We start from the raw sequence: 104,908 nt of genomic DNA, 5'->3' as shown, positions 1-104,908 counted from the left end.
GTGTTTGCTCACTATTAAAAACGTTGGCGCTTTGTTTTGTTCAGTTTTCAAAGAGCGATTTTGCTTCCCTCAGAAGCGACTTCGTTATCATAACACCACTTATTCACTATGTCAACATCTTGTTGTGAATATTTTTATCATCTTGCCAAGCAAGAAGGTATTTACCTTAACGACAAAACATAATATATCATGCAAAAAATCCTTTTGCAATATATTTTTGTTATTTTGTAACCCTTACGTTTTTGCTGAGTTTTCTTCTCATTTTTTCAATTAATTAAATGGGCGGGAGCTTTTTCTCTGTTATTCAGCTCATAATCTAGAAGGAATGTGAATATGATCTTTTATACATTCAATTACCCGAGGTGAAGCAATGGACTTAGCTGTAATCGGCCTACTCATTTCGTTTACTATGTGTTTGTATTTGTTTAGCGTTGCATATTTGGAAGCACTAAGAATTAGCAACCAAGAAGGAAAAGTTAGAGGAGCAACTTTCATAATGTGTGCATCAATGGCCTTCGTCTTTACCCGCTTTATATATATCTTTTACCAATAAAAGCAGTAAGCTGAACTCAGGCTTACTGCTTTTCACATCTTATCAATAGTGTTTCAGGTTTCCTTTACGCCTATCTCTGCAAGCGGATCGCTCGCTTCTGTCGTTTTCTTTTTAGACTTCAAATATAGAACAAGTCCGGTGATAATTATAAAACCGCCCAGCCCTTGAGTCCATGTGATCTTCTCTCCCAATAGAAGGTATGCCAGGATTGAAGCCCCGATCGGCTCCATTAAAATTGCCATAGAAATAGTTGTCGTGCTCAGCCATTTCAATGACCAATTAAAAAGGGAATGTCCCAATAAATTCGGAAATATAGCAAGCATGATAAAATAGATCCAATCAGCAGCTGGGTATGGAGCAAGCGATTCTCCAGTGAAAATGACGTACAAAAGTAAAGTTAACGTACTTGCGGCGTACACTACAAATGTATATGTAACAGACGAAATTCTTTTTCTCACCGACTGCCCAATTAATAAGTATCCAGTTATTAACGCACAAGCAAGTAGAGCAAGAATATCGCCCCAAAGAGCAAGGCCGCTTATTTGTAAGTCACCCCAGCTTATGACGACACTTCCAGCAATGGCAACCACCCCGCTTAGAACGGCCGGAATTGTAACCCTGTCTTTAAAAAACAAAAACGCTCCGACAAAGGCAAACAACGGCTGGAGGGTTACCAACACTGTCGAACTCGCAACAGATGTGTAATCCAATGACTCAAACCACAGAATAAAATGAAAAGCTAAAAAAACGCCAGCGAAAATAGAAAAAACTAAATCCTTTTTACCCAGCTTTAATAATTCCGATATGTGTCTTTTTGATAGAAAAGGCAGCATCAAGAATACAGAGAATAGCAGGCGATAAAAAGCAATAACCCCCGAAGGAGCAGATGAAACTTTCACTAATATGGCGGAAGCTGAAACGGATGCCACTCCGATGGCGAGCGCCAAGTATGGATTGAATTTGGGTTCTTGCATTTATTTCCCCTTCTTTTTCACTAAATCTGATATTTATTGTAATGTCTAAAATGCAAGACAACAATTATAATAAATTAATAGATTTAACATCATTAGCTTTGGGTATAAGGAAAAAATTAATCAACATGAATTTTCATTATTGAAAGATGGTAGGTGTTTCATATGGCAATGGAATGGATTTTTGACCCTGAATTAGAAATTCAAATATTGATAAAGCTCGGAATTTCGGCCGTTTTGGGTTTAATTATCGGACTTGAACGGGAGATAAAACGAAAACCTGTTGGTTTGAAAACCACCTTGGTGATTTCCATCGTGAGTTGTTTGCTTACAGTTGTTTCGATTGAATCTGCGTATATGTTTCCCGGCAGTGATGATGTAAATGTGACGATGGATCCACTACGTCTTGCTGCGCAAATTGTTTCCGGCATCGGATTTTTGGGAGCTGGCGTAATCCTCCGGCGTGACAATAACAGTATTTCCGGGTTAACGACAGCTGCTATCATCTGGGGAGCAGCAGGCATCGGAATTGGAGTAGGCGCCGGGTTTTATATTGAAGCCATTGCCGGGGTAATTTTATTAATTATCAGTGTAGAAATCATTCCTGCTACGCTTAAGGTAATCGGCCCGAAACAGCTTCGGGAAAAAGAAATCATGCTAAAACTGATTATTCATAAAAAAGAAGATATCGCGAAGGTAATGGAAAACATTCGCGAGAATAAGATTTCTGTTAAAAATATCCGCATTAAAGATCTTGAAGAGAACCTGCATTCTCTTCACTTAAGAATAACAGTCGACCAAAAAAGAAAAACGACGGATGTTTATTATACGGTCTCCAATATCCAGGAGATAGCAAAAGTAGAAATCGAAAATCTGTAATGCTATTGGAGCATTTGTAGTGGCTTTATATTTTTTCAAAAAACTTATTGACTTTTTCTCAGAATGGAGCTAGAATAATTCTTGTGACTTACACGGGGCATTAGCTCAGCTGGGAGAGCGCTACGCTGGCAGCGTAGAGGTCAGCGGTTCGAGCCCGCTATGCTCCATACCTTTACAACCATTGAATTAGAGCCATTTCTGAGATAATCGGGGATGGCTCTTTTTCTTTTGTCCCAAAGATAAAGTAACTTGAGTCTTGCAAAAAAATTGTCGTAAAGATTGTTTAGACGTTTCACTATCAAATGCCTTCATATTGTAGTATTTATTCATTTGCCGTTAAATGTGAGCAATCATAAGGTAATGGTTTATTTTTTGGCTATTCTTCTTTATTGTTAAGGCTTAGGGAAAATAAATATTCTAATCAACTAACCTTACCCTAGTGCTATAAATAAAACAGGCTGCCGTAATAGCAGCACTGATCTTAAGTAAGCCCCGTTGAGTTCACGAAGATATGTATATTTCTTGAGTATTTCACTCCAATACAGGCCACATAAAGCTTTTGTATTTTATTTTACGTGCCGCTTTTCAGTATTCTTAGTAGATGATATTTCTAAAAAATAAGCAATCATTAAGACTAATATCACAAGAGATAAAATAAAGTTATCCATGGGATCATCCCGGTTTACTATAATAAAACGTAATGTCGCTGTTATACCTATATATAAGAGGTATCTTATTGGAAAATGATACCCTTCTCTAAAATACTTAACGATTGTGGATAGAAACGCAAAATAAAGAAAAAACACAAGAATTTCCTGTAACAAATTATGAACTTCTAAACTTGTCCCAGTTACCTCTAATACAATCATCCATAATTCACGTATCATTGCTAAGGTTAACATGAGTCCTAGTATTATTAATGAACCGTTAAGGATATACTGAAAACCATTAATAATCCTGTTATGCATTTTAAAGCCCCCTAAGAATTATCCCAAAATAGTTATATCTTACTTAATCATTATATATATCAATCTAGATAAAATGTTCGAACATATATTGACTATTTTTCGAATTATACGAGAGGGTACAATATTTGTGTAATTGGGATTCAACAGTCTTTTCATTTTCATCTGTATAGTTTACTTCCTAAAGGTCATTATAAGGGAGCAAGTTAGTCCAACCTGCCAAACTAGATACATACTTGTTTAAAAAGCGATTCACCGGGGTCCTCCATAATGTTCATCTCTCGGTAATCGTTTTTCTGTTTAATAAAGATTAATTCAAATATATGAAAAAGCCAGCATTCGCTGACTTTCAGTAATGTTAATATTAGAGATCAATGTCAACATTCTGATTTTGATCTGATTCTTGATCTTGTTCTGAATCTTGATCTTGGTCTGCATCCGCATCAGCATCTGAACTTGAACGTGAACGTACCCGGGCATTAGAATCAGAATCTACTTCGATGTCGAGATCGATTCTGGAGTTGCCTGAATTACTGATTTTAGCAATGTTTGTATTTTTGTCCTCATTTCTCACTCTGTTTTCGGAATCAACATCATTTTGATTATTAATATCTATTTCGTTGTCAAAATCATTGTCCAGGTCTACATCAAACCGCACATCCGCTTCAGAATCCGAACGTCCGTTACCTCGATGATGACTTCGTTGATGACTATGATTTCGCTTTCTTCTAGCCATGAATATTCCTCCTTAATCTTTATGGAACTAATATATTCCATTCCTACCATTACGGATGGACTAACATCATTTGGCAGAATGTACAATTTTACTTTTTTATATGTTTGTCTATGTATTAAGGTCGACTTATCATATTTAAACAAACTGTTCTTATTGATGTGTTTCTTTTTTTTAGAATATTTGTAACCTTTACCTCGTAATTTATATTGTCGGAGGGCAACGACATAAAAGCATCGCAGGCAAGCGGGAATAAGCCGGACTCCCTTGTTCTGTTTAGATTTGGTATACACCTTTTTTCTATTACCATGCTGTCTTAGAAAATCATGTGACACTCAGGAGTTCAAGATTGACTGTTTAATTGTTGGTGCCCTACAGCAATTTCTACAGTCTTTTTCTCATTGTTAAACACTTCGAGCTTGAATCATACCGTTATTAACCAATGCCAGAATTACTCATTCAATTGGAGTTGATCTTCATGGCAAAATGGATTGACGTATCAACATCACAACATCAATTAAAACTTTTTGACGGCAACAGACTTATAAAGACTTACCCAATTGCAGTTGGAAAAATATTATCACCAACCCCTACCGGGACATACACGATTATTAATAAACAACGTAATCCCAGTGGACCATATGGAGTGCTTTGGATGGGATTGTCAAAACCTCATTACGGTATACATGGAACAAATAACCCGTCTTCAATCGGTAAGAATGTCTCACATGGGTGTATTAGAATGTTAAATCGTGATGTTCTAGACTTATCATCTAAAGTTCCAATTGGTACTACAGTTGTTATCCATAAGTAACTCTGTTATTTATATCCCTTACATCCAGGCTCTTACCCAGTCAAATAATTAAATAAGAACCGGCGTCCTAGCCCCTCCTTCTTAAGCATTTTGGTAATCATAGTTGGTAGAGAAGGAGATATTGTGAGTGGCCGTAATCTAGCTAACTTAATTGCCCGAATTCTCTAGAAATCACAACAAACTAATATAGCTTATTACTCATATTGTACCAAGTTAGTCCCCCATGCTCTGAGTTGGAAACACCTTCGTTCAGAAATCCATAGTTTTCATAAAAAGGAATTAAGTTCTCTTTGCAAGTAAGTGTCATCGTTTCACGTTTTTTCATTTTTGCTTCCCTTTCTAAATGTGCGAGTAACGCTGATGCGACTCCACGTTTTTGAAAATTCGGCGAAACCGCTAATCCTAAAATACTTTGATGACCGCCAGCAGTTGGATTTGCCTTTATATCACTAAATAGGTCATCGGTAATGTATGATGTTTTAATGACGGGTCCATTTATCAAACCCACAATCTTACTGTCTAGTTCTGCTACAAAAAAGCTATCCGCTATGTATTTAATCCTTCTTTCAAATGCTTCTTTCGTTGCAGCCTCTTCTTTTGAAAAACACACATGTTCAATATGTATAAGTTGGGGTAAGTCTTCCATTTTTACATTTCGTATGTTCAACAAACCTTCATTCCTCCTTCTTTTTACATTTTAAATAATTGAATGTCATATCGCCTTTTTTTGATTGTAAAAAATTTTCCATTTAAACCATTGGTGGATAAACACGATAGGAAAAATAAAAAGTGTGGTCCCGATTTTTTATTTCACATCGTCGTTAAAATGTTTTAGAGCGCGATATCGATATCGCACTCTAAAATCTGCTCTTTTTTATTGTAACTCTCTAGGTTCATAAGAGACATTTTTATTAAAACCTTTAGTCAACCGCATTGCTTTTTCAACTGAGGACGAAAGATAAAGCACTTCATTCATTACAGGTAATGTGGCGTGGTTGATCTCAACATAAAATAGCTTAACTAAAATCCTTGGAAACACTGCTTAATAAATTTTGTATTTCTTTGATATTTAAGCAGTTTCTGTTTCGGATTAGATTCGTTCTGAAGCACTGCCCTTCCATTGTTCGTTGGAACGGTTACTTTCTGATGCAGGTTGCTTATCTATTCCAGGTACTGCTGATTTCATTTCTTTTTCTCCACCATGGCTGTCAGTTGAGACATTTTTATTCTGCTTCATATATACCTCCTTAGTTATTCGTTTTTTTTATTATCAACAAGGAAAGGTAATCTTACGCAGTTAAAGCTGATATAATTCTTGTTCACTTGCTTTACAATTTACATTTTGTCAAATAAATAAGCATTACGGTATAGATTATGGGAAAGTACCAATCTCCTCCATCGACAACAGAAAATACATTGCATAAATTATAATTCAATTCCAAATTATAATCAGGACTCATCTTTTTATGACGTAAGGAGGCAATGAGACGGATGAAAAAAGACAATCAAAGTCACAATATACATTCTCAATTTGTTGATAACCGGCTTGATCATCTGGAGGCACAAAATAAAGATGAAAAAAATGAAAAGGGTACTACAAATGAGATTCAGCCCATGGCAACTGAGGATGGGCTGACACAATAATCGGTTACAAAAGTTTGGTTACCGACTGGGAATAAAAAAATGCACCCTAATTGTTAGGATTAGCTAAACAATTGGGGTGCATTTTATTTTCTATAAACTGTGGTTATTACGCTAGTTCCACATTGTGGTACACTTGCCGTACATCTTCTAGATCTTCCAATGCATCAATCATTTTTTCAAATTGTGCCTGGGCGTCTTCAGGAAGAGTTACCTCACTTTGAGCTAGCATTGTTAGTTCTGCTACTGAAAAATTTGTGATTCCGGCATTCTTGAACGATTCTTGCACGGCATGGAACTGGTCCGGTTCAGCGTAAACGATGACTGAATCGTCTTCTTCCAAAATATCACGTACATCTACATCTGCTTCCATTAAGATTTCAAGTGCTTCATCTGCAGTTTTGCCTTCAATGCCTATGACAGCCGTGGCGTCGAACATATAGGCGACAGATCCACTCACACCCATGTTCCCGCCGTTCTTGCCGAATGCAGCGCGCACCTCTGACGCAGTACGGTTTACGTTGTTGGTCAATGCATCTACAATAACCATGGAACCATTTGGCCCGAAGCCTTCATAGCGAAGTTCATCATAATTTTCATCCGATCCGCCTTTGGCTTTTTCAATCGCACGGTCAATAATATTTTTCGGTACATTGTATGTTTTTGCACGTTCAAGTACAACTCTTAAAGCCTGGTTGGATTCCGGATCTGGTTCTCCCTGCCTCGCTGCTACATAAATTTCACGTCCAAATTTTGCATAGATACGGCTTGTGTTTGCGTCTTTTGACGCTTTCTTTTCTTTAATATTGTTCCACTTGCGGCCCATTATGTTCACTCTCTTTCAACTTTGAATCTATTTTAAGTACAGTTATTATGAATAAAGCGGCTGCTTCAACAGATTATATTATACATCATTTGTTAAACCATTTACATTACAACCTTCCGTATATGACATTTATCATGTATGCTACATGACGCATGCTACTTCAAATGGCATTTTACTGCATTTATAATGAAAAATAAGAATAAAAATGAAGAAGGGAAATTGATACAATGACCCAGCAAAATACAAAGACATTAAGGAAGCAAGTCGCCCCTTATGAAAAATCTGAAACCAATAAAAGCATCAGGCAGATTATCAACACTTTCATACCATTCTTCTTGTTATGGTTTTTAGCTTATCAAAGCCTGTCCATATCGTATCTCCTTACACTTTCATTCTCAGTGGTTGCAGCTGGATTTCTAGTTCGGATTTTCATCATTTTTCACGATTGCTGCCATCACTCGTTCTTTAAAAACCGTACGGCCAACAAAGTCCTAGGAACGATAACGGGCATGATGACACTATTCCCATATACTCAATGGCAGCACGACCATTCCGTTCATCACGCTACAAGCAGCAATCTGGATAAACGTGGAACAGGAGATATGTGGATGCTGACAGTGGAAGAGTACACAGCAGCGCCATTTTGGACTCGTGTAGGCTATCGGCTGTACCGAAATCCGCTCATCATGTTTGGGTTAGGTCCGATTTATGTATTCCTGATCACCAACAGGTTTAATAGAAAAGGAGCAAGAAAAAAGGAACGGCTAAACACCTACCTAACGAACATTGGAATCGCTATTTGGGTTACGGCATTAGGATTGACCCTTGGTTGGGAGTCCTTCCTTCTGGTACAGGTACCGATTTTCTGGATTTCAGGTGCTGCCGGTGTCTGGCTATTTTATGTGCAGCATACGTTCGAGGATTCTTACTTTGAAGAAGATGAAAACTGGGAGTATGTAAAAGCAGCCGTCGAAGGAAGTTCCTTTTACAAGCTTCCTAAGTTGCTGCAATGGCTGACAGGAAATATCGGCTACCACCATGTTCATCACTTAAGTCCTAGAGTCCCTAACTACAAGCTTGAAGTGGTACATGACAATACTTTCCCCTTACAGAATGTACCGACGATCTCTCTGGCCACCAGTTTAACCTCCCTAAAATTCCGCTTATGGGATGAGGAAGGAAAAAGATTTGTTGGATTTAAAGATGTGAAGTCTACTTCCAAATTAAAAAATGTCATGACGCAGACAAAAAACGGTTTATAAAGGGCAAACACCTTCCTCCCCATATATGCAAGGGTCAGCATTGTTCCTGCATACATGGGGAGTTTTACTATCCATCCAGAAATGGAACTTTATCGTGCATTCAAAAGACTTTGCACGTCACTGTGTGATATGATAACAGCGTAATTATCTGTGAAGCTGTCCCCTAATATTGCAAAGTTTTAGGTCATCTTTCATAAATGCCAAAAAAAGAGGTTACCAAAATGTTGAAAAGGTATATGCTATCCCTAAAAAGCACTGGGATTTCCCCTTATATTTGGACTATTCTATGCATCCTTCCCTTTTACTTTATCTTCCAATCTCCGTCCACTCTCAAAATAGTCATTGGAATATTTCTAACGATCTTATTCTTTATCTTCTATCGTACCGCATATATTTCAAGAGGTTGGACTGTTTATCTTTGGACTTGCATTCTCATAGGCTTTTCCATTACGACAACCTTCCTTTACAGCTACGTTTATTTCGCATTTTTTATCGCTTATTTAATTGGGAATATTAGAGATCGCATTGCTTTTCTCACCTTATACGTAGTTCATTTAGTTGGAACGACTGTGTCCATCAATCTTACCTTCTTTCTGCAAGAACAACTATTTTTAAAGCAATTGCCATTTGTTATTATCATTTGGATTAGTGTCATTCTTCTTCCTTTTAGCATCCGTAATAAAAAAGAGCTGGGCCAGCTGGAGGAAAAGCTGGAGGACGCCAACAAACGTATTTCTGAGCTTGTCAAGCTAGAGGAGAGACAGCGTATCGCCCGGGACCTTCATGATACACTCGGCCAGAAGCTCTCGCTTATGGGGTTGAAGAGTGATTTAGCTCGGAAATTGATCTACAAGGACCCTGAACAGGCAAGAATTGAGTTAAGAGACGTGCAACAGACTGCCCGAACCGCCTTGAATGAAGTCAGGAAAATGGTATCGCAAATGCGCGGCATCAGGCTAAAAGAGGAAATCATTCACGTTAAACAACTACTAAAAGCAGCAGAAATGGAATTGGCGAATGAACCAGATGTATCCCTAACAAATGTATCTTTGTTCACAGAAAATATATTAAGCATGTGTCTTAAAGAGGCTGTAACCAACGTTGTAAAACATAGTGGTGCCACTCGCTGCGAAATATTGATCGAACAAACTTGGGATAAAACTGCCATTACTGTCCGTGACAACGGAAATGGTTACTTGTCCCAAGATGATTTTGTGAAAGGTAACGGACTGATAGGAATGAAGGAACGCCTGGAGTTTGTAAATGGAAGCCTGGAGATTAAGTGTGAAGAAGGAACGTCGCTGATCATAAGGGTGCCAAACGACGTAAAGAAGTCCGAAAGGGAGGAATTGAGATGATCCGAATTGTTATTGCTGAAGACCAGCGGATGCTACTGGGAGCCTTAGGTTCCCTACTCAACCTTGAAGAAGATATGGAAGTGGTTGGGCAGGCAGGCAACGGAGAAGAAGCGATTAATCTTGTACAGCGATATCAGCCGGATGTCTGCATTATGGATATTGAAATGCCCGGAAAAACCGGGCTTGAAGCAGCTGAAGAAATAAAAGGCCTTGGTTGTAAAGTCATTATATTGACGACATTTGCCCGATCAGGTTATTTTCAACGTGCACTAAAAGCAGGTGTAAGCGGATATTTATTGAAGGATGGGCCAAGTGATGAGCTGGCAAACTCAATCCGCAGCGTCATGGCAGGCCGGCGGATTTATGCACCGGAGCTTATGGATGATGTATACAGTGAAGAAAACCCGCTTACTGAACGGGAAAAAGAAGTGCTGGAACTGGTTGCCGACGGAAAAAACACAAAAGAAATCGCCGAAGAGCTAAGCATCAAAGCCGGAACGGTCCGAAACTATATTTCAATGATCCTGGATAAGCTGGAAGTCAAGAACCGAATTGAAGCAATCAAACAATCCAAAGAAAAAGGCTGGTTTAAATAGGCATGTACCGGACTAATTAAAAATCTTTTTGCATCAAGTGAGCTCATGGCAAGTGAATAGGGTTCTTCCCCGGATGAACAAGCCGCACTCCAAACTTTAATCTGCTTATCCTGGTTTTCTTTTAGGAATTCAGGGAGAACATAGTCCCGAAAAACGTTTTCTGAACATTTATTAATTAAGGCTATTTCTATATTTTTTTACCAATTGAGTGTATTTACAGAAATATAACAGAAAAAAAGTACTGGTTTTGTCCAATTGGCTTCAAACACTCTCATTTCCAACCCTTTCAAACAGTAAACTCATTCGTATGAACAAAAATTCAATAAAATTGTGACAAAATAAAAAACCTAGCAAAAATCTACTAGGCAAGCACATTGACTGCTACAAACGAACTGATCTTATGAGTCTACAACTTTATAATTTTTTCATCCGCTATGTTTACAAAATCAATGCGCTGACAATCAGCCGCACAAAAGGAAAATCACGACCAATTAGATTGAATCTGTCCGCAACTAACCATTGTAATTCAATTATATGGAACAATGGACGTGCGTTCCTAACTTTTAACCTTCAAGTTAAAAATTGAACCTGGTTTCTTCCGTTTTCTTTTGATTTATAAAGGGCAGCATCAGCACGGCTTAGCAAAGAGTATTTGTCATCACCCTGCCTGTAGGTAGCCACTCCAAAACTTGCCGTAACCGCGTAAACCTCGATAAATTGATGAGAGTTAATCATCGACCTAATTCGTTCGGCCTCGATTTCCGGTGAGGAGTCCCCTGTTTGGATTAGGATAAATTCCTCTCCACCCCATCTGCCAAAGAACTGGTTTTCTTGCCGATTTATTTTCAGTAATGAAGACATTTCTTTTAATACCTGGTCTCCGACATCATGGCCATACGTATCATTTATTGATTTAAAGTGGTCAATATCAAACAATATAATGGAAAAAACGGCAGGATTCAGCCCTTCGAACTGTTTCGTCAATATTTCATCTATTTTTCTTCTATTCGGAAGGCCCGTTAAATGATCTGTATGAGCAATATCCCTGAGCTGCTGGTTAACCAGATAGACCTTAAACAACTCCTGAAGATAAAACAATGAAAGAATAAAAACGTATTGCGAGATAAAGAAATTCAGAAGAATCCTTGAGGTATCTTCCGAATATTCATATTGACTAAATGCAAGTGCTGCCATCGCCGCATTGACCGTGTGAATGGTAATAGTAAGAAATAAAGCCTTTTTCTTATGCAGTGTAAAGAAAATTGAAATATATAGCAACGGTACCCAGAACAGGAATCCTCCTGAATCATGCATGTATCCCCGTGGAATTTCCATAAATATAATATGTTGAAAGTATAGCAGCAGGACACTTGTTACAACAATCAAAGTAATAACTTCAACGGCTCTAAACCAATTTCTCTTAAGGATTAATAAAACAAAACCAGTTAAAAACCAGGCCAAAAGCAGGTAGTCCTTGAGAAAATCTTCGAAATGCAAGGTTGTACTAGTAATCTTATAAAAATATTGATTAATTAAAAGCGAGAAGCCAAAAAAAGGGAACGCGACTAAAAATATCTTCCTTTTTAACTCTTCAAACTGTTGTAACAAAAAAAGCCTCTCCTTCCCCCGAGCGATACACTAATATAAAGCGGTTAAAACACCAGGACTTTATTACCATTCTAGTTTTCTTTTAAGAAATCCTTTACATTATATCATTTTCTTTTTTTCTTAACAGTTTCAGTTTTTATCTCCTTATTTATAATACGAACACCTGATGTGACATCATCATACGTTATTGTAGGTAAAAAAGGAGGCGGAAGTGGGTGGGGGACGTTAAAGCGAGCACACCATGGTTTAATAAAGATCCCATCAGAATCGGACCTGATGAAGTCCGGACAAAGGGAATTGGCATCGAAAAATCTTTTCCCGTTGAAATAAATGGAGTGATATGCCATGCCGGAATCGGATTTGTTAATATACTGAAAGATGATCAAACTGTTGTGACCATTATGACAGAGCGGATAAATAGCATCACGTGGGAAGATCCTGGTTGCCAGCCTGGGGGTGATTGTCACAAAATGGATTCAAGACATATAAATCATTTCCAGAACATTGATGGCCAGAAATTCTCACACGCACATGCCTGCCATGATCTCTGCCCATGTTGCGGACGTCAACATAATGACTGCCGCCACCCAGATTTTATTTATATCCGGGACCAAGTAATCCCATTCTGCGATGACCGTATTCAGCTACGGCTCGCGGGGCTGACCGATAGCGTAAATTTTGAACTGCTGAGCCATAAAGGATGCAGGGTTTTCCTTGACGTTTCTTGAACAGCATGTATCAAAATAACATTAAGAACCGGCTTTTCCAGGAGTACAACATTTGGGCGGCACCCTAAGCCATCCCCTATCTTTCATGAGAGTTTTTAAGGGGGCAGCAAATTTCATTAATTGAATTTGGATTCCCAGAAACATCATTCAAACATCAGTCCTAATCGACTTTGTCATTGCTTGTACAAAGTAATTGTAGTTGCCACCTTCACTGAAATTAGGTTTGCCTTTTCATCTTCGGTTAATTTAACACCTTCAGGGACACCCGCAGGTACAAAAACCGCTTTTTGGGAACTAATCTGAGGTAGTGGAACGCCTTCTTTAACCAGGAAGTTTTTAATCATTTCCGTACAATTCCGACTACTCTGGAGGGCATTTTCTAACATATGTCGCAAATCGTGTCTTCAGTAGTATTTAAGGCTACTTGGTACATTTTTGAGCTTCACCGAAAGCAGTATATGCAGTCCACAAGTGCATGACCTCATTCACATGTCACGCCGGTTTTGGCTGTTCATCGGTAAAATTTTTGATTATGGCCGACATTGATCCAAAGTTATTTGTCATAAACTCACCTCAATATTGACATGGTTATTTTTTTAGAAATAAAATTTACATTCTGGTTTCTTGTAATGCAATAAGTTTGAGAAGGATAAACCTTGTCCCCACGCCTACAAGTATGTAATAGAAGAAAGAAAAAATATAATTCCATCGAATATAAGAAACAACCTGTACCCACTCACTAAAGGTTTCACCTATAAAAGCATATAGTACTGCCATAAGTATCTGAGCAATCAAATAGGTTTTCCATGTATTGAAATACTGATACAACAGCATAAAAGCTACAGGAACCATGGACATGTCGAATGGCAATCCACGTGGAATGATCGGTAGCAGCTGAATAGGATATTCCCATAGGCCATATTGTAATCCAATGACATCGAATAATTTCGTGATAATTAAAATGAACATTCCAAATAAAAAAGTTTGAATAATATGATCCCTTTTAACAAGAAAAAACCAAATAATCCAAGGCATGATCAAAAAAACAACGAGCATCCACCACTGCCATGTAAAAACTTCATATTCCAGCCAATGGTTTATGTCGATGTGTAATAACTTATCCTCAATTTTTCTCATTTCCACCATATGATTTTCGTTTATAGTATTCATTTCTTAAACTCATCCTTTGTAGAGAGGTAAAATTGTATAACTGTTACTCCCATCAGTAATCAAAAGCTGAATCATTCCTCTTTCATGCAAGCTTTCTTTCCAGCATACAAATCCACATATAATAAATTAGGCAATTTAATCCCAACATACTTTTTTCCTTTTTATTTAATATGCCCGGGTATAAGAATCGGGATTCAACTGAACCATTCCTTAACCAAGGATGAGGAGAAAGATAAATTATTCGAAAGAAGATATGCTATCCCATTAGATAACTTTTTATCTAAACACCATAATATTAATTGATGGAATTGACGCCGGCTTACATATCGGTACCCGTAAAATGAAAGAAAGAAGTGTTGACGAACCGCGTACTGAGCTGGTTGTTCCCAGGGAAGGTTTCATTGAACAACTAGGTACCAACATAGGTCTTTTGCGATACCGGCTTCCTACTTCCGATTTTGTGATAAAAACAATGAAGATAGGGAAATTTACAAAAACGAAAGTAGCAGTATGTTACATAAAGAGTGTAGCCGAGCCTGAACTTGTCAAGGAAGTCGAGAATCGGCTTTCCAAGATAGAATTTGATTCTGTTTTAGATTCAGGCATTATAGAACAATTTATCGAGGACAATCCTTATTCACCTTTTCCGCAAATTCAACCGACAGAGAGACCTGACAGAGTTGTAGGGAATTTAATTGAAGGAAGGGTCGCTATATTAACCCAAGGTTCTCCATTTGCTCTGTTAGTACCCGTGGCGTTTAATCAGTTTTATCATACAACTGAAGATTATACCAATCGATTTTTGATGGGCAATTTTATCAGAATCATTCGCATCATAGCCCTTGTATTTTCTTTAATTTTTCCTTCTTTGTACGTTTCTTTTATTGCCTGCAACCCTGAACTTTTGCCGACAGAATTTGCTGTAGCTGTTTCAGGCGGCCGGGCTGGGGTGCCTTTTCCGGCTGTAATAGAAGACTTGGTAATAGAAGTGGCTATGGTGATATTGCGGGAAGCAACTGTTCGTTTGCCTCAGCAAGTGGGTGGGGCATTATCGATAGTCGGTGTTCTCATTATTGGACAGGCTACAGTTCAGGCAGGGTTTGCAAGCCCGGTTACAGTGGTCGTCATCGCTATTGCTACAATCGGTTCGTTTGCCACTCCCGTTTATACAGCTGCATTTGCACTAAGAATGCTGAGATTTCCAATCCTAATATTGTCGGATATTTATGGTTTATATGGTGTGGTTATCGGTTCCATTATCATATTTAACCATATGTTTTATGAAAACTTTTTTTGGTGATAAGTTTACGTCATTAATACAGGTTATCGATAAATATGTCAGATAAGATACCTTTGAATTTTTGGGCTAATGTTCGAACGTGTACTTTCAAAAGACATGGTATATTTTTCTACAGCAAAGAACCGGATAAATTAATTTTCCGGTGCACCAGGTGCATAGTAGTATGGAGGGACTCTTAGCCATTCTCTTTTCTTCATTAACGGTTTTAAAGTGGCTCCAAAGGTTAACAGCTCAGCCTGGAATTCCAAGAACATGAACCCGACATCAGTTCTGACAGATTGTGATTGCGCATTGGCACATTGTACATTCATATACGCTATCTTGGCTGAAACGCCATTTGCTATTTCATTATTGGTTAGCTTTACACCCAAAGGCACCTCTTCTGGATCACTTTTCGGCTTGCTGGCTGGCATTGTTGGGAGGGGGACTCCTTCAGCCGTTAAAAATTGTTCAAGTCTTTTGACTTGAGAACCACAAGTTTTGATTGCATCTCTTAACATTTCAATGACTTCATCATCTGTCGTCATGTTTAGTGCATCTTGTTCATACTGAAGGGCCTCGCACATACTAGTGTAGTATAGCCAGCAAATTGTCACCTCACCTGTGTGCAGTCTTGATTGGGGTTCTTCGTCCATAACCGATCTGATGGTATGGAAAAGGGCTTCAAAAATATTTGACAAGGTGTCCATCTCCTATTTTTTTATAGATGAAGTTTTGCCATCAGAATATTTTTTTATTCCATTTCTCTCAACGATTTGTGAACAATTTTATGTTATCAAAAATATAATGCTTCCATTATGGTTAAACTATATTACCTCGGGTAACTAACTTAATTTTGGAGGTATTTTATGCAATCTTACATAGAGAATGTTCGGTGGAATTGTTATATGCCATATACCTTAACAATTAATTACTTAGCCGCAGTTGTGAGTTAGGGAATAGAGCAGTAGCATGAAACATTCAAATCGTGAGCAGGCCGCGGAAAAAGTTTTTTGGAGTGTGGCATTACCTGGCTTTGGCCAGCTGTTAAATGGAAAACTTATCAAAGGAATCCTTTTTATTACCTTAGAGATTATCATCAATCTTCAATCCAATTTTAATGAAGTCATTATTTTAAGCTTTAACAAAAAAATACGTGAGTCGATTGAACAAACCAATTACCAGTGGCTTATGTTTTACCCATGCCTGTATATGTTTGCGATATGGGATGCCTATAAAGATGCGGGCGGCGGCAAAGGCAGATATTCATTCCTGCCCTTTGTTTTTGCAGCATATTTTGTCACCCTAGGCCTGGTCTTTTCTCCATCATTTAAAATGTTTGGTGTGTTATTAGGCCCGATATGGCTACCTATTTTATCATTACCAATAGGATTAGCAATGGGGCTCATAATCAAAAAATTAATCGAGGGTCTAAAATAAAGCCCTATTAAAAACTCGTTTTCTTGTTTTAATGTTTTCAGTTTAGGGGGGATCCTGATGGAGCATGATGTATCATGGTATATCATTAACTTTTTAATTGGGATGAGTGTTGGAATATTTATCTGTTTTGGAGGCGTTTTTTTCTTTTCATTGGTAAGGAAGCTAATAGATAAACTGATTTAAAGCCATAACTTCTTTAGAGGTGTGGCTTTATAAATTGTAAATGATGGTTCATTGTGCGTTTTACTGAACTTTTGGGACAAAACTATCCCCATTCAAAAGGTTGAATAGGGAAATGTTTTCCATATTGTATACATAATATTCGCTAATACATCGTGCCCGTACCTTTAATATCAAGGTTAGTATGGACCCGGATATCCATATTTGGATAGAGGCTCCTCCACTCCTCCCTCTCTTTTTGTCTTGGTCCCACCTTAGCTTGATATCTTAATTCAAGGCCAAGTGGATCAGACCCCATACTTTGAATTTTTTTCATGGCGCGTTTAACCCGCTTACTTATCGTTTTACTGGCAATTTTTTCATAGTGCTTTATTTCTTGGTTAGTAGCTAATTTCTCTCCTGATCCTTCAATAAAACCCATTATGTCTAAATGCATATCGACATAGGGTCTTTTTCCATTCGGAAGCATTACCTGTATCACGGCTTTGAGCTGATCAACATTTACAAATAAATGATTCTTTCCGGAGGCTACATTGATTTGGCCCCGTCTCTGTGTATTCATCAACTCATTCAACATCCTTGTTTCATCCCTGTTCAGGCTACCTGCAAGTTTATCCCCTGCAAATAAAGCAACCGTATTGATGGCGTAAGTATCTTTTTGAGGTTCGATAATCGGAAGATACGGATCTATTCCATCTTCCCGTACCCTCATAAAAAAATCGTTAACCATCGAAGTGCTAACATATGTAGACGTATTAGTGGATGGATCAAAAGTAAGAATCAGGGCATTGGCAGGCAATCTTTCCGACTTGGCTCGAATTTTCAATACCTCTTTTGAGGATGGTTTCCCGATTCCTAAATAAGTGATCCCTTGTATGTCCCTTCTTCTTAAAAACCAGTTTATTGTAGAGAGCGGATTTTCACTAATCATTTTTTCATCAAACAGTACCATTCTGCAGTGTCCAAAATCGAATTCTTTATCTACCCTTGATTTCATCACCCTTACTGCCTCCGGAATGGAATCCGCTTTTTCCGAAATAAGCTGGAAATCTGCTTGGCCGGGTTTTACCTCCGGGGACGGAATCGCTAATTTTAACGTAACATCATAAGGTTTGTCTTTATCGTCTGAACTATCCACCCCCATCGCAACGACAAAAAAGCGTTTATCAATATCCCTGAACTGGCACCCTGAAAGTATGGCACCCAATAGAATTAGTTCACATAAAAGGAAAGCAAGGCACGGCTTTTTCATGCACTCTTCCTCCTTAAGGATAATAAGTAGACCATGACAACCAAAATCACTTCGACAACAAACCGGAAATTAAACCAATATTTTACGATGCCAAAAAACTCCCGGTGATTGAGTTGCGCCTGCAATAAGATCGTTAATCCCCCTGCTATAAGTAAAAATAAAAGCCCCCATGGTTTTTTCTGAAGTTTTTGTACAGCACCTTTTAGAAGCTCCATTCCAATATGCCAGGTAACCATCCCAAATAGAAAAGTCATTAATAAGTAGAAAAACAATAATAAAAAGACTGTTCGTTCTATAAAGCCCAGTTCCATTCTTAACGAATCGGCAGCCATGATCCACGGCAAAACAATGTCACTTACCGCATTAATTCCAAAGAAACCAATAGGGATAAAAAAACTGCTGAATAGTATTCCTGTTCCAATAACAGGGATAATCCAAAAATAGTTAAGCACTTTTTTAGAATCGATATATTTATTAAAAATAGCCAAGTTGATATACCCGATAAATAAGTATGTAGCTGAAGCTAGTGAACTATAAGTTGGCATTTCCCACGTATAATGAAGCATTCTGGCAATATGGACAGGATTGAATAAATCACTTCTCATCGCTTTAAAAATTATGAATAAAACGACAGGGAAAGCAAATAGCATTGTTATTTCAGTTTTATATAACAGAGATGTTGTTTGCCGGACTGCCCCATAGATGAACACGGCTACAAAAAGTCCGGAAATCAATGGCAGACTCATTTCAGGCATGAGATATAGCTTTATCAAATAGCTGAAAGAAATTAATGCAAAGCTGCCGCTGGCTATCCACATCAATGCGAGAAAAACCAAAAAGGGCTTGCATACCCAACCCGGCAAATGTTTATTTAAAATAGCCGGAAGATCTTTATTCGGGAATCTGCTCATTCCCTTTGTGAATAAGTAGGCCAGAAGGCTGCCAATGGGGATGCTTAGCAAAATGGACATAAGGGAGCCGTTAAAACGGTGTTCAACCAACACCATTGGAACATTAAGTATAATATTTAAAGTCATGTTCATAAGAACGATATAAAAATAGTAACGCACCAATTACGATTGTCCCTCCTTCCTGCTCTCCCTTACCTTTTTAAATTTTTCTGTGTTCCCCCAATAAACTTTTAAATAAGGCTTTCCGAAGCTTCTTAAATCACTCAGGTAACAAAGCAAGAGTATGAGGCCTGCCACCACTCCGACGATGCCATAAAAACTCGCAAATATAATTAATGGATACCTGGTACATCGAACAGCAAAACTCATGGCATTAATCGGAATAGTAAAATTTGATATTGCCACAAAGGCCGTGATGATGATCATCATCGAGCTGACGAGCTGGGCCTGCTGGGCAGCTTGGCCAAGTATTAAACCGCCAACTGTGGTAGCTGTCGGACCTATGGTCTTTGGCAGCCTGAGGCTGGATTCCACCAGCATCTCAACAGCCAGCATCATAAAAAACACTTCAAAAAAAGAAGGGTAAGGGACCCCCGCCCGGCTTCCGGCAATGGTTAAAGCCAGCTGGGACCTCACTATTTCAGGATTGTATGAAGTAATGGCGATATATAGTGCCGGCAAAGTAGTCGTAATGAATAATCCCATATACCGCAATATCATCATTAATCTGGCAACCCAATAGGTATGGTATTTGTCGTCCATTGCGGAAATAAAATCGTAAAAAACGGAAGGGGCTACCAGCCCAAAAGGTGTGCCGTTCATTAAAATGATGACTTTTCCCTCTGAAAGGTTTAAGGCCAGCCGATCCGGCCGTTCTGTGATCATCATGGTTGGAAAAACCCTAAACTTTTCTTTAGTCATATAATTATGCAGTTGACCGGCAGCCTGAATGATATCCGTTTTTATACCAGATAATTTGTTCTTTATTTCATCTAACACGTCCTCCTGGACATAATCCACATCATACAGGATGGCGATTCGGGTCTTAGAAAGAGTGCCTACCGTTTGCTGTTCAATTTTAAGCTGCTTGGATGGGTATCGGTTTCTTATTAAAGTCATATTCATGGTTAAATCTTCACTTAAACCCTTTTGCGGGCCTTGGACCGATTGTTCAACACTAGAATCTAGCGGTTCATCGTTGGCCGGCTTCCTGACATCGACCGAGTAGATATTTCCGGAAAGGCAGACAAGAGCATTTCCTTCGAGAAGCAATTTTTCCACATCTTTTGGAGCGTTTAATTGTTCACATGAAGGAAGAGATAATAAATGTAATATATATTTACTCTCCCTCTCACAAAGTAATAGAGGCTCTATGACACCTTTTTTTATTAGCGCCTCGTCGCAAAGACTTTTCATAAAAACGACGGCTATTTTCTGGTTAAAATATTCAAAGCGGTGAATCATGAAGTCGGGATTGTTATCGTATTTGTTTTTTATGCAGTTAATTTCCTGTTTTAGGTCTTTCAAGAAGCCTCCACACCCTCTATTAACTCGTTTTCTTTTGCAAAGTATTATGTTGATTCGTATTTCTAAGCAGCTATAAGCTAAGCGTTCAACCACCTACAAAATAAGTACACGGAAAAGAAGAGCTTACAAATTCAGTTTTGAGAGTCATTAAAGCTTCTAATACCAAAGATAATCCATGTTAGAAACGGAACCCCTACAAACACTAACAATTCATTTGTTACACCACTGAAAATGTCATATGTAAAAAGTTTATACAGGGCCCATCCTAAACAAAGAACTGCAATGACTAATAGTATCACTATTATTTTCATGGGAAATCGATATACCTTTCTATGGGAGCAATGATTTAATACTATAATGTGGATTTTAATGGACTTTATGTATGTGTGGGAGATTTAGAATGAAACAAAAGATAAAGGCTACCGATAATGTATCAATAGCCCTGGATTTATCTATTTTCTTCTCTGGGAAAAAAACAGAAGTTAAATAATGTTCCTCAAATCAGACTTCTTCAATAAAACAAAATAAATTAGATCATAAAACGCCCCTTTCTTTTCATTTCCAACCTGTACTTCAAGCGATCTTTCTCCTGCCTTAGTAAGAATACCCTTAATCCCCTCTTCATCTCCTTCAGACTTTATGAAAATATGGCTTCCTACAAAGCTTTCTAAAAAAAGACGCAAGCTGATGCCATAGAAAACATTCAAAAGATAAGGGCTTTGTGTTACATTTTTCCCGAAATCAAGTACAAGTTTCTGCCTTAAGCAGTGATCAATCTGAATTAAATCCTGTTCTGATTCAAGACCTTCTGTATCATAGACATGTTTTAAAAAAATAATTCTGTTAAAAGGGATGAGTAGAATGGAATCTTTCACCTGCATGATTATAAAGTCATCGCCTGCATCCAATAGGCGTCCAAAAAACTTCTCATCTTGTTCATTGCTATCTATTTTTACGCTTACCCGTTGCTTTCTTAATCTGCGTAAGCTCAGCTGGAGTGCCCTCTGGTTATTTTGATCCCTCTCAGCTCCTAAAGCGAGCAGCAATTCATTAGCTTCATCTATACATTCCCTTATTCTTGCAAACCTTTCTGGGGGTAGACTGCTTGTCGGGGACGAGAACCTTGGCTGTGGGAGTTGTTCAGGGCAATTGCAGCCGCAACCAAACCGTTCCTCTGCCTCAACTGCTGAAACACATTCCGGGCGACGAAAATGAAACTTCGAAAACCCAATATTGCCTTTCGCTTCACATATACAAGCTTGGAAAGAACGACTTAAGTGATCTAGATTTCGCATACACCATCCCCCCTCCTTGTTATGACATATACCTACTGTATGGGTGCAGTCAGTTTTTTGGCTGGGTGTATATAACGCTTGGTAGGAATTTTCTTTTCCTATGTGGGCGTGAAACACTTTTTTGATGAATAGAACAGGCCTCCTTGAACATAAGTGTTTAAAAAGAAGACATGGAAGGACACTCGGCTGGTGATTCACTTGAAAAGGGGAGATGACATGGATCGCCTGAATAAAAACAATGACAGAAGACACACATATGATCAATTGGCAGAAATTGAAGATGATTTGTTCAGGGAGTTGCAAGAAATGAGAGGCGAAAGCATTTTGCTTGTAACAGAATCTGACCAGTTAAACATATTCGGCCAAACGTTCCGGCCAGTTTTTTGCGGTACTATTTTCGAAGTAAAGCATGGACATCTCACCTTATTTCCTATAAATATAAAACTTGTAAACGCCCCATTTTTTCAATTTCCAACGCCGTTAAGCATCCCTTTGGAGAAAATCGCTCATTTCACGGCAGGATTTGATTGCAACGAACGGATCCCGATTACATAAGGAAAGATAATGAAAGGGGATTGCCATGAAGCTAAAGAGAGAAAACTTTGATTTTAGCGAGCCTTCCTCCAATGATATTCATGACGAAGCACTCATTCATGAATTCATGGAGAATATTGGAGAAAATGTTCTGATTTTAACTCCTTCCTATCCTTTTGTGTTTATTGGAAAAATTGTCGAGATTGTTGATGACCATGCTGTTGTGGATGTGGAGACCACAACAATAGTGGAGTTGGAAAAACGGAAGTGGCACATCCATATTCACCAAATCGAAGCTTTTTATATTGAGCGCAAGGGCCTTCCCGCGATTCCAAATTTAAAGGATAATTTCTGATCGAAGGAGGGAGGAATGAATGAAACGATATTTTCATGTAGTGGCCATCCCGATACGAATTGTTTTGAACAACTTCGGGGACCATGACCCTCACGGAGCAATGTACGTCCTTAAGGAAAATGAGGAACAAGTGAAAGAACAAGTACGCAAGAAGCCTTTCACGCCGGTTGATTTGGTTAAGCCCCTATGTATTCGGGGAAATGTAGGAGATGTTATTGAAGTTTTGTTTGAAAATAAACTTGCCTGTGCCGCAGGTATGCATTTTCAAGAAGCTGATTATAACGTTTTAGATTCAGATGGAGCCAATGTCGGCTTCAACACAAACACGCTTGCCGATCCAGGCGGCGAGCTCCTCTACCGGTTCCAAGTAAATCATGAAGGAGTTTATATATTTTCGGACTTGGGCAATCCCGATAGCAGCGATGATGGGACAAATATTAACGGATTATTCGGCTGTCTGTTCGTCCAAAGACGGGGTTCCTGGTGGACGGATCCAGTTACAGGCGGTCCCATTAATAGCGGTGAGTTCGCAGATATCCACCATCCTTTCTTGCCGTCATTTCGAGAATATGCGTGGATTTTCCACGACGAAATGCCAACCTTGGATGTAACAGGGAACCGGCCACTGGACCCTATGACTAATAAGGAACGATTAAGTACCCACGCCATTAATTATCGAAATGAACCGATGGAAAACCGGGTAAAGCTGATTCGGGAAGGCGTCGTCGCCCCTGATTGTGAAGGAGAAGAAATACATCATGATTCTTGGGTATTTGGAGATCCAGCCACTCCAATATTACGTGGTTATCGCGGAGATCCAGCAAAAATCAGGCTTGTACATGCCGGTGTGAAGGAAACACACGTATTCCATTATCATGTCCATCAATGGCCAAGGGATCCTACGAATACAGAATCGGATATTTTTGATTCCCAGGCGGTAAGCCCGCAGACCTGGTATACGATTGAACCGCTTTATGGCCTGGGATCCTTGCAAGGAGCCATTGGAGATGCCATTATCCACTGCCACTTATACCCTCATTTTGGCGTAGGAATGTGGGGGTTAAACCGTATTTTTGATACATTGCAGGATGGCAGCCAGTGTTACCCGAATGGAATTCCAATTGCACCTTTACAGCCCTTGCCCGACCGTCCTTGCCCACCAAAGCCTACTAAAGAGCAGCCTGGTTTTCCGAACTTCATTCCCGGTATTGTAGGCTGCAAAGCGCCCAGACCGCCCCTTGGTATCGTGGGGGGACGGGAACTGACGGATCTCGAAAGAAACGCAGCTGTTCCAAATCCACGTCCTGGTGCTGTTTTTACTGATCCCTGTGCCGTTGCTGACAATCCAGTGGTTAAGGAATTCAATGTGTCGCATATCCAGCTCCCGATCGTTTACAACCGGCAAGGATGGAACGATCCTGAGGGAAGGATTTTTATCCTGGATGAAGACATCGAGGATGTCCTGTCAGGTAGAAAAGAGCCTGAGCCGTTGGTCATCCATGTCGAGGCCGGCACTTGTATCAGAATCAATTTCACAAACAGGCTGCCGGAAGTAGCCGGGGGAAATGCCTTCCAGCTTGTGACCAGGTCATATGAAAGCGGCATGCATATCCACTATGTTAAATTTGATGTTTTGGTTTGCGATGGTGCCAATGTTGGATGGAACTATGACTCAAGCGTTTTGCCCGGTGAAACGATACGTTACGAATATTTTGCTGATGTTGAATTGAAGGCATGGTACTTCCATGACCATCTTTTTGCAAACTTCCATCAGCAGCATGGGGTCTTTGGAACAGGAGTGATACACCCAAGGTTCAGTCAATTCTTCGACTCCAAAACCGGAATCCCCGTAGATCATGGTACACAGATTACAGCGGTGCACCCATTAATTCCCGACTATCGGGATTTTGTTTTAATGGTTCAGGATTTTTCCTTGCTATTCGACAAAGACGGCTGTCCCCTGAACCCGCCTCCATTCCCTGGTTCCCAGGATGATCCTGGACTATATGGCGTGAATTATAAAAATGAACCCCTTCAATTCAGATTGGGAAAGGATAGTGATCCGGCGTATTCTTTTAGCTCATTTGTAAATGGCGATCCATTTACCCCTATCTTACTATGCTATGAGGGCGATCCGATACGAATCCGGCTGTTGCAAGGTGCTCATGAAGAATCCCATAGCTTTAACATCCATGGACTGCGATGGAGATCAGAGCGATCTGACATGGATTCAAAGTTCAAATCTCAACAGCATATTGGCATATCAGAATCCTTTACTTTTGAAATGGAGGTTCCAAGATCCGGTGATTATTTATGGACCTTTGAAACGGAGGAAGACCTCTGGAACGGACTATGGGGACTGATCCGCGCATTTGATGAGAAAGTTGATTTTCTTATGCCGCTTCCGGACCGAAAAGCACCTCCGGACCGGACAAAAGCATTGCCAAAATGCACCGGAAAACCGCCTAAACGGGTCAAAGCTGTCAAGGTACCTGCACCAGCTTATGCACCCGTAAAACATTTTCATGTCGTCGCTTTCCATACACCCATCAACTACAGTAAATGGGATGAACAGGACCCTTTTGGCATTATTTTCGCTCTTAAAAAAGATGTAGATGATATCCTGCGCGGCAGGAAAAATCCGGATCCGTTGATCATTCGTGCCAATCAGGGTGATATTGTTAAGGTAAGCTTGACCAGCCGTTTGGAACCTAACAGATTTCCTTTTCCTGACGGAATTTGGCCTTATCCTCCTGTTAAAGAACAGGCCTTTTACCCTCCTTCTTTAAGAATCTCCTTGCATCCACAGCTGATCCAATATGATGTAAAATCCTCTTCCGGTGAAACGGTTGGCTTTAATTCGGATCAGACAGTAGGACCCGGTGAAACAATCACGTACCGCTGGTATGTTGACTTGCAGGTAGGGGCATGCGGAATGTGGGATATGGCCGACATCAGGAATCATAGATCATTAGGAACGTTTGGGGCCTTTATCGCTGAAGCAAGAGGAACGGAATATCTGGATCCCAAGAGCAGAAAACCAGTTGAAACCGGTTCAAATGTCATTTTGCGCAGCCCGTTTACTCCGGAAACAAGAGAATTTGTTTTAGTAATGTACGACGGAGCGCGATTAACAGACAGGGAGGGTCGTGTAATCATTGATCCGGTGGAAGGAATTTTGGGAAGTGTTGACCTTGATGAGTTGAATGATCTTGTGGATACGTACGATAATGGCTCACGGGGCTTCAACTATCGGACAGAACGGTTAATTAATAGGTTAAGAGTAACCCCTGTTTTAGCAGATTTATTTAATTCAAGAGTTTTTGGAGACCCATCAACCCCGGTCTTTGAAGCATATCCTGGAGACCCGATTATAATCAGGCTTGTTAACCCATCCGAACGGCGCCGTGCACACACCTTCCATTTACACGGCCACTATTGGAACATTGATGATCGGGACATTATTTCCGAGATTAAGTCTGTTGAGGGGAAAATCGTGGCCGGGCATACTTCCGATCATACGATTCACTATGGAGCAGGCAGTCTTAATAACTTGCCGGGTGACTATATGTACCGCTCTGGAAATATACGCTGGGATATTGAACAAGGGATGTGGGGGATCATCCGTGTGCATAAAAAACGGAAAAATCATCTCCTTCCCCTAAAAAATGGCCGAATCAAACATCGACCGAAAAAATAGTAAAATATTTAAACAAGCGGCGGACAGCGTTAGCTGCCGCGCTTGTTACAAATTTTCCCTAGAAACTCTTTTATATTTATAGGTTTTGTCAAGTAGTCGTCGAAGCCTTTATCCAAAGCGAACTTAATATCTTTTTCCATCGCATTTGCACTTAAGGCAATGATGGGTACTTCCTTAGTCAAATCGTTCTCTTTTAATCTATCGAAAACCTGGTAGCCATCGATATCAGGAAGGTTAATATCGAGCAGGATTAAATCGGCTCTTTGGCTCGTTGCTAATCTTATTCCTTCTTCACCTGTGTTGGCAGCCAACAGTTTAACATCTATAGAGGACAATACCTTGTTTACCAGGTGAAGGTTCGACTGATTGTCTTCTATATAGATTACCGTAAAGTTCAAAAAATTTGTTCTCTCCACACTAGTCTTCAGATCTTCTGTAGGTGAGCCCTCGTTTCCGTGATCATAAACAGGAAAGGTAATGGAGAAAACACTTCCTATTCCAACCGTGCTCTTCACCTGGATTATTCCTCCTAAAAGATTCACAAGTTGCTTGACTAAAGCCAGTCCGATTCCTGCACCTTGTTCTTTCGTATGATGAATCCTGTAAAAGGGGTCGAATATTTTTTCATATTCGTCTTTCGAAAATCCTACACCTGTATCAATAATATCAATTACCAAATTTTTCCCTTTCAAAGAGGATGAGATGGTGACCTCGCCATTTTTCCTATTATATTTTATCGCATTATCTAGAAGGTTAAGCAAGATTTGCTTCAGTCTGAGCGGATCAACAAAAAGATTGATGTTCTTACAATTCTTTATTTGTTTATGCATGGTAATGTTCTTGCTGATCGACATTGGCTGCAGAATGTTAATGCATTCATTAGCGATTTCCAGGAAATTGGTTTTACCTAAAGAAACCTTCAATTTCCCCGTTTCAATCCTGGAAAGATCAAGCAGTTCGTTAATCAGGTTAAGCAGATGGCGGCCGCTGTTTAATATTTCTTGGACAAAATCAATATGTTTTTCCTCTAAAGTGTGATCCATTTCAAGCAATTGGGCAAATCCAAGTATTCCATTCAGCGGTGTCCTCAATTCGTGGCTCATTTTAGAAAGAAAATCCGATTTGGCATAATTCGCTTTTTCCGCCTCTTCTTTTGAGGAAATAATGGATCTCTCCATCACTTTTCTTTCTGTAATATCCTGAAACTCCCACAAGTTTGCGATGGCATTACTTTTTGTCCGGAAAGGAAAATAATTGCATTGAATAATCCGGCGTTCAAATGTTTCTATTTGGATCGAAGTCTTATTCCGTTTCCTAACCACTTTTACAGTAGATTCCTCAGAAAAGAAAGGATGTAGACAGCTAATATGCCTTCCGATATAGGCATCTATGTTTTCCTTCAGTCCGAACATCTCATGGGCCCTTTTATTGAGCAAGGTTATATTTCTGTCCCTGTCTGATGCAATGATCCCATTGTCCAAAATATCTAATAAGGTTTTTTGAAAAGAATGGGATTCCAACAAACGTGTTTCCTGTTCCTTCTGCAAGGTAATGTCTTTAATGGAAACAAGTGCGGCGATTTCACTATATACGTTCATCGGCAGGGGCTTTGCATTTACAGATAGCCACTTGATGATTCGCTCCGTTTCTTTTACCCCAATCACAATATCATTAAAGGAAAGACCTTTTTCATAGGCCACCGATCCGGGTAATTGTTCATAGTGAAGAACTGTGCCTTCCTCTGTTACAAACTCTACACCATATTGCCCCTTAAGGGTGGAATGGTCATACACACCGGATAAACTTACTCCCAGAATCCTTCCTACATTGTCATTTAATGTCTCAATCCTTTTGTCCTTTCCCATGATGAAGATGCCTTCTGACATGGTATTTAAAACGGCTGCATACAAGTTTTCCCTCTGGCGGTTTTCTGCGAGCAGGTTTTTTCGCTCCGATACATCAATACAGGATGCCATTACTTCTATGACTCTGTCATTTTGTACAACGGGCATTAAAGAGGCCACATAATTTACCTCATTAATGGTACTCTCATATTGAACATTCCTACCGGACCATGCTTTTTCATAGAACTGCAGCTGGTTTTCGGCTACGTGCTTTTCCTGGAAGTCATATAATGAATGTCCAAGAATCTCACTAGGGGTAAGCCCCATTTTATGAAGGAGCCCCCCTTCACAAAAGGTATGGATGAAATTGTTACCATCCTTAATAAATTTGAAAATTAAGCCGTTTTCCAAAGGATCAAGCTGCATAACTTCTCCATATTGTCTCATCTTCTTCTCCTAACATTGGGTATAGCAAACGTTATATTGCAATTAGTTAGTACCATTATCCAAACGTTTCCCGATTTTTCCATTGATATTCCATATTTTATAGTAATTTTTTTCACTTTTACAGAGTTTTTCCCATAAAAAAGAGGCCGCGTTTTTGCACGGTCTCTTTCTGCGCTTCACTTTTTTCCCATTTTCTCAAAACTATAATGCATTATAAACATTTTCGCATTCTTCGCCTGTAGGCTCGTAGAAGCAATGAAGCTTATAGCGGCCTACATGCGGCTGGTTATACCAGGTTGCCGGACAATTTCCCGGCGGCCTGAAATACCATAAAGAATATCTGGCTGGCCAAAGCCTTTCTCCATTCACAACCCGTCGCGCCAATCTCCGTTCAGTTTGTCTTGGCTTTTGGTAAAAGTATCCCTTTTGGACGGCTTCAAAAGCGTGTGCCTGGTAAACCATTTGGGGGATGGTCCGTAGACCCCTAAAATCAGAACAATTCGCCCTGATTCGGTTAATCCCTACGTTTCCGACCATCAGCATTCCTTGTTTGCCCTCGCCTTCAGCTTCCGCCCTAAGGAGTCTTGCTAATAAATCAATATCTTGCTGTCTGGCTCTTACAACTGCCATTCCTACACCACCTAAGGAAATATTCCCTTTATCATATTCCCGCCCATCAGAATGATGACAGTCTCAATTTTTAAATTCATCCGTAAATTAAGGACCTGAAGCCTGTTTTTTGTCCTAATTCTTTACAATCATTTAGTTAACCATAAGATTTCATAGGATGCTTGCCAATGCATTTTATTTTATTGGTATAATAATTGAGTAGAATGTTTTTTTGACTAGCATCGACTATTTTTCATCAAGTAAAGGAGAAAAACATGCAAAACAAGGGAGAAGAATCACAATTACATAGGGGATTGGAACAAAGGCATATCACGTTAATGTCACTTGGTGCAGCCATTGGTGTTGGCTTATTTCTTGGGTCGGCAAATGCAATCAAGCTCGCAGGTCCCGGAATCTTATTAGCCTATGCCCTCGGTGGCCTTGTTATCTTCTTTATTATGAGGGCCCTTGGTGAAATGGCAATCAAAAACCCAGTTGCAGGATCGTTCAGCCGCTATGCCCGGGATTATATTGGACCGCTTGCCGGTTTCATTACTGGGTGGAATTATTGGTTTTTATGGATTGTTACTTGTATGGCGGAAATCACCGCCGTCGGGATTTATATGCAGTATTGGTTCCCGGGAACACCCCAATGGGCTTGGGGCCTGGGCGCCCTGATCATCATGGTATGTGTTAATTTCCTGGCTGTTAAAGCATATGGCGAGTTGGAGTTTTGGTTTGCCCTGATAAAAATTGTAACGATTGTATTAATGATCATCTTTGGGTTAGGAACAATTCTTTTGGGTGTTGGGAACGGTGGAGTTGCTACCGGGTTTGGCAATCTTTATTCACACGGAGGATTCTTCCCTAACGGACTAACCGGGGTACTTCTATCTTTGCAGATGGTTATGTTCGCATATCTTGGAGTGGAAATGCTCGGAGTTACGGCTGGTGAAGTCAAAAACCCAAAAAAAGCATTAGCCCGAGCCATTGATTCAGTCTTCTGGCGCATTCTGGTGTTCTACGTGCTTTCTTTGACTGTTATTATGTCCATATATCCATGGAATGAAATTAGCCCGGAGAACAGCCCATTCGTTATGACCTTTGAACAAATTGGGGTCAGGGGAGCTGCAGGAATCATAAACTTTGTGGTGCTTACCGCTGCACTTTCATCTTGTAACAGCGGCATTTTCAGCACAGCAAGAATGCTGTTCAATCTCGCACAACAAAACGAAGCACCAATAAGTTTCAAGGGCACAACCAAAAGCGGGGTGCCGGGAATTGCAATCATTGCTTCAGCAATCGTTCTGTTAATTGGAGTCTACTTGAACTATATCGTATCCGAAAAGGTTTTTAGCTGGGTAACGAGTATCGCGACATTCGGCGCCATCTGGACATGGGCAACTATTTTGATTTCACAGCTTCGTTTTAGAAAAAGGATGAACGTGAAGGAAAAAGACAAGCTAGAATACAAGATGCCATGGTACCCATTCAGTTCCTATTTCTCACTTGCCTTTTTATTCTTGGTCATCGTGCTGATGGGCTTTTCTGAAAATACTGCGGTTGCACTGATTGTCGGTCCAATCTGGATTTTGCTGCTCACTGCATGCTATTACGGATTTGGGTTGAATAGGAAAAAATAATGGAACTCGAACCTCTTGCGCATAAACCCGCGAGAGGTTTATTTACTTTGGTTCTCTATTATTGCCTCTTTTCTTTATTACCTGATAAATGACGAAAAATGTTCCCAATATAATAACCGAGCGTTCCATCACTTTTGCAGCAGCACCTTCTGCTTCATCCAAGAACTTCTGGAAGTTCTTTTTGGGAATTCTGGCAACGTTACAGTTTTTAACAGAATTCAAAAAAATCCCTGCAGCTTGTTGCTGTAAGGATTCCTGTATAACGGATTACTTGATATTGGTGATACGCCCTTCTACTGAAGCAGTAATTTCGCCGCCGTTGAATGTCTTCTTCACATAATTCACGAACGCATCAAGATCAACTGAGCCGTACGTTCTTTCTTTTCCTTTCAGGACAAGGTAGTTGTCTCCACCGTTGGCCATAAAGTCATTTACCACAGCCGTATACTGCTGGTCATCCATGATTGGCGTGCCATCGGTTTTTATTAACTCAACCACACGTTCTGCTACCGGCTTGCTAAAGTTGGCTGTATATTTCAAGCCTGATATTTGCAGCGTTTTTGGAGATCCTTCAATGGCCCATTGCTGCTGCAGCAATGTTTTTATTTCTGCGCCTGTTAGGGTGAGCTTGACTAGCACATTCCCAAACGGCTGGATTTTTGCGAGATCTGCATATGTCACCGTGCCTTGAGGAATATCTGCACGGATTCCTCCGGGATTCATGAATGCAAAATCAGAATTGAGGTCAGCTTTCATGGAGTCGGCAATTAAGTTTCCTAGCGCAGACTCTGCATTATAAGCATTTGTTCTTGTAATTGGAGCAACCGTTGTACCAAGCGGCTGTGTTAACTCCGGGAACATTTCCAGGTACTTGTTAATGAGTTCAGTTGTTTGTGTATCCGGTGTGATTCCATTTTGAGCCACCGTGACGATTTCAGCCGACTTCTTTACGATATCCTTTGTTGCCGGATCGATTTCAAGGTCGACATCTGCAATAGCGGTGCCGTAAGAATATGCCTGGACAACTAACTTTCCATCAACAAGGTTATTCAGCTTCGCATGGTTGTCGCCAGCAAAGATGACATCAACTTCATCATCAAGCGCATTCGCAAGATCCGCCACTTCCCCAGAAACAACCCCGTTTCTGTCGCTGCCCGGATCATGGGATACTACAACAATCGACTCCACACCTTTTTGTTTTAATTCTTCCACTGCTTTGTTAACAGCTGTAGCTTGGTCAATGAACTCTACTCTTTCAATTCCTGCTGGACTTACTTTTGAAGGTGTTGCATTTGTTACAACGCCGATAAACCCTATATCAACCCCGCCTGCTTTCTTGATTACATAAGGATCCAAGATTGGTTGTTTCGTATCTTTATAGACGACATTGGCTACTACATAAGGGAATTTTAGTTTATCAAACACTACATCCGAAGTTGGAGATTTCCCGCCATTGATTTGGGCCATTAATGTATCAAGACCTTTATCAAATTCATGGTTCCCAACTGTACCAACATCAAAGCCCATATTGTTCAAAAATTCCAATGTCGGTTTGTCCTGCAGCTTGGATGAGACCGGCGCACTTGCTCCGACAGCATCTCCGGCAGATATCAATAATGTATTTTCAGGATTCTGTGATTCTCTTTGCTTCAGGTAGGCAGCAAGGTAATCCGCTCGCCCTTGTTTTATCCCGCCAAACTCTGAAGTTGTATCCAATTGGCCGTGCAGGTCGTTGATTCCTAAAAGTTGAATGTTTACGTTTTCAGGCTTCTTGCCGTTAAGGTCAAATTGATAGATTCCAAATCCTTTTTCGTCTATTTTTCCAGTGTAAGAGATTTTACTGCCGGCCGGTACATATTCATTACCTTTTGGCGATGAAGTGAACGTAACGTTTACATCCCCATCAATAGGCGCGATTGACCAGTTGTTATCTGCAGTTGGATTAATTTCTTTTTTCTCCGTAATGTAATCCATTAATATCTGGCGGTTTTCATCTGCAGAATCGACTACATATTCGCTGCCTTTCACGCCAGGGAAGTTCCCGCCCCCGCCTGCGCGGTAGTTATTTGTAACGACAATAAATTCCTGATCAGGGTCAACTGGCTGTCCATTGTATGTCAGGTTTTTAATACGGCTTGAATCTGAAATCTTATTGCCTTTCATATCATAGCGGACAGGCTTTGTAACATCGATTTGGTACTGTACCCCATCAATGATATCAAAGTTATAAACCGGGAATTGATCGTTTAATAGCTTCTGTTCTTCTGTTTTACCAGGGTCGATTGTATTGAATTTACCCGCTGACATTTCAAGCCATTCTTTTACGACAGAGCCCTTTGCTTTAATCGCTTTAAGCGTATTGTCATAAAGGTAAAGGTCTCCGGCGCTTCTGATTGTCAAATCTCCGGTGTGGATTTCTGTGAATTCTTCAGGACCATTGCGGCCCGCTTTGAAAGGAGCCCCAACTGAAAGAATAGGCAAGTCCTTGTATTCCGGCTTGTTAGCCGCAAGATACTTTTCTACATACCACTTTTGCGCATTTGTCACTACCTGCACAGAAGGATCGTCCTGCACAAGGGCAAAGAAGCTGTGGATCGGTGCGGTTGTTTTACCGATTGGCGTGTTGACATATTTAACTGTTGCATCGTGGTCTGCTTTTACAGCCGTCACTACACCACTGTCTTCCTCTGTCTTTTGATTTGTTGTTTTTCCATAGACAGTCCTGTTGGAAGACTGGGAACCTACTACTTCCCATTTTCCTCTCACACGCTGTAGCTTGAGGTCGATTATTCCTAAATTGCCGCCGCCGTATCCAGCCTGTACTGCAGGTACGCCATTAATTGTTCCTTTTGCATTGTCAACTCCAGGGAGTACTTTTCCCGTGCTGTCTTTAAAAAGGGCATCCAGCGCCTGCTCATTGGCAGCAGGGAAAACTTTATGGGTATGCGAGAATGTAATGGCATCGATGTCCGGAACCTTGGTTAATGAATAAACGACATCTTCCGTATTTCCTGTATCCCCGCTAAAACCAGAATGGGTAAGGCCAATGATGATATCAGCACCTTTTTTCTTCATTTCCGGAATGTATTTCTTTGCTGTTTCTACAATACCTTTTGTAATGACCTTTCCTTCAAGATTGGCTTTATCCCAATCCATAATTTGCGGTGGTACGAAACCGATATAGCCAATGTCGACTTTTATCTTTTTTCCGTTATTTGCCCGTACTTCTTTTTCAACTATTTTATAGGGTTGGAACTTATTTTTATCGTTATTAGGATTCTTATCATGATCATCGATATAAATATTTGCGTTTACATATGGGAATCTAGCATCATTTGTCGCTTCCTCTAAATAGTTTAACCCATAATTAAATTCATGGTTCCCGTATGTCGCCATATCATAGCCCAATTGATTCATAGCCTTATAGGCTGGATGGACTTCACCCTTTTCAAGCGGATCCACTTTTGCTTTATAAGTTCCCAACGGGGTCCCCTGAATTAAATCCCCGTTATCAACCAGGACGCTGTTTTTCACTTCATTCCTTGCCTGTTTAATCAGGGTGGCTGTGCGTGAAAGCCCGATAGAATCAGAAGGTACGTCTTTGAAATAATCGTAGCCTACAAGATTTGTGTGCACATCGGTAGTTTCCATAATCCGAAGGGAAAACTCGGAGCTATGGAAGTGCTTATGCTTATCATTTCCACGGGGCTTATCGGCAAAGGACGGAATAGCAAATTGAGTTGCGGCCAATCCAATGACAACTGACGAGGCAATCCACTTTTTCAATCGATGCTTCATTGACATCATCCTCACATTCCTTCCAGAATAGTATAAAATTCTAGACCAATATATCACGGTAATGTGTCAATCAGATTAAAATTTTGTGAATTTTAAAAATTCAGTTACATAGCACTACTTCTATAAATTTTTTCAATTACAGCTGTTCATTCGCTGGTTCTTAATCCCTACTCAAATTTCACCGAAATACGGGCAAAAAAAAGAGACAGGAACTATAACTCATTCCTGTCTCTTTTAGAAATTAATTAATCATGAAAATTGGTGCCGTCTGTCGTTGCTTTAACAATTCCGGCGCGGATCACAAAGTCACCGAAGTGCTCGCCTTCCTCCCGTTCTTTTGCGTAACGAGGAAGAAGCATACGCAGTTCGCTGAGAATTTCCTCTTCACCGATGTTTTCACGATACAATTTGCTTAGACGGCTGCCGTCAAAAGCTGCACCAAGATACATATTATATTTGCCGACTGATTTTCCAATAAAGCCAATTTCACCGAGGGCATGACGTGCACAGCCATTAGGGCAGCCGGTCATGCGGATGGTGATTTCTTCATTGCGCAGTCCATTTTCATCAACAATTGCATCAATCCTATCAATCAGCTTAGGCAGATAGCGTTCTGCTTCAGCCATTGCCAATCCACACGTCGGTAGAGAAACACAAGCCATCGAGCTGCGGCGGAGTGCAGAATGATGCGCGCCATCCGTCAAACCGTATTGTTCCATCAAATCGCTGATCTTTTTCTTTTTCTGGCTTGAAACATTGGCAATGATCAGGTTTTGGTTAGACGTTAAACGGAAATCACCGGTGTGGATCTTCGCGATTTCACGGAGGCCCGTCTTCAGCTTATAGCCATCATAATCTGCGATACGGCCACCTTCCACAAACAATGTAAAATGCCATTTACCTTGAACGCCCTTCACCCATCCATAGCGGTCGCCGTTATGGTCAAAATGATACGGCTTCGCTGCATCCAGGCTCCAGCCAAGGCGGTTTTCCAGCTCAGCCTTTACTATTTCCAGACCAAGACGGTCAACAGTATACTTAAAGCGGGCATTTTTTCGGACGGAACGGTTCCCGTAATCTCGCTGAATCGTAATAACCTTTTCTGCTACATCATAAACTTGGTCAGGAGTACAGAATCCGATCACTTTCGCCAGCTGCGGGTATGTTGCTTTATCTCCATGGGACATACCCATGCCGCCGCCAATAGCCACGTTAAAACCGACAAGCCTGTCATTTTCCACTACTGCGATAAAACCGAGGTCCTGTGAAAAGACGTCAACATCATTTGATGGAGGAACAGCAATCCCGATTTTAAATTTCCGCGGCAAATAAAGCGGACCATACATCGGTTCGATTTCTTCCACTTCCGGAGTCCCCGCTACCATTTCTTCATCGAGCCAAATTTCATGGTACGCTCTAGTACGCGGCAATAAATCATCACTTAATTTTTTCGCCCACTCATACACTTCTGCATGGATTTCAGATTGATAAGGATTCGAAGAACACATTACGTTCCGGTTCACATCACCGCATGCCGCAATCGTATCCAACAGGGCCCCATGGATTTCCTGAATGGTTTTTTTCATATTCCATTTCAAAATTCCATGCATTTGAAATGTTTCTCGTGTTGTTAATTTCAAGGTGCCGTTACCATATTTTTCAGCTAGGTCATCCATGACAAGCCATTGGGATGATGATGCCACTCCCCCCGGAAGACGGACGCGAAGCATAAATTGGTAAGCCGGTTCCAGTTTTTGCTTTTGGCGCTCATTGCGCAGATCCCGGTCGTCCTGCAAATAGCTGCCGTGGTGCTTCATCAAGCGATTGTCATCATCAGGAATCCCGGCGCTGATCCGGTCGAGCATTACTTCCTTGAGAGTACCGCGCAAATAATTGCTTCTTTCTTTTATCTCCTCAACATCACTTGGCGGTCCTTCGGGCGCTTTTAAAATTGGGTTCACCATGTTGAAAACTCCTTTCAGGTCAAATCAGTATACATCACGCTGATAACGTTTTTGCTTTTGCATATCAGCAAGATAAGCTTCCGCTTGTTCGCGGGCCATGCCGCCTTCTTTTTCAATAATATCAATGAGTGTGTTATGGACATCATGCGCCATATTCTTCTCGTCACCACAAATATATAGGACTGCGCCTTCTTGAAGCCACTGGAACAACTCTTGGCTATGCTCAAGCATTCGGTGCTGCACATATACTTTTTCCTGCGTATCACGTGAAAATGCGACATCCATTTTCGTCAACACACCGTCTTTTAACCACTTTTGCCATTCGGTCTGGTAAAGGAAATCTGTAACGAAATGCTGGTCTCCAAAGAACATCCAAGATTTCCCCTCCGCCCCGATTTCTTCCCGTTCTTGCATAAAGGAACGGAACGGTGCTACACCTGTTCCCGGTCCGACCATGATGATCGGTGTATCTGGATTCTCCGGGAGCTTAAAGTTTTGGTTATGCTGAATATAAACAGGCAGCACATCGCCAGGATTCAAACGTTCCGCACAAAGGATCGAGCAAACGCCACTTCGTTCACGTCCGTGTGTTTCATAGCGAACAGCACCGATGGTCAAATGCACTTCATCCGGATTTGCGGATAAACTGCTCGCAATCGAATAAAGACGGGCTGGCATTTTCCTTAGTATAGAAATGAAATCCTGCACTGATCCGCTCCATGGAGCAAAATCACGCACCAAATCAAGCAAATCGCGCCCTTCAAGATAAGCCTTTAGTTTTTCTTCATTGCCCGGGGACACAAGCGCCCGTAAATCATCATGCGTTGAAAGCTCAGCTGCTTTCTGTAAAAGGGGCTTTGTCAAAACAGTAATTTCCAAATGGGATGTAAGCGCTTCTTTAAGCGGGATATTTTCCTGTTTCCCTACCGTCACCAATTCTTCCGGATTCCATTCCATTTGCTCAACAAGCATGCTTACAAGAGCAGGATCGTTTTCCGGGTAAATACCTAGGCTGTCACCTGGTTCAAAAGTAAGGCCGGAACCTTCAAGAGATAACTCCAGATGGCGTGTTTCTTTATTAGAGCCCCGGCCATTTAAATTGATAGTTTCCAGCACTTCTGCTTTAAAAGGATTAGTTCTGGAATAGGCCGATTCAACAGCTTGAGGTGCGCCCGCTATAGCGGAGGCCGTACTTCCTCCCTGTATCTCACTTAAGCTGGCAGCAACACCCTCCAGCCACTCGGCAGCTGGCTCATCATAGTCAAGGTCGCAATCCACACGCGGATAAACCCTTGTACCGCCTAACTCTTCCAGTCGTGAATCAAATTCTTTACCCGTCTGGCAGAAAAACTCGTACGAGCTGTCTCCAAGCGACAATACAGAGAAACGAAGATCTTCAAGCTTAGGCGCACGCCGTCCATGGATAAACTCATGGAAAGAAAGTGCATTATCCGGCGGGTCTCCTTCTCCATGTGTACTTACAACAATAAGCAGATTTTGGACTTTCTTCAAGTTGTTCGGTTTAAAATCGCTCATGGACGAAACGTTCACTTGAAAGCCGCGGCCCTCAAGCGTCTTTCTTGCCTTCTCGGCAAGTCCCTGTGCGTTGCCCGTTTGTGATCCATAAAGAATGGTCACTTCTTTCGAGATAGCCTGGGTGTTTTCGGCCGGAAGCTGTACCGCCTGCGGTTCGGATGTTATAACGGCTGAAGCAGACTGGGACGCAGCCAAATATCCACTAAGCCAGACTTTTTGAGACTCTGTCAAAGTCGGCAGAAGCCGGTTAAGGAGCTCTGCCTGCTCCTGATTAAAAGGACTGTTCATTACCTGAAGTTGCAACGATTTCCACCTCACAAAGGAATATAAACTCTATCATAATAAATAATGACCCTTTTCGACAATTCTTGCAATTCACTTTTTAGCAAAACAAGAATAGCTATATCTTTATTATCCCTATCAATTAAGTTGGTTTTAGTTATATAAATACCAACCTGTTTCCAGAATCAACAGATTCCCTTCCCTCAAAATCCTACATTAACTTTACCGCAAGATTGAAAATTAGTAAAATACATATAAATTATTATTGCTATTAGGATTACTAATAATAAGGCGGGATTCTATTGTATTATGATGAGCTAAAGACATTCGTAACCCTGGCCGAAGTAAAAAATTTTACAAAAACGGCCGAAATGCTTCGTATGTCCCAACCCAGTGTAAGTCTCCACATTAAAAACCTGGAAAAAGAATTCCAAACCAAATTGTTTCAGCGATCCCCAAAATATTTAAAGATCACTCCAACCGGCGAGATATTATATGATCGTGCGAAGCAAATGATCACCATATATGAACAGACGAGGCAAGATATTCTGGAGCACCATAATTCCATAAAAGGCGAATTGAAGATTGGTGCAAGTTTTACAATTGGGGAGTATATATTGCCATCTTTGCTTTTTGACCTCCAACAGGATTATCCTGAACTTGAGCTTCAAGTCATTATAGGGAATACAGAAGAGATTGTTGAATTTGTCCGTCTGTATCAGGTCGATATCGGCTTGATTGAAGGCCAAACCAATGAAAAAGAGGTTTCGGTTCACCCTTTTATGGAGGATGAGTTATACGTCGTTTCTGCAACCAATCATGAGCTCGCTTGTAAAGATGAAGTAACGATCCCTGATCTCCAAAATCAGGCATGGGTTACCAGAGAAGTTGGATCAGGTACACGCGAATATTTAAACCATGTCATCCGTTCCAATGGATTAAAAGTCAAATCAATTCTTACCATTAGCAGCAATCAAGGCATTAAAGAAACGATTATAAATGGTATGGGGCTGTCACTTCTATCCGGCAGTGTTATTGAAAGAGACGTGCAGCATAACAATCTGTCTATTATTAAGTTGAAAAATCAGTCCTTTATCAGAACGCTTTCCTATGTTTACTCACCTATCATGCAAGATAAAAAGAATGTAAAAACGTTTATAGGCGCATTAAAGAAGAAATGGCCAAATAGCCAGGATAAAGTAAAATAATTGACATAAAATAAACCTGTAACTACAATTGTTACATATGGTGGTGTTAAAGATTGATTAATAGCCGGCTTTCTGTTGCCATTCATACTTTGTCTTTGATCGCTTCTTTTCCGCGTGGACAAATCACCTCCGAGGCAATTGCAAGCAGTGTGAATACCAATCCTGTCGTGATTCGCCGATTGATTAGCCAGTTAAAAAAAGCAGGGATTTTGACCACTCAGGCCGGAGTACCGGGAGCTTCCCTGACAAAAGAAACATCGGAGATTTCCCTGTTGGATATTTATAAGGCCATTCACGGAAAGGATGAGTTGTTTGCAGTCCATGAAAATCCTAATCTAAACTGTCCAGTCGGAAAGAAAATCCAGTCTACACTGGGTGACACGTTTTATTCTGTGCAAAAAGCGATGGAGAATGAATTGGCCAAGAAATCACTCAAAGACGTAATAGAACATCTCTTATGAAAAGTTTAAGAGATGTGTTTTTACCGCCATCATGTAACTTTTTTTGTTACAACTACTATTTAGGAGGAGTATGTTTATGAAAATTGGCATTATAGGTGCTGCCGGAAAAGCTGGCCGCCTTATTATGAAAGAGGCGCTTGACCGAGGGCATGAAGTCACAGCCATCGTGAGAGATGCTTCAAAGATCACCGATACAAATGTTGCCGTACTAGAAAAAGACTTATTCAACCTTAACACGGCTGACCTGAAATCCTTTGATGTCGTAGTAAATGCATTTAGTGCACCAATGGGAGAGGAACATCTATATGTAGACGCCGGGAGATCTCTTACTTCCGCCCTGAAAGATGTCCCTGATACAAAGTTGATTGTCGTAGGCGGTGCCGGAAGCCTCTTCGTTGATGAGGCAAAAACAACCCGTCTGATGGATACACCAGATTTTCCTGACTTTGTATATCCAACGGCGTCAAACGCAGGAAAAAATTTAGAGGACTTACAAAATTCAAATTCTATTACATGGACCTATATCAGCCCTGCCGGCTTCTTTGACCCAGAAGGCAAAAGAACTGGTTCGTACCAAATAGGAAAAGATCATGTGATCCTAAATAGTAAAGGACAAAGTTATGTAAGCTACGCGGACTATGCTATTGCTGTTTTGGATGAGATTGAAAACCCAAAACATGTGAATGAGAGGTTCACTGTTATTTCTGAGAACTAATGTATGTGGGGCTGCCCCGTTCCATCGGGTCAGCCCCTTTATGATTATTTTTGGATCACCAATTCAGGAAAATGAAACGCATATAAACAGTGCAAAAAGTCATCAAAAAGCAAAGAACTTTCCCCTTCTAATTCCCCTCTACCTGCGACGCTGGTTTTAATGGTTTTGCCCCATGTCTGGCTGCTATCATTATTAGGGTTATAGAAATAAACACGGACTTTACCTTCCGGGTCCTTCTCGATCCTTTGAATTAAGATAGCATGCGCGCCGAGGGCTGTATTATCATGGCTATAAATAATGATGCCCGCCGGCTGGGGTAGGTGTTCACTAATCCTGTTATTTGAAAAATCCGGATGATAGTACCGGTAAAATAGAGATGAAAAATCCGCATTTTGATATTTATCAGCAAAACCTGATAATACTCCTTGGCGATGGAATTCAGGATTGATCACTTTGTGGACATCTTCTCCTCGAAATGCGGCCCGTTTAATCATGTTTCCGTAAATCGCATCCAACAAAGGCACTAACACGATCGAAACTGGATCCATCGGGATTGTGTAGTCTAGAGCTTTCACAGGGAGGCTGGAAGAATAGATCGCGTTCCCTTCAAAAGAAAGTGTTATATTTCCCCTTTTTGCCGCTTCCGAAAGCAGTTCCAGTAAAAAAGTCGGATTTTTCTGCGACCAATAACTTAATGCCCTTGTGGATTGGCAGCATGGATTGAACCCCTGTCCGATGCCCAGCGGCTGCCCTAGAATACTAATCGTGCCAGCAAGAAGATAAGCCTCAGCTGATACTCCGCTGTTGCCATAGACAGCTTTGAGTTTAGCCATCACTGACTGGCAAAGATTTGTATCCAACAATTCGTGCAATGATTGGACGAAACGTTTCGTAAAAATGTCCCGTTCAAGGAAGTGGGACAATCCATAGATAGATTGTTTCGTTTCCGGAATGACCACTGCTTCTATGATTTTTTGTATTAAATCTATATTTTCATGAAGCCTTTTTAATCCTTCTTCACTTAATCCCAACAACTTACATACTAAATCCGGTTTGTGTTTTGCTGCAAATCCAATAAAAGATACATGAAAACCGGAAACTAGCCCTGTATCTTTCATGGAACGGCACAATTGTTCTGCTTCAATATACAGTTCTAGTTCAGCGCTGTCTTTAAGTGCTTCCAAATAGTTTTGTGGGTATTGCTCAGATAACCATGATGGAGCAACCAATGCCTTTTCGAAGCGGTAGAACGTCGTGTTTTCCCTTTTATCAATTGGTACGGAGGCGATACCTGAGGAGATGAGCCTTTCAATTTTATCGGTAATAATCGGCCTCTGCACAGAAAGTTTCTCAATCTCTTCTGTCAAAAAGGCGAGAATTTCTGGGGAGGAATACCGCTCAGCGATAAATTCAATAAGAAGCTTTATCTCCATGGGCACTTGATCCGCATTTATCCTAACTTCTTCCGCTTCAGGTGCGTATAACACATCAAGGTTCCCTGCAATCACTTCATCCAGATAGCTGCATGCTAAATCCTTTGAAATGGATGGCAGTTTATAATGGCCGGTCGCAACAGCCAGCATTCTTAAATTGCTTAGTGCTTCGACCACAGCCATATCGCCTCCTGCCATAAGTGTACCGCGGACCAGGCTGGGTTGAAGTTTTTCTGCTTGTTCCCATGGACCGCCAACAAAAAACCCATTTTGATCAAGAATCGACGAATAATACAACAAGCACTCTAATCCAGTTTTATCCTCTAATAACACTTGAGCTTCACCTATAAGGCTTTTTTTAATGATTCCCTTGTTTTCGCTTCCATCCTGTATATATAATCCGACTAGGTTTGCAAAACGGTTAACATCTGACTGCCACAAAAGGCCCATTTCACCCTTCCCCTTCGTTCAAAAGGTTTACTATATTATAGACAATGATTGGTATATGTCTACATGTTTTCTGCCGCATGGCATCTAAAAAAGCAGCATGGCACCCTTTTTTTTAGTAATTTAAATCATTTAGATTCTGATCGTGGTAAATGTATCCCGCTCTCTATCCCACAAACGAAGGATTTAGAACATATGTATATTTTACTTATTTTATCAACCAGTTTCGATGTTCCTGTTAGAATAGTTAACACGAGTTTTATAAAGACTGTCTGGTCAATTACTTCAAAGAAACCCCCGGTTTTTCAGCGAAAACCTCATATATCAGTGAAATTCCAGATATGGCGCCAAATTCTAAATGTCAGCCAAATTTCCCCTTTAACAAGTCAAGCCCTCCAAGCTTTGTAAAATACCCAAGTATTCAACCCATAGCTGGTTTAAAACAAAAAGATCTCCTAATGATGAAGTATAGGAGAATAAGGTGGTTACCCTACCCTTATAGCACTTCAACTTTAGGAGATGGTAAAATCAACTGTTTTTAGCCAATTCTGTTTCAGGTGAAAATGTCCTAGATCGTTAAGCAAGTTATTTATCCACATTAGATCATCTATCCCTGATCCGTACTGTATATATCCTTTTTTTGTTTTTATTCAGCAATTGCTCAGTCAGAGTGATATCATTTCATTTACTGTCCGTTAGCATGATGAATGGAATCCTCCAAGCATTTCAATCAAGCCAGGCATTTGCCTGCCAATCGGACAACCTATCAGCCAAATTCAAGATATATCAGCCAAGTCCACGATTTATCAGCGAATCTCACAATATTTCAGCGAATTACCCCTGTGACTTATTCCGCCCACGTATATGCTTCTCCCCAGCTCTCTCGGGCGATTTTTTCTACCTTGTCCACATATTCATCATCCACCATATACGTATCACCCTGTTCGTACGGATTATAGTGGAATGCGTACATGCGGGACACAAATTCGTGGAAAGGAAGGGAAGACTCTCCTACGAGTTCGCTATTTCCGGCAACAGTTGGCTCGATGCCCTGGCCCCAATTTTGCCCGCTGTCATTGTTCGGGTTATAAAAATATACACGGTATTCGCCAGTTTGGTCCTCAGCGATCCGTTGAATTGAAACCGCATGAAGCCCGAGAAGCTTCCCATGGACATTCGTAATGAAAATGCCAACCGGATTTGGATATATCAGTTCATAGCCTTCGTTATACTCCGGGTGATGGGTGGCATAGAAAAGGCGGACAAAGGCTGGATAATCTGTAACATAACCCGTCAACTGGTCAATAACGTTAATAAAGCCGCGCTGAATCCATTCGCCGTAGAACTCAGGATTTACCCATTTATGGCCGTCTTCGCCCCTTAACAGTGTTCTTTTCATCATTTCATTATAAATTTTGTCCAAATGTGGCACTAAGACGATAGAAACCGGATCAAGCTCCTGATGGATTTCGCCGCCTGCAACCCCGCCTTCCAGTTCGCTTGAATGGATGAGCTCCCCTTCAAAGGTCATATCAATATCATGATCACGTGCTGCGCGGGCAATGTATTCCAATAGCTGTCCGATCCCGTGCTGGGCCCAAAGGCTGATGGCCCTTGCCGATTGGCAGGTCGGGTTCAGCCCCTGGCCGACTCCGAGAGGCTGGCCTAATACACTGATGGTTCCTGCAAGCAGGACACCGTTAGCAGTAATACCGCTTCTTTTATATTCAGGCTTTAGCAAGATCCTCTTCACACTTGGATGAATATCCAGCTCGAACAAACGCCTGATTGCAGGCAGGATTGGCTCCTGCGTCAATACTCCTCTGTCGAGCATTCTTCCCAGGCCGTAAATGGCTTGGCATGTCTGCGGATGAATCGCCAGCTGAATCATATCATGTATGAGCTCTTTGTTCGCATTAAAGCTTGCTGTCCCTGTTTCAGATAAATCAAGGGCGACTGGAAGAATGTCTTGGTTTGCCCTGTTCAAATATCGGATGAAGGTAGCGTGATGTGGCGACACCAGCCCTGTAGCTTGGACAGATTCGACAAAAGCGGATGCTTCCTCCAATAGCTCTGTATCGTCCAGCTCTTTTAAATGGCTTTGGTACTGGCGTAAGTCACTGTATCGTTCACTTACCGGTGTTGGTGTCTCAATCGCTTTTTCAAAGCTGATTAATGATTCTTTTGCCTTTTCATCAATATCTGCATGTACCATTTGCTTCGCCATTTGGATCATTTTAGTGATCCGTTCCACCTTGATCGGCCTTTGAACAGTCAGCCGCTCGATTTCATTGACAATTTTTCCGGCAATTGCGTTAAAGGATAGCTCATCGCCCAAGAATCGAAATAACCTTTCTGCCCGTTCGATGTGTTCTCCAGATTCAACTCTTGCAGCCTCTGTTTCAGGCGGGAACAAAAGATCCAGGTTTAAAGCAAGCACTTCATTCAAAAATGATTTTGCTTCCTCCTTACTAACCTTATCGTGCTCATAGTCTCCTTTTGCGATCGCAAGCATCCTCATTTCGCTAAAAAGCTCAATGATTGAGTTCACACCTTTTAGTCTTAGCGAACCGCCCACTAAAGGCGGCTGTAGCTTGGAGGCATCTTCCCATGGGCCTCCCAGAAAAACTCCAGCCTTATCAAACTCAGACGCATTTTCATATATAGCCTGCATTCCTTCATTGCTATTCGCCAATTCTATCCCAAGCTGAAAGACATCCGTCTGGTACATGCTTTTTGCGAAGGGCTTAGCCTCACTCAAAATATTTAGTGCGTTCTCGAACTTATCTCTTACTGTCCCTGTTTCAGTGCCCATCTTTTCACCGCCTGCTATAAATAAAAATCAAATTTTTCATACTGGTTCATAAGACTTCTCATCCGCTCGCTGTCTTCACCGAAAAAGAAAATGGTCCCGTAGTGATTCCCGAATCCAACCCTTTCGGCAACCTTGGAAGTGGACGGTATGAACATATCATGCTTTTCAAAATACTCATTATTTTTCAATTCTTCAGGCATGTCCAATTTTTCAATTAATTTTACTCGCGGATAGACCATCAGGCTTCCTGCAAATCCTTTTGCCGATACTACTTCTTTTGGGAAAAAGGCTTCCAGCTCCTCCTCAGTTGTATCCGGGTCACTGCAAATAATCTGTGCCTGAAAAGCACTAAACCCATAAGCCCTTTCAATTAGCTCAAAAATGTGTCCGCCGGGCACTCGGGCTGCCACTTCGCCGAAATTAAGGGTGCCGTCAGGTGAAATGAAGAATTCCGGATGGATTACACCGTATTTTACTTCAAATGCATCCACTAGCTTTTTAATTTCTTGTTTAATCTGCGGCCTCCATTCCTCAAGAGATGGCGAAGCTGGAACAAAATTGGAGTGGCCAAGCTTCACATACTCTGTAATATTCAGAAAACGAACCTGGCCGTTATGGATAAATGCCTCACAAGAAAATTCCTGTCCGTCAAGATGGCTTTCCATTAGACACGGAAATTCCTGTTCACTCATAAGATCAATATCCTGTGGATCTTTGATCAAGCGGTGGCCTACCGTACCTGCTTTATTTAAAGGTTTCACATGAATCGGATCATTTGGGTCGCCATCGATCTTTATAAGAGCCTCGTTCACCCTTTTCAGGAAGCGGTAAACATCTTCCTTTGAGTATGCCTCTTCAAACACACCGACCTTCATTCCCGCCATTTGGGCTTTCCTCTTCATCAATCCTTTATCACGCAGAAGCAAGGAACGGTTAAAAATGCGCGGATCATTGTTGATTTTCGCATTAATGGCCCCGGCCCACTCTACTGTTTCCTCATAAATTGGAACCGCGAGCTTCACATGTAAATCCGCCAGTTTTTCATATAGCTCATCAGATCGTTCATTTAGCCGTTCAAATTGCCAGGCCACAAATTGTATGCCATTCTTGTCCGCAAAATCTTTAAACTCAGGAGGTCCCACGACCACATAGGGTCTGTCCAGTTTATCAATTGCCTCAATGGCCTGTAAGCTCCATCCAAGCAATGCGGTTACTTTTTGTTGCATGGCTTCATTGTTCTCCATACCATTTCCCTGCCTTCTGATATATTAAAAGACTATTAACGAAATATTTATTTCCAAATCTAGCATTTTTCAAACATTTTCTTCAAAAAAGTTGGTTTATTTTATCTTTTACGTTGGTATGTAAGATAACGGAATGTTAAATCCCACTAAGGAGAGGGCGTTTCGATGACGGAATGGTATAACAAACTTACAGCATATTTTCCTGCAAGAGAAATGAAATCAAAACACCATATGCAAGCATTATTTATGGAAAAGGCCGAACTATACAAAAGGGAGGAAGGACCTGAGTATATTCTTGTGTATTTAGAAAAAGAAGATTACATCTTTATAGATTACGTTCTTGTAAGCGGTAAACACCGCGGCAACGGAATGGGCAGCATGCTGATCAACCGTCTGAAGAAAAAGGGCAAACCGATCATTCTTGAGGTGGAACCCATTACTCCGAATGATCCGGATACAAAGAAAAGGGTTATATTTTACGAAAAAAATAGTTTTAAGAAAGCATCATCCATCGTTTATCAGAGACTGCATGCGGTGACAAACGAGCTTAATGAAATGGACATCTTTTATTGGGCACCCAACAGAAAAAATGAAGCGTGGGTGTTTGAAAAAATGAAGGAAATTTATGAGCAGGTCCATACTTACCGTGCTGCCGATTTCTATGGAAAACCGGTTCAAGAGGTCTCAGAAGTCTTGTGCTATGAAAATGGCAGTTATCGTGCAGCCAAATGAATTTCCATATAACAGTCTCGGGCGATTAGTTTAGGTTGCAGATAAAAAAGGAATACCATAGTTACCGACTCTAAAAAACTAGTATAGGAGCAGATACTATGGCGGACATATCAAAAGGAATCATCGACCGTTTTGAAGGGGAATATGGATTGGTAACTATAGGAGGCGAGACTGAGGGCTTTCCTATTAATCTATTTCCTTCAGAGGCAAAGCCAGGGGATGTTGTTGAAATTGAGGGGACAATGATTACCGTGGTAGAAGATGAAACAGAAAAACTCAAGATCGAAATGGAAGAGATTATGGATGACGTCCTTTAAAGTGTTAAATTCTACTGCAAAGGAGGATTAGCATGGATAAAGATAAGAAAGATTATGAGGCTGAAAATATGACAGATTTAGTGCAAATTATTAACTCACATAATAACAGCCAAAAGATCAACAAGATCCTAGGAGAAAATGAAACACTCACTGAAGAGAAATGATAATATAAAAAGATGCGGTGCCAGACCGCATCTTTTTTCTGCAGAAGTGTAAATCTACCTTTCTATCTTAAATTTTAAAAGTATGGACTAATGATTCCATTTCTCGTGCAAGCTTCGTTAGTGAGCTAGAAAATGCGTTAAACTCCTGCATGGAAGCGACCTGTTGTTCGGTGGCCGCCAACACACTTTGTGTCGCGGCCGCAGATTCAGCTGCCACATTCGATATATGTTCCATCGTACTTACAGCCAGTGTTGTTCCGGAATTCACTTCCCTAATGGCTGCAGTTACTTGATCAATCTGATTTGATACCGAATTGACGGAAAGCTGAATTTGTGTGAATGAATCGCCTGCGGTACCCATTACTCCAATCCCTTCCGTTACCTCATGGTTTACTGCTTCCATGGTTTCAACAACCTGCTTCGTTTCTTGCTGTATTTGAGTAATGATTTCACTGATTTGCTGGGTAGCATTCCCTGATTGCTCCGCAAGCTTTCGTACTTCATTGGCCACCACCGCGAAGCCTTTTCCCTGCTCACCCGCGCGCGCTGCTTCAATTGCGGCATTTAATGCCAATAAATTCGTCTGTGCGGCAATTCCTGTAATCACATCAACAATGTTGCCAATCTCGTTCGAGCGTTCTCCCAGGCCTTTTACAACCCTTGAGAGCTGATTCACATTGGAATGGATGGACTGCATTTGTTCACCGGCCATCCGGATGGAGTCCGTACCTGAGTTAGCCTTTGAGAGAGTTTCGTTTACACCCTCGGTGACAGCCACAGCGCTGGAGGCCACTTGTGAAAGGCTTGCTGACATCTGGTAAATCACCTCGGAAGTCTGGCTGACACCCTGTACCTGGCTCTCAGCTCCCTCTGCCACTTCTTCGATTGTATTAGAAATATGTTCAGTAGCCTTTGTCGTTTGGTCCGCCCCCTGAGTAAGCTGGGCTGAATAATGAGTGATTTCGTTGGATGCCTTTTGGACATTTGCAAGTACATGTCCCCATGAATCAATAGTATGATTTATACTTCCCGCAATAGATTTTAACTCTCCTAGGTGGCCTTCATCCAACCTGGCCTTCATATCCCCTTCTGCTACTTTTTCTAAAAATTCATTGATTTTCCCGATAGGTTTTATGAACCGTTTATGATTTAAAAAGGAAGAAAGCACCCCCACAAGAAAGCCAAAAAAAACAGTGAAGGCTATGTTGATCCAAAACTGTATCCCATGTAAATCATTCATAAGGTTAACAAACAAGCCAATTAGTGCAGTAAAAGGTATGACTACAATACTGGTTCTAATAATATACTGTCCCAGACTCACTCCACATTCTCCTTTTCCCTACAGCATCTAATAAGATTTCTATAATTATCACATTCTAAATGAAAAAAATACCTTTATATAAAACATCGGCATAACCATGGTAATATTTATACTTTTTTGTAAATTTAGTAAAAAATCACTCCTGATACAGCCGCTTTATGGGTGTTAACAACCAATAATTTTTCATTGAGTATATTCACCTTTGCATTCCTGGCCACATGCCAGTAAACAAGAAATCCTAGGATGCTGACTGCGATTAAAATAAATGGAATTACACTGGTGGCGTTTCGCGGCTCTAAATATTCAAGGTTGTCTTAATGTCGGAATGTGATAAGACAAGTCAGTATTACGGTGTTGTCTTAAAAGGCACAAAAAGGGAGGCTCTAAGGACATACATCCCTAAGAGCCTCCCTTTCCATAAATAATTAATTTAGATTACTGTGTTTCCGTGAATAGACCATGTAAACGATGAAGCCAATCGACAGCCAGATGATGAACGAAATCCAAGTGATTCCTGGAAGGCTTAACGTTAAGTAGATGCACAGGAGTGCTGAAATAATTGGCAGGACCGGTACAAAGGGAACCCGGAATGCTGCTTTTAATTCTGGGTGTTTCTTACGCAGCACAATAATGGCAAGTGATATTAATGTAAAGGCAGCCAGCGTTCCCATATTCACCAGATGGGCCAAGGTCGTTAAGTCCACGAAGCCTGCGATTGCAGCTGCCACGAACCCTGTTAGCCATGTATTGAAAAACGGCGTTTTGTACTTCTTGTGTACATTTGCCATTTTCTTAGGCAAAAGACCGTCACGGCTCATAGAGTAAGTCAAACGAACCTGCGCATAAATCAAGGCCAGAAGGACCGTTGTAATTCCGGCTACCGCTCCAACAGAAATAATCCCCGCAATTGAGTCTTGTCCGACTAACCTTAGCGCAAACGCCACCGGATCTCCGACATTTAATTGCTGATAAGGAACCATGCCAGTCAGTACAAGAGCAACCAGGATGTATAATCCGGTACAAAGGGCAAGTGAAGTAATAATCCCTATCGGCATATTCCGTTTTGGGTTTTTCACTTCTTCTGAGGCAGTGGCAATAACATCAAAACCAATGTAAGCAAAAAACACTGTAGCAGCAGCAGTGACAATACCGCTGAAGCCAAATGGAGCAAACGGTGTCCAGTTTTCAGGTTTTACATAACCCATTCCAGCCACGATGAAAAGGATAATAATACCAAGTTTCAGAAACACCATTACGTTATTAAAGCGTGTGCTTTCCTTAACCCCACGGCTTACTAGTGCGGTTATTAGAAGGATAATAACCATCGCAGGAAGGTCTACCATTCCACCTTTGCCGGTACCCGGTGCAGATGAAATAATATTTGGCACATGAAAGCCGAAACCGGAAATCAATGATCTAAAGTAAGAAGACCACCCCGTAGCAACGGCCGATATGGCCAACACATACTCAAGCATTAAATCCCAGCCTATCAAAAACGCAAAAATTTCTCCGAGCGTAGCATATGAGTACGTATATACACTTCCTGCTACAGGTACTGCCGACGAGAACTCAGCATAACAAAATGCTGCCAGCGCACAAGCAATTCCGGCAATTATAAAAGAAATCGTTAGGGCTGGACCGGCGCTTTCTGCGGCTACTACACCAGTAATCACGAAGATTCCTGTACCGATGACACAGCCGACTCCAAGAAAAATGAGATCGAGCAGGTTTAGCGATCGGCTAAGTTCTTTTCCCTGGCTGTTCGCCACTAGCGCCTCAACGGATTTTTTACGAAATATATCCATTATGTTAAAACCTCCAAGTTGTCTAATCAGTGAAGCGAGTTTTCGAAAAAATCATAATTTGTAGTATATTGTCGAATTTTATTTTAGTCAAGTCTTTTTTCCTATCCATATATTTTTCTGAACGTTTTATTATATTGGCTAAATAGATAATATCCCTCGTAAACACTAGCATTCCCCTATAAAGTATAAATTTTGTATAATGCTTCCGAAATAATTTGCAAATAAAAAGACTCCCTACTCTTTCTTCAAGATTCGGGAGTCATCTGTTCATTTCACTTTACCATGCGAGCAAAATCAAAATCAATGCAAGCCCGATTCGGTAATAAGCGAATGGTTTTAATTTGATTTTATTGATTAGCTTTAAGAAAAAACGAACGAAGATTAGTGCAAATATGAAGGCACTGATAAATCCGGCAATAAAGAATGGAAGAACGTCAAGGGAGAAATAGTCCCAATATTTCACTACTTTAATTAAGCTGGCCCCTGCCATGATAGGGACCGCCATAATGAATGTAAAATCGGAAGCCGCACGATGGCTCATCCCAAGCAAAACGCCTCCGGAGATCGTCGAACCTGATCGGGAGAAGCCCGGCCAGAGCGCCAGACACTGAATCAAGCCTACTCCTAAAGCCTGTTTATAAGTAATCTGATCTACTGTTTCCGCTTTGAGCACTTTCGGCTGGAACTTATCAGCTGCTAGCATTAAAAAAGCGCCAAGCAATAAGCCTACCGCAACTGTTCGTGTCGAGAACAGGTACTCATCGATATAATCCTCGAATAAAACACCCAGTACTCCTGCCGGCAACAGGCCTATGAGGATTTGCAAAAGATTTAATTTCTGTCCGGTTTCACCTGATTCAGTCCGGATTTTCCTTATGCCAAGCAAATCCATGAAACGGCCCCAGAAAACAATCACAACAGCTAATATTGATCCAAGCTGGATTACAACCTTAAAGGCGTTAGCCACTTCATCACCAAATATTTGATTTGATTTAAATAATAAATCATCGACAATAATCATGTGTCCAGTCGATGATACGGGGGCAAATTCCGTGAGCCCTTCTACTAGTCCAAGAACAATTGCAACAAAGATTTCCCAGATATTAATAATGCCACCTCATTTAATCCTTTATTCACAGATTCGATTGTAACCTCCATAACGGCAATTGTCTAATAAATGTTATACTTGGCTTTTATTTCGCAATATCACTCTTCAGAAAGTTTGCTTGAAGGAAAGGGAATATTTTTCAAAATATGCACCATCATACTTCTATATCTATAATAATAAAAATCCCTGTGCTAAGGAGAAGGAATGATGTCAGGCACTACTGAAATTATCATCAGAACAATTACAGCTTTCCTATCGCTATGGATATTCGTACAGATTCTCGGGAAACAAACTATTGCCCATCGAAGTTACCACTTATACATCGCCTCCATTACAGTCGGCACAATTGCCGGAAACCTAGCTTTTAACATTAGGATCAAATTTCATTATTTTATTGTGTCTTTACTAATAATTAGCTTGACGGTTTTCTTTCTAAATGCAATTCTGATGAAACATCGGCTATACAGGAAATGGATTGCAGGCGAGCCTGAAGTATTAATTGAAAATGGTGCGATACAGGAAGAAAAAATGAGAAAAATTGGGTATACCTTGGACATGTTAAATCAGGCTCTAAGGGAAAAAGATATGTTTGACATTCATGAAGTGGATTATGCCATCCTTGAGACTAATGGGGTTTTATCCGTATTGAAGAAACCTAAATTTCGCAATGTAACAAAGAGCGATTTACAAATTGACACGTCCTCGGAAAAAATGTTCCCAGTAGAACTCGTTATTGAGAGAGAAATACTTGAGGAAAATACCCGCCATAAAGAATATAACAAACAATGGTTAATGGCAGAGTTAAATAAACGGAGTTTGGAGCTATCTGACGTTTGCTATGCGGTTGTCGGAACTAATGGCCAGTTATATCTTGACCTTTACAACGATTCCCAAGCTGGATTGCATGATGCTTAATTCAAAGTTCCTCTGCATCCCGAACTCGTCTCCTGATTTCTGCGGCAGTTGAAACAGGCTGGTCAATATCAAAAATGACATACCGGAATTTATGGGATTCCAGTTCCACTATAACAAGCGGACCCCTCCTCACCCTCCTTTTTTATCATGTATCTCCTTTCTTAAACATAAAATTGTTGTAGCGTTTATCTTTATCCGTTATGCATGCAATACCCGTTAAGGAGGGAAAGCTTTTGCAAATTCATGTCGTTAGGCAAAACGAGACACTAGCAAGCATCGCACAGTTATATGATGTGAACGCTGAGGAGATCACAAGGGTCAATGAGCTGCCTAATCCAAACGATCTTGTTGTTGGCCAGGCGATGGTGATCCCGATAACAGGACGCTATTATTTTGTGCAGCCCGGTGACACGCTTTTTTCAATCTCACAACGGGTGGGTGTCTCCTACCAGGAGCTTGCACGGATCAACAGTATTTCACCAGAACAACCCTTGTCAGTTGGCTTCCGGCTTTATATTCCACCGCGTCCAAAAACCGATGCTGAGGTCAATGCATACGTGGAACCAAGGGGAACAACAGTAAGTCCCAATCTTGTCAGAAGCGCAAGACAGGCTGCACCATACCTTACGTACCTTGCTCCATTCAGTTTTCAGGCACGCCGGGACGGATCATTAAGGGAGCCTCTACTTAACGATTTCCCTGCAATCGCGAGGCAAAATAATGTGGTTCTCATGATGGTGATTACCAACCAGGAAGAGGACCAGTTCAGCGATGAGTTGGGAAGGATCATCCTCACGAATGAGGATATACAGAGCAGATTCCTTGATAACATTGTTAGAACTGCCCGCAGATACGGATTTAGGGATATCCATTTTGATTTTGAATATTTACGCCCGGAGGACAGGGAGGCTTATAATCAATTTTTACGCCGAGCAAGGGCAAGATTCAGGGAGCAAGGCTGGCTTTTGTCTACGGCTCTAGCCCCAAAAACAAGGGCCGACCAGCCGGGGCGATGGTATGAAGCCCACGATTACAGGGCACATGGAGAAATAGCTGATTTTGTCGTCATCATGACCTATGAGTGGGGTTACAGCGGCGGGCCGGCCCAGGCAGTATCGCCTATAGGGCCTGTTCGAAGGGTATTGGAGTATGCCATAACAGAGATGCCTTCTTCAAAAATCATGATGGGGCAAAATCTGTACGGGTATGATTGGACATTGCCTTTCGTCCAAGGATCCGTGGCCAGGGCTGTCAGTCCTCAGCAGGCAATACAAATTGCCGCCCGTTATAATGTACCCATTCGCTACGACGCTAACGCTCAGGCACCTCATTTTAACTATACAGACGGGCAGGGCAGAAGGCATGAGGTTTGGTTTGAAGATGCGCGTTCGATACAGGCGAAATTTGATTTAATTAAGGAGCTGCGACTGCGTGGAATCAGCTATTGGAAGCTTGGCCTGTCCTTCCCGCAAAACTGGCTTCTCATTAGGGAAAATTTCAATGTAAGAAAAAGGGGATAGTGTCTGGCAGGCTCCCAAAGCGGCGCCTGCTTTTCTTTTACCTATAAACGGAATTAACCCTTCATCCTACGGCTATGTTTTTTCTTCCTTGTCCATAATGATATGGATAGGAGAGATTAAGATGCTTAGGATAAAAAATATCAGCCGCGGTTTTCCAAACTTTCCAAGGATCACGAGATTGCTAGTAATCATATTTTTCTTTTTGTTTTCATTTGGGATGGTTATACATTTAGCCGAACCCGATACGTTCCATAACTTGTTCGATGGAATTTGGTGGGCGGTGGTCACGATATCGACTGTAGGGTATGGGGACCTTGCTCCTACCACTGTAGCTGGAAAGGTCATTGCCATTATTTTAATTCTAACTGGGGCGGGACTGCTCACTTCATATTTTGCTGCTTTGGCAGCAGTATCTGTGTCGTCAGAACAAAGCTACATGGAAGGTAAAATGGATTACAACAGAACTGGGCAGATCATCATCGTCGGCTGGAATGAGCGTTCAAAAGAAATCATAAGGGAGCTCGGCATCCTCCAGCCGTATACTGCCATTGTATTAATTGATGATTCTCTAGAAACACATCCGATCCCGAAAGAAAATGTACATTTTATTAGAGGGAAGGCCATTACCGACCTTGTTCTGCAAAGGGCAAACATAAAAAGTGCTGACAAGGTACTGATAACCGCTGACTTAAGGCAGGATGAGGCGGAAGCTGATATGTTTTCAATTATCACCCTGCTTGCAGTAAAAGGCTGTAGGCCGGATATATTTTCCCTTGTAGAAATCCTCACAAAAGAACAAATAGAAAATGCATTCCGGGCTGGGGCTGACGGGATTATTGAAACGAACAGGTTCGCAAGCGAGCTAATGGTACAAAGTCTGCTGCATAGATTTGTGCCAGAATTTCAAATGGACGGGCAGCTCCGGAAAAATATTGGAACAGTCACACTGAAATCTATACAACTAAGACAGGAATGGCAGGGTCTAACCTTTTCCGAACTTCACGGCATTATGCTGGAAGCTGACATGATTGCCGTTGGGATTGAAAGAGAAGGCAAAAGAATCATAAAACCTTCCTGGAAAATGGCACTACAAATGGGTGATAGGGTATTCATCGTCAATCAAGATTGATTAAGTAGTTTTTTCTCCAACTCATGGATGAGGGCTTTTCCAAGACCGATATAGTTTTCAGGGAACTCTGCATCTCGATTCTTCGGTTCCTGAAACTGATTGAATGATGCCGAAAGATTGTCAATGTTCCCCTCATCATCCGTTCCATCCTGGTATTGGTGTGAAAGCAAGAACGGCCTCTGTAATTGCACAGCAGCCCCGTGGGAATCCAATTGACCCCGTACAGCGCGGAAAGGGATCCGGAGGAATTGATATCCATCATAGTCATCTATTTTATAATCAAAATAGCCATGGTCGTAGTCCCAATTCCCAGCAATGGCATATCCCAATGGTTTCATATTTTCTTCAAGTTCAAACAGCATGAAGGTTTTTCCTTCGAGCCGGGAAGTGAGCTCGATCATTATAATTACCCCCTTTTTCTATTTGTTAGCTTTTCCGTTTAAGGACTATATCATTCTGACGTGCAGGCAGTGTGGATGAATTACCATTACAAATTAACGCGTTACTGCGACGGGGGTCTGACCCCGAAATAGAAAAAGCCTTGCTGAAAAAATTATTCAGCAAGGCTTACATGTTGTTTTATACTTTCTATTTATCGAGACGTTTTTCAAGTTCAGCTTTCTTTTCTTCAAATCCAGGCTTGCCTAGAAGCGCAAACATATTTACCTTATACGCTTCTACACCTGGCTGATCAAATGGATTCACTCCGAGCAGGTAGCCGCTCATTGCGCATGCTTTTTCAAAGAAGTACACTAGATAACCAAACGTGTAGGCATCCATGGCAGGAATGCTCACAATAAGGTTAGGTACCTCGCCATCGGTGTGGGCAAGCAACGTTCCTTCAAAGGCTTTATTATTGACAAAGTCAACAGTTTGTCCAGCAAGGTAATTCAATCCGTCCAAATCATTGTTTTCTTCTTCAATGGTCAATTCGTGGCGGGCATTTTCAACTTTAATGACCGTTTCAAAAAGAAAACGGCGTCCTTCCTGTACATACTGGCCCAGTGAATGCAGGTCGGTTGAAAAGTTTGCGGAAGAAGGATAAATACCTTTTTGGTCTTTACCTTCACTTTCGCCGAAAAGCTGCTTCCACCATTCGGCAAAATATTGGAGACCTGGCTCATAATTGATAAGCATTTCTACTGTTTTTCCTTTATTGTAGAGTACATTCCTTACAGCGGCATATTGATAAGCTTGGTTTTCGGATAACTCGGATTTGCTGAAGTCCTCCCTAGCCGCTGCTGCACCTTCCATCATTTTATCAATATCAGCGCCGCTTACAGCGATCGGTAACAAACCTACAGCTGTCAATACAGAGTAGCGTCCTCCGACATCATCAGGAATCACGAAGGTTTCATAGCCTTCTTCAGTGGCAAGTGTCTTAAGTGCTCCCCTTGCCTTATCAGTTGTTGCATAAATTCGTTTTCGTGCTTCTTCCACTCCATATTTTTCTTCTAGAAGCTTACGGAAGACACGGAAAGCAAGAGCAGGCTCTGTCGTAGTTCCCGACTTGGATATCACGTTGATGGAAAAGTCCTTTCCCTCCAATAAATCCATTAAGTCCCTCATATAGGTAGAACTGATATTATTCCCTGCAAAAAGTACTTGCGGCGAGTTTCTTTTTTCTTTTGGCAACACGTTATAAAAACTGTGTTGCAGCATTTCGATCGCAGCCCGTGCGCCTAAATACGACCCACCAATGCCAATCACTAGCAAGATATCAGAATCGCTCTGGATTTTTGCTGTGGCTTTCTTAATCCGCGAAAATTCTTCTTTATCATAATCAACAGGCAGGTCAATCCACCCTAAGTAGTCGTTGCCTGCACCTGTCTTTTCATGTAAGGAATGATGTGCTGCTTTGACAGCATCCTGCAAATATGTAATTTCATGTTCACCGAAAAAAGACAATGCTTTTGAATAATCGAAACGTACATGTGTCATGTAAGTTCCTCCTTCTTCTAAAGAATACCCTTTCACTTTAACGAAAGGCAGACAGATAATCAAGGATTCCCTCTGATGTAAGCGTAACCAAGTGATAGAGCAAGAAAAATACCATTTTTTTTATAAAAAATCTATTTTTGCCCCATTTCTCGCTCTGTCCAATTTAATCTTTAATTTGTCCAAAAAGGGTTCAGCCAAACAAATTATTTCTTAACAAAACAGACTCGCCGATTCCAGCAAGTCTGTTTCCATTTCTATTATAGTGATGCACGCAATATTGCCAGTACATCTTCGCGATTTAGCTTTTTAAAGTTTCCGAATTCACCGTTCACCATTGCCTTATCGGCGATTGTTTCAATTTGGGAATCGTCGATTTCATAATCAGCAAGAGTTGCAGGAGCACCTAGACTGCTCCAGAATTTGCGGAGCTTTTCAGCTCCTTCCAGTGCAGTTTCCTCATCCGTTTTCCCTTCCGGATCAACATTGAAAACACGCACCGCCAATTGCTTAAATCGTGCCGTATCTTCTTTTAACACATGCTTCATCCAGTTCGGGAATAAGATGGCAAGCCCGCCGGCATGTGGAATGTCATAAACGGCGGAAACAGCATGTTCAATATTATGCGTAGCCCAATCGCCGCGATAACCCATTTGCAAGTATCCGTTTAAAGCGATTGTTCCTGAATAAAGAATCGTTTCTCGAAGATCGTAATTCTCTAGGTCTTCGAGAAGCTTCGGCGCCTCCTCCATAACGGTAACCAACAAAGATTCGCAGAAACGATCCTGCAATGGTGCATGTGTCCGTGGATGGAAGTATTGCTCAAAAACGTGTGTCATCATATCCACGATACCATATATGGTCTGGTTTCTTGGAACAGTAAAGGTGTTCACAGGATCCAGAATAGAGAATTGCGGGAATACCAATGGACTTCCCCACCCATATTTTTCCTTCGTTTCCCAGTTGGTGATAACAGAACCGGAGTTCATTTCGGAACCTGTGGCTGCAAGCGTAAGAACAGTCCCAAACGGTAGCGCTGCCTGAACAGCAGCTTTTTTGATAACAATATCCCATGGGTCTCCATCATATTTAGCTCCTGCTGCAATTGCCTTTGTACAATCGATGACGCTACCTCCGCCTACAGCCAAGATAAACTCAATATTTTCTGTTTTACAAATTCCTACTCCCTTTCGAACGGTTGAAATCCTTGGGTTCGGTTCAACGCCAGGCAGTTCATGGATCTCTGCATCGATTTCCTTAAGCTGTGCAATGACTTGATCATAAAGTCCGCTCTTTTTTATGCTGCCCCCTCCATATACGAGAAGCACCTTTTTTCCGAAGTGCGGGATTTCCGATTTCAATTGTTCGACTTGCCCTTTGCCAAAAATTAATTTGGTTGGATTTTTATATGTAAAATTTTGCATCTTAAATACCTCCTTTTTTTACATTATGACCTAACATGGTGAAACTTTTCAAAAAATGTGATTGCGTAATTTAAGGTTCTTGTTCTGTATATTAATTGTGCCTCAAATGCAACCTAATATATGTACCATTTATAAAGGAGGTAATGAACGTGAGTGGCATTCAAAGAACAGCGCTAGTACTTACTATTATCGGAGCCATAAACTGGGGTCTTGTCGGTTTTTTCCAATTCGATTTAGTCGCTGCCATCTTTGGCGGGCAGGATTCCGCGCTTTCCCGCATCATTTACGGCCTTGTGGGGATCGCAGGCTTAATAAACCTGGCCCTGTTGTTCGTACCGAACGAAGAAAAAGCAAATCAGCCTCAGGCAAAGCCAACCCGTTAATAAAAAACCAGCCGGAAAAACGTAACCCGGCTGGTTTTTTGGACTTTCACTTTACGCTAACACTTTTTGAATCCTGTCCAAGGCCCAATCGATTTCCTCTTTTGTAATAACTAACGGTGGGGCAAAGCGGATCACTGTATCATGGGTTTCTTTGCACAATAACCCTTCTGCCTTTAGTGCCTCACAATATTTGCGTGCAGGTTCCGTTAATTCAATCCCGATAAATAGACCGCGGCCACGTACTTCTTTGATAGCTGGATTTTGGATTTCCTTCAGTTTACCAATAAAATATTCTCCAAGTTCGCGGGAACGGTCTGCCAGCTTTTCCTCTACAAGCACATCAAGGGAAGCAATTGATACCGCGCAGGCCATAGGATTTCCGCCAAACGTGGAACCATGCGAGCCAGGGTTAAAGATACCAAGAATCGCTTTATCAGCCACTACACAAGAAATTGGAAACACTCCCCCGCCAAGCGCTTTTCCAAGGATGTACATATCAGGTTTTACGCCTTCCCAGTCACAGGCAAACATTTTTCCAGAACGGCCAAGCCCTGCCTGAATCTCATCAGCAATAAATAGTACATTGTTTTCCTTACAATGCTGGTAGGCCGCTTTTAAAAAACCTTCCTCCGGTATTAGGATACCCGCTTCTCCCTGAATTGGCTCAATCAAGAAAGCGGCGGTGTTTGGAGATACAGCTGCTTTTAGGGCTTCCAAGTCGCCATATGGAATGAGTTTAACCCCCGGAAGCATCGGACCGAAGCCACGCTTGTATTCCTCGTCAGAAGAAAGCGAAACGGCCGCCATTGTCCTCCCATGGAAATTACCAGTACAGGCGATAATTTCAGCTTGATTATCTGGAACTCCCTTTACATCATATGCCCAGCGGCGTGCTGTTTTAATTGCTGTTTCTACAGCCTCTGCACCAGTATTCATAGGCAAGGCCATTTCTTTGCCTGCTAATTTGCAGATTATTTCATACCATGGACCAAGCTGATCGTTATGAAAGGCCCTGGATGTCAGGGTAACCCGGTCCGCCTGGTCCTTTAAAGCCTGGATAATCTTCGGGTGCCTGTGCCCTTGATTCACGGCAGAATATGCACTTAACATGTCCATATATTTATTGCCTTCTGGATCTTTTACCCAAACTCCCTCAGCCTCGGATATCACAATCGGCAAGGGATGATAATTATTAGCTCCATAGCGTTGAGACTGCTCAATTAGTTGTTCGGATTTGGAGTTGGCTGTCATAGAATTTCCTCCTGCTACGTTCTACCCTTCACCATCTATTTTACAGGGTAAAACGGGAATTTAATATACTCTTATCGAATGTCCTGCCCGTTATAATAATGAGTATTTAATGTAATATATGTATAGTTGAATTTGGTGAATTTGCTTTTTTTGTGGATTTGTTGATATGGGTCTATCATTTTGTGGATACTGTGTTAAAGTTAAACGATTTTAAGTAGAGCACTTCTAAATTGCGGGAGGGGTTCAGAGAACGAGTCAATAAAAAAACCGGCTGATACGGTCAGGGGCGAAAAACAAAAGTCGAGTTTCGCGGCAAAACCATTTTAGCCGGCTTTCTACTTATTATTTTTTAATTAAGTCTTCTCGCTGGGATTGGTCAATCCACTCTTGTAGCTTGTCTTTCAGTGTGTTAAACCCTTCATTACTATCGTTCATTGTCGCTTTTACAGCGGCTTGGCGCTTTTTAGGAGCCTTTTTAGCAGGTGCTTCCGTACGCTCAGGAGCGTCTTGTGTAGCACGAATGGACAAACCGATTTTCCCTGCTGCTTCATCTACAGAAAGAACTTTTACGTTTACTTCGTCCCCAACCTTTAAATGTTCATTGACATCTTTAACATATCCGTGGGTAATTTCAGAAATATGCACCAAACCTTGTGTGGATTCATCCAGGGCAACGAACGCGCCGTACGGCTGGATGCCTGTCACTTTACCAGTAACGACACTGCCGACTTCAAATTTTTCAGACATTGTAACACTCCTAATTAAATATTATTTTTCCTCTTTTTCACGCAATAAATAATTATATCATAGTTCAGCCCAATTATCAAAAATCATTTTCCTTTACTGCTTCCGTAGTCTGCACTTTTCTATCATACCACTTCCGTTTGTGTTACATCCACAAAAGAAAAAGAGGAATCAAGCCTTGTAGGTTTTGTTTCCTCTTTTCCAATCTTTCAAACATATCTAGACCTTTTATTCGATATAGGATGGATAGGTTAAGTTGTCATTTTATATGCGAAATAAAAATCATTGTGGATTGTTTCAACTAAACATAAACCCCCTCCTAATTAACCTTCTCTAAACTGGGATTCAACCTGCTAATGATAGGAATTTACGTTTATATTTTTGCGCATGGATCTTACTTCAGCATTCGTTTCTGTAAGATGCCGTACTCAAGTATATTTTTATTTCGTCCTTATGTATAAGAAGATGATTAGATGGCTATAACAGGAATAAGACTTTCCGGGTAACCAGGATTCTGGTGCCTGAAAAACAATCGTAATCCATCTTTGATTGTTTTTTTCGAGTATTCCCCCTTTTTTGGACAGGATTCCTTTAAGGCAGCTAGCGAAGCAAATGCACTGCCTTAAAAGATCCTGTTTTTTTATTGTTTAAGGAACTACTAAGAGGAACGAATCTCTTCAAGAAACCTGCCAATCCTTGTAATAGCTTCCTGGAGCTGCTCCATAGATGAAGCGTACGAACAGCGAATATGGCCTTCTCCGCTTTCTCCGAATACATCTCCTGGGACAACGGCAACCCGTTCACTAAGCAGTAATTTCTCAGCAAATTCCTGAGAACTCAATCCAGTATTCGCTATAGAAGGAAAAGCATAAAAAGCACCACCAGGATTATGGCATTCCAATCCTATTTCATTGAATGACTTTACAATGAAATTCCTTCTGCGCCTATAGCTTCTTCTCATTTCCTCTACATCTTCCATGCCGTTTGTCAATGCTTCCAATGCAGCGTATTGCGCCATGGTTGAAGCGCACATCATCGCGTATTGATGTATTTTCAGCATCGCCTCCGAGATTTCCCGCGGTGCACAAACAAAACCTAGCCGCCAACCGGTCATCGCAAAGCCTTTTGAAAAACCGTTGATCAAGATGGTTCTTTCCATCATTCCGCTAATCGTGGCTATGGAAGTAAATGCCTCATCATAAGCTAGCTCGGCATATATTTCATCGGCAATCACGAGCAGGTCGTGCTTTTTGATAATTTCTGAAAGCTTCATTAAATCTTCCCTGCCAAGCTGTGTCCCGGTCGGATTGTTTGGTGAGCAAATCATGATTGCCTTCGTTTTCGGGGTGATTGCTGCTTCAAGCTCCTCAGGCCTTAACTTGAAATCATGATTTTTATCGGTCTGGACCGTTACCGGCACCCCGCCAGCCATTGTGACGAGAGGAGCATAGGACACAAAGCATGGCTCTACGACCAAAACCTCTTCGCCGGGATTAAGGATCGCCCTTAGTGCAATATCGATTGCCTGGCTCGCGCCAACCGTCACAATTATTTGATTGTCAGGGTTATAGGAAACCTGGAACTCCTTCTCCATATAACGGGATATTTCTCTTCTTAGCTCGATAATGCCTGCGTTTGCTGTATAAGAAGTTCGGCCTTCCTCCAAAGATGCAATGGCAGCTTCCCTTACGGACCACGATGTCACAAAATCCGGTTCTCCAACTCCGAGAGAAACGACTCCTTCCATATTGGCCGCAAGATCGAAAAAACGGCGAATCCCAGAAGGTTTAAGGCTAGCTACCGTTTTTGAAATATAACTGGTTTTGATCATGGTGACACCACTATCCGCTTATCTTCTTCAACTTGCTCAAAAATGGTTCTATCATGCTTGTATTTTTTCAAAATAAAGTGGGTAGTGGTTGAAATGACTGAGTCCAATGTAGACAGCTTTTCGGAGACAAACCTGGCTATATCGTTCATCGAGCGTCCTCTGACTACAACGGATAAATCGTATACTCCGGACATCAGATAAACCGATTCCACCTCTTGGAACCTGTAAATTCTTCGTGCGACTTCATCAAAGCCTACTCCCCGTTTCGGTGTCACCTTTACGTCGATCATGGCTGTGACCCCTTCATAGTTGTCCACCTTTGCCCAGTTAATGATCGTAGCATAACGGACAATCACTCTCATATCTTCCAGCTTCTTCAATCCTGTTTCGATATCTTCAGTAGTCTGATCGGTCATTTTCGCCAGATCGTCTAGCTCAATCCGGCTGTTCGTTTCTATAATTCTAAGAATTTCCAATTCTTGTTCAGTTAACTGCATATGTAAACCCTCCTAGTTTCCCCGCGCAAATTATTGCCATTAAAAAATCTTACGTGCGTTTAAAACCTTCAATAATAAACATATGTAATTATAACAAATTTTCAGTAAACTCCTACTAAAAATTAAGAATTTATTTAAAAGATAATAGCATTAGACCAGATTGAGAAAGGGTAAAATAGGAAAAAACCTTCCCGAGGAGCAAAGACTGATGAAAAAAGCTTTAGGTTCAAAAGTTCTACATATTAGGGGAAATGATATTTATTATGAACAGCATCTTCATTCACGTACTGCCGCCACAATTGTCCTGATTCATGGCTTTTTATCATCGTCATTCAGCTATCGGACTTTAATTCCACTACTATGCAAAGATTTTAATGTCATATCGATTGATTTTCCGCCTTTTGGCCAGAGCGGTAAATCAAGACGGTTCCACTATTCTTACCAAAATATTTCTCTAACCCTCTTAGCTTTTCTGGATGCCATTGATATAAAGAAGTGCATCCTTGTCGGCCACTCGATGGGAGGGCAAATTTGCCTGTATATGCTGAAAAACCGACCGGAGCTTTCGGATAAAGCCATTTTGCTTTGCAGCTCGGGTTACCTGCCAAAGTCGGGTCGCCTGCTAAGATTCGCCAGCTTTATCCCTTACTTTCCACGGGTTGTCAAACGATGGCTGGAGAAGTCAGGTGTGGAGGCGAATCTGCAAAATGTTGTGTACAACAGGCAGCTAATCGATGATGAAATGAGGCAGGGCTATCTCCGCCCTTTTTTGAATGATGATATCTTTAAAGCGTTAGCAAGGATGGTACGAGACCGTGAAGGTGATTTATCTGAAAAAGATTTACATTCGCTAGAAACCAAATTTCTGTTACTGTGGGGCAAACACGACCGAGTCGTGCCCTTATCTGTGGGACGACGGCTGCATGCAGACCTAAAAAACTCAGAATTAATCGTTTTGGACGAAGCAGGCCACCTTCTTCCTGAAGAAAAACCGGAACTGGTGTATAGCTATGTGAAAGAATTTATCGAAAGTAACGATCCTCTCGTGCAAAAATTGATTCCCGTGAAATCGGCGGGAAAAACTACCTTTCAACTGCAGAATTGAACCAAAGAATACAGGTTAATTTCGAATATCCTAATCCTTTACGCGACGTTCATGGAATTTGGGGCAACGATTTTCCACTTTGTTGCGCAAAATATTGTCATATTGCCAAATTCCTTTTGTCCGGAGATATCAAATTTGAGAAGTGTGAGATATAAAAAAAGATATTATGCCAGAAGGGTTTCCTTCCGGTACAATATCTTTTTTCAGAACGAACAGCTTGCATTGTTTTTAATTGACAGCAATTTTTGGGATACGGCCAGGCATTCTTTCATGCTGATTTCTTGCTCAAAGGAGAATTCATAAATATCTTGAACCTTTTTTGCAAGCAGTTGTACGTCATCGATATCACTAACCGCCATTATACAATCAGCAATTTCGGTTTCATACGCTTCTTTTCCCCAACCAAAAGGATCCCATTCCTGCAATACTTGCACAAGCTCTAAATTCATCTGTTGTCTATCCATGTCGTATATCACCTGTATTAGTTAATTCCATTAATCATGTTATCATTATTATAGTATCATTATCTAAAAAAATAAAATGGCGGTGATCATGTGGACAGCAATTTTTTTGAAACACTGATCGAAAGAAGAAACACCGGGGCGGTCAAATGGGATTACACCGGGGAGGTTTTTGGCGAGAAAGAACTATTGCCAATGTGGGTGGCAGATATGGACTTCCCATCCCCTGAACCGGTCCAGAAAGCATTGACCGAAAGGATCCAGCATCCAGTTTTCGGGTATACAGGACCGCCCTCGGGCATTTACGATTCCATTAAAGGCTGGATGAAAAAAAGGCAGGATTGGGATGTAAAAAAGCAATGGATCATGTTTAGCCCGGGAGTGGTTTCGTCGCTGGCAACAGCAATACAGGCACTTACCAATCCCGGCGATAAAGTGATGCTACAATCTCCGGTCTATACTCCGTTTTTCGATATGATCAGAAAAAATGACCGGGAAGTAGTTAACAGCCAATTATCGCTTACTGAAAATCGATTCACCATTGACTTTTCTGATTTCGAAGACAAGTTAAAAAATGGAGTTAAACTATTTTTATTGTGCAATCCGCATAATCCAGGTGGGCGGATCTGGACCAAGGAAGAGCTGACGCATTTAGGGGAGCTTTGCCACAAATATGGGGTAACCATTATTTCTGATGAAATTCATGCCGACCTGTATTTGCCTCCATTTAATCACGTCCCGATTGCATCGCTTGACGAACGGTTCGCAAAACAGACGGTGACACTTATAGCACCAAGCAAAACGTTTAATATTGCCGGTTTGCAATCTTCGGTTATCATTACTGAGAATCCGGAATACCGTGCAAAATTAAAAGCTGTCCAGGAGCGCAACGCATTCCATGGATTAAACCTTTTTGCCATGACAGCGATGGATGCAGCTTATCGCGAAGGCGGAGAGTGGCTCACCCAGTTGTTATCGTACATAAAACAAAATGTTGAAATCACGATTGAATTTATCGGCCGGGAATTACCCGACATATCCTGTATGTACCCAGAGGCTTCTTATTTGATTTGGTTGGATTGTCGAAAGCTGGGAATGTCAGATGAAGAGTTGAGGAAGTCGCTGATTCAAAAAGGAAAGCTCGCTCTTGAACCGGGTCCTAAATACGGGCCAGGCGGCGAGGGATTTGTGAGGATGAATATTGGCTGCCCGCGTTCTGTTCTAATGGATGGCTTACAAAGGCTGAAGAAATCATTCCAATGACAAGCATGCGGAGAAACCAGAGTCAGGGTTTCTCCGCGTTTTTCATTCGTCATCTTCTACATAAGGATCATGTTCGTAAGCGGGCAAATCCCCAAATACCGTCATGATGCCTTCTTCATCAAGCATTTTCTCGTATTTTTTATGAGTTGGATAAATGGTGATGTTCTTACCTTCAATATCGACTCCCACAAAGTTTTCATAATCCTCAACATAGCCGATTCCTTCTTCAGATTCTTCATACCAATCATTACGATGGTCTTTCGGAACAATGAAGTCAGAAGGCGAACTGGATGTTCCGTAGCTGGCTACATCCTGCCAGATATCTTCGGCGTCCGTTACAACATTTTCGTCTTGATGGTCCAATTCAAATTTTCCAAACGGCGGCATAAGAACCCCTTCTTCAACTGGCCGGTCATGAGATGTTTCCTGCGCCTCTGAATGTTTAATACAATAGAGGGTGGTGGGAAGCACTTCTAGACGCTCAAAAGGGATATCTTGCCCGCATATTTTACATTTTCCATATTCCCCTAGCTGTATGGCTGCAAGTGCTTTATCGATTTCCCTTATCTCATTTCGGTAATGCTCTAGAAGCGCAAGGTCCTTTTCCCTTTCAAATAATTCCGTTCCCTCATCGCCAGGATGGTTGTCATAAGCCGATAATTCAAATGATGAGTCTCGCAGAAGGCTTTGTTTTAAATTTAAATCACTGGACTCATGCAATCGACATTTTAGGTCATCACTGGATTGTTGCAATTGTTGTTTAAATGTTTGTATCTGTTGTTCTGAAAGCATATGCTACAATCCCTTCGCATGTATTGCCTATAGTATTTTCCATCTTGTACTCGGGTATTGTAGGTATTTTCTTCCCTGTCGAATGCCCGTGGTTGGTGTAATGAATACCAAAGCAATGCCAGGAACAACATAATGATATCGTCAGGTAAAAAGGTCGTTTTAATTATTAATATATTTCTCAAATACAAATCCAAAGTCTTTTATATGATACTTCTCCCGGCTTTCCATCAGCCACTTGAAGGCAGCTTCATTAATTTGTTTAAAAGTATCCACAAGGTGTGTTTCAGGGGAAGTCACCCGGCTTAAAGTAAGGGAAGATAGATCCAGGCTCCTTTGAGCAAATTGAAGCGAATATTCATTTTCATGACAAATTTCCGCTATTTTTATTAACGCCTTATAAAGATCCTTTAGCTCCTCAATAAATTTTTTATGTACATCTATGGAAAACGGTACAGATCCTATAACATATTTTATTTCCACGTCCAAATCCACTGTACCTGCCGTTTCCAGGGACACCTCCGAAATGTTGTGCTCGCTGTAGCTGTATCGACGTAACGTTCGTTTTTTGCTTACTGCACTGGTCCCATCTAAATGAATCAATGCCTTGTTGGTGAAGCAGTACTCATCCGTTTTGGACTTAATCAAAAAGAAAATTTTTTCTCCATCCTCGTGCATCACATAGTCATCTGCATCGACCTTATCATAATCGGCAGGCTTGATAACGCTTCCTACATCGCTTAAACCAAGCATGTCAGCAGCTACTTTTTTAAACATCTAACCACCCTCTCCTTCATACTCCAATAAACATTTTCCATTAGATGGAATTTTACCGATAGAAATTTGGTAGCATTTTATGCGATCTTTTCTAGCCTTTCCATTTTATTATAGATGGTATAGTGTAAAGGAAACTTACCAAAGTCTCATTCACGATCCAAAAAAAAATTTACAAAATGCCTCTCTCTCTTTCGTTTGTCCTGATCGGTTTTTTTATATGGTTACGGAAAATATCACAACACTTTTAGGGGCCTGGCAATACCCGAACCAGCAGAATGGTTGGCAGCTGGTACACATCAGCAGGATCAGCTCATGGTTGCTTCTGGTGATTGTTAGTTTTCTGGTGGTAGCAATACTAAAGCATGTGAAAAAGCAGGAATCAAGAAAAGATATTGATCCCGGCCACACGTTATAATCAGAAAAAAGGGCAAAAAAGGCCTAAGAAAATTCACAGCCTCTTCATTTCTTTATCATGGTGAGCCCGGTTTCTCCTTGTGACTTCCTCTTCTAGTTCCTTCGTTTTTAGGGCTTCTTTTCGGGAGTATCTTATGATGAATCTCATCGTAAATATTGCAGCAATTAAAAAGATAACGGAGGTAATCGCAGCGGGGATATATTCACTTTTATCTTCCGGAAAATAGAGAAAAAGCCCAAGTATACCATTGTAAAGAAAGTCCATCTCTTACATCCTTTCTACTGTACGCTGTCCTTATATGTAATTATATCAGACAATGAACTCCTTCCTCTAGCACACTCTCAATTTTCCTGCGGTTCGTTCTCCTTGCTCTCGAAAAATAAATGAAGAAACAGGCTGTCCTTATCTTCAAAAAATTGTTCCATGAGCCTATGATGATTTGTTCCCTCTAAAGCTGATTCGCCTACCAGAGTCTTTGTCAGTTCAAATATTCTTGGTCCCGGATAAACCATTAAGAACGGGAATTGTTCTTAGCCAGTTCATTGATTCTCGAAACCACGGCCAGTTGGCACAGCGGGGAGACTTAAAACATAAAAGAAACGGAAGCCTAAAGCTTCCGTCCCTCATTAAAGTACCTTTATTGAATTTATCACAATATCTTCCACCGGTTTATCTCCGTAGCTGGTTTCTGATTCAGCAATTTTATCCACGACATCCATTCCTTCAATGACCTGGCCAAACACGGTGTGCTTATGGTCAAGCCAAGGTGTGCCACCCTTCTCGATATAAGCTGTTATGATTTCGTCCGGGTATCCGGCTTGCTTCATTTGGTCTCCCAGTCTGTTGTCCACATGCTTAGACTGCACAATAAAGAATTGGCTTCCATTTGTGCCCGGACCCGCGTTCGCCATGGATAATGCTCCGCGAAGGTTGAACGCATGCATTGAAAATTCATCTTCGAACGGTGCTCCCCATATGCTTTCTCCGCCCATTCCTGTTCCCTGCGGATCTCCACCCTGAATCATGAAATCCTTAATGACTCGATGAAAAATAACTCCCTCATAATAGCCGTTTTTAGCATGTGTTACAAAATTCTCAACTGTTTTAGGGGCAATCTCAGGGAATAATTTTATTTTGATATCTCCCTGGTTCGTTTCCATTACTACTGCCTGTTCATTTTCAGAGACATCAGCCGTTAATTGGGGATAATTCGACATGTTGATAACCTTCTTTCTTGTCCTGTTATAATTCAATTTCCTTCCTTTAGGACAGGTGTTTTCGTTCTATCTGTCTTCATCTGTCCACTTTACACGATTATTTCCAAAAAATCATCTTTTTAGAAATGTAAGCATATGCGCCAGGATAATCCTTTACATTGTAAAAAAATCAGGCAATTATGTATCATATAAACAGGAAGATTATTTGAAAGGCTGGTGATAGTATGGCAGAAGACAATTTTCAAGTAGGGGATAAAGTAACGGCCATTTATAAGACGGGAAAATATATCGGAGAGTTGACGGATATTCGCCCGAATGCATATCTGGTCAGGGTCCTCGCTGTAGCCAAGCATCCGATGCAGGGCGATCTGCATAATCCTAAACAGACGGATGTAACCATGTTCCATCAACGCCGCGCTCTAGCTTTCAGGGAACAGGCAAACGTGCCGAAGAATATGGTCAAGCATTATGAGGATGAAATCCCTGAATACCAAGCTTCTCTACAGGAAGCAGTGAACACAATGAAACGTAAGCTTGCTGAAGAGGATAAGGAATGGAACAAGATGAGCCTGGAGATGCTGGAGGCACTAGAAGCTGATTATTTCAAATAAAAACTCACACAAAAAGCCAAATCAATTTTCAATGATTTGGCTTTTATAATGCGAGGTTATCAAAAACTTTCGACAAATCGATTCGGTCTCCAATCGTAGTAGGTTCATGGCTTTTCATATAGCTTTTGTCTTTTTCCACCAATTTGAAGATATTAAAGGTGGTAAGTGCATCATCGAGTGCCCGGTGATGCTTTCCGGTTCCTTCCTTGCCATATGCCTGGACTGCTTTCCATAGTCCAGTTTGGTTCTGATCGCCAAAAAAGCGCTTATATTCCATGGATAAATCGACCTGGCTTCCCCTGAATGGAAACGCAATCCCTGCCTTTTGGCAATTTTGGCGGAGCACCTTCATATCCATATTTCCCCAAGTTACTGTAGTGGTAGGATACTGTTGGTCGTATTTCTTCAATAAAGCGACAAGGTCTTCAAATGACATTCCGTTATCGACCTGTTCCTGTGAAATAGATAAGAAATTCTTACAGCGTTCGGAAAGCTTCTTAAACTTAACGGGAGCGACAAACGATGAATACTGATCAATGATTTGATCGCCCATTACCGCCGCAAATCCCACTTCAATGATTTCCGGATAAAATCCCTCAGGCTTTAATTTTCCTTCCGGCATGGTAAATTCAAAATCAATAAACAAATATTGCTTTCCAGCCTCCATTTTGTTACCCTCCTTTTCATGTTATTTATTTTACAGGCATACCCCATTAAATTTTTCCAAACGGTTCGGAACCAAGCTTTATTCAAACATTATAGCAGAAACTGTCAAACTATTTTTACCTTTTTTACATTTTTCCGTCAATTTCCTATCAGTCTGTGTCAGTAGTTTTTTCCAAAAACTCTTTCTTCCTGAAAACCTTTGGATTATCATGGTGAGGGAAATGGATAACATCGACCTCGGGCAATCTGCCCACTATAAGAATATATATTAGATAGGAAGTTGGCCTATGCGCACGATTCTTGGTTTTCTTTTTACCATCATGCTGGTCCCTGTGCTAATGGTCTTATTCCTTTTTTGTTATCAAGAATGGAACAATGTCCACGCTTTTCATAAGGTGCTTGACGAGAAATTACCTTCCAACAAGATAGAACTGCCTCAAACAAGTTTTATTAAAGCAGCGGATGGCACGGTCGTTTCTGAAATTTCCGGCCCTGAAAAAAGGATCTATCTTCCCGACAAAGAAATCCCCCCATTCTTAAAAGATCTCTTTGTGGCCATTGAAGACAAGCAGTTCTACCGGCATTCAGGGGTTGATGCAGCAGCCATAAGCAGGGCAATGATTGCAAACTCCCGAAGCGGTTCCATTGAACAGGGCGGCAGTACGATCACTCAGCAGCTGGCGCGTAATGTATTTCTAACCCATGAAAAAAGCTATAATAGAAAACTAACGGAGCTTTTGTATTCCTTTCAGCTAGAAAGGACCCTGTCGAAACAACAAATATTAGAGCTTTATATAAATGCAATCTATTATCACAATAGAAACTACGGTATTGAAGCAGCTTCGCGTTTCTATTTTAATAAGCGGACTCAGGAACTTTCAAAAGCACAGCTTGCCTATCTTGCGGCAATCCCGAATAATCCGGAGCTGTATAACCCGTTGAAGCACTTCCATTCTGCCAAGAAACGGCAGGAACGGATCCTGTTGCAAATGGTCCAGGCAAACAAGTTAAGTGCCAAAGAATACGAAAAAATGATCCGGGAACCGATTACATTACATGAAAGCAGACAGGCTGACCTATTTCCCGATTATACCGATTATGTGCAAAGTGAATTGAAAGATCTTATTGCAAATGCTGAAGGATTAACAAAAAAGTTGCAAGACCCTGCTACACGGAGCCAAGCTGCAAAAGAACTTGATAAAAAGGTAGCAAAGGTGCTGGAATCAGGGGTTACGATACATACCGCCCTTGATACACAGATACAGCAACAAGCTAAACGGGCTGTCAAAACAACCCTTTCCGGCACCCAGGTAGAGGGTTCAGCAGTGGTTATACAGCATAATACGCACGAGCTTGTCTCGTTGATTGGGGGAACGAATTATAAAAAAAATTCTTTCAACCGGGCCTATCAAGCATACCGGCAGCCTGGGTCGGCTATTAAGCCGCTTTTGGTCTATGCTCCTTATATCCAGGAAAAAAATGCCAGCATCCTTGAAAGGGTAAGCGGTCAAAGCTACTGCCGGAATGGCTACTGCCCGAAAAATTATGGCGGGGGCATTTATGGTATGGTTACAATCAAGAAGGCCTTTGCCAATTCATATAATACCCCGGCCATTCGCCTTCTAGAAAAGACTGGCATTAAAAAGAGCTTCGGTTATTTGGATTCTTTCAATTTTGTTAAGGTAACTGAAGAAGACCACCGACTTCCATCCGCTGTTGGAGGATTTCAAGTAGGAGTCAGCCCCCTTGAATTAACAGATGCATTTACCAGCTTTCATGAAGGGACGTACCTCCCTGCCCATGCTATTCAAAAGGTAACCAGCAGAGAAGGGAAATTACTATATAAATGGAATGACAAACCAAAAAAGGTATGGAGGCCCGATACCGTGGCTAAAATGCGCCAGCTCCTCCATGAGGTAACCGTGAATGGAACGGCTAAGCGAGCATATTTTCCTGCTGGCTATATCGGCGGCAAGACAGGGACAACCAATGATGTAAAGGATATGTGGTTTGTCGGGTTGACTGATCAATATACAACAGGAGTTTGGGTTGGCAAGGATCATCCTTCAAGCCTTGAATCTATTCAACATGCATATCCCAACCAGGTGATCTGGAAAGAAATAAATCAAAATATAAAATAAAAAATCAGGAGTTTGATTTCATGCAAACTCCCGATTTCTATCACAGCCCTCCATCATTGAACAGAGGCATATGGCTTTGTTTCTTCTTGTCCCTTGACCTTATCGATTTTATCAACAAACATCTGAAATACCTTTTTCTTTTCTTCCAGATCCCTGATCTCTTCCTTCAGCTGATTAAATTTTTGTTCAAAAGGTTTATGGTACAGCTCCCGGATGCTGCGGATAATTTCATCATTCACCGTTGACTGCACCACTTGTTTCGTAATCGAAAATTTATAGGAATACACCTGAAGCTCGCGTTTGACTGATTCGTATTCTTTATCGATTTCCGTTAATAAATCACAAATTTCTTCTCTCCATTCGCCTAGCGACTTCCTGACGTGTTCCTCCATATTTCATTTCTCCTTTTCCATCTTCATCATCCATGCAAGAAAGGCTTTTCTTACCATTCTATCGGAAAAACGTTTCATTTCCTTTTCCATAGAGTTACATATCGACGAAAATAGATTAAAAAGAGATAACAGCAGAAATCTACAAAAGATTTCCGCCTACAAGTCATAGGCAATGATCGTAAGTTTTTATATAAAAGCCCTTCGGTTCTGAATACTCGGCATAATAAATATCCTTAAGCTTAATACCGTCCTTGTTAATGGCTTGCATCAGCCAATCTTTATCCTTGCCAACTTCTTGCAGATTATTTTCGTGCACTCTGCCTTCATTGACTAGCAAAATAGAGGGCTCCTCCACTATATCCTCATCTTGGTATCTAAGCACACTGATTTCCCCGCTGGTTTCCAAAAATACATAATTTACTTCCTTTAATGAAAAAATCCCTTTCTGACGGAGCATTCCACTTAACTGTTCCAGCTCCAGATTTGCTCTTTCCAGTTCCTTGATATTCACCTTTCCCCCTTTTATAAGTACCTGGCTGCTTCCTTTTAACGGGGCTCTTAATTTATCATATTTCATCGTGATTCTTTCAACCGAATAGATCAAGATGCCCCACACTGAAATGGAAAATAGCATTTGGGGAATCGTGTGGTCCTGATGATAGATTGTTTCTTCCACGGTCCCACCCAAAATCAGAGCATAAACAAAATCAAAAGGGGTTACTTGAGACATATGCTTTTTTCCTAGCAGCCGGGTAACAAAAACTAGGGCTGCCAGCCCGATCACAAGCTTTAAAACCATAGATAAATAAATCACGGCCCACTTCCTCCTGCGTTTTTATTCTTAGATGCTTTTCTTTTCCCGATTTTAAGCGGATAGAACCTCATGGAGAAAATTACCCTACTAGCAAAAAAAGAACCCACGGGTGGGTTGTTTTCCATATTACAAGGGCAAGCTTGCAATGATGCTGTTATAAAGCTTAATGGAACAATAGGCTATCACTAAAATCCAGGTAGACCAAACAAAGGTATGAAAGAAGATGAATCCAATAAGCCCTGCTGTTGTCAGGCTAGGGCTGATTTTATACACAAGATAAACAAAGGAAATGACCGTTGTGCCTAAGAAAATGGCACCTATGCCAATCAGCGAGTTTACACTGAGCAATGAGACAGCCCCGCCGACAAAATATATACTCGCCCCCAAGCGGATGTTTTTTAAATCGTTCCCTTCAGAATCCTTTGAGAAAAATAATAGGGCCAGTTCGATAACCGTATCAGAAATTAATTTCAGGGCAGCAAACACCATAAAGCAAACCAAAAACAACACAATCAATAACGAAAGCTTAATACCCGTTTCTGAAAAGAACTCCAGCATTCCATCGAGTAGTCCCATATTCGTAAGCAGTGTCAAGGCTTGCATTTCCCCATACATGGCAAAGGAAAGACTAAAAAGAATGATTGAAATTAGCGGAAAATAGCCAAGAAGGTAAGTGTTTTTCATATAAAATCCCCATCTATGTTGAAGTTCTCTTCCATTATGCAGAATGATGAGTTGTTCGACAATGGGGTTTTGCAGGTATTCTCACAGGAGAAAATAAAACAGGACTGAATTTCTTCAGTCCAAGTTTAGAGAAGGTGTATATACTTTGATATATTCCCTTGCCCCGAACCTCCATTCCTTTGGCAGAGTCTCAGCTTGGACCTCATAAAGAAATGGATCGTCATTTAGTGAATTAGGGAAAGGTTCGTAGATGCTAAATTTTATGTGATCTCGTTTCATCTGTTGCTGGAGAAACCAGGCTCCCAGAAATAAAGTCAAAAATATTGAGAACGAAATGATCGCTTTACGGTATAACATGTTTTCACCCTCCAAAATTTATTATTGGGGAAAAAGTGAAAACACATTCAAAAAAAATTTTTTCTCTTATTTTCTCTAGGTTTCTACCTATTTAATAGCAGGGCCCGATTGTTCTTGTAACGGCATGCCCATATAATGCACGGTCATTATAATTAGTCTATAATCGATTACAAGCTGATTTCTTCCCTAGCAAGAGTTGGGTTAAAACTTTAACCAGATAAATAGTAAGCATTATATTTACATAACATAAGGGATATTTTAAAGTTTATCTCCTGTATCCAGTTTAGAGAGGATGATCGTATGTCTTTACTCCATTGGGCCATTCTGTCGCCCTTTATAATGGCAATTTTTATACCGCCATTGTACAAGCAACTGCCCAGAATTCACACAGGCTGGTTTGTTTTTGTCTTGCCAGTGGTTCTGTTTATTTATTTCCTTGGATATTTGCCTTTGGTCAGGGGCGGAGTGTATGTATCCGAAAGCCTTGCTTGGATTCCTTCTTTAGGCATTAATTTCGATGTGTATCTGGATGGACTCAGCCTCTTGTTTGCTCTTCTGATTACAGGAATCGGGGCACTGGTAATGCTGTATTCAGTGTATTATTTGAATAAGGGTAAAGAAAAACTACATACCTTCTATGTATATCTGCTCTTGTTCATGGGATCCATGCTAGGTTTAGTATTGTCGGATAACTTGATCTTGCTATATATGTTTTGGGAGTTTACAAGCTTATCTTCTTTCCTCCTCATTGGGTACTGGTACCATCGGGAAAGGTCCCGGTATGGTGCTCAAAAGTCACTGCTAATCACCGTTCTTGGCGGTCTTAGTATGCTTGGCGGTTTTGTTCTTTTATCCTTTATAGGAGACACATACAGTATCCGGGAACTAATCGGACAAAACTTGGTTGAAGATCCGTTGTTTATTGCGTCTTTATTACTTGTCTTGCTTGGCGCCTTTTCGAAATCAGCCCAATTCCCTTTTCACATATGGCTGCCGGACGCAATGGAAGCACCCACTCCGGTCAGCGCATATCTTCATTCAGCCACAATGGTTAAAGCCGGTATTTATCTTGTCGCGAGATTAAGCCCCGTTTTCGCTGAATCATCATTATGGTTTTGGCTCACTGCCAGTACCGGGATCGTGACCTTAATTTGGGGTTCTTACTCAGCAGTAAAACAAACAGACTTAAAGGCCATACTTGCCTATTCCACGATAAGCCAGCTGGGGATGATCATGGCAATGCTAGGGGCGGGAGCTGCCGCACTCCATTACAACACCCTGGGGGAAAACATTTATTTAGCGGCAACGGTTGCAGCCGTATTCCATCTTATTAATCACGCTACTTTTAAGGGAAGTCTCTTTATGGCTGCAGGGATCATCGATCATGAAACGGGGACACGGGATATCCGCAGGCTCGGCGGTTTGATGAACTTTATGCCTATCACATTTACCATCACGACGATTGGCGCTTTCTCAATGGCTGGACTGCCTCCTTTTAACGGTTTCCTAAGCAAGGAAATGTTTTTTACAAGCATGGTCCGTATTTCCAAAATGGATTTTTTCAGTTTAGAAACATGGGGCGTTGTATTTCCTGTAGTAGCCTGGTTGGGAAGTATCTTTACATTTGTTTATAGCATGATTATCGCCTTTAAACCATTTAGGGGAAAATATAAGCCTGAACAACTAGAGAAAAAACCGCACGAAGCACCGCTAGGCATGCTTATTCCCCCCATTATCCTTGCTTCGCTGGTCATTATTTTGGGTATCTTCCCGAACATTTTGGCTCCTGCGATAATCGAACCTGCCGTAGCTGCTATCCAGACAGGATTATCACAGACGGAATTCCAGGTCCATATCGCCCACTGGCATGGCCTTACAATCGAGCTTTTTATGACGATAGGTGTAATCCTCCTGGGTTGCCTTTTGTATCTTACATGGGATAGATGGAAACATGTATATCATGTCGTTCCTGGAAAACTGTCCTTAAACAGGATGTATGATGCCCTTCTTTTTGGTTTGGAAAGAGGCTCGATTGGTCTTGTGAAGTTGTTTATGACCGGTTATATCCGGACATATCTTGTTTATATTTTTCTATTTTTCATCGTTTCTTTGGGATTCACACTATGGTGGAAGGATGCATTTGCGCTGGATTTGTCGAATACGGCTCCGGTGAGGCTTTATGAAGTTATTATTGCCGTGATCATTTCCATTGGCGCTATCGTCATCCTGTTTGCAAAATCCAGACTGACCTCGATCATTATCCTTGGTGCTGTCGGTTATATGGTATCACTCTTCTTTGTTTTGTTCCGGGCCCCTGATCTTGCACTTACACAGCTCGTGATCGAAACAATTTCCGTTGCCCTGTTTTTACTATGCTTTTACCATCTACCAAAGCTTTCAAGCAGAAAAGAGGAACGGTTAGTATTCAGGCTTAATAACGCATTAATCTCAATTGGTGTTGGCGTAATTGTTACATTGATCGCACTTTCCGCACACAGCAACAAGTTTTTTGAAACGATTTCATCCTATTATGTTGAAAACGCCTATAAGGAAGCGGGAGGAAAGAATATAGTAAATGTAATTCTTGTGGACTTCCGGGGCCTTGATACGATGTTTGAAATCACCGTTTTAGGAATTGCAGCTTTGGGCATCTTTGCATTGATTAAGTTACGACTGGCAAAGGGGGCCTTAAAGGATGAAAACAAATGATATTATACTTCAAACGGTCGCTAAAGTGGCCTCACTGGTCATTATCCTCTTTTCCATTTATATCTTTTTCGGCGGGCATTATTCCCCTGGCGGTGGATTTGTTGGCGGCCTTCTAGCAGCGGGGGCGATTGTATTGCTGCTTTTGGCATACGATTTAAAAACAGTGTCGAATATCCTTCCTGTTGATTATAAGCTGGTTACTGCCGCCGGCCTGCTGATTTCTTCAGTAACCGTGTCCGGTGCTTTGTTTTTTGGTGCCCCGCTGATGACTCATGCTTATAAATACTTTGATCTGCCGCTATTAGGGCATACCGCCTTACATACCGCCGTTCTTTTTGATTTAGGGGTATACCTTGTGGTTGTTGGCATTACGATGACCATTATTCAAACGATAGGAGAGAGTGAATAATGGAAATATTAATGGCTGTTGTCATAGGAATTTTATTTATGAGTGCAACGTATTTAATGCTCTCGAAAAGCATTTTACGAATCATTATTGGTACCGGACTTTTAAGCCATGGTGCGCATTTGCTAATTCTTACAATGGGCGGTTTAAAAAGGGGGGCTGTTCCGCTATTGGGCGAAAACGCACAGTCCTATGTTGATCCCTTGCCACAAGCGCTTATCTTAACAGCGATCGTAATCAGTTTTGGGGTCACATCTCTGTTTCTTGTTGTAGCCTACAGGACATACCAAGAACTCGGGACGGACAATATGGACAAATTGAGGGGTAAGGAATCTGATGAATAACTTTGTTTTTTTGCCTGTTCTTCTTCCACTCTTGACGGGCATCATCTTAATTTTCTTTTCTAACCATATCAAGATACAACGATTTATTTCCCTGGTTTCATCTGCACTAGGGATTGTGATCTCCTGCCTGCTTATAGGAAAGGTTCATGATCAAGGAATCCTGGCCCTTCAGGTAGGCAGCTGGGAAGCGCCTTTTGGTATTTCCATTGTGGCGGATATGCTTGCCAGTCTGCTCGTTTTGACAACAAACATCATTGGTTTTGCCGTATTAATATACTCCTTTTATTCAATCGGGACTGGGAGGGAAAGGTATTTTTACTATTCCTTCGTGCAATTTCTGCTCGTTGGGGTAAATGGCGCATTTTTAACCGGTGATATTTTTAACCTGTTTGTCTTCTTTGAAGTAATGCTCATGTCTTCTTACGTTTTGTTGGTTTTGGGCGGAACCAAAACCCAGCTGAGGGAATCTCTAAAATACATACTGGTAAATGTCATTTCATCAGCTCTATTTGTTATTGCCGTGGCTTATCTTTATTCAGTCGTAGGAACATTGAATATGGCTCACATAAGTAAAAGAATTGCAGAAGTGGAACAGCCAGGCATCATTACCGTTATCGCTGTATTGTTTTTAATCGTATTTGGGCTGAAGGGCGCGATTTTCCCTTTATTTTACTGGCTTCCTGGATCCTACTACGCACCTCCGATCCCGATCATGGCTTTATTTGGAGCCCTTTTGACCAAGGTTGGCGTGTATTCGATCCTGCGTACATTTAGCCTATTTTTTTACCACGATCAACAGTATACACATGAACTGCTGGAAATTTTGGCTATTTTGACGATTATAGTTGGCACAATCGGTGCAGTTGGCTATTCGGATGTTAAAAAAATCATTATCTATAACATTGTCATTGCAGTTGGAATGATTACTTTCGGGATTTCATTGATGAATGAACAAGGGATATCAGGGGCGATTTATTATACGATACACGACATGATTATAAAGGCGGCCCTGTTCTTCTTAGTTGGAATCATGGCGATGGTTACCGGAACAAATGATTTACGAAAGATGGGCGGGTTAATCCAGGCATTTCCTTATGTTGGCTGGTCCTTCTTCATAGCAGCAATTTCACTCGCAGGAATTCCGCCTTTTTCAGGTTTTGCCGGGAAACTTCTACTGCTTGAGGGTGCTGTTGAAGGAAAGGCGTATATTGGGTTTTCTGTAATTCTGATTTCTAGTTTGCTGATGCTGTACTCCGTTATGAAGATATTCATCCACGGTTTCTGGGGTAAGGCTCGCGCATACAAAGATGCTGAAGCTATTCCAGTTTCCAGGCTTGCGATCCCTGCTGCATTCCTTGTGATTATTTCCATTGCGCTTGGATTGGGAACTGAGGCTGTTTATCCATACATCTCCCAGGCAACAGAACCGCTAATCGATCCAGCGATATATATTAATGCGGTGTTAAAGGAGTGATAAATGATGGCCTTTCAAATACTTCTGAATGTATTCCTTGCGTTCGTGTGGATGTTTTTAAGAAATGAATATAACGGAAGCTCATTTTTGGTAGGATATTTCTTTGGTTTACTAATCGTGTTTGGTTTCAGGAGGTTTTTTAGCAGCCGTTTCTATATGCTGCGTATTATTGCTGTATTTTCTTTGCTGTATATCTTTCTAAGAGAGCTAGTGCTCTCCAACATATCAGTATTAAAAGTTGTCCTTAAGCCCAATCTCGATATGAGGCCTGGTATTTTCGCTTTGGAAACAGAGCTTACAAAGGACTGGGAAATAACGATCTTGGCCAATTTAATTACATTGACTCCGGGGACACTTGTCGTTGATATTTCGCCGGATAATAAAATTCTCTACATCCATGCGATGGATATATCTGATGTTGGCCAGGCGGTACAGGATATTAAAGGGACATTTGAAAAAGCGATAATGGAGGTGAGCAGATAATGTTTACACTCGTTCTTCAAATTTCTTTAGTGTGTGTATGCATTTCCATGCTTGGATTGATTTATCGTGTGATAAAGGGTCCCTCTGTTCCTGACAGAGTTGTAGCCTTAGATGCAATCGGCATAAACCTGATCGCGATTATCGCACTTGTATCGATGATCCTTGATACAAGTGCCTTCCTAGAAGCTATTCTCTTGCTCGGCATTCTTTCATTTCTTGGTACGATTGCATTTTCCAAGTTTATAGAAAAAGGGGAGGTTATTGAAAATGACCGAGATCTTTAAGCTGATAGCCGGCATATTAATATTGTTGGGCGCATTCTTATCACTTGTATCCGCATTCGGCATCGTAAGGCTTCCTGATGTATATACCAGAAATCATGCTGCCTCAAAAAGCTCGACTTTGGGGATTATGTCAATCCTTATCGGTACATTCATTTATTTTTTCCTAGAGCATGGGCATTTTAATTCCAGAATCTTGCTTGGCGTTGTTTTTATATTTATAACCGCTCCTGTAGCCGGTCATATTATTAGCAGAGCTGCTTATAATACTGGTGTTAAATTATGGGATAAAAGCGTGCTTGATGACTTGAAGCAAGCCCGCAAGGTCATTGATTCTAAGCGCACGGATTAATACTCTAAGCCTATTTATATCTTGAAGGCTTTTCTAACTCCCTCTCTGCAAAAAAGATGCATTCGCCTAAGCGTTTGCATCTTTTTTTGTTGAAATCACTGCCAACGTGCAGCGTGAGACACATATCAAATTGTCCTCTTCATCGCGTATCTTGATGTCCCAAACCATAGTAGTTTTTCCCCTATGTAGAATATTGCCTTCAGCTGTTACATAGCCAGTTCTCTTTCCACGGATATGGTTTGCGTTAATTTCAAGGCCTACAACCGCCTGGCTCTCTTTATTTACCAGTTCAAATCCCCCGATACTGGCGACTGTTTCTGCGAGCGCTACGGAAGCGCCGCCATGCAGCAATCCAAAGGGCTGCCAGGTTCTTTCATCTACCGGCATCGTTGCAATTACCTTACCTTCTCCCAATTCTTTAATTTCGATTCCCAGGGAATTCATTAATGTTTTTTCAAGATTCATAGTGATTCTCCTCATTTTTCGTTCTATTTTTACAATGTTCTGCACTCTTTCAGGAAAATCCTTCTTTTTTTATAGATTTTCTATGCATTCATGAAAAAAAGAGGAAGGTATCAATGAGAGAAGTCTCATCAACACATCCTCTAATACTCTAGCTTTTCGTTAAATGCCTTATTCTGAATTTTGTCCTTCAAATCTTTCGACCAAGAGTGCAAGTGTCCTTGTCATGACCCCTGTTGCTCCGGCGGTCCCTAGGTCGGATGAGCTGCTCGTTGCCCCTGTTCCGGCAATATCCAGATGGACCCATGGAGTATTCTCTGCGAATTCTCCAATGAAGGCTCCTCCCATGATGGCATGCCCTGCGCTCCCTGGTGAATTATTTAGATCGGCAATTTTGCTTCCGCGTACCCGTTCTTTGTCTTTCTCCGTTATGGGCAGCCGCCAAATTGGTTCACCCGCTTCAAAAGAAGCTTCAAGGACATGTTCGAACCATTCCTCATTATTGGACATGGCACCTGTCATATCGTTGCCTAATGCCGTAATAACTCCACCTGTCAGAGTTGCAACATCTACTAAATAGTCAGCACCGTGATGTTGAGCGTAAGTAACGGCGTCAGCCAGCACCAGTCGCCCTTCTGCATCCGTATTTAATACTTCAATCGTTTTTCCGCTCATCGCTGTAATCACATCATCTGGTTTAAAAGCATTTCCACTAATCATGTTATCGGTCGAAGGAATGACAGCCACTACATTTTGTTCCGGTCTCAATTCACCGATAATCTCCATTGCCCCCAGAACGGCTGCTGCCCCGGCCATGTCCGTTTTCATGCCGACAATGCCCGTTTTGGTTTTAAGTGAATAACCGCCTGTATCAAAGGTGATCCCTTTTCCGACAAGGCCGATAACATTTTTCCATTCTTCCCTGCCCTGATATTTCAAAACAATCATTTTTGGCGCTTCGGTCGAGCCTTGGTTGACTGCCAGCATTGCCCCCATGCCTAGCTTTAACATATCTTCTTTTTCAAGAATCTCCGCTTCAAAGCTGTAACGGTCGGCGAGCTGGACTGCGTACTCGGCAAGGTCCGTAGCTGTAAGAAGGTTTCCGGGGGTATTCACAAGGTCTCTCGCTGAATTGGTTGCCCTTCCGAAAACATGGCCTACCGTTAGACAAGCTGAAATTTCCCCGGTCTCTGCCTCAGTATAAACGTTAATTTGCTCAATTTTCTTTTCGGTCTCGTTGGATTTTTGTTTATACCCTGCGAATTCGTACGTGGCCAGGGCGAATGCTTCACTGAGAGCATGGGCTGCATCGTAGGCGTCCACGTTTTCAGCCGTAAATGTATCAAGAGCAACGGACAAGCTTGTGAATTTCGCATTCTTCAAGGATTTAAACGCTTTTCCAAACGCTTCTCTAAGAGTCTCAAAAGTGAGTTCTTTTTCCTTTCCCAAACCAACAAAAATTAATCGCTTAATTCCCAGCCGCCCTAATGTATGGATTTTTGTTATAGCCTTCTTTTTCGCAGAAATTTCGCCTTCCTTTGCCAATTCCGTCAGCTGGCCTTCTAACTTTTGGTCGGCGTCCTTGGCTGTACCTGTTAACTTTATTGGTTTGTCAAAAACTCCTAGAAACAGGCATTCCTCTTTCCATTCCAAGTTGATTTCATTCTGAACAGTAAACATGTGCGACCTCCCTATTTTTCATGTAATCATTATAGCGGAGCCATTCATATATTTCGAATTTGTAACTCCTTTTGTGAATACACTTGCATGGTAAAAGGATTATACGTTTAACTTGCTTCTGTTTCGTTTATAGACAGTATATGGAGGGATCCTGTATTTTCTATTTAAAAGGGTAAGCATTTAAACTTGCGGAAAACATAAAAAAACATAGATCCTTTCATTATGGAACACGAGAAAACTGGAGAAAGAAGGTTGGTTTATGGAATTGCTTTTTAATTTCCCTTTAGTTGCTTCACTTATTTCAATATTTTTTGCTCAGTTCATTAAAGTGCCCATTCAATATATTGCCCTAAAAAAACTGGATTGGTCACTTATAACTTCAACGGGGGGGATGCCAAGCTCTCATTCAGCGGCTGTTACTGCCCTAGCGACCGGCGTTGGTCTAGAGTCTGGCATGGACTCACCTGTTTTTTCAGTAGCCACTATTTTTGCGGTGATTACAATGTTTGATGCCTCAGGAGTACGTAGACAGGCCGGGGAACAAGCTGCCGTTTTAAATAAGCTTGTAGCAGACTTCAATATATTTGTCGCTGAAGCAAAGAAATGGCAGAATAAAGAAGAAGCACAAAAGCAAAGGAAATTGAAAGAACTCCTTGGGCATAAACCCATAGAAGTATTCTTTGGGGGTTTGACAGGAATATTCGTTGCACTCTTTCTTTATTTTTATATTTTTTAAGGTCGGTGATTGTCTGTGAAGATCATTTCTATTTGCCCCAGCAATACGGAGCTTTGCGCTTACCTTGGAATTCAAGACTCTCTAATTGCCGTTGATGATTATTCCGATTGGCCCCAGTCGGTCACTGCTTTGCCTAAAGTCGGGCCCGACCTATCCATCAATATGGATTTGGTTCAAGAATTACAGCCTGATTTAGTTCTCGCCTCTTTAAGCGTTCCCGGGATGGAGAAGAACATCACTGAACTGAAAAACAGAAAGATTCCCCATATCGTGCTTAATCCGCAGTCACTGTTGGATATTGCAAACGATATAAAAACGATAGGCAGGGCTGTGGGAGAAACAGCCCGTGCCGAACAAAAAGGCGCTGAATTTCTGCAAACCATTGAAAGGTTCAGGTCTGTGTCAGCCACAATCCGCAATAAACCGTCCCTTTATTGGGAATGGTGGCCCAATCCCCTTTTCAGTCCGGGAGGCATCAACTGGCTTACGGAAATCAGCAGTCTTGCCGGTGCTTATAACATCTTGGAAGATATTGAACTTGCAAGCGTACAGATACCGCCCCAGGAAATCATTAAACGTAATCCTGACTTTATATGCCTGGCGTGGGTCGGTGTTCCTGAAGAAAAAATAAAGCCAGATTTAGTAAAGAAGAGAAAGGGCTGGGAGGAATTGGATGCGGTAAAAAAGGATAACATCCTGGTGCTCGAAGAACCCTTGTATTGCCGACCTTCTCCCCGCCTAATCGAGGGCTTGGTCAAACTGGCCAGAACCCTCCATCCGGAAGAATATAAAAATATTGAAACGAATATATCTTTATAACTTAAAAAATCCTTGCTCGAAATCAAGCAAGGATTTGCCTCACTATATTTTACTTTTTCACCTTTCCGGTAAATTGCTGGCGGAACACCTGCAATTCTTTTGTTTCGTTTAAAGAAGTCAATTCTTCTTGGGATAGCTTGCCGATGCCTTGTTTCACTATGTATACATCCAATGTTTTTTTGCCCCAATGATCATAAACCTCGTCCACAGTATCAAAATAAAGATCCAATTCATTTCCATTAATAGCACCGCCCTTATCAGCAACCACCCCATAGCCGTATCCCGGTATAAAAAGGATAGTCCCTAATGGAAATACTTCCAAATCAGCAGCTATAGTTGAGTATAAATCTCGTTTGACTTTTACTCCGGAAAACGTAATCCCGTAAGAAGGGCTACCCGGTGTTTTCCCTGTCGATTCATACCCTGCTGTGTAACCTGTGGCGACTACCTTCTGTCTCGGATATTGGGTAAAATCTATCGTTTCCTCGATGGTCTTTGGTGCTGCGGTCAATCTTGCAGAAACCATTGTTTTCGTCCCTGTTGCCGCTCTAAACGTTTTTCCTCCGAGTAACGGGCTCTTGTATACTTTGCCTGATTCTTGATGTTGTCCATACCATTCATTCTGGCCAAAATGCCCGTTTGCCTCCACGCCGGTAATATGCACAAACGTGGTGTATAGTGCGAGTATAAACAACAAGATAATAGCAACCCTTTTACATAGGTTTTTTATCCTTTTCATTTAACGGATGTCCACTCCTCTCACATAGAATATTTCTTTCCCAAAAAGCAGAATCGTATTCTTATGGAGGAGTAAAATATTTTCTTACTAAAAGGGGGAATCTGGATTGCATAAAAAAACAGGCACACATCATGTGTCCGCCTGCTTGTTTAAAACATCCTGTACCCTTTTTTGCGAAGTAAATTTATAGCGATTCCAGCCAAAAATGCACCAGCAAGCCCGCTTGATAAAATGACAATATCGGCCGTATGAAGGCTACCAAGTCTTTCACCAAGATTCATTAATGAATCTCCCGGATTTCTAAAATACTCTATTAATTTCTCGTCATTTACAATGGAAATAGCAATTAACGGAAATAATATTACCATAATCCATGAAGAACGAAACAGCATATTCAATAAAAACCCAATTCCAAAAAATAAAATGAAAAATAAAACCACCGAAATGATTAAAATAGGTATAGACATCTGCATGGCAGGCAAGCCCCTCCTCTGTCACTCTTAGTGTACTTAATGAAGGAGGGGATCGTCAATAAAGGATTCGTATCCGTTTTCAATTAATGGCTATCTGCATTAATTGAATAAAAAGATTTGAAAAGAACATAAATAAAGAAAAAACTGTCAAGACTACTGTCCTGGCAGTTTGAAAGCTCCAAATTACAGAATATTGAATTTTCCTTTTTTTATTACCATTGACGGGCCGCCAATCATGTAGAGAGCACGATTGTCGATCATTTTCTTCATGAAGGATGCTGTTTTTCCAGTCATTTTCTTTCCAAATGCTACACCAATAGCATCATCCTCGCCAAGCGAACATACAGTACCTTTAATATCAGGTGTGAACGAATCAAGGTTCTCTTGATTACGTACGAGGGCAGTAAGGTTCTTGGCGCATATTACGCCCTGTTGCATGGCAATTTGCGCAGTTGGCGGATATGGGCGATTGATTTCATCATTGATGATTAAAGAGCAATCGCCGACTATGAAGATATTATCATGGCCCGGAGCACGAAGATCCGGATTGACTTTTACGCGACCGCGCATCGCTTCAATTCCTGATGCTTCGATGAGTGAGCTACCGCGGACACCCGCAGCCCAAACGACTGTGGAAGCTTTAATTTCTTCCACTTCGTCCTCTCCTTTTGCAACGATGATTCCTTCTGGTGTGCAGCCCTTGATTGCAGTGCCGATTTTGAATTCAACACCTTTCTTCTCAAGGTGTGCTACGGCATATTGCACAAGCTCCGGATCGAAGCCTGGAAGAACCGTTGGAGCCGCCTCTACACATATAACACGGACTTTGTGGAAGTCTACATCATGTTCTTTGCAAAGCTCAGGAATGCGATTTGCTAATTCCCCAAGGAATTCAATCCCTGTGAAACCAGCACCTCCGACAACGATAGTCAAACGCTCATCCTTCTTTTCGGCTTCCGTATTATACGTGGCAAATTGATATTCAATGTGTTCACGAATCTGACGTGCAGAGTTTAGATTAGAGATGGAAAACGCATGCTCTTTCAAACCTTGGATGCCAAATGTTTCTGATTCGGCGCCTAACGCGATCACCAGGTAATCATATTCTATTTCGCCTTTTTCAAGCTTCACTTTCTTTTCAGCAGTCTTAATGTCAACAACTGTATCTTGAACGAACTGAACCTTATTTTTATCAAGTACGCTGCGAACTTCATAACGGACCCGGTCAGGTGCCAGGGTACCTGCAGATGCTTCATGCAGCCACGTTGTTTCATAATGGTAATCATTTTTATTAACTAATACGATGTCGGCTTCGTTTGCTCCTAAAGATTTTTGCAAACGGGTTACAGTCATAAGACCGCCGTAACCCGCTCCGAGTATTACGATTTTTGGCTTTCTCACAGTCATTTCCACCTTTACAATGTTTTCTTGCGCTGCGCTTTCCATAATTCTATCGTTTCACATTTAGGCCAACTTCATTATAAAAAGCATTCATCGAAGTTTGTGAATTACTTCACGAATGAGTTCAAAAAAATACACATAAAAAGTCATAAAATCTTAACAAAATAATATCTAAGTAAATATTATGCTTTTTTATCACGTTTTTCAAGCAGAATTCTTATTTTTCTTAGTTATCCCGTTATTACCATACCTTTCTAAGGCCGTTAATTATTGCGGCAATGATCATGCGAGGCATAACAACTTAGCTGTGCCGTGATAACAACTATTGCATCGGCTTCTAGCAAACCGCGGTTTATCTAATAAAGAAGAAGGGCGACGGGAAAAATATTACCATCTAATCATGTTGTGCACCTTTTCACTATGAACCATTCAATTTGTGCTAAAATATAAATTATGACTTCACACTCAATGGGAGGGTTTAGATTGAAGGAGAACGAAAAAGTATACGATATTACCATAATTGGCGGCGGCCCTACAGGATTATTCACAGCTTTCTATGGTGGCATGAGACAGGCATCCGTGAAAATTATTGAAAGCCTCCCTCAGCTTGGCGGACAGCTTTCTGCTCTCTATCCTGAGAAATATATTTATGATGTTGCCGGGTTTCCAAAGGTGCGGGCACAAGAACTTGTGAACAACCTAAAGGAGCAAATGGCCAAGTTTGAACAAACCATCGTCCTTGAACAAGCTGTTGAAAAACTGGAAAAACAGGAAGATGGGATATTTAAACTTACGACTGACAAAGAAATTCATTACTCTAAGACCATCATTATCACTGCAGGCAACGGTGCTTTCCAGCCGCGGAGAATGGAACTTGAGAATGCTTCACAATATGAAGGGAAAAACCTGCATTATTTCATTGATGACCTCAATCAATTCGCTGGTAAACGGGTCATTGTCTTTGGTGGAGGAGATTCAGCCGTAGACTGGGCTCTGATGCTTGAGCCGATTGCTGAGAAAGTAACCATTGTGCACCGTCGGGATAAGTTCCGTGCCCATGAACATAGCGTCGAAAATTTAAAAAATTCAAAGGTGGAAATCAAAACCCCATATGTGCCTGCTGAACTCATTGGCGATGACAATGAAGTAACACAGGTCGTTTTAGAAGGAGTAAACGGCGGCGAAAAAGAAGTAATTGATGTTGACGCCGTTATCGTCAACTATGGCTTTGTTTCCTCCCTAGGTCCAATTAAAGATTGGGGACTTGAAATCCAAAAGAACTCTATCGTCGTAAACACAAAAATGGAAACAAACATAGCGGGCGTTTATGCTGCAGGCGATATCTGCACGTATGAAGGAAAGGCTAAGCTAATTGCGACCGGTTTTGGTGAAGCGCCGACAGCCGTAAATAACGCAAAGCAGTATATCGATCCTAAAGCAAGGGTCCAGCCTATGCACAGCTCTTCCATGTTTTCTTAATTCTAGCCGACTCAGTTCGTAACACCTGAACGACAGCCTCCGCTTTCTTTCAGGTGTTTTTGTTTTATAAAAAACGAAGGGGTACAACACCAGATGTTAAGGATCTGCACTACTAATTTCGAGCAGTACATGACGCAAACGAAAATCTTGTTAACACGTAGTCCGGACTTATGACAGATGATTAGACTCAAGCAAATCATTCCTTAGGATAAGTGAAAAAACAGCATAGGTGCAACCACAATGGGCGATGCAGCAACCGGCCTGTGAGTCAGTTTCCAACGAATCAACGCGTAATTCTATGTTTAACATCCATGTATCGATTAAGGAAGCTTTGTATTGTTTAGCAACGTAAACAAAAAAGGCATCCTGGTTTCAGCAGGATGCCCTGTTCTTTTAGATTAACAATTCTCCGGAGTACCGGCATTAACTGCAGTTCTAAAGGAGGAACCGCAACCGCAGGAAGCAATGGCATTAGGATTGTCAATCGTGAAGCCGCCGCCCATCATCGATTGTTTGTAATCTATTTTTAGCCCATTCAAAATCGGGACATCCTGTTTATCCACAAGAATATGGATGCCGAACTGTTCAAGCTTCTGGTCCTGCTCGCCTGCTTCTTGTTCAAAGCCCATTCCATAGGAAAGACCGCTGCATCCTCCACCTTTTACCGCGACCCTTAAAAAGGAACCTTCCTCATCGTTATGTTTCATCATTTCTTTTATTTGAAAAGCTGCTGCTTCTGTTAAGTTTACTACTTCACTCATATGGACACCCTCCCTAAAGTATTGTTTGAGAAAGTTTGTTCGATAGAAAAAACACTCAAAAGGTTTAGCCTAGACTAGACTTAAAAATATTTACTACTGCTAGTATATACTAAAAAAATGACTTTGCTCAACTTTCCAGTTCATAATGTTATAGCGGCGATTATATTCTGTTAACCCACAACACGAAGCGTTATAATAATGTTATAGGTATTTTTAACCAGGAATAAAGAATCAATTATATTAATTAACACAAAGGGTGATAGAATTGGAAGAACTACAGCCGGCATTCGACCGTAATGTTCAGTGTTTATACTGCAATCATAAATTTACAACAAAAAAAATCCGTTCAAGATTTATTAAAGTCACCAACTATGATAGCGATTTCCGGCCTAATTACGCCAATAATCAAGCGAATGCTCTTTATTATAATATTTCTGTGTGCCCCAGCTGCGGTTTCTCGTTTTCTGATGATTTTACCAAATATTTTGCCCCCGGTACGAGGCAGCTGATACAGGAAAGAGTGGCATCAAAATGGATCGCTACGGATTACAGCGGAGAAAGAACGGCAGATGATGCCATAAATGCCTACAAGCTCGCAGGGTACTGTGCGACACTGAAAAAGGAAAAGCATATCAGCATAGCTGGCATCTTCCTGCGTATCGCTTGGTTATACCGGGAAAAGGGAGAACATGAACAGGAACAAAGATTCCTAAAACTAGCCCGCCACGAATACATGGAATCCTATTCAACAGACGATTTCAAAGGCACTCAGGTTTCTGAAGTCCGCCTCTTATATTTAGCAGGTGAACTGTCTACCCGTATCGGCGATATCCCCGCGGCTATGAAATATTTTTCACTGGTGATTGAAAAACAAAAACAGACGGTGGAAACAAAACTGATCGACATGGCGAAGGAACGCTGGCAGGAAATACGAGATACAAAAAAACTTTCCGAAGCGACCAATTAATGAAAGTAACTTCAAATTAGAACTTAAAAGGCTGCCAATTATAGGCAGCCTTTTAAAGAAAGCCAAATATCTCCCCATTAAAACATTGGGTTTTCTTCGAGATATTGGTATATATTTTCAACAAGCTGTTCTGGGGTTTCACCTGTGACAACTTCCCCATTTACAAGCGCGTATAAACTAGCCGCACACTTCCCGCAATAACCAAGGCAGCCGTATTCGATGATGTCGAAATTAGGATCCCTCTCCAATATTTCAAGAGCTAACTGCCCCCCGCTGGCAAGATTGCTTATACAAAATTCTATGATTGGGTTCATGCTTTCACTCTCCTATCATCAACAGAATATCCTACCCTTTTTTCGACAAACCGTCAACGGATCCGGCTTTGGAAAACGCTTTTCATTTGATATACTTATTGTGGTTTTGTCACAATTTCGTTATACTTTTTATGGCATTTAAATGAATACGCCGATATTTATCGCTCAACATACAAGTCATGGGTATTAACAAATCCTGATAGTAAACAGAATGGATTGCCTTTCCTCCGGGAGATTGTATGTTGGATTATGGGGTAAGTGAAGAATGTAAAAAGTCATCCAGCAGAAAACAAAGGGGAAATTCACATGAAGAACTTAGTCATACTTGGTGGCGGCTATGGAGGAATGAAAATCCTTCACGAATTGCTGCCCGAACATTTGCCTGACGATGTGACCATTACTTTGGTGGATCGCAATCCTTACCACTGTTTGAAAACAGAGTACTATGCTTTGGCTGCCGGTACTATTTCCGATCAGCACATTCGCGTGACTTTTCCGGACCATCCTCGCCTAAAAACTGTCTATGGGGAAATTACTTCTATTAACCTAGCTGAAAAACAAGTGTTGCTTAAGGACAACGAAGCCGTTCCCTATGATGATTTAGTGATCGGCCTTGGATGTGAAGATAATTATCATAATGTTCCTGGTGCTGAAACATTTACTTATAGCATTCAGACAATTGATAAATCCCGTCGTACTTACCAGGCCCTGAATAATTTGGGGGCAGGGGCAACCGTATCCATTGTCGGTGCCGGTTTGAGCGGTGTTGAGCTAGCAAGTGAATTGATTGAAAGCCGCCCTGATTTAAGAATTAAGTTATTTGATCGTGGCGACCATATATTATCAGCCTACCCAAAACGATTAAGTACATATGTAGAATCATGGTTTCAAGAACACCATGTAGAAATTATATCTAACTCGAACATAACGGAAGTACAAGAAAGAGTGTTGTATAACCATGGTGAACCGATAGCTAGTGATGTCATTGTATGGACTGCCGGCATCCAGGCGAATAAAATCGTCAGGAATCTGGATATAGAGAAGGACAAACACGGCCGTGCAATCCTGACGCCGCAGCACTTTCTTCCAAGTGATGACAGTGTATTTGTTGTAGGAGACTGCGCAGGCCTGCCGCATGCACCGAGTGCCCAGCTGGCTGAAGGACAGGCTGAGCAAATCGTGACAGTCCTTTTGAAAAAATGGGCGAATGAACCGCTGCCTGAGAGCTTTCCAACTATTAAATTAAAAGGCATACTAGGATCACTAGGGAAAAAGCACGGATTTGGACTCGTGGCGGACCGCGCAATCACAGGCAGGGTAGCCCGATTACTAAAATCCGGTATCCTTTGGATGTATAAGCATCATAATGGATAATAATTAATTTCCAGCCCTCGATGACTCCAAAAAGGAGTTGTCGAGGATACAAGAATGATTCAGTACTTCTTCTTGAAAGTCCTCCATCGTTACCACAGCAAAAACTGCACCTCCAACTATTATTTATATCTAACAATTGGGATGCAGTTCAATCTCAATATATATTTTCCGTGATTTCCTTGCTAAGGCTTTAAAACAACCTTAATGCAGTTATCCTGCCTCGTATCAAAAAGTTCATATCCTTTTTCCGCTTGATTCAAAGGAAGTACATGTGTAACTACATCGCCGATATCAACCTTGCCTGAAGAAACCAAATCGTAGATATGCGGCATATAGTGAATGACCGGAGCCTGTCCAGACCTGATATTTACGTTTCGTTCAAAAATATCACCAAGTGGGAATCCATTATACCTGCCGCCATATACACCGGTAATTTGAATCGTACCGCCTTTACGAACTGCCTGGCTGGCAATAACAACGGCACTCATGGTTCCGCCTTGTAGTTTCAAACCAGATTCAAGATATTCCATCGGGGTCATTTTTCCATCCATACCTACAGCGTCGATAACAACATCTGCCCCGCCTTTGGTTATTTCTTTTAAGTATTCCCCTGTGTTTTTGTGTTGGTCGAGGTTTACGATTTCTACTTTATTAGTCCTTTTGGCATGTTCTAAACGATAATCGATATAATCTACCGCAATAACCCTTTTGGCTCCTTTTAACCAAGCAAATTTTTGAGCGAGAAGTCCTACCGGTCCGCACCCAAGTATAACGACCGTATCACCATCTTTTACACCGGCGTTATCGACTGTCCAATATGCAGTTGATGCAGCGTCTGCAAGTAGAACCAGACTTTCATCTTTTACTTCACTATCTTCGGGAATTTTAAATGAAGTGAAATTTGCGTATGGAACGCGAAGGTATTCCGCTTGCCCTCCCGGATACCCTCCCGTGAGGTCTGAGTAACCAAAAAATCCGCCCATTTCACCATTATCGTTGGAGTTATCACATTGGCTTTCCAAGTGATTTTTACAATAAAAACATTCACCGCATGCAACGTTAAACGGAATGATAACCCGGTCTCCTTTTTTAAGTTTCGTCACATCGGAGCCCACTTCTTCCACAATTCCCATCGGTTCATGGCCAATGATATAATCCTCCGGAAAGTTTGGAATCATCCCGTGTATTAAATGTAAATCGGATCCACAAATGGCCGAGGTAGTGATCTTTACAATTATATCGTCATTTTTCTTTATTTTTGGATCGGGAACGTCCTTGACCCTAACGTCCTTAATCCCTTGAAACGTAACTGCCTTCATTGTATCTCATTCCTCCTATTATTCGTCATCATCAATTTGGGCCATCATGCCCATACGGGAAGTGTCACCAGGGAATAAATCCAACTTACCGATCATCATGGCTCCTTTAGCGGATTTAAGATCCAATTGATATTGGTCATTTACGTTATAGGGATGCAGCCAACCCTTCTTCATCATGAAATTGGACACCTCTTCATGCAATGCGAGTCCTTCCTCCAAATGCTCCCTGAAGGCAGCCCTTACTTCCGGAGTCCTGGATTCTGTCAAAGCATATGCTGCGTTCCTAACCCCAGTTTTAACGCTGAGTAAAAATTCTAATGCCAAAGCTGAATCTGCCATCTCGGGCATGCCTTCAGCATTTTCAACCTCCATATAATCATTGATCATTGAATATCACCTTCATTCACTGGATTTGGGATTTTATAAATTTTTTGTAATTGTTCAACTGCTTTCATCGATTGTTCTACATCTCTGACCATAAACGCTTTCAAATCTTGATCGAAAACCACGCCTGACATCATTTTTGACTTGATAATGCAAGTGGTTTTGAAATTAAGCATTTCATGGAGTTCCATTGTTTCATGGTAGGCTAGTCCTGTCTGTTCCATTTATAATTTCACCTCCAGTGTTATCTCAAAAGTAGTATTGCCGGACAATTTATCCGTTATGTGATTAATATTTTGGCTAAATTAATTTACATTACATGACTTTGTATAACAATATAAAAAGAATTGTTAAAAGCTACTCAAAATGTTCTGCCTGATTTGAGTCCTATAGGGTGATTTAACAAAAAAACCCCACAGATTCTTCTGTGAGGTTCAGCCGTTACCTTTCAAGGGATGAAAGGTGATAATAATATACCGTCGAATGGTTAGTTTTATACATCCCATATATTTTCCGGAAGCCAAACAACTGGTGTTTTCTATTTTTCAGTTGTGTTCCAGGTTTCTTTTGAATCTTTACTCGGTCTTTCTTTCTTTACTCTTCTAGGGTCAAAATTTTCTGGATTCGCGTAACTATGTGTTCCCTTTCCATTTGGCATCCTTCATCACTCCCACTCTCATTTGGATAGTCATTCGCACTTTTATCTTGTAAATAAATCTTCTCGATTATAAGAGGAATAAAGAGGGAATGTTCTAATCCCGCACCTTAGGTGTTTTTTGAATGATGTGAAAACTGTTTTTCCTACGAAACAAACATTTAGAACTCTGCCCGATAGAGGGATTTTGTGCTCAAATTAATACTGCGTAATGGGCGACCCTTTTACTTTCCGTCCTTAAACTCCCTGTACCCGAATTTCTCCATTTCCTTTACAATTGTTTTAAGCTGGGGATTTCCTTCTCCGACGATTTCACCTTCTATAACGACAACAGGATAGAAAAGGTCTTCATCAATGACTCTTTTGGAAAAGTCTTGCTTCATCTGATCTTCATGGGTATTGAATATATCAATATATGCAACTGTAAAAGGCTGTCCCGGGAATTTACGGGAAAGGGCCGCTTCAAGCCACTCAGAAGTTTGTTTTGAAGAAGGTAGATTTACACAGCTTGCACATATTTGTTCGGCTCCGTATACTTGTATTTCAATCTCTTTTCTCTCCATGGTTCCCCTCCAAGTTTTTACTCTGATGGCAATGATAATACAGCTTCAGCCACGGCTATTCAATATATTTTCTACATATTATTGTAACTGATGATAAATGCGAGTGAAAGAAATTAAAATTATTATAAAGTTTGAGTTGGATTTTTTTCGGTTCTGGCTTTATAATATTAGATAAGAAAGGAGTCGATTGCAATGTCTGAACAGGCAATGTTTGAGGAAGTTCAAGAGGTACTGGATAAGCTTCGTCCGTTCCTACTTCGTGACGGCGGAGACTGCGAACTTGTAGATGTGGATGAAGGAATCGTTAAGCTTCGCCTGCTTGGTGCTTGTGGAAGCTGCCCAAGCTCTACAATTACGCTTAAGGCCGGTATTGAACGTGCCCTTCTTGAAGAAGTACCTGGCGTAGTAGAAGTGGAACAAGTATTTTAATTTTAACCCATAAAAATAAAGCTGATCATGGTAAGCCCCTTATAAAGGTTGCTTCACTGGATCAGCTTTTTTGTTTTTTATAAAGGTTACAGCTTATTTATCGGACTAGTTTTTAATTGTTCTAGCTTCTCTACCTTGCTTCCATGATTATCAATCTCAATTTCTTTAATGAGAAATTCAGGGAAGGCTTCAGTGAGGCGTTCCTTTACTTTTGCTGCGTTCTCACATAGCGTAAAGCAAACTATAGTCGGCCCTGCCCCGCTCAATGCAGTGCCAAATGCCCCAGCCTTGCATGCTATCTTTTCTGCCTCTTTCAAGTGCGGCACGAGGTGAGACCTGAAAGGCTGATGGAACTTGTCATTTTTCATCATTTCCCCGGCAAGGTTCCATTGCTGGGTAAGCAGCGCCGCAAGCAGTACATTGGAAACAGCGCTGGCTTGTACGGCATCAGAAAGCGGAAGATCTTCCGGCAGGACATTTCTCGAGTCCTCCGTTAGAAGTTCATAATTCGGGATGACAGCGACCACTTTCACATCAGCAAGCGGAAAGGACAGCAAGTCAGTTTTATCTTGAGTATGCCTTCCCACTACCAGTCCCCCAAATACAGAGGCTCCTGCATTGTCAGGATGACCTTCGAACACTGATGCATGGCGGTTCTTTTCTTCCTTCGTTAATTGAAGCCCTCCCATCAGATCAGCCAGTTCAATTCCGGCCACGATGGCAGAGGCACTACTGCCCAAGCCCCTCGTTAAAGGAATTTCACTTGATATATAGATACGGCATGGGTGAAGCTCCTTACCATATTGGGACGCAACTTTTTTTGCAATTGATATGATATAGTTTTCTTCATTGGAAGGAAAAACAGCAAGCTCCGCCGAAAGAGGAATAACCTCCCACTCATCCGATAGGTGAACATCTAATTTTAAATAAAGTCCAAGTGCGAGGCCAATAGAGTCAAATCCCGGCCCCAAATTCGCAGTGCTAGCAGGTACAGTTATCGAATACATTTCGGCTTCTTTTATCATGGCTGCATCACACCCTGTAAGTGTTCAAGGATCACTTTTTCATCCATTGGAAGCAGAACGGGCTTAATAACGCTTGTCTCCACTGCAGTTGTCGGGTCCTTTAGGCCATTTCCGGTCAATACTGCGACAACCTTGCTTCCTTTTTTGATCTCTCCGCTCTGGAGCTGTTTTTGTAAGCCGGCGATGGAAGCACAAGAAGCCGGTTCAGCAAAAATTCCTTCTGTGCTGGCAAGCTTACGGTATGCCGCCAATATTTCCTCATCTGAAACTTCATCTATTTTGCCATTTGATTCCTCTGCTGCTTCGACGGCAAACCTCCAGCTCGCTGGATTGCCTATACGTATTGCTGTAGCAATGGTTTCCGGGCTCTCGAAGACATGGTTATGCACGATTGCTGCTGCACCTTCCGCTTCAAATCCTCTCATCTCGGGCAGCCCTGATTCTTTCTTTTCGTTGTACTCCTTAAAGCCTTTCCAATAGGCAGTAATATTTCCAGCATTTCCAACGGGCAGTACTAGAACGTCTGGAGCAGTCCCAAGCGCATCGCAAATCTCGAAAGCTGATGTTTTCTGGCCTTCAATCCTGTATGGGTTAACAGAATTTACAAGAGTGATAGGTGACTTTTCGCTAATGTTTCGTACAATCTGGAGGGCATCATCGAAATTGCCTTCAATGGAAATGATCTCGGCACCATACATGACTGCTTGGGCAAGCTTTCCCATTGCGATCTTCCCTTCTGGAATGACAACGATGCATCGCAAGCCCGCTCGTGCGGCATAGGCGGCTGCCGCAGCGGATGTGTTACCGGTTGACGCACATATAATCGCGTCGCTTCCTTCTTCAACAGCTTTTGCTACTGCCATTACCATACCACGGTCCTTGAACGAGCCTGTCGGGTTTGCTCCTTCATACTTCACATAAAGCTCTACACCGAATTCCTGGGACAACCGTTCACAGTGGATAAGCGGTGTATTCCCTTCTAAAAGTGTCAGCTTAGGTGTTTTTTCTGTTAGCGGCAGAAATGATGCATATTCTTGTATAAGCCCTTTCCAGCTCAAATTGCTTCCTCTCCTTCTACCCTATATGTGCTTTTGATTTCCTTAACTTTTGGATTATCATTTAGTTCCTGCATTATATTTTCAAAGTTAAATAGCGACGCCCGGTGGGTTACCAGGACAATTTCTGATGATTCCTTCTGTTTTAACGGAAGCTGAAGGATTTTATCAAAGCTCACACCATACTCAGAGAATATGGACGTAATATTCGCGAGCACACCCACTTCATCATTGACATGCAAACGGACAAAGAATTTAGCATAAATGTCCTCAGGAGCTTTGAGGGATTTGGGATATTGCGGCGTCACAATGCTTCTTCCATTTACACCTAGTCTCATATTCTTTATGACACCAACTAAATCTGAAACGACAGCTGTAGCGGTCGGCAGGCTTCCAGCGCCTGGCCCATAGAACATTGTCTCACCCACTGCTTCCCCATATACATACACTGCATTATATTCATCGTTAACAGACGCCAGCGGATGAGTTTCGGGAAGCAGCGTGGGCTGGACGCTTACTTCAACCCTTTCTCCGTCAAGTGAAGCAATGCCAATCAATTTCATGGTATAACCAAGCTTCTTGCTGTATTCCAGGTCATCCTTGCTTATTTCTGTTATTCCCTGCACCTTTACATCGTCTAAATCGATCGTCATCGAAAAACCGAGTGTGGCTAGGATCGCCATTTTCCGGGCCGCATCCATTCCGCTGACATCCGAGGTCGGATCAGCTTCCGCATACCCCAAGTCCTGTGCCTGTTTCAACACATCATCATACGCACTGCCATTTTTGCTCATTTTGGTAAGAATAAAATTGGTTGTGCCATTCACGATTCCCATCATTTTTGTGATCCGGTCTGATGCTAAGCCATCCACCAGCCCTCTTAAAATAGGAATCCCGCCGGCTACGCTTGCTTCGTAAAATAAGTCGCATCCGTTTTCCATTGCTGCTGATAGCAATTCAGGACCATATAAAGCCATCAAATCTTTATTCGCTGTGACAATGTGCTTTTTATTTTGCAGTGCTTTTAAAAGAAGACCACGGGTTTCTTTAATACCACCCATCACTTCGATCACGACATCGATTTCCGGATCCTCGACAATATCTTCTGGGCGCTCCGTAAGCAGGCTCTCGTTTACAGGCACCTGACGCGCCTTCGATACATTCTTCACTAATATTTTCTTTATTGATACAGGGCAGCCGATTTGGTGCATTAATTTATCTTGATGACTCTCAATGATCTTCACTACTCCCGATCCAACAGTACCTAACCCTAATAATCCGATTGAGATAGCTTTCATATCGATCCCCCTTGTTTTTGTTTTCTCTACAGAAACACTTGTATTTTCATAGTAGACATTATAGGTTTTATTTCGTTTTTTTGCAATAGTCAGAACAGAAAAGAACGACAATGAAAACGTTTAAACACTTGGTATAGCAATAAATAATATTTTTGTGATTTCAAAATAAAATGCTCCTCCTGTTCAGGAAAAGCATGGTTTTTATCACTTTATATTTTTCACATAATCAGTAGTCCCCATCACAATCTGTGGATTGCTTTTCTGGTTCAGCCATTTTAAAATGCTGACGACATTCTTTTCCTGTGTTGCAACGCATCCAGCTGTCGGGCTGCTTGAACTCCGCCAGATATGCAGGAAAATGGCACTGCCTTTTCCTTTAACAATAGGGCTGGTGTTGTAATTAATCACAGCAGCATATTTATATAAAGGCTGATACATTATTTCATGGCTTACTGAAGGCTTGCTTGTTGATGTAAACCATTTATTGTAATATTTCGAGGAAGGTGCATCAATCCAATAATCATTTTTTGTGGATTTTCTATATGGCCAGGACATCCCTGCTGGTTTTGACGCGGTGCCAAACGCAGTTCCAAATGAATAAATTCCCATCGGTGACTTGCCGTCCCCTTCCGCTTTGCTCACCGCAAACCCCTTCTTGCCTATAACACCTGCCATTGGTTGCAGAGCCCGTCTCCATTCACCATAATTATATTCGTAAGCTCTAATCGTAACTTTGATATCTGTTATCTTTGTATTTGTAGCCGAAAGCACTTGTTTTACTTGTGGCCGGTTTTTAAATTTGCTAAGCAGCTGCTCCTCTTGTGCACTATATACTTCCTTCGCATTTGTTGCTGGGATATAGGCTGTTTTGTTAGAATAGCAGATCTTGTACCAGCCGCCTGTACGTGATATTACAGGGTATTTAATGTTTTTAGGGATTGACCCCACTGTTTTCGACTTGGGGGCAGGCGATTGTTTAACATCCGTATTTTGTTTCAGAACAACCTGAAAGTTATTTTTTGGGCAACTTGACGGCTGGGAGGTTGCTGCCTCAGCATTGTTATAGATACTGCTTGTAAGCAGTAAAAACAATATTGCCACTATTCCTGTCAGTTTCTTCAAAGTTTTCCTCTCCTATGCATGCGTTGATTCTATGAATGTTGGGATATCCAAGTTTTATTTATTAGTGTTTGCGGCTTTTGCCCGTTCAATATAAGGGTTATATTTTTGGCGCAAAGATTCATCATGGCCAGTCTCGTTTCTGCGCTAGAACTCCCAATGTGAGGCAACGCCACGACATTTTTTAAGGTTAGTAGCGGGTGATTGGCGCTGATTGGTTCCTTTTCGAACACATCGAGGCCGGCGCCCGCGATATCCTTGTTAACCAATGCGTTATATAATGCCTGCTCATCAACGACAGCACCTCGTGAGGCATTGATAAAGATGCCTGATTCTTTCATTCTCTTGAACGCTTCCGCATTAAAAAGCCGGTGTGTTTCATTAGACAATGGGATAAGAGAGACGACAAAATCGGATCGCTCCAGCAGCTCTTCGAAGTCACAATATACCGCCCCAATCCTGCTTTCTGCTTCAGGTTTTCTTGATCTGTTATGATAGAGGATTTCCATGTCAAAGCCGGCAGCACGTTTGGCAACGGCTTCTCCGATCTTGCCCATGCCCGCTATGCCAATCGTTTTATGGTGGATATCGTGTCCAGCAAAGAAAAATGGGCTCCAGCTTTTCCATTCCCCGTTTTTCACCGCTTCCGAGGATTCCACTAAGCGGCGGGCCGTTGCAATTAATAGCCCAAAGGTTAAATCAGCTGTCGTGTCGGTTAATACATCTGGCGTATTGCATACGGCTATCCCTCTTTCAGAAGCGGCATCTATATCGACATTGTCAAATCCGACGGCCATATTGGCGACTACGCTTAGGTTCTCAGCCTTCGAAAGAAGTTCCGTGTCAACCCGATCTGTCAGCATTGTCAAAAGTGCGTCCGCACTCTTTGCTTCCTCAAGAAGAATCTCTCTGGGAACAGGTTGGTCTTCAGAATCCCACATCTTGACCTCAAACTGTTCCCTTAGCTTCTCTATAGTTTCGGGAGCAAGTTTTCTTGTAATATACACATACTTTTTCGCCATTCTTTTCCTCCTTCCTATGTATTCCATAAAAGATATTTTTATCATAACATAGGAATTTCCGGGATTGAATGAAGGAAATAAAATTGATAAAAAAGTATTAATCTTTACATAATAAACGCCGTGAATTTTCTAAAGCCAAGTCAATAAAGGCAATTTCATTTGCTTTACCGGCAAGCGTACCATTTCATAAAAGTGCCGCAAGAATTCTTCATAATGGACACTTCTTTCGGTAAAGAGCATCAGTTGGTCTTCAAGTTGATGGGAACGAGCCTCGGATGGTGCGCTATAATATTCCTCTATCGTTTCGTAATAGTGGATTGGAAAAATGAGCCGGGCATAGAGAAGTCTCGCTGAAAAGGCGCTAAGCGGGTTGAGTGTTTGATAATCGCTGAAGAATTGCTGCAGTGCAGGCTGGTATGTTTGAAGGTTATTGAAATAATTATGCCTTGACCACTCGGCCATATCCCTGCTTGAATGGTCAAAAATCCAATCAAAAGGATTTTTGATGCAATATTTTCCGGTCCACGTGTCTTTCGTAAATCGTTCGTAGCATACAGTACCCGCATCAATGGCCTCAGGGGTTTCATCAATTTCAGTGTCCACCACGTATTGGATGGCGCTTTCTCCAAGGGCCAGATAATAAGGGAACGTCTCTACAAACTGCTTCTCAAATTCATTGGTCGGTTGAGATTGAAGTTTCTCTCCCCAAATCTTTTCAAGTTGGTCGACTCTTTGTTCCCAGAGAGTTTTCCAATTTCCAATCCTCGAGCATTTTTTAATGGGCTGAGTGATAGATCTGGCACGTGCATGAAATTTTGCCAGCTTTCGCCCAAGACCTTGATCTCTTCCTTTCGCAAGCACTGTATTCGCAAGCAGCAGGAACGGTTGCCCATCCGCTTCAGAAATATAGCTCTGATGCTTTGCGAGCACAAAATCAGAAACATAACGATCCCCTTGTTGTTTCAGGTGCTCAGACATATTTAGCCGTTCTACCAATTCTTCCTGTTCCAATTTTTCCAGCGGAATAATAGTATATAATACATTCCCCGAAAGAAAGGAAGGGTAGCGCCCTACAGTTTCTTCCCTCTCTACATGAATCCCATAATTTTCATTAATGATATCTTCAATCATAAAAAGCACCTGCTTTCACAACGTGTAAAGTACTTCTAATTGGATACTCTATGACCTATATATATGATGGCAGCGTCAACATCTGAATAAATATTGGTCCTTTGAATAAACATTTCATTACCATGGTTTGTTCGCTCAGGACCATTATAGGGTATAGACTTAAAACCATAGAAATATTAAGAAAGGTGATCATATGGAAGAAAAAAACGTAAATCCAACCGAACAGACAGCCAGGAAATGGTTAGGGGAAAGAGGAGTAACCGTACAGGATATTGCAGATTTAGTGATGTATTTACAAAGGAACTACCATGATGACCTGAAGATGGAAGACTGTATCCATAATGTTGAGAGGGTATTATCCAAACGTGAGGTACAAAACGCAATCATAACTGGTATACAACTTGATATGCTGGCAGAAAAAAGGATGCTAGAAGAGCCCTTGCAAACCATAATCCAAGTGGATGAAGGATTGTACGGAGTCGATGAAATCCTGGCCTTTTCAATCGTGAACGTCTATGGTTCCATCGGATTCACAAATTATGGATACATTGATAAACAAAAACCCGGAATCCTTAAATATTTAAACGACAAAAGTACCGGGATGGTGCATACATTTTTGGATGATATCGTAGGAGCAATTGCGGCAGCTGCTTCTAGCAGGCTAGCACACCGAGTTAAAAATGCAGAATAAATCTACTCGTGGATTTTCAAAAAAAGACCATTCCCGCAGCTAAAATGGCCTGCGGAAAAGGTCTTTTCTTCTTATTCAAACTTCCATTCATCTAAGGAATCGATTGTGTAGGTTGGCTGTTCATTATAGTTTTGAAGATGTTCTCTTGTGGTTACCCCGGTATGTACCAACAGCGTATCCATACCTGCATTTATACCAGCGAGGATGTCCGTATCATAATTATCACCAACCATGATTGTGTCTTCTTTCGGCACTCCCAGGACTTTCAGTGCTTGTTCAACGATAATTGATTCCGGTTTCCCTATAAAAATCGGCTGGACCTTTGTCGAAACTGCGACAACCGAAGTCAATGATCCATTTCCGGGAAGCAGTCCCCGTTCAGTCGGCAGTGCAATATCGCCATTCGTTGAAATGAAAGTGGCACCGTTACGGACTGCAAGGCATGCCTTTGCAAATTTCTCATAATTCACGCTACGGTCAATTCCCATCACTACAAAATCAGGGTTTTCATCATTCAAGGCCATCCCCTTTTCCTCAAGGGCTTGGATGATCCCTTCTTCGCCAATCACATAAACAGACGCGTTTTGCTTGCGTTCCGCAATAAAGTTGGCAGTCGCCATGCTCGTCGTAAATACCTGTTCATCCTCGGTCGGGATATCAAAGTCCCGGAGCTTTTGAGCAACCTGCCCCGGTGTTCTTGAGGAATTGTTCGTTACAAACAGGTACGGAATTCCCCTCTTTTTCAACTCGTGTACAAAGTCGCCGGCTTCCTGAATTTTTTCCGTTCCACGGTACATGGTGCCGTCTAAATCGATTAAATAACCTTTATACTGTTTCATTTTGTTCACTCCTAATACTGCTTTTATTCATTTGCTGGCGCCGGTTCAGTTTTTAAAGGCTGAAACCGGACCTAATTCATTTGTTATGTAAGTACGTACCGAATCTGGATATGCCTTAAGGGCTTTCAAGTTTTCAGTGTAAATATTCAGCAAATCTTCGTGTGAAAGGTCTGCATATTCCTGTACGAGCATTTTTCTTAGTGCCAGGGCCTTCTTAAACCCGCCTGCTGCATGAACATCAATTACTCTTTCATCAAGCAAAATATCTACAATATCCTCAAAGCTTCCGGGATCGCGCATAATAAAACCGTCGATCATCGCATTTCCTAC

General features: G+C 41.4%; 104 protein-coding genes, 1 tRNA gene and 3 pseudogenes (1 of these 108 running past the window's edge). 44 read left to right on the top strand and 64 right to left on the bottom strand.

The features are described 5' to 3' along the window. Positions 1 to 606: 606 nt before the first annotated feature. The gene (locus CUU64_RS10790; RefSeq protein WP_101633631.1) at positions 607 to 1,527 is read right to left on the bottom strand and encodes a DMT family transporter; all 921 of its coding nucleotides are present in this window, start codon (positions 1,525 to 1,527) and stop codon (positions 607 to 609) included. Positions 1,528 to 1,695: 168 nt separating this feature from the next. Between CUU64_RS10790 and CUU64_RS10785 the strand changes: the two genes are divergently transcribed. Both CUU64_RS10785 and CUU64_RS10780 read left to right on the top strand, forming a co-directional pair. After that, positions 1,696 to 2,403: an MgtC/SapB family protein gene (locus CUU64_RS10785; RefSeq protein WP_101633642.1), complete on the top strand. Its 708-nt coding sequence runs from the start codon at positions 1,696 to 1,698 to the stop codon at positions 2,401 to 2,403. Positions 2,404 to 2,497: 94 nt separating this feature from the next. Continuing rightward, a tRNA-Ala gene (locus CUU64_RS10780) sits at positions 2,498 to 2,570 on the top strand. 399 nt (positions 2,571 to 2,969) lie between these two features. On the opposite strand, the gene CUU64_RS10775 is transcribed toward CUU64_RS10780, so the two are convergent. Both CUU64_RS10775 and CUU64_RS10770 read right to left on the bottom strand, forming a co-directional pair. Continuing rightward, entirely contained in the window at positions 2,970 to 3,371 is a 402-nt protein-coding gene (locus CUU64_RS10775) for a phosphate-starvation-inducible protein PsiE (RefSeq protein ID WP_101633630.1), read from the bottom strand. A 361-nt stretch (positions 3,372 to 3,732) separates the two neighbouring features. Further along, positions 3,733 to 4,104 carry a hypothetical protein gene (locus CUU64_RS10770; RefSeq protein ID WP_101633629.1) on the bottom strand — a complete coding sequence of 124 codons (372 nt, stop codon included), beginning with the start codon at positions 4,102 to 4,104 and terminating at the stop codon, positions 3,733 to 3,735. Between the two features lie 475 nt (positions 4,105 to 4,579). Between CUU64_RS10770 and CUU64_RS10765 the strand changes: the two genes are divergently transcribed. Beyond that, positions 4,580 to 4,915, top strand: a complete 336-nt coding sequence (locus CUU64_RS10765; RefSeq protein ID WP_101633628.1) for a L,D-transpeptidase — start codon at positions 4,580 to 4,582, stop codon at positions 4,913 to 4,915. A 181-nt stretch (positions 4,916 to 5,096) separates the two neighbouring features. Here the strand turns inward: CUU64_RS10765 and CUU64_RS10760 are convergent, their stop codons facing one another. Together CUU64_RS10760 and CUU64_RS21990 are read right to left on the bottom strand one after the other, a co-directional pair. Further along, positions 5,097 to 5,585: a GNAT family N-acetyltransferase gene (locus CUU64_RS10760; protein WP_101633627.1), complete on the bottom strand. Its 489-nt coding sequence runs from the start codon at positions 5,583 to 5,585 to the stop codon at positions 5,097 to 5,099. A gap of 420 nt (positions 5,586 to 6,005) precedes the next feature. Further along, on the bottom strand, positions 6,006 to 6,152 hold the full coding sequence (locus CUU64_RS21990; protein ID WP_180954552.1) for a hypothetical protein: 147 nt from the start codon (positions 6,150 to 6,152) through the stop codon (positions 6,006 to 6,008). Between the two features lie 254 nt (positions 6,153 to 6,406). Here CUU64_RS21990 and CUU64_RS21985 point away from each other — a divergent pair, with 254 nt between their 5' ends. Next, positions 6,407 to 6,559, top strand: a complete 153-nt coding sequence (locus CUU64_RS21985; protein WP_180954551.1) for a hypothetical protein — start codon at positions 6,407 to 6,409, stop codon at positions 6,557 to 6,559. Between the two features lie 106 nt (positions 6,560 to 6,665). Here the strand turns inward: CUU64_RS21985 and CUU64_RS10755 are convergent, their stop codons facing one another. Beyond that, positions 6,666 to 7,382 carry a YebC/PmpR family DNA-binding transcriptional regulator gene (locus CUU64_RS10755; RefSeq protein ID WP_101633626.1) on the bottom strand — a complete coding sequence of 239 codons (717 nt, stop codon included), beginning with the start codon at positions 7,380 to 7,382 and terminating at the stop codon, positions 6,666 to 6,668. Between the two features lie 227 nt (positions 7,383 to 7,609). Between CUU64_RS10755 and desA the strand changes: the two genes are divergently transcribed. The 3 genes from desA (at position 7,610) to CUU64_RS10740 (ending at position 10,598) form a co-directional block, all read left to right on the top strand. Continuing rightward, the gene (gene desA / locus CUU64_RS10750) at positions 7,610 to 8,644 is read left to right on the top strand and encodes a Delta(5) desaturase DesA (RefSeq protein ID WP_101633625.1); all 1,035 of its coding nucleotides are present in this window, start codon (positions 7,610 to 7,612) and stop codon (positions 8,642 to 8,644) included. A 221-nt stretch (positions 8,645 to 8,865) separates the two neighbouring features. Next, positions 8,866 to 10,002, top strand: a complete 1,137-nt coding sequence (locus tag CUU64_RS10745) for a sensor histidine kinase (RefSeq protein WP_101633624.1) — start codon at positions 8,866 to 8,868, stop codon at positions 10,000 to 10,002. Beyond that, the gene (locus CUU64_RS10740; RefSeq protein WP_101633623.1) at positions 9,999 to 10,598 is read left to right on the top strand and encodes a response regulator transcription factor; all 600 of its coding nucleotides are present in this window, start codon (positions 9,999 to 10,001) and stop codon (positions 10,596 to 10,598) included. The genes CUU64_RS10745 and CUU64_RS10740 overlap by 4 nt, the downstream gene beginning before the upstream one ends. Before the next feature lie 44 nt (positions 10,599 to 10,642). Here CUU64_RS10740 and CUU64_RS22340 read toward each other — a convergent pair. Both CUU64_RS22340 and CUU64_RS10730 read right to left on the bottom strand, forming a co-directional pair. After that, positions 10,643 to 10,753 (bottom strand): annotated as a pseudogene (locus CUU64_RS22340) (CheR family methyltransferase); the annotation flags it as partial. A 415-nt stretch (positions 10,754 to 11,168) separates the two neighbouring features. Next, the gene (locus CUU64_RS10730; protein ID WP_101633621.1) at positions 11,169 to 12,206 is read right to left on the bottom strand and encodes a GGDEF domain-containing protein; all 1,038 of its coding nucleotides are present in this window, start codon (positions 12,204 to 12,206) and stop codon (positions 11,169 to 11,171) included. 215 nt (positions 12,207 to 12,421) lie between these two features. Between CUU64_RS10730 and CUU64_RS10725 the strand changes: the two genes are divergently transcribed. Then, a complete protein-coding gene (locus CUU64_RS10725; RefSeq protein ID WP_101633620.1) occupies positions 12,422 to 12,934 on the top strand; it encodes a hypothetical protein in 513 nt (170 codons plus the stop codon). 173 nt (positions 12,935 to 13,107) lie between these two features. On the opposite strand, the gene CUU64_RS22580 is transcribed toward CUU64_RS10725, so the two are convergent. Then, positions 13,108 to 13,278 (bottom strand): hypothetical protein, encoded by a 171-nt coding sequence (locus CUU64_RS22580; protein WP_257985486.1) that lies wholly within the window; start codon positions 13,276 to 13,278, stop codon positions 13,108 to 13,110. A 265-nt stretch (positions 13,279 to 13,543) separates the two neighbouring features. Then, positions 13,544 to 14,104, bottom strand: a complete 561-nt coding sequence (locus CUU64_RS10715) for a CBO0543 family protein (RefSeq protein WP_101633619.1) — start codon at positions 14,102 to 14,104, stop codon at positions 13,544 to 13,546. 286 nt (positions 14,105 to 14,390) lie between these two features. On the opposite strand from CUU64_RS10715, the pseudogene CUU64_RS10710 reads away from it, so the two are divergent. Beyond that, a pseudogene (locus tag CUU64_RS10710) lies at positions 14,391 to 15,380 on the top strand (spore germination protein); the annotation flags it as partial. A gap of 155 nt (positions 15,381 to 15,535) precedes the next feature. Here the strand turns inward: CUU64_RS10710 and CUU64_RS10705 are convergent. Then, complete coding sequence (locus CUU64_RS10705; protein ID WP_101633617.1) at positions 15,536 to 16,084, bottom strand: DUF3231 family protein; 549 nt, start codon at positions 16,082 to 16,084, stop codon at positions 15,536 to 15,538. A 271-nt stretch (positions 16,085 to 16,355) separates the two neighbouring features. On the opposite strand from CUU64_RS10705, the gene CUU64_RS10700 reads away from it, so the two are divergent. Both CUU64_RS10700 and CUU64_RS22575 read left to right on the top strand, forming a co-directional pair. After that, positions 16,356 to 16,823 (top strand): hypothetical protein, encoded by a 468-nt coding sequence (locus CUU64_RS10700; protein ID WP_101633616.1) that lies wholly within the window; start codon positions 16,356 to 16,358, stop codon positions 16,821 to 16,823. A gap of 57 nt (positions 16,824 to 16,880) precedes the next feature. After that, positions 16,881 to 17,006, top strand: a complete 126-nt coding sequence (locus CUU64_RS22575; RefSeq protein WP_257985485.1) for a hypothetical protein — start codon at positions 16,881 to 16,883, stop codon at positions 17,004 to 17,006. Positions 17,007 to 17,148: 142 nt separating this feature from the next. Here CUU64_RS22575 and CUU64_RS10695 read toward each other — a convergent pair whose 3' ends face one another. From CUU64_RS10695 to CUU64_RS10680, 4 genes are all read right to left on the bottom strand, one after another. After that, entirely contained in the window at positions 17,149 to 18,255 is a 1,107-nt protein-coding gene (locus CUU64_RS10695) for a Ger(x)C family spore germination protein (RefSeq protein WP_101633615.1), read from the bottom strand. Beyond that, positions 18,252 to 19,325, bottom strand: a complete 1,074-nt coding sequence (locus CUU64_RS10690; RefSeq protein ID WP_257985487.1) for a spore germination protein — start codon at positions 19,323 to 19,325, stop codon at positions 18,252 to 18,254. Before CUU64_RS10690 ends, CUU64_RS10695 begins: the two co-directional genes overlap by 4 nt. Before the next feature lie 3 nt (positions 19,326 to 19,328). Then, entirely contained in the window at positions 19,329 to 20,693 is a 1,365-nt protein-coding gene (locus tag CUU64_RS10685; RefSeq protein WP_101633613.1) for a spore germination protein, read from the bottom strand. Positions 20,694 to 21,175: 482 nt separating this feature from the next. Beyond that, a complete protein-coding gene (locus CUU64_RS10680; RefSeq protein ID WP_101633612.1) occupies positions 21,176 to 21,988 on the bottom strand; it encodes a hypothetical protein in 813 nt (270 codons plus the stop codon). A 216-nt stretch (positions 21,989 to 22,204) separates the two neighbouring features. Between CUU64_RS10680 and CUU64_RS10675 the strand changes: the two genes are divergently transcribed. Genes CUU64_RS10675 through CUU64_RS10665 form a run of 3 tightly spaced genes read left to right on the top strand, consistent with a single transcriptional unit; the run spans position 22,205 to position 26,577 of the window. Next, positions 22,205 to 22,543 carry a hypothetical protein gene (locus CUU64_RS10675; protein ID WP_101633611.1) on the top strand — a complete coding sequence of 113 codons (339 nt, stop codon included), beginning with the start codon at positions 22,205 to 22,207 and terminating at the stop codon, positions 22,541 to 22,543. Between the two features lie 25 nt (positions 22,544 to 22,568). After that, complete coding sequence (locus tag CUU64_RS10670; RefSeq protein ID WP_101633610.1) at positions 22,569 to 22,877, top strand: hypothetical protein; 309 nt, start codon at positions 22,569 to 22,571, stop codon at positions 22,875 to 22,877. A 19-nt stretch (positions 22,878 to 22,896) separates the two neighbouring features. Then, a complete protein-coding gene (locus CUU64_RS10665) occupies positions 22,897 to 26,577 on the top strand; it encodes a multicopper oxidase domain-containing protein (protein WP_101633609.1) in 3,681 nt (1,226 codons plus the stop codon). A 29-nt stretch (positions 26,578 to 26,606) separates the two neighbouring features. Here CUU64_RS10665 and CUU64_RS10660 read toward each other — a convergent pair whose 3' ends face one another. Both CUU64_RS10660 and CUU64_RS10655 read right to left on the bottom strand, forming a co-directional pair. After that, entirely contained in the window at positions 26,607 to 28,868 is a 2,262-nt protein-coding gene (locus CUU64_RS10660) for a hybrid sensor histidine kinase/response regulator (protein ID WP_101633608.1), read from the bottom strand. A 201-nt stretch (positions 28,869 to 29,069) separates the two neighbouring features. Then, a complete protein-coding gene (locus tag CUU64_RS10655) occupies positions 29,070 to 29,498 on the bottom strand; it encodes a cell wall hydrolase (protein WP_101633607.1) in 429 nt (142 codons plus the stop codon). 254 nt (positions 29,499 to 29,752) lie between these two features. Between CUU64_RS10655 and CUU64_RS10650 the strand changes: the two genes are divergently transcribed. Then, complete coding sequence (locus CUU64_RS10650) at positions 29,753 to 31,120, top strand: amino acid permease (RefSeq protein WP_101633606.1); 1,368 nt, start codon at positions 29,753 to 29,755, stop codon at positions 31,118 to 31,120. A 42-nt stretch (positions 31,121 to 31,162) separates the two neighbouring features. Here CUU64_RS10650 and CUU64_RS10645 read toward each other — a convergent pair whose 3' ends face one another. The 4 genes from CUU64_RS10645 to CUU64_RS10630 form a co-directional block, all read right to left on the bottom strand. After that, complete coding sequence (locus CUU64_RS10645; protein ID WP_101633605.1) at positions 31,163 to 31,342, bottom strand: hypothetical protein; 180 nt, start codon at positions 31,340 to 31,342, stop codon at positions 31,163 to 31,165. A gap of 45 nt (positions 31,343 to 31,387) precedes the next feature. Further along, the gene (locus CUU64_RS10640) at positions 31,388 to 34,927 is read right to left on the bottom strand and encodes a bifunctional 2',3'-cyclic-nucleotide 2'-phosphodiesterase/3'-nucleotidase (RefSeq protein WP_101633604.1); all 3,540 of its coding nucleotides are present in this window, start codon (positions 34,925 to 34,927) and stop codon (positions 31,388 to 31,390) included. A 236-nt stretch (positions 34,928 to 35,163) separates the two neighbouring features. After that, positions 35,164 to 36,882, bottom strand: coding sequence for an assimilatory sulfite reductase (NADPH) hemoprotein subunit (gene cysI / locus CUU64_RS10635; protein ID WP_101633603.1), 1,719 nt, complete (start codon positions 36,880 to 36,882; stop codon positions 35,164 to 35,166). A gap of 24 nt (positions 36,883 to 36,906) precedes the next feature. Beyond that, the gene (locus CUU64_RS10630; protein WP_101633602.1) at positions 36,907 to 38,721 is read right to left on the bottom strand and encodes an assimilatory sulfite reductase (NADPH) flavoprotein subunit; all 1,815 of its coding nucleotides are present in this window, start codon (positions 38,719 to 38,721) and stop codon (positions 36,907 to 36,909) included. A gap of 281 nt (positions 38,722 to 39,002) precedes the next feature. On the opposite strand from CUU64_RS10630, the gene CUU64_RS10625 reads away from it, so the two are divergent. From CUU64_RS10625 to CUU64_RS10615, 3 genes are all read left to right on the top strand, one after another. Next, a complete protein-coding gene (locus CUU64_RS10625; protein WP_101633601.1) occupies positions 39,003 to 39,908 on the top strand; it encodes a LysR family transcriptional regulator in 906 nt (301 codons plus the stop codon). 53 nt (positions 39,909 to 39,961) lie between these two features. Further along, complete coding sequence (locus CUU64_RS10620; protein WP_101633600.1) at positions 39,962 to 40,369, top strand: Rrf2 family transcriptional regulator; 408 nt, start codon at positions 39,962 to 39,964, stop codon at positions 40,367 to 40,369. A 76-nt stretch (positions 40,370 to 40,445) separates the two neighbouring features. Further along, entirely contained in the window at positions 40,446 to 41,084 is a 639-nt protein-coding gene (locus CUU64_RS10615) for an NAD(P)-dependent oxidoreductase (RefSeq protein ID WP_101633599.1), read from the top strand. 44 nt (positions 41,085 to 41,128) lie between these two features. Here the strand turns inward: CUU64_RS10615 and CUU64_RS10610 are convergent, their stop codons facing one another. The 3 genes from CUU64_RS10610 to CUU64_RS10600 form a co-directional block, all read right to left on the bottom strand. Next, the gene (locus tag CUU64_RS10610; RefSeq protein ID WP_101633598.1) at positions 41,129 to 42,967 is read right to left on the bottom strand and encodes a hypothetical protein; all 1,839 of its coding nucleotides are present in this window, start codon (positions 42,965 to 42,967) and stop codon (positions 41,129 to 41,131) included. An 844-nt stretch (positions 42,968 to 43,811) separates the two neighbouring features. After that, entirely contained in the window at positions 43,812 to 45,779 is a 1,968-nt protein-coding gene (locus tag CUU64_RS10605; protein WP_101633597.1) for a hypothetical protein, read from the bottom strand. 14 nt (positions 45,780 to 45,793) lie between these two features. Continuing rightward, positions 45,794 to 47,023 carry an ATP-grasp domain-containing protein gene (locus CUU64_RS10600; protein ID WP_101633596.1) on the bottom strand — a complete coding sequence of 410 codons (1,230 nt, stop codon included), beginning with the start codon at positions 47,021 to 47,023 and terminating at the stop codon, positions 45,794 to 45,796. Positions 47,024 to 47,188: 165 nt separating this feature from the next. Between CUU64_RS10600 and CUU64_RS10595 the strand changes: the two genes are divergently transcribed. The 3 genes from CUU64_RS10595 (at position 47,189) to CUU64_RS22570 (ending at position 48,236) form a co-directional block, all read left to right on the top strand. Further along, entirely contained in the window at positions 47,189 to 47,755 is a 567-nt protein-coding gene (locus CUU64_RS10595) for a GNAT family N-acetyltransferase (protein WP_101633595.1), read from the top strand. 98 nt (positions 47,756 to 47,853) lie between these two features. Continuing rightward, positions 47,854 to 48,072, top strand: coding sequence for a DUF3006 domain-containing protein (locus CUU64_RS10590; protein ID WP_101633594.1), 219 nt, complete (start codon positions 47,854 to 47,856; stop codon positions 48,070 to 48,072). Between the two features lie 32 nt (positions 48,073 to 48,104). Then, a complete protein-coding gene (locus CUU64_RS22570) occupies positions 48,105 to 48,236 on the top strand; it encodes a hypothetical protein (RefSeq protein ID WP_257985484.1) in 132 nt (43 codons plus the stop codon). Positions 48,237 to 48,303: 67 nt separating this feature from the next. Here the strand turns inward: CUU64_RS22570 and CUU64_RS10585 are convergent, their stop codons facing one another. The 3 genes from CUU64_RS10585 to CUU64_RS10575 form a co-directional block, all read right to left on the bottom strand. Then, positions 48,304 to 49,557 carry a methyl-accepting chemotaxis protein gene (locus CUU64_RS10585; RefSeq protein WP_257985483.1) on the bottom strand — a complete coding sequence of 418 codons (1,254 nt, stop codon included), beginning with the start codon at positions 49,555 to 49,557 and terminating at the stop codon, positions 48,304 to 48,306. Between the two features lie 425 nt (positions 49,558 to 49,982). Next, positions 49,983 to 51,365 (bottom strand): branched-chain amino acid transporter BcaP, encoded by a 1,383-nt coding sequence (bcaP, locus tag CUU64_RS10580; protein WP_101633593.1) that lies wholly within the window; start codon positions 51,363 to 51,365, stop codon positions 49,983 to 49,985. A 274-nt stretch (positions 51,366 to 51,639) separates the two neighbouring features. After that, on the bottom strand, positions 51,640 to 52,470 hold the full coding sequence (locus CUU64_RS10575) for an undecaprenyl-diphosphate phosphatase (RefSeq protein ID WP_101633592.1): 831 nt from the start codon (positions 52,468 to 52,470) through the stop codon (positions 51,640 to 51,642). Positions 52,471 to 52,677: 207 nt separating this feature from the next. Between CUU64_RS10575 and CUU64_RS10570 the strand changes: the two genes are divergently transcribed. Continuing rightward, entirely contained in the window at positions 52,678 to 53,385 is a 708-nt protein-coding gene (locus tag CUU64_RS10570; protein ID WP_180954549.1) for a DUF421 domain-containing protein, read from the top strand. Between the two features lies 1 nt (position 53,386). Here CUU64_RS10570 and CUU64_RS22565 read toward each other — a convergent pair whose 3' ends face one another. Beyond that, positions 53,387 to 53,518, bottom strand: a complete 132-nt coding sequence (locus CUU64_RS22565) for a hypothetical protein (RefSeq protein WP_257985482.1) — start codon at positions 53,516 to 53,518, stop codon at positions 53,387 to 53,389. A gap of 100 nt (positions 53,519 to 53,618) precedes the next feature. Here CUU64_RS22565 and CUU64_RS10565 point away from each other — a divergent pair, with 100 nt between their 5' ends. After that, the gene (locus CUU64_RS10565; RefSeq protein ID WP_101633590.1) at positions 53,619 to 54,905 is read left to right on the top strand and encodes a glycoside hydrolase family 18 protein; all 1,287 of its coding nucleotides are present in this window, start codon (positions 53,619 to 53,621) and stop codon (positions 54,903 to 54,905) included. Between the two features lie 121 nt (positions 54,906 to 55,026). Then, a complete protein-coding gene (locus tag CUU64_RS10560; RefSeq protein WP_180954548.1) occupies positions 55,027 to 56,034 on the top strand; it encodes a potassium channel family protein in 1,008 nt (335 codons plus the stop codon). Here the strand turns inward: CUU64_RS10560 and CUU64_RS10555 are convergent. From CUU64_RS10555 to CUU64_RS10545, 3 genes are all read right to left on the bottom strand, one after another. After that, positions 56,025 to 56,435, bottom strand: a complete 411-nt coding sequence (locus CUU64_RS10555; protein WP_101633588.1) for a YugN-like family protein — start codon at positions 56,433 to 56,435, stop codon at positions 56,025 to 56,027. The two genes, CUU64_RS10560 and CUU64_RS10555, sit on opposite strands and share 10 nt — an antisense overlap. Positions 56,436 to 56,622: 187 nt before the next feature. Then, a complete protein-coding gene (locus CUU64_RS10550) occupies positions 56,623 to 57,975 on the bottom strand; it encodes a glucose-6-phosphate isomerase (RefSeq protein WP_101633587.1) in 1,353 nt (450 codons plus the stop codon). 257 nt (positions 57,976 to 58,232) lie between these two features. Next, positions 58,233 to 59,396: an iron-containing alcohol dehydrogenase gene (locus CUU64_RS10545; protein ID WP_101633586.1), complete on the bottom strand. Its 1,164-nt coding sequence runs from the start codon at positions 59,394 to 59,396 to the stop codon at positions 58,233 to 58,235. Positions 59,397 to 59,545: 149 nt separating this feature from the next. Between CUU64_RS10545 and CUU64_RS10540 the strand changes: the two genes are divergently transcribed. Further along, a complete protein-coding gene (locus CUU64_RS10540) occupies positions 59,546 to 59,779 on the top strand; it encodes a DUF378 domain-containing protein (protein ID WP_101633585.1) in 234 nt (77 codons plus the stop codon). A gap of 51 nt (positions 59,780 to 59,830) precedes the next feature. On the opposite strand, the gene CUU64_RS10535 is transcribed toward CUU64_RS10540, so the two are convergent. The 4 genes from CUU64_RS10535 to CUU64_RS10520 form a co-directional block, all read right to left on the bottom strand. Further along, complete coding sequence (locus tag CUU64_RS10535) at positions 59,831 to 61,030, bottom strand: ornithine--oxo-acid transaminase (protein ID WP_101633584.1); 1,200 nt, start codon at positions 61,028 to 61,030, stop codon at positions 59,831 to 59,833. A 342-nt stretch (positions 61,031 to 61,372) separates the two neighbouring features. Beyond that, positions 61,373 to 61,777 (bottom strand): S1 domain-containing post-transcriptional regulator GSP13, encoded by a 405-nt coding sequence (yugI, locus tag CUU64_RS10530; protein ID WP_101633583.1) that lies wholly within the window; start codon positions 61,775 to 61,777, stop codon positions 61,373 to 61,375. A 655-nt stretch (positions 61,778 to 62,432) separates the two neighbouring features. After that, complete coding sequence (locus tag CUU64_RS10525) at positions 62,433 to 63,605, bottom strand: aminotransferase (protein WP_101633582.1); 1,173 nt, start codon at positions 63,603 to 63,605, stop codon at positions 62,433 to 62,435. Further along, complete coding sequence (locus tag CUU64_RS10520) at positions 63,602 to 64,102, bottom strand: Lrp/AsnC family transcriptional regulator (protein WP_101633581.1); 501 nt, start codon at positions 64,100 to 64,102, stop codon at positions 63,602 to 63,604. The genes CUU64_RS10525 and CUU64_RS10520 overlap by 4 nt, the downstream gene beginning before the upstream one ends. Positions 64,103 to 64,310: 208 nt before the next feature. On the opposite strand from CUU64_RS10520, the gene CUU64_RS10515 reads away from it, so the two are divergent. Beyond that, positions 64,311 to 65,207 carry an alpha/beta fold hydrolase gene (locus CUU64_RS10515; protein WP_101633580.1) on the top strand — a complete coding sequence of 299 codons (897 nt, stop codon included), beginning with the start codon at positions 64,311 to 64,313 and terminating at the stop codon, positions 65,205 to 65,207. Positions 65,208 to 65,410: 203 nt separating this feature from the next. Here the strand turns inward: CUU64_RS10515 and CUU64_RS10510 are convergent, their stop codons facing one another. After that, on the bottom strand, positions 65,411 to 65,671 hold the full coding sequence (locus CUU64_RS10510) for a DUF1871 family protein (RefSeq protein ID WP_101633579.1): 261 nt from the start codon (positions 65,669 to 65,671) through the stop codon (positions 65,411 to 65,413). Positions 65,672 to 65,761: 90 nt separating this feature from the next. Between CUU64_RS10510 and CUU64_RS10505 the strand changes: the two genes are divergently transcribed. Then, the gene (locus CUU64_RS10505; RefSeq protein WP_101633578.1) at positions 65,762 to 66,931 is read left to right on the top strand and encodes a MalY/PatB family protein; all 1,170 of its coding nucleotides are present in this window, start codon (positions 65,762 to 65,764) and stop codon (positions 66,929 to 66,931) included. A gap of 42 nt (positions 66,932 to 66,973) precedes the next feature. On the opposite strand, the gene CUU64_RS10500 is transcribed toward CUU64_RS10505, so the two are convergent. After that, complete coding sequence (locus CUU64_RS10500) at positions 66,974 to 67,723, bottom strand: TraR/DksA C4-type zinc finger protein (RefSeq protein WP_101633577.1); 750 nt, start codon at positions 67,721 to 67,723, stop codon at positions 66,974 to 66,976. A gap of 159 nt (positions 67,724 to 67,882) precedes the next feature. After that, entirely contained in the window at positions 67,883 to 68,497 is a 615-nt protein-coding gene (locus CUU64_RS10495; protein WP_101633576.1) for a PH domain-containing protein, read from the bottom strand. A 137-nt stretch (positions 68,498 to 68,634) separates the two neighbouring features. Between CUU64_RS10495 and CUU64_RS10490 the strand changes: the two are divergent. Next, positions 68,635 to 68,912 (top strand): annotated as a pseudogene (locus CUU64_RS10490) (DUF817 family protein); the annotation flags it as partial. A gap of 33 nt (positions 68,913 to 68,945) precedes the next feature. Here the strand turns inward: CUU64_RS10490 and CUU64_RS10485 are convergent. Then, positions 68,946 to 69,176, bottom strand: a complete 231-nt coding sequence (locus CUU64_RS10485; RefSeq protein WP_101633575.1) for a hypothetical protein — start codon at positions 69,174 to 69,176, stop codon at positions 68,946 to 68,948. A gap of 362 nt (positions 69,177 to 69,538) precedes the next feature. After that, entirely contained in the window at positions 69,539 to 70,129 is a 591-nt protein-coding gene (locus CUU64_RS10480) for a peptidylprolyl isomerase (RefSeq protein WP_101633574.1), read from the bottom strand. A 224-nt stretch (positions 70,130 to 70,353) separates the two neighbouring features. Between CUU64_RS10480 and kapB the strand changes: the two genes are divergently transcribed. Beyond that, on the top strand, positions 70,354 to 70,740 hold the full coding sequence (gene kapB, locus CUU64_RS10475) for a kinase-associated lipoprotein KapB (protein ID WP_101633573.1): 387 nt from the start codon (positions 70,354 to 70,356) through the stop codon (positions 70,738 to 70,740). A gap of 43 nt (positions 70,741 to 70,783) precedes the next feature. Here the strand turns inward: kapB and kapD are convergent, their stop codons facing one another. After that, a complete protein-coding gene (kapD, locus tag CUU64_RS10470; RefSeq protein ID WP_101633572.1) occupies positions 70,784 to 71,407 on the bottom strand; it encodes a 3'-5' exonuclease KapD in 624 nt (207 codons plus the stop codon). A gap of 286 nt (positions 71,408 to 71,693) precedes the next feature. Between kapD and CUU64_RS10465 the strand changes: the two genes are divergently transcribed. Beyond that, the gene (locus CUU64_RS10465; RefSeq protein ID WP_101633571.1) at positions 71,694 to 73,547 is read left to right on the top strand and encodes a transglycosylase domain-containing protein; all 1,854 of its coding nucleotides are present in this window, start codon (positions 71,694 to 71,696) and stop codon (positions 73,545 to 73,547) included. 53 nt (positions 73,548 to 73,600) lie between these two features. Here CUU64_RS10465 and CUU64_RS10460 read toward each other — a convergent pair whose 3' ends face one another. The 4 genes from CUU64_RS10460 to CUU64_RS10445 all read right to left on the bottom strand — a co-directional run bounded on the left by CUU64_RS10460 (position 73,601) and on the right by CUU64_RS10445 (position 75,794). After that, positions 73,601 to 73,939 carry a hypothetical protein gene (locus CUU64_RS10460; RefSeq protein ID WP_101633570.1) on the bottom strand — a complete coding sequence of 113 codons (339 nt, stop codon included), beginning with the start codon at positions 73,937 to 73,939 and terminating at the stop codon, positions 73,601 to 73,603. Positions 73,940 to 74,102: 163 nt separating this feature from the next. Further along, the gene (locus tag CUU64_RS10455) at positions 74,103 to 74,753 is read right to left on the bottom strand and encodes a DUF421 domain-containing protein (protein ID WP_257985481.1); all 651 of its coding nucleotides are present in this window, start codon (positions 74,751 to 74,753) and stop codon (positions 74,103 to 74,105) included. Between the two features lie 126 nt (positions 74,754 to 74,879). Next, complete coding sequence (locus CUU64_RS10450) at positions 74,880 to 75,437, bottom strand: DUF5366 family protein (protein WP_101633569.1); 558 nt, start codon at positions 75,435 to 75,437, stop codon at positions 74,880 to 74,882. 114 nt (positions 75,438 to 75,551) lie between these two features. Continuing rightward, positions 75,552 to 75,794 carry a hypothetical protein gene (locus CUU64_RS10445; protein WP_101633568.1) on the bottom strand — a complete coding sequence of 81 codons (243 nt, stop codon included), beginning with the start codon at positions 75,792 to 75,794 and terminating at the stop codon, positions 75,552 to 75,554. 300 nt (positions 75,795 to 76,094) lie between these two features. Here CUU64_RS10445 and CUU64_RS10440 point away from each other — a divergent pair, with 300 nt between their 5' ends. Genes CUU64_RS10440 through mnhG form a run of 7 tightly spaced genes read left to right on the top strand, consistent with a single transcriptional unit; the run spans position 76,095 to position 81,843 of the window. Continuing rightward, positions 76,095 to 78,503, top strand: coding sequence for a Na+/H+ antiporter subunit A (locus CUU64_RS10440; protein WP_101633567.1), 2,409 nt, complete (start codon positions 76,095 to 76,097; stop codon positions 78,501 to 78,503). Further along, entirely contained in the window at positions 78,490 to 78,912 is a 423-nt protein-coding gene (locus tag CUU64_RS10435) for a Na(+)/H(+) antiporter subunit B (RefSeq protein ID WP_101633566.1), read from the top strand. Before CUU64_RS10440 ends, CUU64_RS10435 begins: the two co-directional genes overlap by 14 nt. Then, the gene (locus tag CUU64_RS10430) at positions 78,912 to 79,253 is read left to right on the top strand and encodes a Na(+)/H(+) antiporter subunit C (RefSeq protein WP_101633565.1); all 342 of its coding nucleotides are present in this window, start codon (positions 78,912 to 78,914) and stop codon (positions 79,251 to 79,253) included. The genes CUU64_RS10435 and CUU64_RS10430 overlap by 1 nt, the downstream gene beginning before the upstream one ends. Beyond that, positions 79,246 to 80,727: a Na+/H+ antiporter subunit D gene (locus CUU64_RS10425; RefSeq protein ID WP_101633564.1), complete on the top strand. Its 1,482-nt coding sequence runs from the start codon at positions 79,246 to 79,248 to the stop codon at positions 80,725 to 80,727. The genes CUU64_RS10430 and CUU64_RS10425 overlap by 8 nt, the downstream gene beginning before the upstream one ends. Before the next feature lie 6 nt (positions 80,728 to 80,733). After that, positions 80,734 to 81,210 (top strand): Na+/H+ antiporter subunit E, encoded by a 477-nt coding sequence (locus CUU64_RS10420; protein ID WP_101633563.1) that lies wholly within the window; start codon positions 80,734 to 80,736, stop codon positions 81,208 to 81,210. After that, positions 81,210 to 81,494: a Na(+)/H(+) antiporter subunit F1 gene (locus tag CUU64_RS10415; protein WP_101633562.1), complete on the top strand. Its 285-nt coding sequence runs from the start codon at positions 81,210 to 81,212 to the stop codon at positions 81,492 to 81,494. The genes CUU64_RS10420 and CUU64_RS10415 overlap by 1 nt, the downstream gene beginning before the upstream one ends. After that, the gene (mnhG, locus tag CUU64_RS10410; RefSeq protein ID WP_101633561.1) at positions 81,478 to 81,843 is read left to right on the top strand and encodes a monovalent cation/H(+) antiporter subunit G; all 366 of its coding nucleotides are present in this window, start codon (positions 81,478 to 81,480) and stop codon (positions 81,841 to 81,843) included. Before CUU64_RS10415 ends, mnhG begins: the two co-directional genes overlap by 17 nt. Positions 81,844 to 81,909: 66 nt before the next feature. Here mnhG and CUU64_RS10405 read toward each other — a convergent pair whose 3' ends face one another. Continuing rightward, positions 81,910 to 82,308 (bottom strand): hotdog fold thioesterase, encoded by a 399-nt coding sequence (locus CUU64_RS10405; RefSeq protein WP_101633560.1) that lies wholly within the window; start codon positions 82,306 to 82,308, stop codon positions 81,910 to 81,912. A 168-nt stretch (positions 82,309 to 82,476) separates the two neighbouring features. Beyond that, positions 82,477 to 83,985, bottom strand: a complete 1,509-nt coding sequence (locus tag CUU64_RS10400) for a leucyl aminopeptidase (protein ID WP_101633559.1) — start codon at positions 83,983 to 83,985, stop codon at positions 82,477 to 82,479. A gap of 259 nt (positions 83,986 to 84,244) precedes the next feature. Here CUU64_RS10400 and CUU64_RS10395 point away from each other — a divergent pair, with 259 nt between their 5' ends. Beyond that, positions 84,245 to 84,721, top strand: coding sequence for a divergent PAP2 family protein (locus CUU64_RS10395; protein WP_101633558.1), 477 nt, complete (start codon positions 84,245 to 84,247; stop codon positions 84,719 to 84,721). A gap of 15 nt (positions 84,722 to 84,736) precedes the next feature. Continuing rightward, positions 84,737 to 85,540, top strand: coding sequence for a cobalamin-binding protein (locus CUU64_RS10390; RefSeq protein WP_101633557.1), 804 nt, complete (start codon positions 84,737 to 84,739; stop codon positions 85,538 to 85,540). Between the two features lie 49 nt (positions 85,541 to 85,589). On the opposite strand, the gene CUU64_RS10385 is transcribed toward CUU64_RS10390, so the two are convergent. The 3 genes from CUU64_RS10385 to CUU64_RS10375 all read right to left on the bottom strand — a co-directional run bounded on the left by CUU64_RS10385 (position 85,590) and on the right by CUU64_RS10375 (position 88,153). After that, entirely contained in the window at positions 85,590 to 86,279 is a 690-nt protein-coding gene (locus CUU64_RS10385; RefSeq protein ID WP_101633556.1) for a 3D domain-containing protein, read from the bottom strand. Between the two features lie 149 nt (positions 86,280 to 86,428). Then, on the bottom strand, positions 86,429 to 86,752 hold the full coding sequence (locus tag CUU64_RS10380) for a YuiB family protein (RefSeq protein ID WP_101633555.1): 324 nt from the start codon (positions 86,750 to 86,752) through the stop codon (positions 86,429 to 86,431). A gap of 183 nt (positions 86,753 to 86,935) precedes the next feature. Beyond that, the gene (locus tag CUU64_RS10375; RefSeq protein WP_101633554.1) at positions 86,936 to 88,153 is read right to left on the bottom strand and encodes an NAD(P)/FAD-dependent oxidoreductase; all 1,218 of its coding nucleotides are present in this window, start codon (positions 88,151 to 88,153) and stop codon (positions 86,936 to 86,938) included. Positions 88,154 to 88,636: 483 nt separating this feature from the next. Here CUU64_RS10375 and CUU64_RS10370 point away from each other — a divergent pair, with 483 nt between their 5' ends. After that, on the top strand, positions 88,637 to 89,632 hold the full coding sequence (locus CUU64_RS10370) for an NAD(P)/FAD-dependent oxidoreductase (protein WP_101633553.1): 996 nt from the start codon (positions 88,637 to 88,639) through the stop codon (positions 89,630 to 89,632). Positions 89,633 to 90,030: 398 nt separating this feature from the next. Here the strand turns inward: CUU64_RS10370 and CUU64_RS10365 are convergent, their stop codons facing one another. Beyond that, complete coding sequence (locus CUU64_RS10365) at positions 90,031 to 90,393, bottom strand: HesB/IscA family protein (RefSeq protein ID WP_101633552.1); 363 nt, start codon at positions 90,391 to 90,393, stop codon at positions 90,031 to 90,033. Between the two features lie 265 nt (positions 90,394 to 90,658). On the opposite strand from CUU64_RS10365, the gene CUU64_RS10360 reads away from it, so the two are divergent. Next, positions 90,659 to 91,360 (top strand): DUF2225 domain-containing protein, encoded by a 702-nt coding sequence (locus CUU64_RS10360; RefSeq protein ID WP_101633551.1) that lies wholly within the window; start codon positions 90,659 to 90,661, stop codon positions 91,358 to 91,360. A 77-nt stretch (positions 91,361 to 91,437) separates the two neighbouring features. On the opposite strand, the gene CUU64_RS10355 is transcribed toward CUU64_RS10360, so the two are convergent. Further along, entirely contained in the window at positions 91,438 to 91,674 is a 237-nt protein-coding gene (locus CUU64_RS10355) for a YuzB family protein (protein ID WP_101633550.1), read from the bottom strand. 306 nt (positions 91,675 to 91,980) lie between these two features. Here CUU64_RS10355 and CUU64_RS10350 point away from each other — a divergent pair, with 306 nt between their 5' ends. Further along, positions 91,981 to 93,048: an NAD(P)/FAD-dependent oxidoreductase gene (locus CUU64_RS10350; protein WP_101633549.1), complete on the top strand. Its 1,068-nt coding sequence runs from the start codon at positions 91,981 to 91,983 to the stop codon at positions 93,046 to 93,048. Between the two features lie 182 nt (positions 93,049 to 93,230). Here the strand turns inward: CUU64_RS10350 and CUU64_RS10345 are convergent, their stop codons facing one another. The 4 genes from CUU64_RS10345 to CUU64_RS10330 form a co-directional block, all read right to left on the bottom strand. Then, the gene (locus CUU64_RS10345; RefSeq protein ID WP_101633548.1) at positions 93,231 to 94,367 is read right to left on the bottom strand and encodes a zinc-dependent alcohol dehydrogenase; all 1,137 of its coding nucleotides are present in this window, start codon (positions 94,365 to 94,367) and stop codon (positions 93,231 to 93,233) included. Between the two features lie 18 nt (positions 94,368 to 94,385). After that, positions 94,386 to 94,754 carry a spore coat protein gene (locus CUU64_RS10340; protein WP_101633547.1) on the bottom strand — a complete coding sequence of 123 codons (369 nt, stop codon included), beginning with the start codon at positions 94,752 to 94,754 and terminating at the stop codon, positions 94,386 to 94,388. Then, on the bottom strand, positions 94,751 to 94,975 hold the full coding sequence (locus CUU64_RS10335; RefSeq protein WP_101633546.1) for a spore coat protein: 225 nt from the start codon (positions 94,973 to 94,975) through the stop codon (positions 94,751 to 94,753). Before CUU64_RS10335 ends, CUU64_RS10340 begins: the two co-directional genes overlap by 4 nt. Positions 94,976 to 95,630: 655 nt before the next feature. Continuing rightward, on the bottom strand, positions 95,631 to 95,969 hold the full coding sequence (locus tag CUU64_RS10330; protein ID WP_101633545.1) for a YuzD family protein: 339 nt from the start codon (positions 95,967 to 95,969) through the stop codon (positions 95,631 to 95,633). A gap of 192 nt (positions 95,970 to 96,161) precedes the next feature. Between CUU64_RS10330 and CUU64_RS10325 the strand changes: the two genes are divergently transcribed. Then, positions 96,162 to 96,398, top strand: a complete 237-nt coding sequence (locus CUU64_RS10325; RefSeq protein WP_101633544.1) for a NifU family protein — start codon at positions 96,162 to 96,164, stop codon at positions 96,396 to 96,398. 86 nt (positions 96,399 to 96,484) lie between these two features. On the opposite strand, the gene thrB is transcribed toward CUU64_RS10325, so the two are convergent. The 6 genes from thrB to yutH form a co-directional block, all read right to left on the bottom strand. Further along, positions 96,485 to 97,420, bottom strand: a complete 936-nt coding sequence (thrB, locus tag CUU64_RS10320; RefSeq protein ID WP_101633639.1) for a homoserine kinase — start codon at positions 97,418 to 97,420, stop codon at positions 96,485 to 96,487. Further along, positions 97,420 to 98,481 carry a threonine synthase gene (gene thrC, locus CUU64_RS10315; protein WP_101633543.1) on the bottom strand — a complete coding sequence of 354 codons (1,062 nt, stop codon included), beginning with the start codon at positions 98,479 to 98,481 and terminating at the stop codon, positions 97,420 to 97,422. Before thrC ends, thrB begins: the two co-directional genes overlap by 1 nt. Further along, a complete protein-coding gene (locus CUU64_RS10310; RefSeq protein ID WP_101633542.1) occupies positions 98,478 to 99,776 on the bottom strand; it encodes a homoserine dehydrogenase in 1,299 nt (432 codons plus the stop codon). Before CUU64_RS10310 ends, thrC begins: the two co-directional genes overlap by 4 nt. 204 nt (positions 99,777 to 99,980) lie before the next feature. Then, on the bottom strand, positions 99,981 to 100,898 hold the full coding sequence (locus CUU64_RS22560) for an SH3 domain-containing protein (protein ID WP_257985480.1): 918 nt from the start codon (positions 100,896 to 100,898) through the stop codon (positions 99,981 to 99,983). 29 nt (positions 100,899 to 100,927) lie between these two features. Next, positions 100,928 to 101,917 carry a 2-hydroxyacid dehydrogenase gene (locus tag CUU64_RS10300; protein WP_101633541.1) on the bottom strand — a complete coding sequence of 330 codons (990 nt, stop codon included), beginning with the start codon at positions 101,915 to 101,917 and terminating at the stop codon, positions 100,928 to 100,930. A 129-nt stretch (positions 101,918 to 102,046) separates the two neighbouring features. Beyond that, entirely contained in the window at positions 102,047 to 103,048 is a 1,002-nt protein-coding gene (gene yutH, locus CUU64_RS10295; RefSeq protein ID WP_101633540.1) for a spore coat putative kinase YutH, read from the bottom strand. Positions 103,049 to 103,241: 193 nt separating this feature from the next. Here yutH and CUU64_RS10290 point away from each other — a divergent pair, with 193 nt between their 5' ends. After that, entirely contained in the window at positions 103,242 to 103,739 is a 498-nt protein-coding gene (locus CUU64_RS10290) for a phosphatidylglycerophosphatase A family protein (RefSeq protein ID WP_101633539.1), read from the top strand. Between the two features lie 71 nt (positions 103,740 to 103,810). On the opposite strand, the gene CUU64_RS10285 is transcribed toward CUU64_RS10290, so the two are convergent. Together CUU64_RS10285 and CUU64_RS10280 are read right to left on the bottom strand one after the other, a co-directional pair. Further along, positions 103,811 to 104,578 (bottom strand): TIGR01457 family HAD-type hydrolase, encoded by a 768-nt coding sequence (locus CUU64_RS10285; RefSeq protein ID WP_101633538.1) that lies wholly within the window; start codon positions 104,576 to 104,578, stop codon positions 103,811 to 103,813. Positions 104,579 to 104,623: 45 nt separating this feature from the next. Further along, a protein-coding gene (locus CUU64_RS10280; RefSeq protein WP_101633637.1) for a DUF86 domain-containing protein crosses the window boundary here: on the bottom strand, positions 104,624 to 104,908 show its 3' portion. The gene runs 153 nt beyond the window's last position; only the last 285 of its 438 coding nucleotides appear in the window; its start codon lies off the right edge, out of view; the stop codon is at positions 104,624 to 104,626.

This window comes from Bacillus sp. V5-8f (genome assembly GCF_002863565.1).
Taxonomy (GTDB): Bacteria; Bacillota; Bacilli; order Bacillales; family DSM-1321; genus Peribacillus.
The sequence above is the reverse complement of the archived record's forward strand: the minus strand, read 5'-3'. Positions and strand labels throughout refer to the sequence as shown.

What these genes read in the sequence shown, in the direction of transcription:
- CUU64_RS10435 (WP_101633566.1), top strand. Translation starts at nt 78,490, where the DNA reads ATGAAAACAAATGATATTATACTTCAAACGGTCGCTAAAGTGGCCTCA.
- CUU64_RS10615 (WP_101633599.1), top strand. Translation starts at nt 40,446, where the DNA reads ATGAAAATTGGCATTATAGGTGCTGCCGGAAAAGCTGGCCGCCTTATT.
- CUU64_RS10495 (WP_101633576.1), bottom strand. Translation starts at nt 68,497, where the DNA reads ATGTTTAAAAAAGTAGCTGCTGACATGCTTGGTTTAAGCGATGTAGGA.
- CUU64_RS22580 (WP_257985486.1), bottom strand. Translation starts at nt 13,278, where the DNA reads ATGATTAAAAACTTCCTGGTTAAAGAAGGCGTTCCACTACCTCAGATT.
- CUU64_RS10670 (WP_101633610.1), top strand. Translation starts at nt 22,569, where the DNA reads ATGAAGCTAAAGAGAGAAAACTTTGATTTTAGCGAGCCTTCCTCCAAT.
- CUU64_RS10570 (WP_180954549.1), top strand. Translation starts at nt 52,678, where the DNA reads ATGTCAGGCACTACTGAAATTATCATCAGAACAATTACAGCTTTCCTA.
- CUU64_RS22575 (WP_257985485.1), top strand. Translation starts at nt 16,881, where the DNA reads ATGGAGCATGATGTATCATGGTATATCATTAACTTTTTAATTGGGATG.
- CUU64_RS10555 (WP_101633588.1), bottom strand. Translation starts at nt 56,435, where the DNA reads ATGATCGAGCTCACTTCCCGGCTCGAAGGAAAAACCTTCATGCTGTTT.
- CUU64_RS10415 (WP_101633562.1), top strand. Translation starts at nt 81,210, where the DNA reads ATGTTTACACTCGTTCTTCAAATTTCTTTAGTGTGTGTATGCATTTCC.
- CUU64_RS10300 (WP_101633541.1), bottom strand. Translation starts at nt 101,917, where the DNA reads ATGGCGAAAAAGTATGTGTATATTACAAGAAAACTTGCTCCCGAAACT.
- CUU64_RS10745 (WP_101633624.1), top strand. Translation starts at nt 8,866, where the DNA reads ATGTTGAAAAGGTATATGCTATCCCTAAAAAGCACTGGGATTTCCCCT.
- CUU64_RS10485 (WP_101633575.1), bottom strand. Translation starts at nt 69,176, where the DNA reads ATGGACTTTCTTTACAATGGTATACTTGGGCTTTTTCTCTATTTTCCG.
- CUU64_RS10525 (WP_101633582.1), bottom strand. Translation starts at nt 63,605, where the DNA reads ATGATCAAAACCAGTTATATTTCAAAAACGGTAGCTAGCCTTAAACCT.
- CUU64_RS10385 (WP_101633556.1), bottom strand. Translation starts at nt 86,279, where the DNA reads ATGAAAAGGATAAAAAACCTATGTAAAAGGGTTGCTATTATCTTGTTG.
- CUU64_RS10440 (WP_101633567.1), top strand. Translation starts at nt 76,095, where the DNA reads ATGTCTTTACTCCATTGGGCCATTCTGTCGCCCTTTATAATGGCAATT.
- CUU64_RS10665 (WP_101633609.1), top strand. Translation starts at nt 22,897, where the DNA reads ATGAAACGATATTTTCATGTAGTGGCCATCCCGATACGAATTGTTTTG.
- desA (WP_101633625.1), top strand. Translation starts at nt 7,610, where the DNA reads ATGACCCAGCAAAATACAAAGACATTAAGGAAGCAAGTCGCCCCTTAT.
- CUU64_RS10605 (WP_101633597.1), bottom strand. Translation starts at nt 45,779, where the DNA reads ATGGGCACTGAAACAGGGACAGTAAGAGATAAGTTCGAGAACGCACTA.
- CUU64_RS10640 (WP_101633604.1), bottom strand. Translation starts at nt 34,927, where the DNA reads ATGATGTCAATGAAGCATCGATTGAAAAAGTGGATTGCCTCGTCAGTT.
- CUU64_RS10310 (WP_101633542.1), bottom strand. Translation starts at nt 99,776, where the DNA reads ATGAAAGCTATCTCAATCGGATTATTAGGGTTAGGTACTGTTGGATCG.
- CUU64_RS10335 (WP_101633546.1), bottom strand. Translation starts at nt 94,975, where the DNA reads ATGGAACAGACAGGACTAGCCTACCATGAAACAATGGAACTCCATGAA.
- CUU64_RS10790 (WP_101633631.1), bottom strand. Translation starts at nt 1,527, where the DNA reads ATGCAAGAACCCAAATTCAATCCATACTTGGCGCTCGCCATCGGAGTG.
- CUU64_RS10460 (WP_101633570.1), bottom strand. Translation starts at nt 73,939, where the DNA reads ATGGAGGAACACGTCAGGAAGTCGCTAGGCGAATGGAGAGAAGAAATT.
- CUU64_RS10285 (WP_101633538.1), bottom strand. Translation starts at nt 104,578, where the DNA reads ATGAAACAGTATAAAGGTTATTTAATCGATTTAGACGGCACCATGTAC.
- CUU64_RS10450 (WP_101633569.1), bottom strand. Translation starts at nt 75,437, where the DNA reads ATGAAAAACACTTACCTTCTTGGCTATTTTCCGCTAATTTCAATCATT.
- CUU64_RS10400 (WP_101633559.1), bottom strand. Translation starts at nt 83,985, where the DNA reads ATGTTTACTGTTCAGAATGAAATCAACTTGGAATGGAAAGAGGAATGC.
- CUU64_RS10715 (WP_101633619.1), bottom strand. Translation starts at nt 14,104, where the DNA reads ATGAATACTATAAACGAAAATCATATGGTGGAAATGAGAAAAATTGAG.
- CUU64_RS10600 (WP_101633596.1), bottom strand. Translation starts at nt 47,023, where the DNA reads ATGGAGAACAATGAAGCCATGCAACAAAAAGTAACCGCATTGCTTGGA.
- CUU64_RS10510 (WP_101633579.1), bottom strand. Translation starts at nt 65,671, where the DNA reads ATGGATAGACAACAGATGAATTTAGAGCTTGTGCAAGTATTGCAGGAA.
- CUU64_RS10675 (WP_101633611.1), top strand. Translation starts at nt 22,205, where the DNA reads ATGGATCGCCTGAATAAAAACAATGACAGAAGACACACATATGATCAA.
- CUU64_RS10365 (WP_101633552.1), bottom strand. Translation starts at nt 90,393, where the DNA reads ATGAGTGAAGTAGTAAACTTAACAGAAGCAGCAGCTTTTCAAATAAAA.
- kapB (WP_101633573.1), top strand. Translation starts at nt 70,354, where the DNA reads ATGGCAGAAGACAATTTTCAAGTAGGGGATAAAGTAACGGCCATTTAT.
- CUU64_RS10405 (WP_101633560.1), bottom strand. Translation starts at nt 82,308, where the DNA reads ATGAATCTTGAAAAAACATTAATGAATTCCCTGGGAATCGAAATTAAA.
- CUU64_RS10740 (WP_101633623.1), top strand. Translation starts at nt 9,999, where the DNA reads ATGATCCGAATTGTTATTGCTGAAGACCAGCGGATGCTACTGGGAGCC.
- CUU64_RS10395 (WP_101633558.1), top strand. Translation starts at nt 84,245, where the DNA reads ATGGAATTGCTTTTTAATTTCCCTTTAGTTGCTTCACTTATTTCAATA.
- CUU64_RS10420 (WP_101633563.1), top strand. Translation starts at nt 80,734, where the DNA reads ATGGCCTTTCAAATACTTCTGAATGTATTCCTTGCGTTCGTGTGGATG.
- CUU64_RS10700 (WP_101633616.1), top strand. Translation starts at nt 16,356, where the DNA reads ATGAAACATTCAAATCGTGAGCAGGCCGCGGAAAAAGTTTTTTGGAGT.
- CUU64_RS10770 (WP_101633629.1), bottom strand. Translation starts at nt 4,104, where the DNA reads ATGGCTAGAAGAAAGCGAAATCATAGTCATCAACGAAGTCATCATCGA.
- CUU64_RS10425 (WP_101633564.1), top strand. Translation starts at nt 79,246, where the DNA reads ATGAATAACTTTGTTTTTTTGCCTGTTCTTCTTCCACTCTTGACGGGC.
- CUU64_RS10680 (WP_101633612.1), bottom strand. Translation starts at nt 21,988, where the DNA reads ATGCGAAATCTAGATCACTTAAGTCGTTCTTTCCAAGCTTGTATATGT.
- CUU64_RS10355 (WP_101633550.1), bottom strand. Translation starts at nt 91,674, where the DNA reads ATGAACCCAATCATAGAATTTTGTATAAGCAATCTTGCCAGCGGGGGG.
- CUU64_RS10755 (WP_101633626.1), bottom strand. Translation starts at nt 7,382, where the DNA reads ATGGGCCGCAAGTGGAACAATATTAAAGAAAAGAAAGCGTCAAAAGAC.
- yugI (WP_101633583.1), bottom strand. Translation starts at nt 61,777, where the DNA reads ATGTCTGAAAAATTTGAAGTCGGCAGTGTCGTTACTGGTAAAGTGACA.
- CUU64_RS10535 (WP_101633584.1), bottom strand. Translation starts at nt 61,030, where the DNA reads ATGACAGCCAACTCCAAATCCGAACAACTAATTGAGCAGTCTCAACGC.
- CUU64_RS10775 (WP_101633630.1), bottom strand. Translation starts at nt 3,371, where the DNA reads ATGCATAACAGGATTATTAATGGTTTTCAGTATATCCTTAACGGTTCA.
- CUU64_RS10550 (WP_101633587.1), bottom strand. Translation starts at nt 57,975, where the DNA reads ATGACACATGTACGTTTCGATTATTCAAAAGCATTGTCTTTTTTCGGT.
- CUU64_RS10480 (WP_101633574.1), bottom strand. Translation starts at nt 70,129, where the DNA reads ATGTCGAATTATCCCCAATTAACGGCTGATGTCTCTGAAAATGAACAG.
- CUU64_RS10610 (WP_101633598.1), bottom strand. Translation starts at nt 42,967, where the DNA reads ATGGGCCTTTTGTGGCAGTCAGATGTTAACCGTTTTGCAAACCTAGTC.
- CUU64_RS10290 (WP_101633539.1), top strand. Translation starts at nt 103,242, where the DNA reads ATGGAAGAAAAAAACGTAAATCCAACCGAACAGACAGCCAGGAAATGG.
- CUU64_RS10655 (WP_101633607.1), bottom strand. Translation starts at nt 29,498, where the DNA reads ATGGCAGTTGTAAGAGCCAGACAGCAAGATATTGATTTATTAGCAAGA.
- CUU64_RS10590 (WP_101633594.1), top strand. Translation starts at nt 47,854, where the DNA reads ATGGCGGACATATCAAAAGGAATCATCGACCGTTTTGAAGGGGAATAT.
- CUU64_RS10445 (WP_101633568.1), bottom strand. Translation starts at nt 75,794, where the DNA reads ATGTTATACCGTAAAGCGATCATTTCGTTCTCAATATTTTTGACTTTA.
- CUU64_RS10545 (WP_101633586.1), bottom strand. Translation starts at nt 59,396, where the DNA reads ATGCAAAATTTTACATATAAAAATCCAACCAAATTAATTTTTGGCAAA.
- CUU64_RS21990 (WP_180954552.1), bottom strand. Translation starts at nt 6,152, where the DNA reads ATGAAGCAGAATAAAAATGTCTCAACTGACAGCCATGGTGGAGAAAAA.
- mnhG (WP_101633561.1), top strand. Translation starts at nt 81,478, where the DNA reads ATGACCGAGATCTTTAAGCTGATAGCCGGCATATTAATATTGTTGGGC.
- CUU64_RS10660 (WP_101633608.1), bottom strand. Translation starts at nt 28,868, where the DNA reads ATGAGACAATATGGAGAAGTTATGCAGCTTGATCCTTTGGAAAACGGC.
- CUU64_RS10765 (WP_101633628.1), top strand. Translation starts at nt 4,580, where the DNA reads ATGGCAAAATGGATTGACGTATCAACATCACAACATCAATTAAAACTT.
- CUU64_RS10325 (WP_101633544.1), top strand. Translation starts at nt 96,162, where the DNA reads ATGTCTGAACAGGCAATGTTTGAGGAAGTTCAAGAGGTACTGGATAAG.
- CUU64_RS10465 (WP_101633571.1), top strand. Translation starts at nt 71,694, where the DNA reads ATGCGCACGATTCTTGGTTTTCTTTTTACCATCATGCTGGTCCCTGTG.
- kapD (WP_101633572.1), bottom strand. Translation starts at nt 71,407, where the DNA reads ATGGAGGCTGGAAAGCAATATTTGTTTATTGATTTTGAATTTACCATG.
- CUU64_RS10380 (WP_101633555.1), bottom strand. Translation starts at nt 86,752, where the DNA reads ATGCAGATGTCTATACCTATTTTAATCATTTCGGTGGTTTTATTTTTC.
- CUU64_RS10345 (WP_101633548.1), bottom strand. Translation starts at nt 94,367, where the DNA reads ATGAAGGCAGTTACGTTTCAAGGGATTAAGGACGTTAGGGTCAAGGAC.
- CUU64_RS10340 (WP_101633547.1), bottom strand. Translation starts at nt 94,754, where the DNA reads ATGATCAATGATTATATGGAGGTTGAAAATGCTGAAGGCATGCCCGAG.
- CUU64_RS10500 (WP_101633577.1), bottom strand. Translation starts at nt 67,723, where the DNA reads ATGCTTTCAGAACAACAGATACAAACATTTAAACAACAATTGCAACAA.
- CUU64_RS10560 (WP_180954548.1), top strand. Translation starts at nt 55,027, where the DNA reads ATGCTTAGGATAAAAAATATCAGCCGCGGTTTTCCAAACTTTCCAAGG.
- CUU64_RS10330 (WP_101633545.1), bottom strand. Translation starts at nt 95,969, where the DNA reads ATGGAGAGAAAAGAGATTGAAATACAAGTATACGGAGCCGAACAAATA.
- CUU64_RS10520 (WP_101633581.1), bottom strand. Translation starts at nt 64,102, where the DNA reads ATGCAGTTAACTGAACAAGAATTGGAAATTCTTAGAATTATAGAAACG.
- cysI (WP_101633603.1), bottom strand. Translation starts at nt 36,882, where the DNA reads ATGGTGAACCCAATTTTAAAAGCGCCCGAAGGACCGCCAAGTGATGTT.
- CUU64_RS10785 (WP_101633642.1), top strand. Translation starts at nt 1,696, where the DNA reads ATGGAATGGATTTTTGACCCTGAATTAGAAATTCAAATATTGATAAAG.
- yutH (WP_101633540.1), bottom strand. Translation starts at nt 103,048, where the DNA reads ATGATTGAAGATATCATTAATGAAAATTATGGGATTCATGTAGAGAGG.
- CUU64_RS10650 (WP_101633606.1), top strand. Translation starts at nt 29,753, where the DNA reads ATGCAAAACAAGGGAGAAGAATCACAATTACATAGGGGATTGGAACAA.
- CUU64_RS10515 (WP_101633580.1), top strand. Translation starts at nt 64,311, where the DNA reads ATGAAAAAAGCTTTAGGTTCAAAAGTTCTACATATTAGGGGAAATGAT.
- CUU64_RS10350 (WP_101633549.1), top strand. Translation starts at nt 91,981, where the DNA reads ATGAAGAACTTAGTCATACTTGGTGGCGGCTATGGAGGAATGAAAATC.
- CUU64_RS22570 (WP_257985484.1), top strand. Translation starts at nt 48,105, where the DNA reads ATGGATAAAGATAAGAAAGATTATGAGGCTGAAAATATGACAGATTTA.
- CUU64_RS10695 (WP_101633615.1), bottom strand. Translation starts at nt 18,255, where the DNA reads ATGAAAAAGCCGTGCCTTGCTTTCCTTTTATGTGAACTAATTCTATTG.
- CUU64_RS10595 (WP_101633595.1), top strand. Translation starts at nt 47,189, where the DNA reads ATGACGGAATGGTATAACAAACTTACAGCATATTTTCCTGCAAGAGAA.
- CUU64_RS10430 (WP_101633565.1), top strand. Translation starts at nt 78,912, where the DNA reads ATGGAAATATTAATGGCTGTTGTCATAGGAATTTTATTTATGAGTGCA.
- CUU64_RS21985 (WP_180954551.1), top strand. Translation starts at nt 6,407, where the DNA reads ATGAAAAAAGACAATCAAAGTCACAATATACATTCTCAATTTGTTGAT.